Consider the following 113,113-nt stretch of genomic DNA (forward strand, 5'->3'; position numbering starts at 1 on the left):
CATACGGACCGCTCGTTTGCGCAGCTCAGGGGGATAAGAGGAGGGGCGTGCCATGACTCAATCCTTTCACGGAATCGAGTCTCTACCGAACCCGGAACGGTTCACTTTCCGGTAACGCATCCAAGCGGAACGTGGACAATCTGACGGCGTCCATGAAGGAAGGCGGCTGGCAGGGTGGTCCGATCAAGGTTGCGCAGCATAATGATGAGCTGTACATCCTGGACGGTCACCACCGTGTCGCAGCGGCCAAGCGTGCTGGGATTGATGTCCCCTATCAGGTCGTGCCGGAAGAGGAGCTGATCGCCCGCTACTCGGGCGGCATCGACGATGTGATTACCGCATGGGCTGAAGTGGGGCCCGATAAACTCGTGAACCGTCACAAGAGGCCGGGGTACAGATGATGAGCAACGCTTCCGCCGAGGTGACGGAGTATGTTGAGACCCTCGCTCGTGTTCAAGCGGAAGTCTTGCGAAGTCTCCCTGACCTGGGTTCGAGCCTGGCAGCGATCGTGAGGCGTGTGTGTACAGGCCAGCTGTCAAAGTCTGGATCAATCTCGGGTGGGATCGAGTACGCGGTACACGGCGACGGTTGCCTGTTTGTTTCGAGCGATGGTCGGGAAATCGATATCGATTTCCTTATCGACGGAACCCCTGTATTCGATTCGTGGCGGATTGAGAGATTCTCCGCGAGTCGGGGGATTGCCTCGAAGGTCACGGCAGATGAGTTGGCCCGGGAGTGCCGTCTAATGGCTTCATCCGGGACTCTCGAAGAGGTCAGTGAAGGATGGTTCTCGGTGAAACCCGAGCAATCTACTGATGGTCGACTGATAGGCGATGGTCAAGGCTAACGCGGCGGCCAAGTTGCAATAGAGCAGGTAATGCATGAGGCCCCACCGGTCGATCTTCCGGTGGGGCCTCTGGCGCGTGCTGGAGTGTCTGACGGCAGTAGTTGACGGCAACGTCAGCGGATGGGTACTGCGCAGGGCGGCGGTTCGTCACGGTCGTCGGGTTGGCTGGTGGTCTCGTCGGAGCGCCGGAGGGTGCGGCCGAGGAGGTCGATGGCGTCGCGTTGGAGGCGGAGTCTGACGTGGGCGTAGACGGTGGCGGTGACGCCGATGTGGGCGTGGCCGAGGAGTTCTTTGATCACGACGAGTTCGACGCCTTGCTCCAGGAGGAGGGTGGCGGTGGAGTGGCGTAGGTCGTGGAAGCGGATGCGGCGGAGCCCTGCCCGATCGAGGAGGGCGCGGAAGTGGCGATTGAGGTTCCCCCTTTTTATGGCTCGCACGGGGCTGGAGTCGACCACCGCACGCGACCGGTCGAGACGGGCCGCTGCGTTGAGCTCGGTCAGCAGCACTTCGTGCAGTCGCTGCCAGATGTCGGCCTCGTTCCAGCCCCAGTCTTCGCCACCAGGTCATGCCCGAGCCGAAGCCCAACTCCTTGGGTAGGTAATCCCATTGGATGCCGGTGTGCAGCACGAAGAGGATGCCGCACAGCACCTTTCGGTCCGGCAGCGGCTCGCGGCCCGGGCGCCGAAATCGATGTTCCTTGCGTGGCAGCAGCGGTTCTATCCGCTCCCACAGGTCATCTGGCACGATCCACGGCGAGGTTCCCATGCCCGGACAATGCTGAGCTCCTGACGCGGACACGGTCATCAGGACCGATCCACCTCATTGTGTTAGCCGTTGTTATCGCGGGGTGGGGGCGGTGTTTTCGGTGGGCGGGTCCGGGGGGTCGTAGTCCGGGCATTTGGGGTGGCCGCATTCGCACGGGGGCCACTTGAGGGCTGAGCCCGGGGCGAGGTCGGCTCCTTCGGTTTCCGGGGTGGGGTTGGGGACGATCAGGACGCCGTCCGTGCCCAGCGCGTTTGTCAGGCGGCCCAGGTAGCGGCGCGCTTCGCTGCGTGTCATCGCGCCCACCGCCTCAGCGCCTTGGCCACACGTGCCGTCAACTCTTGTGTCGGCTCGGGGAAGTGGCGGGGGAGCCACTCGGGCATCCGGGGGGAGGGGTGCTCCTCGGCCGCCGGCTGCTTCGTCGGCGGGTTCGGCGGGTTCGGCGGGTTCGGGGAGTTGGGGGAGTTGGGGGGATTGGGGGCTGCCATGGGTGTTCAGCCTTTCGCCTTTTCGCGTGCTCTGTGTGACTAGTCGCTCACAGCCTGCCTCCCGGCGGCGTACGCTCGGTAGCCGTTTCGGTCCCGATCGAAAATCTGGGAGAAATGGGGTGCCCGCATGGCGAGGCCCGCACGTGAACTGACGCCCGATCTGTCCGCCCGGCATTTGTTCGGCGCCAAGATGAGAAGTTTCCGCGAAAAGGCCGGGCTCACCCTGGAAGGGCTGGCGGGGGTGGTGCTCGTCAGCAAGAGCCATCTGTCCCGGATCGAGACGGCGGAGTACATGCCTCCCCGGGAGCTGCCCGCCCAGCTCGACGTCGCGTTCGGCACCGATGGGATCTTCGAGGAGCTGTACGGGCTGGCTCGCAAGGAGATCCATCCGGACAAGTACCGGCGGCGCATGGAGTTGGAGGCCCGTGCCCGGGTGATTGACCACTATGCGGGTCAGATCGTCCCCGGGCTGGTGCAGACGGAGGAGTACGCCCGTGCGCTCTTCCGGGTCAGCAATCCGAAAGCCGCTTCGGACGAGATCGAGCAGAAGGTGATGGCTCGGCTCAGTCGGCAAGCGCTGTTGGTCGGTGCTTGTGCGCCGGATCTGTCCATGATCCTTGACGAGGCGGTGATACGGCGGTCCGTCGGCGGACCGACCGTCATGCGGGCGCAGCTTGCCCGCCTTGCCGAACTCGTGGACACCCCCACCAGCACCGTCCAGATCCTGCCCTTCGAGCACGGCGAACATGCTCTGCTGGGTGGCATGTTGACCCTGATGACACTGGACGACAAGTCTTCCGTGGCCTACGAGGAAAGCATGACTACAGGCACTCTGCTGGAAGAACCGGAGAGGGTCAGAACCCTGCGCCGGGCCTACGATCTGATGAGGGCTTACGCTCTGTCGCCGCGCGAGACCGCGGCATTCATCCGATCGGCCATGGAGGCGCTTCCCTCATGAGCACCACCCCGGACCTCTCCGTCGTGGAATGGGTCAAATCCACCTACAGCAACGGCGATGGTGGCGACTGCGTGGAGTGGGCGCCGACGGTTGCCGTGGCGTCCGGCGTCGTACCCGTACGGGACAGCAAGGATCCGCAGGGACCGGCCCTGGAGTTCCGGGTCGCCGGCTGGTCGGCGTTCGTCGCGGCTGTCCGTGACGGTTTTCCCGCTGCCTGAAGCACAACGCGCGAGGCGCGGAGCCCCGTCATCCTCGGTCGTGGAGTCAGGCGATCGGGGGGCGGGGCTCTTCGCTGCGGCCCACCACCGTGCCCGCCCGGTCGACGCAGATCACGTCGACCTTCACCGGGGCGCCGCGCAGGACCGCCAGGGCTTCGTCGCGGGCTCTCGTCGCGACCGCGTCGCCCAGGTGGACGCCCTGGGCCTGGCACAACTGGAGTGCGGCCAGGCCCGTGTTGGCCTCCGTGACCTGGGCCGCCAGGGTTTCGTCCGCGCCCGCCTCCGTCGCCAGTCGTGCCAGGAAGGCCTTGTCGACCTGGGAGCGGGCCGAGTGGAGGTCCAGGTGGCCCGCCGCCAGTTTGGAGAGTTTGGCGAAGCCGCCGCAGATCGTCAGGCGGTCGACCGGGTGGCGGCGGATGTACTTGAGGACCGCGCCCGCGAAGTCGCCCATGTCCAGCAGGGCGTCCTCCGGGAGGCCGTGTTCGGCGACGACCGTCTTCTCCGAGGTGGAGCCCGTACAGCCCGCCACGTGCGTACGGCCGGCCGCGCGTGCCACGTCCACGCCCCGGCGGATCGAGTCGATCCACGCCGAGCAGGAGTACGGGACGACGATGCCGGTCGTACCGAGGATCGACAGGCCGCCCAGGATGCCCAGTCGCGGGTTCCAGGTGGAGCGGGCGATCTCCTCGCCGTGGTCGACGGAGATGGTGATCTCCACGTCGCCCGTTCCGCCGTGCCGGGCGGCCACCTCGGCCACGTGGGAGCGCATCAGCCGGCGCGGGACGGGGTTGATCGCCGGTTCGCCGACCTCCAGGGGGAGGCCGGGGCGGGTGACCGTGCCCACGCCGGGGCCGGCCCGGAAGACGACTCCGGAGCCGGGCGGCAGCAGCCGTACGGTGGAGCGGACCAGCGCGCCGTGTGTGACGTCCGGGTCGTCGCCCGCGTCCTTGACCACGGCCGCCATGGCGTGGTCCGGGGACGGGCCCGGGGGGAGTTCCTCGCGGGCCAGGGCGAAGGCCGGGGTCTGGCCCCTGGGCAGGGTGATCGTCACCGGGTCCGGGAAGTCGCCCGTCAACAGTGCGGTGTACGCGGCTGTCGTCGCCGCTGTCGCGCAGGCACCGGTCGTCCAGCCGGAGCGCAGACCGGTGTGCTTGAGTTGGGCGGTTCGTCCGCCCGTCGCCTTCTCAGTCATGGACAACCCAGATGGCTCGTTCGCTCCACGTGTTGATCCTCGGTGGCACCACCGAGAGCCGCCGCCTCGCCGAGGCCCTCGCCGGGGTCTCGCACAACGGGGTCCCGCACGTCGGGGTCCCGCACGTCGGGGTCCCGCACGCCGGGGGCCCGAGCGGTGCGGGCCCGCACGGGCGGTTCCGGGTCACCAGCTCCCTCGCCGGGCGGGTGGCCCGGCCCGTGCTGCCTCCCGGGGAGGTGCGTATCGGCGGGTTCGGCGGTGCCGAGGGCATGGCGGACTGGCTGCGCGAGCACCACGTGGACGCGCTCATCGACGCCACCCATCCCTTCGCCCGCACCATCAGTTTCCACGCGGCCCTGGCGGCCGCCGATGCCCATGTTCCCCTGCTGGCTCTTCGCCGGCCCTCCTGGGTCCCGGCCGCCGGGGACGACTGGCGGCCGGTCGGGTCGCTGGAGGAGGCCGCCGGGGAGCTGGCCGCCATGAACAGCCGCCGGGTCTTCCTCACGACGGGCCGCATGGGGCTCGCCGCCTTCGCCCGGCTGGAGCTCGACGCGCTGTGGTTCCTGGTGCGTTCCGTGGACGCCCCGGAGCCCCCGTACCCGGCCCGGATGGAGACCCTGCTGGACCGGGGGCCGTTCACCCTGGACGGCGAGCGGGAGCTGCTGCGCCGCCACCGCGTCGACGTCGTGGTGACCAAGGACAGCGGCGGCGCGGCCACCGCGCCCAAGCTCACCGCCGCCCGGGAGGCCGGGGTGCCGGTGGTCGTGGTGCGGCGGCCACCGGTCCCGGCGGGGGTGGCCGTGGTGGCCTCCCCGGCCGGGGCGGTGGAGTGGCTGGATCAGCTGGCCGGTCCGGCCGGGCTCTCCGGGTAGCGGCGCGGTGTCCAGACGATCCGCCGGCCGTCACCCCGCTCCACGCTGACCGTCTGCGACGAGCCGACCAGCAGGATCGTCCGCATGTCGACCTCCGCCGGATCGAGGTCGGCGAGCCGGACGATCCGTACGCTCTCCTCCGGCCCGCCCACATCGCGGCCGATGACGACGGGGGTGTCCGGGGCGCGGTGTTCCAGCAGGAGTTCGCGGGCCTTGCCGACCTGCCACGTACGGCTGCGGGAACCGGGGTTGTAGAGCGCCAGGACCAGATCGGCGGCCGCCGCCGCGTGCAGGCGTTCGGCGATGACCTCCCACGGCTTGAGCCGGTCGGAGAGGGAGAGGACGGCGTAGTCGTGGCCGAGCGGGGCGCCGGCGAGGGCGGCCGCCGCGTTGGCCGCGGTGACGCCCGGCAGCACGCGGACGGGTATGTCCCGGTACGGGTCGGCCGAGGCCACCTCCAGGACCGCCGTGGCCATCGCGAAGACGCCCGGGTCGCCGCCCGAGACCACGGCCACCCGGCGGCCCCGGCGGGCCAGGTCGAGGGCGAACTCGGCGCGCTCCGACTCCACCTTGTTGTCGGAACCATGCCGGGTCTGACCGGGTCTGACCGGTACTCGGTCCAGATAGGTGGTGTAGCCGACGAGATCCTCGGCGGCGGCCAGCGCGCCGCGCGTCTCGGGCGTGAGCCAGAGGGGGCCCGCCGGGCCGGTGCCCACGACCACGACCTCGCCGTGGCCTTCGGGCTCGGCAACGCGGCCGGCGGGCTCGGCAACGCGGCCGCCGGGCTCGGCAACGGGTGCGGGTACGGCGTCGACCCGGCTCGGCAGTACCGCCACCGAGAAGTACGGCACGGACTCCGGATCGATCCCGGCCAGCGCGCCGGTGCGTTCACCGCTCATCGTGGCGCGTTCGACGTACCGCGCGTCCGCCAGCCGCCCGGCGCGCTCGACGGCCCGCCGTACGGTCGGGAAGGTCCGGCCGAGCTTCATCACGACGGCCGAGTCCGTGGACGCCAGCCGCGCCGTCAGCTCCTCTTCGGGCAGGGTGCCCGGCAGGATCGTCAGCACCTCCTCGCCCTCGACGAGCGGGGTGCCGAGCCGGGCCGCGGCGGCGCTCACCGACGTGACACCGGGGATGACCTCGGTCGGATAGCGGTCGGCCAGCCGCTTGTGCATGTGCATGTACGAGCCGTAGAAGAGCGGGTCGCCCTCCGCGATCACGGCGACCGTGCGGCCCGCGTCGAGGTGGACGGCGAGCCGGGCGGCCGACTCGGTGTAGAACTCGTCCATCGCGCCCTGGTAGCCGCCCGGGTGGTCGGTGCCCTCGGTGGTGACCGGGTAGACCAGCGGTTCCTCGATGTGGTCGGCGCGCAGGTGCCCGGCCGCGATCGAGCGGGCGATGGAACGGCCGTGCCGGGCGCTGTGATACGCGATCACATCGGCCTCGGCGATGACCTGTACGGCCCGTAGGGTCATCAGCGACGGGTCGCCCGGGCCCAGGCCGACGCCGTACAGCCGACCGGTGGTGGGAGGCTTCGCGCTCATTCTTCCTCGCTCGCTATCGCGTTGACGGCCGCCGCCGCGAGGGCGCTGCCGCCGCGCCGGCCGCGGACGACCAGGTGCTCCAGGCCGGCCGGGTGTCCGGCGAGCGCGTCCTTCGACTCGGCCGCACCGATGAAACCGACCGGCACCCCGATGACCGCCGCCGGGCGCGGGGCGCCGGCCTCGATCATCTCCAGCAGCCGGAAGAGGGCGGTCGGGGCGTTGCCGACGGCCACCACCGCGCCCTCCATCCTGTCCCGCCACAGCTCCAGCGCGGCGGCGCTGCGCGTCGTGCCCAGCTCGGCGGCGAGAGCGGGCACCGACGGGTCGGACAGGGTGCAGACGACCTCGTTGTCCGCCGGGAGCCGCTTGCGGGTGACTCCGCTCGCGACCATGGCCACATCGCACAGGATCGGCGCGCCCGCGCGCAGCGCCTCACGGGCGCGCGCCACCACGCCGGGGGTGAAAGCGAGGTCCCGCACCAGGTCGACCATGCCGCAGGCGTGGATCATCCGCACCGCGACCTGGGAGACGTCGGCGGGCAGCCCGGCGAGGTCCGCCTCGGCGCGGATCGTGGCGAAGGACTGGCGGTATATCGCCGCGCCGTCCTTCTCGTAGTCGAACACTGTGGACACTGTGGTCTCGCTCATCTCGTGAGTGGGGTGGTGCGGGTGGTGCTCGTGACGCCAGTGGTACTCGTGAGGCCTGTGGTGCCGGTGGTGCGGGCGGTGTCGGTGGTGCTCGTGACGCCGGTGGTACGGGCGGTGCTGGTGGTGAGCGCGGCGCGTGCCGCCGTCACCGCTTCGGCGAGGTCCGCCGGGGTCGCCGTGGTGACGGGGCCCGGCGGGGCGGAGCCGGGTGCCGCGCCGTGTACGGAGATCTCGTAACCGCCCTCGCCGGTCGCGACGACATCCACCCAGCGGCCCTGGGGATGGCCGCACCGGCGGGCGCAGCCCGACCAGTACACGGGCGGACCGGTGAGGGCCAGGGGCGTGGCGGTGACGGCTCCGGCGGCGTCGGCCCGTACGTCCGAGAGCGCCTTCGCGCACCCCGGCCGTCCCGTGCAGGCGCCGACGCCGTGCCAGGGGGAGTCGGGGCCGGTGATCAGGCCGGCCGTACGGAGGCGGTTCAGCAGGTCGCGGGCCGTGGCGGGGGCCAGGCCGGGCACGATCACGCCGCGCCAGGGGGTGACCCGTACGGTCTCGGCCGCGCCCGTCAGCGTCCGCCACCGCGCCACGCTCAGCCGTCCCAGCGGTGCGTAGACGGAGAGCGCCACCGTGCCGTCGGGGGAGTGGACCGGGCCGGGGGAGGGGGGGTCCGCTTCCGGCGGTGCGGCTTCCCCGGGCGCCGCCTCCGGCCCGTGCCCCTTCACCGCTGCCGCCGCGATCCCGGCCGCCGCCAGGGCCGCCGCCACCGCCTCGTCCAGTCCGTGGCCGGGCGGCAGCTCGCGTACCCGCCAGGCGCCCGTGCCGGTCTCCGCCGCCACCGTGAGGAAGGTCTCCGCCGCCAGCAGGGCGGCGCGCGGGGCGTCGGCGGCGGCCACGCGCAGGACCGCAACCCCCTGCGCCCCGGTGGAAGACCCGGTGCGGGTGCCAGTGCGGGTGCCGGTGCCGGTGTGCGGGCCGGTGCGGGTGCCGGTGTGCAGCAGGGCCGTACCGTCCCGCTGTGCGAGCAACGTCACATCCGCGCCGAGGGCCGCCACATCGCCCCGGCCGTCGTCCAGCGCGAAGAGGAAGCGTCCGGAGAGTGCCGTGGCGGTTTCGCTCGCGCACAGCAGCGTGTCCAGTTCGCGGGTCCACAACTGCACGTCGGCCGTGGGGACTCCACCCGGCCCGTCCAGTCCGGCGAGCGGTGACGCCACGATGTTCCGTACCCGCTCGTGCCGCTCCGAGGGCAGCAGCCCGGCGTCGTACAGCAGCCCGGCCAGCTCGCCGCCGCAGCTCTCGCCCAGTCCCCGCAGCTGGATGTTCCCGCGCGAGGTGATGTCCAGATGGCCGTCGCCCAAGCGCTCGGCCGCCGCCGCCAGCACCTCCGCCTGGCGGTGCGTCAGCACACCTGCGGGCAGCCGCAGTCGGGCGAGCCACCCGTCGTCGGCGCTGTGCAGCCGGAGTGCGCCGGGGCAGGCGTCACCGCGCTCCCGCACGGGAGCTTCGTCCCGGTTCACGGGTGTTGGCGAGGTGGGCGGCATGGCGGCGAGCATACCCACGTGACCGGTCACCCTCCCCTGCCGTACGAACCGGCGTTCCGGGTCTCCCTGGCGGTCCCTCCCGCGAGTGCCGGCCGGGAGCACCCGGGCGCCCTCCCCGCCCGTGACCTGCACCACCTACTATGCAGACGGCGGGTCCTCAGGCCCGTCACCGCCAGCGACGGCGTCAGGGGAGGAAGCCCGGTGAGAGCCCGGCGCGGTCCCGCCACTGTGAGTCCCGGCAGCAGCCGGGTGAGCCAGGAACTCCCGCCGTCCTCCCACCGCCCGGGGCGCGGACCCCGAGGAAGGCGAGACGCCGCATGATCCTGCTCCTGTCGACGTCCGACACCGATCTGCTCAGCGCCCGTGCGGCGGGCGGACCGGTCCCGTACCGGTACGCCAACCCCGCCCGGCTCGCGCTCGACGAGCTGCCCGCGCTGCTGGAGGGGACCGACCTCGTCGTCGTACGCCTCCTCGGCGGGCTGCGGGCCTGGCAGGACGGGATCGACCTGCTGCTCACCGGGGACCGGCCGGTCGTGGTCCTCACCGGTGAACAGGCTCCCGACGCGCAGCTGATGGAGGCGTCCACCGTCCCCATCGGCATCGCCGCCGAGGCGCACGCCTACCTCGCCCACGGCGGGCCGGCCAACCTGCTCCAGCTCGCCCGGTTCCTCTCCGACACGGTGCTGCTGACCGGTCACGGCTTCGAGCCGCCCGCCCCGGCACCGACCTGGGGCCTGGTCCCGCGCCCGGCAGGGACGGCTACCGACCCCGACGCCGAGGCCCCCCGCCCGACCGTCGCCGTGCTCTACTACCGCGCCCACCACCTCAGCGGCAACACCGGCTTCGTGGACACCCTCTGCGAGGCCGTCGAGGACGCCGGCGCCCGACCCCTCCCGATCTTCGTCTCCTCGCTGCGCGCCCCCGAGACCGGCCTGCTGACGGCGCTGCGCGAGGCCGACGCCATCGTCACCACCGTGCTGGCCGCCGGCGGTACCAAGCCCGCCGAGGCCTCGGCCGGCGGTGACGACGAGGCGTGGGACGCGGGCGCGCTCGCCGCGCTCGACGTGCCGATCCTCCAGGCGCTCTGCCTCACCAGCAGCCGTGCCGCCTGGGAGGAGAGCGACGAGGGGCTGACGCCGCTCGACGCCGCGTCGCAGGTCGCCGTACCGGAATTCGACGGCCGTCTGATCACCGTCCCGTTCTCCTTCAAGGAGCTGGACTCCGAGGGCCTTCCGGTCTACGTCGCCGACCCCGAGCGGGCCGCGCGCGTCGCCGGGATCGCCGTACGGCACGCACGGCTGCGCCACATATCCAACGCGGAGAAGCGCCTCGCGCTGGTGCTCTCCGCGTACCCCACCAAGCACTCCCGGATCGGCAACGCGGTCGGTCTCGACACCCCCGCCAGCGCCGTCGCCCTGCTGCGCCGGCTGCGCGAGGAGGGCTACGACTTCGGTACGGAAGAGGTCCCGGGCCTGGCCTCCGGCGACGGCGACGAGCTGATCTACGCCCTGATCGAGGCCGGCGGCCACGACCAGGAGTGGCTCACCGAGGAGCAGCTGGCCCGCAACCCGGTCCGTATCCCGGCCGCCGACTACCGGCGCTGGTACGGGACGCTCCCGGCCGGGCTGCGTGAGTCGGTGGAGCGGCACTGGGGCCCGGCGCCCGGCGAGATGTTCGTCGACCGGAGCCGCAACCCCGAGGGCGACATCGTCCTCGCCGCGCTGCGGCGTGGCAATCTGCTGATCCTCATCCAGCCGCCGCGCGGCTTCGGCGAGAACCCGATCGCGATCTACCACGACCCCGACCTGCCGCCCTCGCACCACTACCTGGCGGCCTACCGCTGGATCCAGGCGGCCCGCGAGGACGGCGGCTTCGGCGCCGACGCCATGATCCACCTGGGCAAGCACGGCAATCTGGAGTGGCTGCCCGGCAAGAACGCCGGCCTGTCCGCCGCCTGCGCGCCCGACGCAGCGCTCGGCGACCTGCCGCTGATCTACCCGTTCCTCGTCAACGACCCGGGCGAGGGCACCCAGGCCAAGCGGCGGGTGCACGCCACGCTCGTGGACCACCTCGTCCCGCCGATGGCCCGCGCCGAGTCGTACGGCGACATCGCGCGCCTGGAGCAGCTGCTCGACGAGTACGCGGCGATCTCCGCGATGGACCCGGCGAAGCTGCCCGCGATCCGCGCCCAGATCTGGACGCTGATCCAGGCCGCGAAGCTCGACCACGACCTCGGCCTCGAAGCCCGCCCGGACGACGACGGGTTCGACGACTTCCTGCTGCACGTCGACGGCTGGCTCTGCGAGGTCAAGGACGCGCAGATCCGCGACGGGCTGCACGTCCTCGGCGGCGCCCCGACCGGCCCGGCCCGGGTCAACCTCGTCCTGGCCATCCTGCGCGCCCGGCAGATCTGGGGCGGCACGAGCAGCCTCCCCGGCCTGCGCGAGGCGCTCGGGCTCGACGAGTCCGCCGCCACCCGCACCGCCGCCGACGAGGCGGAGGAGCTGGCCCGGGCGCTCGTCCAGGCGATGGAGGACGCGGGCTGGGACCCGGCGGCCGTACGACAGGTGGCCGAAGGTCACCCGGCGGCCGTCGCCGACATCCTCGCCTTCGCGGCCACCGAGGTCGTGCCGCGTCTGGCCGGTACCACCGACGAGATCGAGCACGTCGTGCACGCGCTGACCGGCGGATTCGTCCCGGCGGGCCCGTCGGGATCCCCGCTGCGCGGCCTGGTCAACGTCCTGCCGACCGGCCGTAACTTCTACTCCGTCGACCCCAAGGCCGTCCCGAGCCGCCTCGCCTGGGAGACCGGCCAGGCCCTCGCCGAGTCGCTGCTGACCCGCTACCGCACCGACAACGGCGATTGGCCGACCTCCGTCGGGCTCTCCCTGTGGGGCACGAGCGCGATGCGCACCTCGGGCGACGACATCGCGGAAGCCCTCGCGCTGCTCGGCGTCCGGCCCGTCTGGGACGACGCCTCGCGCCGGGTGACCGGTCTGGAGGCCGTACCGCTCGACGAGCTGGGCCGGCCGCGTATCGACGTCACCCTGCGCATCAGCGGGTTCTTCCGCGACGCGTTCCCGCACGCCATCGGGCTGCTGGACGACGCGGTGCGGCTGGCGGCCTCGCTCGACGAGCCCGCCGACGCCAACTTCATCCGCGCGCACGCCCAGGCCGACCTGGCCGAGCACGGCGACGAGCGCCGCGCCACGACCCGTATCTTCGGTTCCCGGCCCGGTACGTACGGCGCGGGCATCCTGCAGCTGATCGACAGCCGCGACTGGCGTACGGACGCCGACCTCGCCGAGGTCTACACGGTGTGGGGCGGCTACGCGTACGGCCGCGAGCTCGACGGGCGTCCGGCGCGCGACGAGATGGAGACCGCGTACAAGCGCATCGCGGTCGCCGCGAAGAACACCGACACCCGCGAGCACGACATCGCGGACTCCGACGACTACTTCCAGTACCACGGCGGCATGGTCGCCACGGTGCGCGCGCTCAAGGGCACGGCCCCGGAGGCGTACATCGGCGACTCGACCCGCCCGGAGACCGTCCGTACGCGCACGCTGGTCGAGGAGACGTCCCGCGTCTTCCGCGCCCGCGTGGTCAACCCGCGCTGGATCGAGGCGATGCGCCGCCACGGCTACAAGGGCGCGTTCGAGCTGGCCGCGACGGTCGACTACCTCTTCGGGTACGACGCCACGACAGGCGTGGTCGCGGACTGGATGTACGACAAGCTGACGGAGACGTACGTCCTGGACCCGGAGAACCGCGCGTTCCTCCAGGAGGCCAACCCCTGGGCGCTGCACGGCATCGCGGAACGGCTGCTGGAGGCGGAGTCGCGCGGGATGTGGGAGAAGCCGGACGCGGCGGTGCTGGAGGCGCTGCGGAAGGTGTTCCTGGAGACGGAAGGCGACCTGGAGGGCGAGGACTGACCTCTGCCGTCGCGGCGTTCGGTGGTGGTGGAATGGGCCCCCACCACCGAACGGGGGCCTGACGTGACCGAGCAGCCCGAACAGCGTGACCGGTCTGATCAGCGCGAGCAGCGCCAGCGGCGTGACCGGCCCGAGCAGCGCGATCAGCCCGAGCAGCCTGACCGGCGCGAGCAGCCTGATCAGCGCGATCAGCCTGGCGGGCCCGGTGGGCCGGAACAGCGGCCCGTGGCACGGTCCCGGCCCTTCCTGTACGTCGTGGTCTGCGCGGCCGGAGTCGCCGGGGACTCCGGCGAACTCGTCGCCCTGGCACGGGAGCGGGGCTGGGACGTCGGCGTCGTCGCCACCCCGCAGGGCCTCGGCTTCATCGACGCCGAGGCCCTCCGGGCCGCCACCGGGTATCCCGTCCGCTCCGCCTGGCGCACCCCCGGCGAACCGCGCCCCTTCCCGCCGCCGGACGCCATCGCGGTCGCCCCGGCGACCTTCAACACCCTCAACAAGTGGGCCGCCGGGATCGCCGACACCCTGGCGCTGGGCATCCTGTGCGAGGCGTACGGCCTCGGCGTGCCCACCGTGGCCCTGCCGTACGTGAACGCGGTCCTCGCCGCCCACCCCGCCTACGCGACGAGCCTCGAACGGCTCAGCGGAATGGGCGTGTTGATCGGCGGGCGCACACCGCACCGGCCCAGCGACCGGCGCCGGCCCGACAGCGACGGGAGCACCGCCCCCTTCCGCTGGGAGGAGGCCCTGGAACTGCTCCCTCCGCTCACCGGTCGGTCGTGAGCGGAGCCCGGACAGCCCCGCCGCTCGGCGCTTCCGTCCGGTACGTATGATTTGCTGCGCCTTGTCCGTCCCGTATGGCTTGTCATGCTTGCCATGGGTCCGTGCCCGGCATCAAGAACGCGTAAAGGTTGCCGACTTCCGGCAATGCGAGAAGCTCCGCCGGAACGGCACGATGGGCATCACGGGGACACGGGAGTGATTCCGGTGCCGGGATGCGGAAGTCCGGTCCGGCACCGGGGCCATGGACACAGGGGGTGGACGACGATGAGTGAATTCCTCACCGCCGCGTCCGGTTTCCCCGCCGCCCTCTTCGGCGCCACCCTCCTCGTGGTCGTCGCCTTCTGGCTGCTGGTGCTGGCCGGCGCGGTCGAGCACGACTCCCTCGACACCCATGTCGACGCCGACAGCGTCGGGTTCGGCGGACTGGGCGGAGTGCCGGTCACCGTCCCGGTGTCCCTGATGATCGCCGTGGCCTGGTGCGTCAGCCTCACCGGCTCGGTGCTGGTGCACCGTTCGGACGCGTCAGGGTCCCTCCGTACGCTCTGCTCCGTCGCCGTGCTGCTCGCCGCGTCGCTGATCGCCTGGGGCGTCACCCGGCTCCTCGTACGCCTGCTGCGCGATCTCGTTCCTGAACAGGCCCCGCCGTCCCGGCTCGACTTCATCGGGCTGACCTGCACGATCCGTACGGGATCCGTCTCGATGGACTTCGGCCAGGCAGAGGTCGCGGCGGCGGACGGCTCGACCGCGATCGTCCAGGTCAGGCAGACCGTCCAGGACGGGCGGAGCGACGCCCTGTCAGCCGATGGCGTGCTCACCGCCGGTTCCACGGCGCTGCTGTACGCGTTCGACGAAGACGGCGAATTCTTCTGGGTCGCGCCTTTCGATACGGCGCTCGACCCGCGCACCGCCCGCTGAAGCCATCACCGAAGCCATCACCGGAGAACCGGGAGAGGCGGCAGACCCCAGGGCTCGGGCCCGGGTCCCGCTCCTCTCGCTTCGTCCTCCGCTCTTCTCTTCTCGCCCCTCGTTCCTCAAGGATTACCCATGGATGCCATCTCCTTGGGCATCGGCGTGCTGATCGCCGTTGTCCTGCTCATCACGATCGTCTCGCTCCTGGTGGTCAGCCGGCTGTTCCGCAAGGTGGAGCAGGGCCGCGCGCTGATCATCTCCAAGACCAAGAAGGTCGACGTCACCTTCACGGGCGCCGTCGTGCTGCCGGTGTTTCACAAGGCCGAGCACATGGACATCTCGGTGAAGACCATCGAGATCCGCCGCACCGGGCGGGAGGGGCTGATCTGCCAGGACAACATCCGCGCCGACATCCACATCTCGTTCTTCGTACGGGTCAACAAGACCGTCGAGGACGTCATCAAGGTCGCCCAGGCGATCGGCACGGAGCGTGCCAGCGACAAGGCCGCCATCCAGGAGCTGTTCGCCGCGAAGTTCTCCGAGGCGCTGAAGACCGTCGGCAAGCAGCTGGACTTCGTCGACCTCTACACCAAGCGTGAGGAGTTCCGGGACCGGATCATCCGGGTCATCGGTACGGACCTGAACGGCTACCACCTCGACGACGCGGCCATCGACTTCCTTGAGCAGACGCCGATGACCCAGCTCGACAGCGCGAACATCCTCGACGCCCAGGGCATCCGCAAGATCACCGAGCTGACGGCGGTCGAGCACGTCCGTACCAACGAGTTCCAGCGCACCGAGGAGAAGGAGATCACCCGGCAGAACGTCGACGCCCGGGAGACCATCCTGGAGCTGGAGCGGCGGCAGGCCGAGGCCGAGATCAAGCAGCGGCGTGAGGTGGAGTCGCTGCGGGCCCGCGAGGAGTCCGCGACGGCCAAGGTGCAGGAGGAGGAGCGGCTCGGCGCGCAGGCCGCGTTCCTCCGTACCGAGGAACACCTCGCGGTGCAGCGCGAGAACCAGGCCCGCGAGATCGCCGTCGCGCAGAAGAACCGCGAGCGGGTCATCGCCGTCGAGAGCGAGCGGATCGAGAAGGACCGCCTCCTGGAGGTCATCGGGCGCGAGCGCGAGACCGAACTCACCCGGATCGCCAAGGACAAGGAGATCGAGGCGGAGCGCCGGGAGATCGCCGACGTCATACGGGAACGCCTCGCCGTGGACCGTACGGTCGCCGAGCAGGAGGAGTCCATCAAGAAGCTCCGGATCGTCGAGGAGGCCGAACGCACCCGGCAGTCGGTGATCATCGCCGCCGAGGCGGAGGCCCAGGAGAAGCTGGTCAAGGACATCAAGGCGGCCGAGGCGGCCGAGGTCTCGGCCAAGCACCGCGCGGCCGAGCAGCTCACCCTCGCCGAAGCCCGCCTGGCGTCCGCCGACTTCGACGCGCGCGCCAAGCTGCGGCTCGCGGAAGGCGTCCAGGCCGAGACGGCGGCCGTCGGACTCGCCCAGGCGCAGGTCCGGGACAGGGAGGCGGACGTCATCGAGAAGGCGGGCCGCGCGGAGGCCGAGGCCACCGGCGCCCGGCTGCGGGCCGAGGCGGAGGGCACCAGGCTGAAGGCGCTCGCCGCCGCCGAGGGCACGCGGGCGCAGGCCACCGCCGACGCCGCGATGATCGGCGAGAAGCTGAAGGCCGAGGCGGCGGGGCTGACCGAGAAGGCGGCGGCGATGGCCGCGCTGGACGACGCTTCCCGGGGGCACGAGGAGTACCGGCTGCGCCTCGAAGCGGAGAAGGAGATCCGGCTGGCCGGGCTCGACGTGCAGCGGCAGGTCGCGGAGGCGCAGGCCACGGTGCTCGCGACCGGTCTGGAGAGCGCCGACATCAACATCGTCGGCGGCGAGTCCGTCTTCTTCGACCGGCTGATCTCGTCGATCGCGCTGGGCAAGGGCGTGGACGGGTTCGTCCAGCACTCGGAGACGGCGCAGGCCCTGGTGAAGCCCTGGCTCGACGGCTCGGCGAGCTTCCCGGAGGACCTGACGCGGATGGTCGGGTCGGTCTCGACCGGTGATGTGGCGAACCTGACGGTGTCCGCCCTGCTGATGAAGCTGATGAAGTCCGGGGGCGCGGAGGCGGGGCAGCTCCAGCTGCTGCTGGATCAGGTGGACCGGCTGGGGCTCGGGGACACGCCGCTCGCGGCGCTGAACGGCGTCGGCAAGGGCTGACGGCGCGGTCCGGGGGCTGACCGCGCGGGCCAGGGGCTGACGGCGAAGGGTACGGGGCTTCGGGAGCCGCCGCCGGGGGGCGGCGGCTCCCGAAGCCCCGTGCGGAGCGGTGCGTACGGGCAGGGCGGTGCGCACCGGCAGGACGACGCGTACGACAGAGCGGTGCGTACGGACAGAGCGACGCGTACGGGAACGAGTACGGGAAGAGGGAAACGCGATGGAGACCGACGTGGACGCCGGTACGTACGAGGTGCTGCGCGACCGGCTCGGCGCGCGGGCCGGTGAGCTGGCCCGCCGGGCCGAGGCGCTGAACTCCCGGCGTATCGAGGCGTTCGGTTCGACGGAGCTCGCCCTCACCGGCACGGAGAGTATCCGCACCGAGCGGCCGGGCGTGCCCCGGGACGTCGTCTCCGTGGGCGGCTGTCTCCTCTTCGGCGGCAATGTCCTCCCCGGTTCCGCGTCCGGGGCCGGGACCGCCGTCGGCGACGTCTTCGCGCTCCACGACCGGGAGCTGAACCGCCTCCCCGACGACGCGGTGCCCGGCCTGCTCGACGACCCGCGCTTCGTCAAGGAGTTCGCGGAGCTGTACCGGTACTACCGCGACGCCCGCCTCCTCCAGCTCCGCCAGGCGGACGGCAAGCTGCTCGCCGTCTTCCGTACCGGCGAGCGGGCCGACGACATCCGGGTGCTGCGCTGGGCGGTCGCCGCCGGCGGAGCGGTCGAATTCCTCGACGCGCGCGGCGACCGGGACCATGTCGTCCCCGCCGCGCACGACGTCACGTGGACGCCGACGAGCCGCGAGGACCACGTCCTGGGCCGTCATCCGCACCTCTCCGTCGACGGCGGCGCGGTCTTCGTGTCGACGGCCGGCGGCCTGCTCACCGTCAAGGTGGAGGACGACACCGAGACGGCCGGGGGGATCTTCGAGGAGCCGGTCGACGAGCCGCTCCAGTCCCTCGCGGACGCCGAGGTCGAGTACGCCAGGGCCGGGGTGCTGATCCTGCTGCGTGTCCGCCCGTACAAGGAGGAGACCCGCCGCCACCTCGTCTTCAACACCGTCACCCGGACCGTCGTCCGGCTGGACGGCATCGGGCAGGCGTGCCGCCGGTTGCCGGAGGACCAGGGCATCGTCTTCCCCGGCGGCTACTGCCTGGCCTCGGGGACGTGGAAGACCTTCGATCTCGACACCACGGACCTGGAGTTCGAGCGGGTCCTGCGCTCCCCGAACGGCGAGGACGTGCTGTACGCGTTCCACGCCCGCGACGAGGGCCGGAGCCTGCTCCTCCCGTACAACCTGATCCGCGAGGAGGTCGCCGCCCCGCTCTCCTGCCACGGGTACGCGCTCTTCGAGGACGGCACGCTCGTCGTGCTGCGCGCGGGCGCGGACCCCGGCGAGCGCGAGCCGGCCCGCGTGCATCCGCTGCAGGTCTGGCGCTCCCCGTACGTCTCCGACACGTACGCCGCCGAGAGCCCGGGCGGCACCGGTCCGCTGGCCCGCATCGGCAACGCCGACCTGGTGCGCGGCATCTCCGACTGCCTGTCGCTGGCCCGCGCCGCCACCGGGACGACGGACGCCGGGACGGGCGGGGATCCCACGGCCGGGGTGTACGAGACGCTGCTCGCCGCGTGCGTCCGCGCGGCCGACACGTACCACTGGCTGGGCGATCCCGACGTGGGCGACCTGCGCGCGCCGCTGGACGAGGTGCGGGCCACCGCCGAGCAGGTGCTCGCCGAATTCGCGACCGTACGGACCCTGACGCGGGCGGCCGCCGACGCGCTCGCGGAGTCCGCCGCCGGGATCACCGCGCTCGTCCGCAGGACCCGTGGCGACGCACCGCGCTCGGCCCCCGGGTGGGTGGAGCGGCTCACCGAACTGCGCCGCGCCTACGGTCATCTGCTGACGCTCAAGGAGCAGCGGTACGCGGACACCGGGCGGATCGACACGCTCGCCGGCGAACTGGCCTCCGACATCGACGCGTTCGCGCAGCGGGCCGTCGCCTTCCTGCGCCGTGACGACGCCTTCACCGGCTACCACGAGGAGACCGCCCGGCTGACGGGCGACGCCGGGACCATCGCCACCGCCGCCGAGGCGGGCCCGGTCACCGCGCGGCTCGACGAGCTGACGGCCGGGCTGCGGACCGTCACCGAGGTCGTCGCCGGACTGGAGATCGGCGACGCGACCGTCCGTACCTCCATCCTGGAGCGGATCGCCGAGGTCCTGGGCGGGGTCAACACCGCCCGCGCCACGCTCGACGTGCGCCGGGGGGAGCTGACCGAGCACGAGGGGCGGGCCGAGTTCGCCGCCGAACTGGCTCTGCTCGGGCAGGCGGTCACCGGGGCGCTGGCCACCGCCCACACCCCTGCCGCGTGCGACGAGCAGCTGGCGGGGCTGCTGCTGCGGCTGGAGGGGCTGGAATCCCGCTTCGCGGAGTCGGACGACTTCCTGGCCGAGCTGGCCACCCGCCGGGGCGAGGTGTACGAGACGTTCTCGTCCCGCAAGCAGACCCTCCAGGACGCCGCCGCCCGGCGCGGCGAGCGGCTGGGCGAGTCGGCCGCGCGGGTGCTGGAGACGATCGCGCGCCGGGCGGCGGCCCTGGACTCCGCCGACGCGGTCAGTACGTACTTCGCCTCCGACCCGATGGTCGACAAGGTCCGCCGTACGGTCGCCGAGCTGCGCGAACTGGGCGACCAGGTGCGGGCGGAGGAGCTGGCGGGCCGGATCACGGTCGCGCGCCAGGAGGCGGCGCGCGCCCTGCACGACCGTACCGACCTGTACGCGGACGGCGGTGCGCTGATCCGGCTCGGGCGCCACCGGTTCGCGGTCAACACGCAGCCCCTGGACCTCACGCTCGTACCGTCCGCCCACGGGCTGAGCTTCGCCCTCACCGGCACCGACTACCGGGCGCCGGTCACGGACCCGGACTTCGCGGCGACCCGGCCCTACTGGAACCAGTCGCTGCCCTCGGAGTCGCCCGAGGTGTACCGCGCGGAGTATCTGGCGGCGCGGCTGCTGGACGAGCACCCCGCCGCTGCCGGGGACGACCTGCTCGCCGTCGTGCGGCGGGCGGCGGAGGACGCGTACGACGAGGGGTACGAGCGCGGGGTGCACGACCACGACGCCGCGCTGATCCTCGGCGCGCTGGTGCGGCTGCGCGCCGGGGCCGGGCTGCTGCGCTACCCGCCGGCGGTCCGCGCGGCGGCCCAGCTCTTCTGGGCGCACGGCACCACGTCCGGGGCGCGCGCGGCATGGACCCGGCGGGCCCGGTCGATGGCGCGGGCCCGCGAGACGTTCGGCCTGGCACCGGCGATCGAGGCGCTGCGGGCGGAGTTGGCCGGGGTGATGGCACCGTACGGCGGCGGCGCGCCGAGTGCCGAGTACCTCTTCGAGGAGCTGACCGGCGGCCCCGAGGGCTTCGTGACCAGCGCGGCGGCACGCACGCTGCTGGCCGGTTTCCGCGCGGCGGCGGGAGACGCGTACGACGCGCCGCAGGACACTCCCGACGACGACCTGGACGCCCGCCGCCAGCTGGTGGAGAACTGGCTGGGCGCCTACGCCGAGGCCTGCGGCCAGGAGATCGACCCGGGCGATCTGGCGGAGGCGGTGGCGGTCGAACTCTGCCCGGACCTGCCCCGCTACGAGTCGGCCGCCCCGCCCGCCGAGACCGTCGAAGGGCTGCTCGGCAGCCACCCCCGGATCGACCGGCGCCGCCTCACCGTCCGGCTCGACGAACTCCTCTCCCGTACCCGGGACTTCCGCGACCGGGTGGCGCCGGGCTTCCGCGCTTACCAGCGGCGGCGTGGCGCCCTGGTCACGGCCGAACGGGCCCGGCTGCGGCTAGACGACCACCGGCCGCGCGTCATGTCCTCCTTCGTCCGCAACCGGCTCATCGACGAGGTCTACCTGCCGCTCATCGGCGACAACCTCGCCAAGCAGCTCGGCACGGCGGGCGAGTCCCGGCGCACCGACAGCAACGGCCTGCTGCTGCTCCTCTCGCCCCCGGGCTACGGCAAGACGACCCTCATGGAGTACGTCGCCGACCGCCTCGGCCTGGTCCTGGTGAAGATCAACGGCCCGGCGCTGGGCCACACGGTCACCTCGCTCGACCCGGAACAGGCACCCAACGCGACGGCCCGCCAGGAGGTCGAGAAGATCAACTTCGCGCTGGAGGCCGGCAACAACACACTCCTCCACCTGGACGACATCCAGCACACCTCGCCCGAACTGCTCCAGCAGTTCATCTCGCTGTGCGACGCCCAGCGCCGTATCGAGGGCGTGTGGAACGGCGGAACCAGGACGTACGACCTGCGCGGCAAGCGGTTCGCGGTCTGCATGGCCGGCAACCCCTACACCGAGTCCGGGCAGCGCTTCCGGATCCCCGACATGCTCGCCAACCGGGCCGACGTATGGAATCTCGGGGACGTCCTGACCGGCAAGGAGGACGTCTTCGCGCTGAGCTTCGTCGAGAACGCCCTCACCGCCCACCCGGTCCTGGCCCCCCTGGCCGCCCGCGACCGCGCCGACCTCGACCTGCTCGTACGCCTGGCCGCCGACGACCCGAGGGCCCGCCAGGACCGCCTGCGCCACCCCTACCCGCCGGCCGAACTGGACCGCGTCCTCGCCGTCCTGCGCCACCTGCTGACCGCCCGCGCGACGGTCCTCGCGGTCAACGAGGCGTACATCGCCTCCGCCGCGCAGTCCGACACGACCCGCACCGAGCCGCCGTTCCTGCTCCAGGGCTCGTACCGCAACCTCAACAAGATCGCGGCCCGCATCGACGCCGTCATGAACGACGCCGAACTCTCCGCCCTCATCGACGACCACTACACGAACGAAGCCCAGACCCTCACCACCGGCGCCGAGTCCAACCTCCTCAAGCTCGCCGAACTGCGCGGCACCCTCACCCCGCCCCGAGCCGCCCGCTGGGAAGCCCTCAAAACGGCCTACGTCCGCAGCCGGTCCCTGGGCTCCACGGAGGACGACCCCCTCACCCGGGCGGTCGCGGCCCTGGGCCTGCTGGCGGACCGGGTGGCGGCGGTGGAAACGGCGATCACGCGCGCGACGGAGGGCCGCCGGCCGACCGCCCTCTCATGACGACGCGCACCCCGCCCGGAACCCGGGCGGGGTGCGCGTCGACGTCGGCCGCCCGAGGAACGGCACGTGTGCACACGGTCACGCGTGCACACGGTCAAGTGCTCACAAGGTCACGCGTTCCCGAAGGAGGAGACCACCGGCTCCGCCACCTCGTCCGCCCGCTCGTACTGCGCGAGCGCCAGCCCCAGCCCGAACCACGTGGCGGGCCACTCCCCGACGAAGATCCCCCACCGGTCGGCGCGGTCCATCCCGGCCGGCTCGACCTTCATCGACCCCGCCCACGACGCGATGGACAGGCCGATCGACACACAGGCCACGGTGTACGCGTGCTCGCTGCGCAGACCCTTGTCGTGCAAGAACTTGACGATCATGACTCTCCCGGGGGATGGAGTACGGCATTCCCTCCACGGTCACCCGGGACGGCCGAGCCCGCATCCGGAGGGGCGGCGGGCGCGCGCCCTCCTGGACGGTCGTCCTTCGCGATATTTCTTGGCGTTGCTCCGTGCGCTCCGTCTTGCGGGACTTTTGAGCTGCTGGGGGCCGGACGCGCCCACCGCCCTCCGAGCCGCCCACCCCCGGGCGCGTCCGGGGGTGGGCGGCCCGGCGGCCCGGCGGCCCCGCCGTCCGTCAGTCCCGTCAGCCCCGTCAGCCCCGGCGGTCCCGGCGGTCCCCGCCGGGGCTCCTCACGGCCACACCAAGCAGTACGGCTGGTGCCCCGCGTCGTGCAGTCGGTGGGAGAAGTCCTGCCACTCGTGCAGCAGCTGGTAGACGTTGAACGCGTCCATCGGGCCGCCCCGGTCCGGGACCGTGGACCAGATGAAGGCCGCCGCGCCCACCGATTCCTCGCCGAGGTCGCGCAAGGGGTCGACCACCGTCATCGGGAGCTTGACGACCGCGTAGTCGGGGTGGAGGACGACCAGTTCCAGCGGGGGCACCTTGTGCAGGGGCATCCCCTGTATGCCGGTGAGGACCATCGCCGCGATCGTCTCGGGCTTGATCTTGGTGAACATGCCACCCATGCCCAGTTCGTCGCCACCCAGTTCCTCCGGGCGCATCGAAATGGGGACCTGGGCCGCCGTCGCGCCGTTGGGCGCGCCGAAGTACTTGTAGGTCACCCCCAACCGGCCACTGCTCCTGCTCCCCGCGGGCTGCTCCCGGGCTTCGTGTCTCCGGTGCTTCCCCCGACGGGCAGGCTCAGGACCCAGGTCGTCGGTCCCCTCGCCCCGTCCGCCACCGCGATGCATATCTCCACCCGACCACTCGCAGCCCTGGCCGCGCAACCCGATCATCGTGACAGTGACCTCCCCCACGAGCGTGCGGTGAAACACCTGTCCGCAAGAACGTCCGAGCCTCTGACACCATGGATTGCGTGAGCTTCCCCTATGACGCCCCAGTTTCGCAGACACTCTTTGACCGTGCGGCCCTCGTGACGCCCGGCGGCGTGAACTCTCCCGTGCGTGCCTTCCGCGCGGTGGGCGGTACGCCCCGGTTCATGGTGTCCGGTAACGGTCCATACCTCATCGATGCGGACGGTCGTGAATATGTCGACCTCGTATGTTCTTGGGGGCCGATGATTCTCGGTCATTCCCACCCAGAGGTCATCGCGGCGGTCCAGACGGCGGTCGCCCGTGGTACGTCCTTCGGTACGCCCGGTGAGGGTGAGGTCGCGCTCGCCGAGGAGATCGTGGCCCGTATCGCCCCCGTCGAGCAGGTGCGGCTCGTGTCGTCCGGCACCGAGGCGACCATGTCCGCGATCCGGCTGGCCCGTGGTTTCACCGGCCGCGCGAAGGTCGTGAAGTTCGCCGGCTGCTACCACGGCCACGTCGACGCGCTGCTCGCCGCCGCCGGTTCCGGGGTCGCGACCCTCGGGCTGCCGGACACCCCGGGGGTGACCGGCGCGCAGGCCGGCGACACCATCGTGCTGCCGTACAACGATCTCGACGCCGTACGGCAGGCGTTCGCCGCGCACCCCGGTGAGATCGCCTGTGTGATCACCGAGGCGTCGCCCGGCAACATGGGCGTCGTGCCGCCGCGTGAGGGTTTCAACGCGGGACTCAAGGAGATCTGCGCCGCCGACGGAGCGCTCTTCATCTCCGACGAGGTGATGACCGGTTTCCGTACGTCGAAGGCCGGCTGGTACGGCGTCGACGGCGTCGTACCCGACCTGATGACCTTCGGGAAGGTCATGGGCGGCGGCTTCCCCGCCGCCGCGTTCGGCGGGCGTGCCGATGTCATGGGCCGGCTCGCCCCGGCCGGCCCGGTCTACCAGGCCGGGACGCTCTCCGGGAATCCGGTCGCCACCGCCGCCGGTCTCGCGCAGCTGCGGCTGCTGGACGACGCGGCGTACGAGAAGATCGACGCGGTCTCGGCGGAGATCCAGGGGCTGGTGACGGCGGCCCTGAACAAGGAGGGCGTCGCCCACCGGGTCCAGACGGCGAGCAACATGTTCTCCGTCTTCTTCACCGCCGACGAGGTCCACGACTACGAGGGGGCGAAGAAGCAGGAGTCGTTCCGCTTCACGTCCTTCTTCCACTCGATGCTCGCCGACGGTGTCTACCTGCCGCCGTCCTCCTTCGAGTCCTGGTTCGTCTCCACCGCCCACGACGAGCGCGCCATCGAGCGCGTCGCCGGGGCCCTGCCGGCCGCCGCCCGCGCCGCCGCCGAAGCCACCGAGCCGGAGAACGCCGCATGAGCGACAGCAGCAGCACCAGCAACAGCAGCGAGACGACCGTCGTCCATGTGATGCGCCACGGAGAGGTGCACAACCCGGACGGTGTCCTCTACGGCCGCCGTGCCGGTTACCACCTCTCCGAGCTGGGCCGGCAGATGGCCGACCGGGTCGCCGAGCACCTGGAGGGGCGTGACATCACCCACGTCGTCGCCTCTCCGCTGGAGCGCGCCCAGGAGACCGCGAGCCCGATCGCCAAGATCCTCGGGCTGTCCCTCGACACCGACGACCGGCTGATCGAGGCCGCGAACGTCTTCGAGGGCAAGACCTTCGGTGTCGGGGACGGCGCGCTGCGCCGGCCCGAGAACTGGAAGTACCTCACCAACCCCTTCCGGCCGTCCTGGGGTGAGCCGTACATTGACCAGGTCGTACGGATGATGGGCGCCCTGAACACGGCGCGCGACGCGGCCCGTGGGCATGAGGCGGTCTGCGTCAGCCACCAGCTGCCGATCTGGATCGTGCGGAGCTTCGTCGAGCGGCGCCGGCTCTGGCACGATCCGCGCCGGCGGCAGTGCACGCTCGCGTCCCTGACGAGCTTCACCTATCAGGGCGACAAGATCGTGTCCGTCAGTTACACGGAGCCCGCCCGGGACCTCGTGCCCGCTCACCTGCTGGCCGGTGCCAAGCCGGTGAAGGGCGGGGCCAAAGCCTTCGGGGCCTGATCACGCCGGAAGATCACCCGACGGTCACCGGAAGGGCGCCTGGACGGTCACCGGAAGGGCGCCCGGAAGGGCACGCCGGAAGGCACGCGAGAAGGTCACGTCAGTGTGATGGCCTTCACATCTGGCGCACATCGGTAAAGATATGACAAGCATAGGAACCTCCGCGTTCGTTCCGTCATCTCACGTGTTGCCGCTTGTAAGACTTGTATGAGCGGCGCACGAGAGGCACGAACGAACGAGCGCGGATGGGAACTGTATGCGCGACATCAGCCGAAGGGGTCTGCTCGGAGCCGGGATCGGAGCCGCGGCCGCGTTGGGGATCGCGGCCTGCGGCCCCTCCGGGGGCAGTGCGCCGCCGCGATCGGACGTGGGCGGTACGGGCGGCGGCGGCAAGGGGGCCAGTGCCAGTCCCACCACCAAGCCCGTCCGGCTCATCGGCGACGGTTCCACCTCCGACACCGGGAAGCAGCCGAACCAGCCGCCCCCGCCCGTCCCCCTCGAACCGGGTGAGACCCCGCCGCAGTTCGTCGTCTTCTCCTGGGACGGCGCGGGCGAGGTCGGGAACGGGCTCTTCCCGCGTTTCCTCGAACTCGCCAAGGATCACGGCGCGGCGATGACCTTCTTCCTTTCCGGCATCTATCTGCTGCCCGAATCGAAGAAGACGCTCTACCGTCCGCCGAACAACGGCATCGGCGCCTCCGACATCGGCTACCTGACCGACGACCACATCAAGGAAACGCTCAAGAACGTCCGTCAGGCGTGGCTGGACGGCCATGAGATAGGCACCCACTTCAACGGTCATTTCTGCGGCGGCTCCGGCTCGGTGGGCAACTGGACCCCGGAGCAGTGGCGCAGCGAGATCGATCAGGCGGTGTCCTTCGTCACCGAATGGCGGACGAACAGCGGCTGGACCGACCTCGATCCGCTGCCCTTCGACTACCGCAAGGAACTGATCGGCGGCCGTACGCCCTGCCTGCTCGGCCAGGACAAACTGCTGCCGACCGCGAAGAAGCTGGGCTGGCGCTACGACGCCAGTTCGCCCGGCGGCCTCCAGGTGTGGCCGGAGAAGAAGCAGGATGTCTGGGACCTGCCGCTGCAGGGCGTGCCGTTCCCCGGCCACAGCTTCGAAGTCCTTTCGATGGACTACAACATCCTGGCCAATCAGTCGGTCAATTCGACCAAGGGCATGCCCTCGCGCTATCCCGGCTGGCGCGAGCAGGCCACCCAGGCTTACGTCGCCGGTTTCCAGCGGGCGTACGCATCGAATCGCGCGCCGTTCTTCATCGGAAACCACTTCGAGCAGTGGAACGGCGGTATCTATATGGACGCCGTCGAGGAAGCGTTGAAGGGAATGGCGGGGAAGCAGGACGTACGCCTGGTGTCCTTCCGCCAGTTCACCGACTGGCTCGATGTCCAGGACCCCGCCGTACTCGACAAGCTCCGCACACTCGGGGTGGGCGAGTCCCCGGCCGGCGGCTGGAACGCTTTCTTCAAGGCGGCCTGACAACGGGCCGTCCGGGCAGTGAGGGGGGTGCGCAAGATCCTCGAATCACCCATGCGAAACTTTTCACATGAACTCAGGCCGCGCCCCCCGACAGGCCCCTCGCCGTCGCACGGACAGCCGTCGCACCGACCGCATCCGTACGGAGCGCGGTCGGCTGCGTGGCGTTCTGGTGGCGGTCGGCGCCGTCGTGGCGGCGCTGACGCTCGCGGCGTGCTCCGGCGGTGGCAAGTCCGGCGGCGGTGGTGACACCAACTTCGTGACGAACACCGGCGGCATCTCCAGCCTCGCCAAAGCCGACCGGCAGGACATCAACGACATCGCGGGCGAAACCCTCGAAGGCGGGAAGCTCGACGTGGCCGCCCTCAAGGGCAAGATCGTCGTGCTGAACGTCTGGGGTTCGTGGTGCGGGCCCTGCCGCGCCGAGGCGCCGCACTTCGCGGCGGTCGCCAAGGAGACCGAGGCCAAGGGCGTCGTGTTCGTCGGGATCAACACCCGGGACGCCAGCAAGGGCGCCGCGCTCGCGTTCGAGAAGGACTTCGGCATCGGCTATCCGAGCCTGTACGACCCGGCCGGCAAGCTCATCCTGCGCGGCTTCCCCAAGGGCACGCTCAATCCGCAGGCCATCCCCTCCACGATCGTGCTCGACCGGGACGGGAAGATCGCGGCCCGCTCGCTGATGGCGCTCGACGACGAGAAGCTGCGCACGATGATCGACCCGCTGATCGCGGAGAAGTGACCCAGGTGCTGCTTCTCGCCGAGGCGTCCGGCACGACCGAGACGATCTACAGCGGTGCGCTGCTGCTTGCCCTGCCGATCGCGGTGCTGGGCGGGCTCATCTCCTTCTTCTCCCCGTGCGTGCTGCCGCTCGTGCCCGGTTACCTCTCGTACGTCACCGGCGTCAGCGGCACCGACCTCGCGGACGCGCGGCGGGGCCGGATGGCCGCCGGTGCCGCGCTGTTCGTGATCGGTTTCTCCGCGGTCTTCGTCTCCGGTGGTGCGCTCTTCGGCTTCTTCGGTTCGACGCTCCAGGAATACCGGGACATCTTCTCCACGGTGCTCGGCGCCCTGATGGTCCTCCTCGGGATCTTCTTCGCGGGTCTGATGCCCTGGCTCACCCAGCGCGAATTCCGCTTCCACAAGCGACCGGTGACCGGCCTCGCGGGAGCGCCGCTGCTCGGCGCGCTCTTCGGGATCGGCTGGACGCCGTGCCTCGGTCCGACGATCTCGGCGGTGAACACCCTCGCGTTCCAGGAGGCGAGCGCCGGCCGGGGGGCCATACTGACCGTCGCGTACTGCCTCGGCCTGGGTGTCCCGTTCGTCCTCGCCGCGGTGGCGTTCCGCAAGGCGCTGGGCGCCTTCGGCTGGGTCAAGCGCCACTACGCCTGGGTCACGCGGATCGGCGGCGCGATGATGATCGTGACCGGCCTGCTGCTGCTGACCGGCGCGTGGGACGTGATCGTGCAGCAGATGCAGGGCTGGTCCGACGGTTTCACGGTGGGGATTTAGTTCCATGAGCAAGGCAGAGAACGACCGCACGGCGGAGGCCGCGCCCACCGCGTCCGAGGCGGCGGCAGCGGAAGCGCGTGAACTCGGCGACGCCGGGTCCCGGCTCTCCACCGCCCCCCGCGAGGAACGCGACGACGCCGAAGGAGGCGCCGCCGGCGCCGAAGGAAGCGCCGCCGCCTTCGGGATCGTCGGCTGGAGCCGGTGGTTCTGGCGGCAGCTCACCTCCATGCGCGTCGCGCTGATCCTGCTCTTCCTGCTCTCCCTGGGCTCCATCCCCGGCTCGCTGATCCCGCAGACCAGCGTCGACGAGCTCAAGGTGCGGGACTTCCAGGCCCAGCACGAGACGCTCGCACCGATCTACGACAAGCTCCAGCTCTTCCAGGTCTACAGCTCGGTGTGGTTCTCCGCGATCTACATCCTGCTGTTCATCTCCCTCATCGGCTGTATCGTCCCGCGCACCTGGCAGTTCACCGGCCAGCTGCGCGCCCGGCCGCCGGGCGCCCCCAAGCGGCTCACCCGGCTGCCCGCTTACACCACCTGGCGCACCACGGCCGCGCCCGAGGCCGCTCTCGGGGACGCGCTCGCGATCCTGAAGCGGTGCCGCTTCCGGGCCCACACCGTGGGTGACGCGGTCGCCGCCGAGAAGGGCTACCTCCGCGAGACGGGGAATCTGCTCTTCCACATCGCGCTGATCGTGCTGCTGCTGGCCTTCGCCACCGGGCAGCTCTTCAAGTCCGAGGGCGGCAAGCTGATCGTCGAGGGCGGCGGCTTCTCCAACACGCTCACGCAGTACGACGACTTCAAGTCCGGCTCGCTGTTCAGCACGGACGACCTCGCGCCGTTCAGCTTCACCCTGGACGAGTTCACCGGGACGTACGAGCGGAGCGGGCCCCAGCTCGGCACCCCCCGTACTTTCCAGGCCAAGGTCCGGTACAGCACGGGCTCCGACACCAGGGAACGCACCTCGGTCATCCAGGTCAACAAGCCGCTGGAGATCGACGGCGCGAAGGTCTACCTGCTCTCCCACGGTTACGCCCCCGTCGTCACGGTCAGGGACGGACGCGGCAAGGTGGTCCTCCGGGATGCCGTGCCGCTGCTGCCCATCGACAACAACATCTCCTCCTCGGGCGCCATCAAGGTGATGGACGGATACCGGGACAAGAACGGCAAGAGGGACCAACTGGGCTTCGCCGCCTTCTTCGTGCCGACATACGGCGGCAAGGGCTCGGGCCAGATGTTCTCCCGCTTCCCCGCACTCGACTTCCCGGTGCTCAATATCGGGGCATACCACGGCAGTCTGGGCGTCGACGCGGGGCTGCCGCAGAACGTGTACCAGCTGAACACCAAGAAGATGAAGGCCTTCAAGGACGCCAAGGGCGCGATCCTGAAGAAGACCCTGCTGCCGGGCGACACGCTCACCCTCCCGAACGGCGCCGGCTCGATCACCTTCGAGAAGGACATCAAGGAGTGGGCCAGCTTCCAGGTCTCCCAGCAGCCCGGCGGCCCCTGGGCCCTCGCCGGTGCCGTCTGCGCCATCGTGGGCCTGGCCGGCTCGCTCTTCATCCAGCGGCGCCGGGTCTGGGTCCGGGCCGTGCGGGGCGCCGACGGCGTCACCGTCGTCGAGATGGCGGGACTCGGCCGCAGCGAGTCCGCCAAGCTCCCCGAGGAACTGGCCGAGCTGGCCGGCGTCCTCCACGCGCGGGCGCCCACGGCACCCGAGCGGGCCGAGCCGGCCGATGCCGCTGAGCCTGCCGACCCGGTCGCAGCGCCTGAATCCCCAGAATCCGCAGATCCCGCAGATCCCGCAGCAGAGACTCTCGAAGTCGAAGGGGCTGAGAAGTGAATCTCGCCGCCGCAGCAACCAATGAGAGCCTGGCGCAGACCAGCAATGTGCTGATCTATTCGTCCATGGCCGTCTACACGCTGGCCTTCTTCGCCCATATCGCGGAGTGGCTGCTCGGCAGCCGCAGCAAGGTCGCCCGCACCGCCGCCGCGCTGACCGGCGACGCCCGGGCGGCGTCCACGGCCGGCCCGGTGACGATCCAGGTCGCCCAGCAGGGCGGTGGCACGGCCACCCTGGAACGGCCGCAGATCATCACCCGCTCCGCGGCAGGCACCCGCGATCTTCCCGACGGCCCCGGTGCGCACGGCGGTGACGCCCAGGGCGATCTGTACGGCCGGATGGCCATCTCCCTCACGATCCTCGCCTTCGCCGTCGAGGCGGCCGGAGTGATCGCCCGCGCGATGTCCGTCCAGCGGGCGCCGTGGGGCAACATGTACGAGTTCAACATCACCTTCTCCACCGTGGCCGTCGGCGTGTATCTCACGCTGCTCGCGCTGAAGAAGAACATCCGCTGGATCGGACTGCCGCTCGTCACCACGGTCCTCCTCGATCTCGGCCTCGCTGTCACTGTCTTGTACACCGACAGCGACCAGCTGGTTCCCGCCCTGCACTCGTACTGGCTGTGGATCCACGTCTCCACCGCGATCTTCTGCGGCGCGGTCTTCTACGTCGGCGCGGTCGGCACGCTGCTCTACCTCTTCCGTGAGCGGTACGAGTCCAAGCTCGCGGCGGGCGGCCGGCCCGGCTCCTTCGCCACCTCCGTCATGGAGCGGCTCCCCGCGTCCGCGACGCTCGACAAGTTCTCCTACCGCGTCAACGCCGCCGTCTTCCCGCTCTGGACCTTCACGATCATCGCGGGCGCGATCTGGGCGGGCGAGGCATGGGGCCGCTACTGGGGCTGGGACCCCAAGGAGGTCTGGTCGTTCATCACCTGGGTCGCGTACGCCTGCTACCTGCACGCCCGTGCCACCGCCGGCTGGAAGGGCCGTAAGGCCGCCTACCTGGCGCTGATCGCCTTCGGCTGCTGGCTGTTCAACTACTACGGCGTGAACATCTTCGTCACCGGCAAGCACTCGTACGCGGGCGTGTGACGGCCGGCTGTCCCGATACGCGCGAACGCCCCGCCCGGAGGACCCCCTCCGGGCGGGGCGTTCACGTTCGGCGGCCTGTCACTCCCGGCCGATGTCCTCGTTCCACAGCTCCGGCCGCTCCGCGATGAAGTCCCGCATCAGCGCCGCGCACTCCGGATCGTCGAGCAGCACGACCTCCACGCCGTGCTCCGCCAGCCAGTCGTGCCCGCCGTGGAAGGTCTCCGCCTCGCCGATCACCACCCGGGAGATCCCGAACTGCCGGACCAGCCCGCTGCAGTACCAGCACGGCGAGAGCGTCGTCACCATCGTCGTACCGCGATACGAGCGCTGCCGGCCGGCCGCGCGGAAGGCGGCCGTCTCGGCGTGCAGGGACGGATCGCCGTCCTGGACGCGGCGGTTGCGGCCCCGGCCGAGCAGCGCCCCGTCCGCGCCGTAGAGCGCCGCGCCGATCGGGATCCCGCCCTCCGCCAGCCCGGCCCGCGCCTCGTCGACCGCGGCCGCCAGCCACCGGCGTGCCCGCGCCCGTACCTCTGACCCTCCTGGCGCGTCATCCATGGACGTCACGCCTTCGGCGGCACGTCGTCGGCGCTGCCGTTCTCCGCGCTGCCGTTCTCCGGGCTGCCGTTGTCCGCACCGCCGTTGTCCTTCTCACGCCGCTCGATCTCTTCCTCGCGGCGGCGCAGATCCGCTTCCCACCGCTCCAGGTGCGAGGCCGCCGGGCCATCGGTCCCGCTCCCCTTGAGGGAGCTGAGGAAGTCCGGATTGTCATCGGGCGCGACCCACCCGCCGCGCGCCCGCGCCGCCGTACGGTCCCGGCCCACGATCAGCCAGGAGACGGAACCGACCAGCGGGAAGAGCAGCACGAGAATCGCCCAGATGGGCTTGGGCAGAAAACGGATCTCTGTCTCATCGGTGGTGATGCAGTCGATGAAGGCGTAGATGCTGAGAGCCAACGGCACCAGAATCATCAGCACCCGAAGCATGGCGGTCCCCCTGCGCGTGGAGCTCGGGACCGGCTGAGCGGCCCCCGTGACAGGCTCAGGGTATCGAGTGCCGGATACTGGACCCCATGGCTTACGACGATCTCCGCTCGCTCCTCCGGGCGCTGGAGCGCGAGGGTGACCTCAAGCGCATCAAGGCCGAAGTCGATCCGTACCTGGAGGTCGGGGAGATCGTCGACCGGGTGAACAAGGCCGGCGGGCCCGCGCTGCTCTTCGAGAACGTGCGCGGCTCCTCGATGCCCCTGGCGATGAACGTGTACGGGACCGACCGGCGGCTGCTCAAGGCGCTCGGGCTGAAGGCGTACAGCGACATCAGCGAGAAGATCGGCGGGCTGCTCAAGCCGGAGCTGCCGCAGGGCTTCATCGGGGTGCGCGAGGCGTTCGGGAAGCTCGGCTCGATGGCGCACGTGCCGCCGAAGAAGGTCAAGGACGCGCCGGTCCAGGAGGTCGTTCTCACCGGGGACGACGTGGATCTCGACCAGCTGCCCGCGCTGTTCACCTGGCCGCAGGACGGCGGGTCGTTCTTCAACCTCGGGCTGACGCACACCCGGCACCCGGAGACCGGCGTCCGCAATCTCGGGCTCTACCGGCTCCAGCGGCACGACCGGCGCACCATCGGGATGCACTGGCAGATCCACAAGGACAGCCGCAACCACTACCAGGTGGCCGCGAAGCGCGGCGAGCGGCTGCCGGTCGCGATCGCCTTCGGCTGCCCGCCCGCCGTGACGTACGCCTCCACCGCGCCGCTGCCCGGGGACATCGACGAGTACCTCTTCGCGGGCTTCGTGCAGGGCCGGCGGATCGAGATGGTCGACTGCAAGACGGTCCCGCTCCAGGTACCGGCGAACGCCGAGGTCGTCATCGAGGGGTGGCTGGAGCCCGGCAGGACGCTGCCGGAGGGCCCGTTCGGCGACCACACCGGTTTCTACACACCGCAGGAGCCGTTCCCGGCGCTCACCATCGATTGTGTGACGATGCGTAAGCGACCGCTTCTCCAGTCGATCGTGGTCGGCAGGCCGCCGACGGAGGACGGTCCGCTGGGACGGGCGACGGAACGCTTCTTCCTGCCGCTGCTGAAGATCATCGTGCCGGACATCGTCGACTACCACCTGCCCGAATCGGGTGGCTTCCACAACTGTGCGATCGTCTCGATCGACAAGAAGTACCCCAAGCACGCCCAGAAGGTGATGCACGCCATCTGGGGCGCGCACATGATGTCGCTGACCAAGCTGATCGTCGTCGTCGACGCGGACTGTGATGTCCACGATCTGCACGAGGTGGCCTGGCGGGCGCTGGGCAACACCGACTACGCGCGCGATCTCACCGTCGTCGAGGGCCCGGTCGACCATCTCGACCACGCGTCCTACCAGCAGTTCTGGGGCGGCAAGGCGGGGATCGACGCGACGAGGAAGCTCCCCGAGGAGGGGTACACGCGGGACGGAGGCTGGCCGGAGATGGTCGAGTCCGACCCGGAGACGGCGGCGAAAGTCGACCGCCGGTGGAGGGAGTACGGCCTGTGACCAGCGCCGCCGCAGCAGTACCGCATTCGGGCCGGACCAGGTCCTTCCTGCGGCTGGTGATGATCGAGCATTCGGTCTTCGCGCTGCCGTTCGCGTACATCGCCGCGCTCACCGCGATGTTCCAGCTGGACGGGAACGTCCACTGGCGCCGGCTGTTCCTGGTCACGGTCGCCATGGTCGGGCTGCGTACCTTCGCGATGGCCTGCAACCGGATCATCGACCGGGAGATCGACGCCCGTAACCCGCGTACGGCCGGCCGGGAGCTGGTCACCGGCGCGGTGTCCGTGCGCTCCGCGTGGACCGGCGCGCTCGTGGCGCTCGTCGTCTTCCTGGGCGCGGCGGCGCTGCTGGGACCGCTGTGTCTCGCGCTGGCGCCCGTCGCGGTGATCCCGATGGTCGTCTATCCGTACGGGAAGAGGTTCACGAACTTCCCGCACGCCATCCTCGGACTCGCCCAGGCGATGGGCCCGGTGGGCGCGTGGATCGCGATCACGGGGGAGTGGTCCTGGGACGCGGTGATCCTCGGCCTCGCGGTCGGGATCTGGATCGGCGGCTTCGATCTGATCTTCGGATGCCAGGACGTCCAGGCGGACCGCGCCCATGGCGTGAAGTCCGTGCCGGCCCGCTTCGGGATCCCGGCGGCGCTGTACGGGGCACGCGCCTCGCACGCCGTGACGACGGCACTGCTGGTCTGGTACGCGCTGGCGACCGACGCCGGGGTGTTCTTCTGGGCCGGTCTGGTGATAGTCGCCGCGGCGTTCCTCTACGAGCACACGATCGTGAAGCCGCACGACCTGTCCCGCCTCAACAGGGCGTTCTTCTCGGTGAACGGCTTCATCGGGATCGCCCTGTTCGTGTGCGCGCTGCTGGACCTCCTGGCGCGCGGCCTCACGGTCTGACCGGCCGTCACCCCGCGACGGCCGCCGCGTCGGGATGCAGGCCGCGACGGCCGCGACGGGGGTGCCGGCCGTTGCCCGGGTGCCGGCCGCTACCCGCGCGGCGGCCGGTGCGCGCGGAACAGGAACGCCGCGAGCACCCCGCCGATCAGCCCGAAGAGGTGGCCCTGCCAGCTGATGGACGGGTCACCGGGCAGCACGCCCCACAGCACGGAGCCGTACACCGCCAGCACCAGCAGGCCGACCACGATGTCCAGCGCCCTGCGGTTCACGAAGCCGCGGACCAGCAGGTAGCCGAGCAGGCCGAAGACGACGCCGGAGGCGCCCGCCGTGACCGAGTGGGCGGCGGCGGTGAGCCAGACGCCCAGGCCGCCGACGACCATGATGGTGAGGACGACGGCGGCGAAGCGGCGTATACCGCTGAGCGCGGCGAGGAACCCGAGGACCAGCAGCGGCACGGTGTTCGACGCGAGATGTCCGAAGCCGTGGTGCAGGAAGGCCATGGGGATGATGTCGCGCAGCTCGCCGAACCGGCGCGGGCTCAGTCCATAGGTGTCCAGCGCGCCGGTCGCCGCGTCCACCGCCTCCAGGATCCAGAGCAGGGCGACCCAGCCCGTCATCACGGCCACGGCCGCCTTCACCCGGTCGGTGCGGCTTCCCGGGCCCGCTGTCCGCGCGTTCGCCGTCCGCGCGGCGCCGTCGCCGGTCGGGTACGTCATCCCAGCTCCCTACTCTCCCGCGCGCGGTGCACGCGCCCCCGCCCCGGCAACGTCCGGGGCACGGCCGTCGGTTCCGGTCCCGGGGCGCCGGATAGGCTCGCCACCGTGAAGCCCGGAGCGTACGCAGACCAGCACAGCCCGCGACAGCCGGGACAGCCGCGACGGCCCTGGGTCGTCGGTGTCTCCGGCGCGTCCGGCACCCCGTACGCGGCGGCCGTGCTGCGCGGCCTGCTGGCGGCGGGCGAGAGTGTCGACATGGTGGTGAGCCGGGCGTCCCGGCTGACGCTGCTCGACGAGACGGGGATCGCCTTCCGGGACGCGCACTGGCAGGACGATCTGCGGGCCTGGCTGGCGCGGGGGGCGGACGGCAGTCCGGACGCCTTCGCGCGGGAGCTGTCGCGGGACGCGTGGGACGTACGGCACTGGGGCGCGGGGGATCTGGCCGCCGGGCCGTCCTCGGGGTCGTACCCGGTGAAGGGGATGCTGATCGTGCCCGCCTCCACGGCGTGCGTGGCGGGGGTCGCGCTCGGACTGTCGAAGGATCTGCTCCAGCGCGCGGCGAGCGTGACCCTCAAGGAGCGCCGGAAGCTGGTGGTCGCGGTGCGGGAGACGCCGCTGAACGGGCAGACGCTCCGGCACCTGGTGACGCTGGACGAGGCGGGCGCCGTGGTGCTGCCCGCCTCACCCGCGTTCTACGCGGGGGCGAGGCACATCCAGGATCTGGTGGACTTCGTCGCCGGGCGGGTGCTGGACGCGGCAGGGGTGCCGCACCGGCTGTACCGCCGTTGGGAGGGAGAGCTGGGTGGCTCTCGCGGTGATGGTTAGGGACACGGCCCGCGCCCGGCCTCGCGGCCGGCGCGCCGGTCAGCGCTTCTTGGGGGCGCGGCGCGGGAAGAGGCCGGCCCGGGGGGCACGGTGCGCGTGCGCGGCGGGCTTCTGATGGGCGCGCGAGCCGTCGGCCAGTTCCTGCAGCGATCGCATGTGGGCGTAGGCCATCTCGATCGTGTACACGGTGAAACTCACTCCTGAAAGTTCGAAGGATCTTGGTTGATCGCTTGAATGATTCGCAGGGTGTCAGCCCCGCATGCCTTTGATTCTACACTTATACTTGCAAGATCGCTGATTAATGGAAGGCAACAGGTATATGGACGCCGTGGATAGGCAGCTCATCCAGGCCCTCAGAGAGAACGGCAGGGCCTCATACGCCGAACTCGGCCGGCTCGTCGGGCTCTCCGGGCCCAGCGTCACGGACCGCATCAACCGCCTCGAAGCGGCGGGCGTCATCACCGGCTACCGCGCCACGGTCGACTCCGCGTCGCTCGGCCTCGGCGTCACCGCGCTGATCGGGATCTCGCTCTCCGACGCCGCCGACCACGAGGACGTGGCCCGGCGGATGCGCGACCTCGACGAGATCGAGGACTGCTGGTTCATCGCGGGCGACGACTCGTACATGCTCAAGGTGCGGGCGGGCGACGTGGACGGGCTGGAGAAGACCATCGGCCGGCTCAGCGGCACGAAGGGCGTCTCCCGGACCCGTACGACCATCGTCCTCTCCACCAAGTGGGAGAACAGGGTGGGCGAACTCCCCGAGGAGCAGGAAGTCCCCTGAGCGGCCGGGCGGCTGGGCGGCCGGGCGGCCGGGCGGCGGGACGGAGCGCGGGGCCGGCGGAGCGGAGGGCCGCGTCGGCTCTGTCAGTCGGGGGGCGTAGGCTCGACAGGCCCGATTGGTAGACGTATGGGAGGCGGCCTGATGACTGCATCTATTCAAGATGTAGGTCTCAAGCGCGAGCTGGAGCAGAAGGTCCGCGCGGGAGAGCGGCTGTCCCGCGAGGACGGCATCGCCCTGTACGAGTCGGACGACCTGGCGTGGCTCGGCGGGCTCGCCCACGAGGTCCGGACCCGTAAGAACGGCGACGTCGTCCACTTCAACGTCAACCGTCACCTCAACATGACGAACGTGTGCACCGCGTCCTGCGCGTACTGCTCGTTCCAGCGCAAGCCGGGCGAGAAGGACGCGTACACGATGCGCATCGAGGAGGCCGTCCGCCTCGCCAAGGCGATGGAGGGCGAGAGCCTCACCGAGCTGCACATCGTCAACGGCCTGCACCCGACGCTGCCGTGGCGCTACTACCCGCGCTCGCTCAGCGCCCTGAAGGAAGCCCTTCCGCAGGTCTCCCTCAAGGCGTTCACCGCCACCGAGATCCACCACTTCGAGACGATCTCGGGGCTGTCGGCCTCCGAGATCCTCGACGAGCTGATCGAGGCGGGCCTGGAGTCGCTGACCGGCGGCGGCGCGGAGATCTTCGACTGGGAGGTCCGGCAGCACATCGTCGACCACAACACCCACTGGGAAGACTGGTCGCGTATCCACCGGCTCGCGCACGAGAAGGGTCTCAAGACCCCGGCGACGATGCTGTACGGGCACATCGAGGAGCCCCGTCACCGCGTCGACCACGTGCTGCGGCTGCGTGAGCTGCAGGACGAGACCGGCGGCTTCCAGGTCTTCATCCCGCTGCGCTACCAGCACGACTTCGTGGACATGAAGGACGGCAAGGTCCGCAACCGCCTCCAGGCGCGCACGACCATGGCCACAGGCGCCGAGGCGCTCAAGACCTTCGCCGTCTCCCGGCTGCTCTTCGACAACGTCCCGCACGTGAAGGTGTTCTGGGTGATGCACGGCGTCCAGACCGCCCAGCTCGCGCTCCAGCACGGCGCGGACGACATGGACGGCTCGGTCGTCGAGTACAAGATCACGCACGACGCGGACAACTACGGCACGCCGAACAAGCTCGGCCGTGAGGATCTGCTCGACCTGATCCGTGACGCGGGCTTCCGTCCCGTCGAGCGGAACACCCGGTACGAGATCATCCGCGAGTACCCGGGACCGGACGCCGAGCGCCGCGAGTCCCCGCAGCCCATGCGCCTCTGAAGGCGGGGCCCCGGAGCCCGCGCGCCGGGGTCCGGGACCCGATTCCGCATGCCTGACTCCCCATGCCCGAGTCCGCGCCCGAGACAAGGAATCCCATCGGTATGGCTCTCCTGTTCGAGCTGGACCCGACGATGGACGCGTCCCTGCGCGACGGCATCGTCGCGCTCTGGACGGACGTGTCCAACGCGGGCGGCGCCGTCGGTTTCGTACCGCCGGTGACGCCCGACGACATACGGCCCGAGGTGCTCAGGCACCTCGCGGCCATGGCCGAGGGCCGCTCCCGGCTGGTGGTCGGGTACGACGAGGAGGGCGCCGTCGCCGCGACGGCGTTCCTCACGTTCAACACCCACCGGCTGATGCGCCACTGGCTCTGGCTGTACACCGTGATGGTCCACCCCCGGCACCAGGGCAAGGGGTACGGCCGCGACCTCATGGCCACCGTCGCCGAAGCCGCCCGCGGCTTCGAGGGGATCGAGGCGATCCGGCTCAGCTGCCGCGGTGGCGCGGGCCTGGACACGTTCTACGCCTCGTGCGGCTACAAGGAAGTCGGGCGCGTGCCCGACGCGATCAGGGTCGCCCCAGGTGACGACCGTGATGACATCACCATGCTGCTCCCCCTGAACCAGTACTGAACGGGGCGTGCTTCACTGTTCGGGCATCGCCGTGCCCCGAGCAGGACACCAAGGAGAGAGAAGGCCCGCCGTGACCGCCCCGAAGACGAACGCCACGCTCCGCTACACCGCGATGCGCCTGAGCATCTTCGTCGGCTGCTTCGTCGTCGTCGCCCTGCTGGTGCGGGTCGGCGCGCTGCCCAGGGGGCTCGGCGACTCGAACTTCGTCTGGGTCCTGCTGCTCGCCATCGTGATCTCGGCGCCGCTCAGCTTCATCCTGCTGCGCAAGCAGCGGGACCAGATGTCCGAGCAGATCGTCACCAGGGTCGACGACGCCAAGGCCAAGCTGGAGGCCAACCGTTCGCGTGAGGACGGCGCGGTGCGGTAGGCGTTCCCGTACGCACTTTCACCCCGGCTCCGGAGCACTCGCTCCGGAGCCGGGGTTCTGTGTTTGCCGGGGTGGGTGGCGCCCCAAAGAGAACCTTTGAGGCGCTCAAAGTCGAAGTGTTAATGTGTCGACATGAAGATCGCAGAGCGTCCCCGCCACGGCGCGGTATGAGCGTCCCGCCCCCGGGCCGCCCGCACGCCGATCTCCACCGCGCCGCGTCCGCGCCCTGCCGCCCCGCCGGCTGACCCGGCGTCACGCGGCGGCGCCTTCCCCGAAGAACGCCTTTCGCCGGGCGCCGCACCCCACCCCCCGTACGTCCCCCATCCCTGTTACGCCATGTCTGGAGTGTGTTCGTGTCCGCGAACTCCGCGTCCCCCACCACGGAGGAGCCGACCGGCTCCGGTTCCGGTTTCCGCATACCCACGATCCCGTTCTGGGCGCAGATCGTCGCGGGTCTGGTTCTCGGTGCCCTGCTCGGCTGGCTCGCGCGCAGCCAGGACATCGACTGGCTCTACACGACGCTCGACAAGGTCGGCAGCATCTTCGTCCAGCTGCTCAAGCTGGCCGTCGCACCGCTCGTCTTCTTCGCGATCCTGGTGTCGATCACCAACCTGCGCAAGGTCAACAACGCGGCCCGGCTGGCCTCCCGCACCGTGCTCTGGTTCATGATCACATCGCTGATCGCGGTCGCCATCGGCCTGCTGATCGGCCTGATCACCAACCCGGGCGCGGGCACCGGCCTCACCCCGAAGGACGGCCGGGCCCCCAAGCACTCCGGTTCCTGGATCGACTTCCTGACCGGCATCGTGCCGACCGACGTCATCACGCCCTTCACCGAACTGAACGTCCTTCAGATCGTCTTCATGGCCGCCGTCGCCGGTATCGCCGCGCTCCAGCTCGGTGACAGGGCCAAGCCGATCCTGACGCTGAGCCAGTCCGTGCTGGAGCTTCTCCAGAAGGCGCTGTGGTGGGTCATCCGGCTCGCCCCGATCGGCACGATCGGCCTCATCGGCTTCGCCATCGCCGACTACGGCTGGGACCTCATCGGCAAGTACGCGACCTTCACCGCCGACGTGTACATCGGCTGCGCACTGGTCATGTTCGGTGTCTACCCGCTGCTGCTGGCGACGGCCGCCAAGGTCAACCCGCTCCCGTTCTACAAGGGCGCCTGGCCCGCGCTCCAGCTCGCCTTCGTCTCGCGCTCCTCCGTCGGCACCATGCCGGTCACCCAGCGGGTCACCCAGCGCCTCGGCGTGCCGAAGGAGTACACCTCCTTCGCCGTGCCGTTCGGTGCGACGACGAAGATGGACGGCTGCGCCGCGATCTACCCGGCGCTCGCCGCGATCTTCATCGCCCAGATCTTCGACGTACATCTCGGCGTCCAGGACTACCTGCTGATCGCCTTCGTCTCGGTCGTCGGCTCGGCGGCCACCGCCGGCCTCACCGGCGCGACGGTCATGCTGACCCTGACCCTCTCCACGCTGGGCCTCCCGCTGGAGGGCGTGGGCCTGCTGATGGCGATCGACCCGATCCTCGACATGATGCGCACCGCCACGAACGTGGCGGGCCAGGCCCTGGTCCCGGTCATCGTCGCGGCCCGCGAGAAGATCCTCGACCACGACGCGTACAACGCTGCCTCGGCCTCGCCGGTGGACGAGCGCGACCCGGCCGCCGCCGAGTCCGACCGTGAGGCCGGCGTCCCGGTCGCCGTCTGACCGCCGTCCGACCCGCCGACCGACCCGCCGACCGACCCGCCGTCTGACCGCCGTCCGACCGCCGGCCGTTCGCTCCACCGGCGGTAGCCGCAGCACTCGACGGGCCTCTTCCTCCGGACACCGGGGGAGGGGGCCCGTCGAGTGCCGCGGCTGTGAGGCCGGTGTTCCTGGCGGGAAACGGCCGGGTGCTGTGCCGGTGACGTGCAGATAGCTGACCGCCATTGTCCTCGCCACCCGCGCGCACCTACATTCGCTCCTCGGTACGTCGCACGACGAGGAGAGCCGTACTTGTCCGTTCCTGTCCCCGCGGTCGCCGGCGGCGCCCCCGATCCGCGGCCCATATCCCTGGTCGAGCCCGTGAAGGTGCGGGTGGACGGGCGGGTCCGGGAAGCCTCCGTACCGCCGCTCGTCCCGCCCGTCCGGCGCGGCTCACTCGCCGACATCCCCTTCGACAACGCGCGGGAGGCCCCGGACGAGGCGGTCATCAGCCGGAACCGCGGGGACGGCACGTGGTGGGACGTCTCCGCCGCCGCGTTCGCCGAGGACGTCCTGGCCGTCGCCAAGGGGCTGATCGCGCGGGGACTGCGGCCCGGCGACCGGCTCGCGATCATGGCCCGTACGACCTACGAGTGGACCCTGCTGGACTTCGCGGCCTGGGCCGCGGGCCTGGTCACCGTCCCCATCTACCCGACCTCCTCCGCCTTCCAGGCGCGCTGGATCCTCCAGGACTCGGGCGCCGTCGCCTGCGCCGTGGAGGACAGGGAACAGGCCTGGCTGATCAGCCAGGAGCGGGAGCAACTGCCCGGCCTCACGCACCTGTGGACGTTCGACACCGGCGCCGTCGACATCCTGCGCCGCGCCGGCGAACTCCTCCCGGACCGGGCCGTCACCGAGCGCCGCGCCCGCCTCACCCCGGAGTCCATCGCCACGCTCATCTACACCTCGGGGACGACGGGCCGCCCCAAGGGCTGCGTCCTCACCCACGGCAACTTCTTCGCGGAGGTGGACAACGCCATCGAGCTGCTCCACCCCGTCTTCACATCGGTCAGCAAGGAGCCCCCTTCCTCGCTGCTCTTCCTCCCGCTCTCCCATGTCTTCGGGCGCATGGTCGCGATCGGCTGTCTGCGCGCGCGGGTACGGCTCGGGCACGCGCCGTCCATCAGGACCGAGGACCTGCTCGCGGATCTGGCGGGCTTCCGGCCGACGTTCCTGCTGGCCATCCCGTACGTCCTGGAGAAGGTCTTCAACACCGGCCGCGCCACCGCCGAGAGGATGCGCCGCGCCGCGTCCTTCGACCGGGCGGCGAGGATCGCCGAGCGGTACGGTCAGGCCGTCGAGGCGACGGAACACGGCACGGGTCCCGGCCCCTCGCTCGGCCTGCGGACGGCCCGCGCGCTGTACGACCCGCTGGTCTACCGCCGCATCCGCGCCGCCCTCGGCGGCAAGGTGCAGCAGGCGATCTGCGGCGGTTCCCCGCTGGGCCGCCGGCTCGCCGCGTTCTACGCGGGCGCCGGCATCGAGATCTTCGAGGGGTACGGCATGACGGAGACGACGGCCGCGTCGACCGTCACCCCGCCGCTCAAGCCCCGCCTGGGCACGGTGGGCTGGCCGATGCCCGGCACGACGGTGGGGATCGCCGAGGACGGCGAGGTGCTGCTGCGCGGCGGACACGTGTTCGCCGGGTACTGGGACGCGGAGTCGGGCGAGCCGGTGACGGCGCTGGACGCGGACGGCTGGTTCGCCACGGGGGACCTGGGGGAGCTGGACGAGGACGGCTACCTCACGATCACCGGCCGCAAGAAGGACATCATCATCACCTCGGGCGGCAAGAACGTCATGCCGACGCCCCTGGAGGACTGGCTGCGTGCCCACCCCCTGGTCAGCCAGTGCATGGTCGTCGGCGACAACCGCTCGTACGTCACGGCTCTGATCACCCTGGAGCCGGACGGCCTCGCCCACTGGCGGGAGATGAAGAGGAAGCAGGCGGTGCCTCTGGCCGACCTGGTCGAGGACGAGGACCTGCTGAGCACCCTCCAGCGCGCCGTCAACGAGGCCAACCGCCTGGTCTCCCGCGCCGAGTCCATCCGCCGGTTCCGGGTGCTGACGGCCGACTTCACCGAGGAGGGCGGCCATCTGACCCCCTCGCTGAAGCTGAGGCGGGCGGCGATCGCGGAGGACTTCGCGGCGGACATCGAGAGCCTGTACGCGAAGTGACACGCGGAGCACGGGCCGGCGCGGCGCGGGTGCGGCGGGCACGGCGCGCGTCACGGCGGGCGCGGGCGCGGGTGCGTTACGGCGGGCGCGGGTAGCGGCGGAAAAGGCAGGAGCCCTGCTTCCCCACCCGAGTGGGGGAGCAGGGCTCCTTGGGTACTGCTACTCACGTTGTTCGCGATCGACCAACCGGGCAACTAGGCCGGGATGACGTTCTCCGCCTGCGGGCCCTTCGGACCCTGGGTGACGTCGAAGTTCACGACCTGGTTCTCCTCGAGGGAGCGGAAGCCAGACGCGTTGATCGCGGAGTAGTGGACGAAGACATCCGGGCCGCCGCCGTCCTGGGCGATGAAGCCGAAGCCCTTTTCAGCGTTGAACCACTTGACGGTTCCGGTAGCCATAAGCCCTCCTTGGGCCAAAGGGTTGCCCTGCTCCAGAACCTGCTAAGAAGTCTGAAAACTACAAAAGCCTGCGGGTCACATGCTCCGCAGGCTCTGTACTGCAAGGGAAACCAAACTGCAACTTGCGGCGAGCCTAGCACGCAGCGTGTGCGGCGCGGTAGAGGTGAAGATCACTTCACCCGGACGTTTGACGAGGGGCCCAGGGGCTGACGAACGGCGCCCCGGGGCTGCCTGTCAGGGGGGCCGGGTCTAGCCTCGCGATGTGGACAGTCGAGCGGAAAACCAAGCGGCAGAGGCAGAGGCGGCGGCAGAGACGGCGGCAGCCGGAGTGGCAGCCGGAGTGGCAGCCGGAGTGGGCGCGGAGGGTGCCTTCGGCGGCGGTGGACGTCGCAGCCGGCCCCGCGTCGGCCACATCCAGTTCCTGAACTGCCTCCCCCTCTACTGGGGGCTCGCCAGGACCGGCACCCTTCTCGATCTCGAACTGACGAAGGACACACCCGAGAAGCTCAGCGAGCGGCTGGTGCGCGGCGACCTGGACATCGCCCCCGTCACCCTCGTCGAATTCCTCCGAAACGCCGACGAGCTGGTCGCCTTCCCCGATCTCGCGGTCGGCTGCGACGGCCCCGTCATGTCCTGCGTGATCGTGTCGCAGGTGCCGCTGGAGCAACTGGACGGCGCCCGGGTGGCCCTCGGCTCCACCTCCCGTACGTCTGTACGGCTGGCCCAGCTGCTGCTGAGCGAGCAGTACAAAGTGGAGCCGGACTACTACACCTGCCCGCCGGACCTCGGCCTGATGATGCGGGAGGCCGAGGCGGCCGTGCTCATCGGCGACGCGGCGCTGCGCGCCTCGCTGCACGACGCGCCGCGGCTCGGTCTCCAGGTCCACGACCTGGGACTGATGTGGAAGGACTGGACCGGGCTGCCGTTCGTCTTCGCGGTCTGGGCCGCGCGCAAGGACTATCTGGCGCGCGAGCCGGAGGGCGTACGGAAGGTGCACGAGGCGTTCCTGGCCTCCCGGGACCTCTCGCTGGAGGAGGTCGCGAAGGTCGCCAAGCAGGCGGCGCGCTGGGAGTCCTTCGACGCGGAGCTGCTGGAGCGCTACTTCACGACGCTCGACTTCCGCTTCGGCCCCGACCAGCTCGCGGGCGTACGGGAGTTCGCGCGCCGGACCGGCCCGTCGACCGGCTATCCGGCCGACGTCCGGGTGGAGCTGCTCACGGCACCGACCGCCACCGACAGGGCTTGACAGGGCGCGACGGGGCTTGTCAGTGGGCTGGCGTAGGCTGGTTCGGTCGTTACATCCCCCTTGGGAAGGACCCGCCCGGTGACCGAGAAGGCCGACCTCACGTCCGTAGATGTCACTGGGGTCCTTGACCGTGCGGCGGCGGGCGGGCGCATCACGCCCGGGGAAGCGCTCGTCCTCTACCGCTCGGCGCCGCTGCACGCACTGGGCGCCGCCGCAGACGGGGCCAGGCGCCGCCGGTACGCGGGGACCGAGCACATCGCGACGTACATCATCGAGCGGAACATCAACTACACCAACGTCTGTGTGACGGCGTGCAAGTTCTGCGCCTTCTACGCCGCGCCCAAGGACACCGCCAAGGGCTGGAGCCGCGACCTCGACGACATCCTGCGCCGCTGCGCGGAGACGGTCGAGCTCGGCGGCACGCAGATCATGTTCCAGGGCGGCCACCACCCGGACTACGGCGTCGAGTACTACGAGCGGCACTTCGCGGCGATCAAGAAGGAATTCCCGCAGCTGGTCATCCACTCCCTCGGCGCGTCCGAGGTCGAGCACATGGCCAGGATCTCCAAGGTCTCGGTCGAGGAGGCGATCCGGCGGATCCACGCCGCCGGTCTCGACTCCTTCGCCGGCGCCGGCGCCGAGCTGCTGCCCGAGCGGCCGCGCAAGGCGATCGCGCCGCTCAAGGAGTCCGGCGAGCGCTGGCTGGAGATCATGGAGATCGCGCACGGGCTGGGCGTCGAGTCCACCTCCACGATGCTGATGGGCACGGGCGAGACCAACGCCGAGCGCATCGAGCACCTGCGGATGATCCGTGACACGCAGGACCGGACGGGCGGCTTCCGCGCGTTCATCCCGTACACCTACCAGCCCGAGAACAACCGCTTGAAGGGCCAGACGCAGGCCACGCTCTTCGAGTACCTGCGCTTGATCGCGATCGCGCGGCTCTTCCTCGACAACGTCGCGCACATCCAGGGCTCCTGGCTGACCACGGGCAAGGAGGTCGGCCAGCTGTCGCTGCACTACGGCGCCGACGACCTCGGCTCGATCATGCTGGAGGAGAACGTGGTGTCGTCGGCCGGGGCCAGGCACCGCTCCAACCGGCTGGAGATCATCGACCTGATCCGCAAGGCGGGCCGCGTCCCGGCGCAGCGCGCCACGACGTACGAGCACCTCGTCGTGCACGACGACCCGGCGGACGACCCGGTCGACGACCGCGTGGTCTCGCACATCTCGTCGACGGCGATCGAGGGCGGCACGGCCCACCCGGAACTGAAGCTGCTCAGCGCCAACTGACACCGCCGTGCTGACGATCCACCGCGCGGACGTGCTGCTGCCGGGACGCGGGGACGAGCCCGTGCCCGGCGGTGCGGTCCTGGTCGACGGCCGGGCCCTCGCCGCTCTCGGCCCGTACGAGGAGCTGGCCGCCGCGCACCCGGCGGCCCGGGTCCGGCGCTGGCCCGGGGTCCTCACGCCCGGGCTGTGCAATCCGTACGGCCCCGAGCTGCTGGAGGCCGCGTACCACCCCGATCCGCGCGAGGCCGCCGAGCTGGGCACCGAGCCTCTGACGGGTGAGGCGCTCGCCGCGCTGGAGATGACCGACGCCCGCTGGGGCGCGAGTGCCCGGCGCGGGACGAAGCGGATGCTGGCGCACGGCACCGTCGCGGTCGCGGGCGACCTGTGGCGGGACGCGGTACGGGACGCCGTGGCGCGCGCGGGGCTGAGCAGCGAGGAGCGGTTCACGGACCCGCCGGGTCCGCCCTCGTTCGACCCCTTCGCGGGACGGCCGGCCGAGGAGGCGTTCCTGCTTCCCCTGCGGAGTGGCGCGGGGGCCGACGCCGACTTCGCGGTGTTCGCGATCCCGGCCGACGGTGATCCGTACGCGGCGCTGGCCGAGCACGGCGCGGGCAGCTGTGTCGCCACCGTCCTCGGCGGGCGACTCGTCCACCGGCGCGCATGACGCCGGGACCCGCCTGCGAGAATGACGCGCGTACCGCACCGGACCTGACCCAAGACAAGCGAGGCCGAACGCGAGTGACCCGGGCATCTCTGGACAAGCAGCCGCACGAAGTCGCCTCGATGTTCGACGGCGTGGCGAAGAACTACGACCTCACCAATGACGTGCTCTCGCTCGGCCAGGACCGGGTGTGGCGCAAGGCCGTCGCCAGGGCCGTGAACGCGCGCCCGGCGGAGAAGATCCTCGACCTCGCCGCCGGTACCGCCACCTCCTCGCAGCCGTTCGCCGCCACCGGCGCGTACGTCGTGCCCTGCGACTTCTCGCTGGGCATGCTGCGGGAGGGCAAGAAGCGGCATCCGTGGATGCCGTTCACGGCGGGGGACGCGACGAAGCTGCCGTTCGCCGACGCGTCCTTCGACGCGGTGACGATCTCCTTCGGGCTGCGCAACGTGCAGGACACCGACCTCGCGCTGCGCGAGCTGTACCGGGTGACGAAGCCGGGCGGACGCGTGGTGATCTGCGAGTTCTCGCACCCCACCTGGGCGCCGCTGCGGACCGTCTACACGGAGTACCTGATGCGCGCGCTGCCGCCGACCGCGCGCGCCGTCTCCTCCAACCCCGACGCGTACGTCTATCTCGCCGAGTCCATCCGCGCCTGGCCGGACCAGCCCGCGCTCGCGGCGCGGCTGCAGGGCGCGGGCTGGTCCCAGGTGGCCTGGCGGAATCTGACGGGCGGGATCGTGGCGCTGCACCGGGGCGTACGGGCCTGACGGCACGGGCGGCCCTCCTTCGAGGCGCTGAGGGAGGCCGCCCGCCCGCACCGCTGTCGGTGCCTCGATGCCTCAGGGCCTCGGAGCGCCAGCGCCTCAGGGCCTCGGAGCGCCAGCGCCTCAGGGCCTCGGAGCGCCAGCGCCTCAGGCCCTCAGAGCGCCAGCCGGAAGCAGTGCGCCTCCTGCTTCGACGAGGTGGTGTACGTCTCGGCCCGCTCCATCCCCAGCCGTCGCGCCACCGCCAGCGAGCGTTCGTTGCGCGGGCTCACCATCGCCACGACCTGGCCGACGCCCGCCTCCCGTACCCGCTCCAGCGTGGCGCGTGCGGCGGCCGTGGCGTAACCGCGCCCCCAGTGGTCGCGGCCCAGCCGCCAGCCGATCTCGATCTCACCGACGGGACCGAACGACTCGTGCGGCCAGGGCTGCGCCCCGGTGAAGCCGACGACCTTGTCCTCCTCGCCCACGATCGTCCAGAAACAGAAGCCGCGCTCCGCGTCGTGTCTGCGCTGGCGGGCGGTCAGCTCCTCGTACACCGAGAGCTCCGCCGGGGCGCCGCCATGGAACTCCATCACATCCGGGTGGGCGAAGACCCGGTGCCAGGAGAGCGCGTCCTCGTCCGTGGGGACGCGCAGGCCCATCAAGGGGAGCGGCTTGGTCATGTCGTTCACGAGGCAGCCCTTCACAGGAGGTATGGGTACGCACCCATAGACTGCACGTGCCCAGTGCCGCCCGGTACGTAATCTCAAGTCTTCGGGAGAACCCGCTGTGACCGAGCCCCTCTCCGAGAACACCGCAGATGTGATCGTCGTCGGAGCGGGCCCGGCCGGCTCCACCACCGCGTACTACCTCGCCAAGGCGGGCCTGGACGTCCTGCTGCTGGAGAAGACGGCGTTCCCCCGCGAGAAGGTCTGCGGCGACGGTCTCACCCCGCGCGCGACCAAACAGCTGGTGTCGATGGGCATCGACATCTCCGAAGAGGCGGGCTGGCTGCGCAACAAGGGCCTGCGGATCATCGGTGGCGGCGTCCGGCTCCAGCTCGACTGGCCGGAGCTGGCCTCGTACCCGGACTACGGACTCGTCCGCAAGCGCGACGACTTCGACGAGCAGCTGGCCCGGCAGGCCCAGAAGGCCGGCGCGCGGCTGCACGAGCGGTGCAACGTCGGAGCGCCGATCATCGACGAGCGCACCGGCCACATCACCGGCGTGCACGCCAAGATGGGCGAGGAGAAGACCCCGGTCACCTTCCACGCCCCGCTCGTCGTCGCCGCCGACGGCAACTCCACCCGGCTGTCGCTCGCCATGGGGCTGCACCGGCGCGAGGACCGGCCGATGGGCGTCGCGGTCCGTACGTACTTCACCTCGCCCCGCCACGAGGACGACTACCTGGAGTCCTGGCTGGAGCTGTGGGACCGGCGCGGCCCGGGCGAGGACCGGCTGCTGCCCGGCTACGGCTGGATCTTCGGCATGGGCGACGGGACGTCCAACGTCGGGCTGGGTGTCCTCAACACCTCCGACTCCTTCAAGGAGCTGGACTGGCGCGAGGTGCTCAAGGCGTGGTGCGCGTCGATGCCGGAGGACTGGGGATACACCCCGGACAACATGACGATGCCGATCCGGGGCGCCGCGCTCCCGATGGCGTTCAACCGCCAGCCGCACTACACCAAGGGCCTGCTGCTCGTCGGTGACGCGGGCGGGCTGGTCAACCCGTTCAACGGCGAGGGCATCGCCTACGCCATGGAGTCCGGCCAGATCGCCGCCGACGTCATCGTCCAGGCCCACGCGCGCGCCACCCCGGCCCAGCGCGAACTGGCCCTCCAGCACTACCCGAAGGTCCTGAAGGACACCTACGGCGGCTATTACACGCTGGGCCGCGCGTTCGTGAAGATGATCGGCAATCCGAAGGTCATGAAGATCGCCACGCAGCGTGGTCTGACACATCCGCTGCTGATGAAGTTCACGCTGAAGATGCTGGCGAACCTGACGGACCCGACGGGCGGCGACGCGATGGACCGCATCATCAACGGCCTGAGCAAGGTGGCCCCGAAGGCCTGAGCGGCACGTTGTGCCCCGGGCGGTCCGCCGGGGCGTGGAGCAGGGCGGCGACACACTCCGGGTGGAGTGGGTGCGCCGCCCTGTCGCGTTGGTGCATGCGGTGTGCGGCGGCCTGTGGTCTTCCGGTTGACCAAGGCCGGCGGGCCGCGTGATAGTGGCGCTGCCGAGGGGATCGGCGCACATCAGGGGTGGGGACCACACATGCAGGCCGATGCCGAAGAGACCGCGCCCGCGCGCGCGGATTCCGATGCCTACGCGTCCGCGCGCGCCCATGTGGAAACACTCCTGCGGGACGGGGAGGCCGCCGAGGCCCGCCGGGCCGCCAGGAGCGCGCTGGACGACCTCGGACCGGACGGCGGGCTGTACGCGCTGCTCGGCCGGGGGCACGCCGCCGAGGACGACGACGACCATGACGACCGCGCCGAGCTCGTCTATCGCGAAGGCCTCGCGGCCTTCCCGGACCATCTCGACATCCTCGCCGCCTACGCGGAGCTGTGCCTGAACAGCGATGTCGTCGAGCGGCCCGGACGCTACCGGCGCGGACCCGAACTGGCCGAGCGGCTGCGTGAACTGGCTCCCGGATCACCGCAGGCGCTGAGCGCCGAGCAGGCCGAGAACGACAGGGGCCGGCTCCTGCCCCGTGAGCCCTCCGCGGACCGGGTGCAGCGGTACGACGCGCGCCAGGCGCTGGCCGCCGACGACGTACGGACCGCCGCGCACCGGGCCAGGGCGCTCGCGGCCGCGCATCCTCACGACGGGCGGCTCGTGGTCCGCGCCGAGACACTGACGGCACTGGCCCGGCCCGGAGGGGCAGTCCTGCGCCCCCTGGTGCGGGCCCCGTTGGGCGCCAACCTGGTCCTCGCGGTGCTCCTGGGCGCGGCGCATCTCACCGTGCCCGCTCTCCATCTCCCCGGCTGGACACGGCTCTTCTCCCTGCTCTTCCTCCTGCCGGTCTGCCTGCTCGGGTGGACGCTGCGCGGAGCCCGGCACCGGGCCTGGGCTCTCGTACGATCCGCCCTGGCGCCCGGCTCGCCCGGGGAGCCGGTAGGGCCGATTCCGCCCGCGCCGTCCCTGGCGCCGGTCCCGCCGTTCTCGCTCCGTGAGAAGTGGGCGGCCGTGCTGGTCGCCGTGGTGGTCGTCGGGCCGGCGCTCGTCGCGGCGGTGTGGGCGAATGCCCAGTACCGGTCGTATCCGCGCTACGAGGTGTCCGCGCCGGAGGGTTACCTGGGGATGGACCGGCTCCACGACTCCGATACCAACGACATCCTCGCGTCGATGATGGAATCCTGGGAACTCGGCAGGACCGACGGGGAGGGCTTCGGCTACCTCTACGGCGACGCGGAGCGCGGCGAGGCCGCCATCGTCGTCGCCGGCGGGATCGGGGACTTCCGCGACATGCCGGCCAACATGGCCTCGGCGGTCCGGCAGGGACTCCTGGCTTCCGCCTCCGACGTCGGTGACAGCTGGAGCCCCGACCCCGGCCGTTACGGCGGCCGGATGGAGTGCACGCCCTTCACCAATCTGACGGGTCTGGCGTGGGTGGCGTGCGGCTGGACCGACAAGGGCAGCTTCGGCACCGTCGTCTTCCTCGCCGAGGAGGCCGGGGAGACCGGGAACGGCACCGACCACGACGCGGCGGCCGAACTCGCCCGCGACCTGCGGCAGCTGGTGGTGCACCCTGTCCAGGAGACGCCGGAGACCGTGGGCGAGGTCTAGTTCCGCTACGGGGCAGAGCTTGCCGCGACCGGCGTCAGTTCCGGGAGGGCCGGGGCGCGGACAGGGCCGGGGTGCCGGAACCGGCCCTCTTCCGGTCAGGCACCCGCCCACTTCCGCAGCGCCGCGCGGTCGGCGAACGCACCGACGTTCGTGTCCATGGGGCTGTCGGTGTACTGGTGGAACTTCCACGCGGCCTTGATGCGGGGCTTTCCGGCGGTCACGTAGTCCGCGATCCACAGGGCGTCGCCCGCGTTGCTGGTGGTGTCGTGGTGCAGCCAGAAGTACTGCCCGCAGTACAGCCCGACCCGGTGGCTGCCTCCCCGGAGCCGCTTCACCTCGGCGATGAACGCGTCCTTCTGCGCGCAGGAGACCCCGTCGTCCTCCCAGTCGGCGAAGAGCGGATCGCCTTCGATGCTGGCGCACTTCGTGACGAAGTACGCGGCCTGCGCCTTCATGTCACCGGGCCGCAGGAAGTGGTAGAAACCGACCACCACACCGGCGGCGCGGGCGTGCGCGGCCTGCGCGGTCATGCGCGGATTGAGGTACGAGGTTCCTTCCGTGGCCTTGACGAAGACGAAGTCGAGGCCGCTCGTGCTGAACGTGGTGCTCTGGTACGACGAAACATCAATGCCTTTGACGGTCATGGTGGTGCCTCCTGGGCCGAGCGAACGCCCGTGGTACGACGCGGAACGAAGAGTTCACGTCACTTCTACCCAGAAGTGATGGTTCCGTTCCCCGCACCCCTTCCCCGCGATCGGCGTCCGCATCCGCCCGAACGCGCCGAAGGGCCGTGGTTCCCCCCGGAGTGGGGAACCACGGCCCGTCAGGTTTCGCGTGGCTGTCTACAGGTCGGCGGGGCTCAGAGGACGCGGACCGCGCCGCTCGGCCGGTCGTAGTCCAGGGACCGCAGGACCACGCCGGAGCTGGGGTTCTGCGCGCCGACGAACTGGCCGCCGCCCACGTAGATCGCGGTGTGGTACGCGCTGCCCGCGCCGCCCCAGTAAAGGATGTCGCCCGGCTGGAGGTTGCTCAGGGAGACCTGGGTGCCGGCTGTCGACTGCGCGCCGGAGACGCGCGGGAGGTCGATGCCGATCTGGCGGTACGCGGCCTGCACGAGGCCGGAGCAGTCCCAGGCGTTGGGGCCGGTGGAGCCCATGACGTACGCGTCGCCGACGTGCGCCCGGACAAAGGCGACGACGGAGGCCGCGGAGCCGGTGGCCTTCGACGGGGCGCTGTACGTGGGGGCGCCTGAGCCCGAGCCTGAGCCCGAGCCCGAGCCCGAGGGGGAGCCGGAGCTCGCGGAGAGCGGGGTGAGCGTCGTGCGCGCGCTGGAGCGGGAGGCGCGCTCGGCGGTGGCCTCGGCCTCGGCGCGGTCGGCCTTCGCGGCTTCCTCGGCCTTCTTCTTCGCCTTGGCCTCGCGCTCCGCCTCGGAGTGGGCCTTCACGGCGGTCCGCGCGGCCTTGACGGCGGCGGCGTCTTCCTCGGCGCGCAGTTCCAGGCCGAGTGCGACCCGCTGGGTGGCCTCGGCCGACTGCGCGAAGCTCGCGGCGAGCCCGGCGGTGATCGTGGGGGTGAGCGTCGGCATTTCGATGGTCTCGGTCACGGGCTCGGCGGTCGCCGGCCCGGCGGCACCGGCCACCGCGATGGTGCTGAGGACGCCACCGGCAACTCCGGCACGGAGGGCGACCTTCGACGCTCTGCGGCGGGGCTTCCGGTGGCTGGGTATGTGAGCGGTGAGGGACATGGATCTACGGCTATCAGGCGAGCCCCGGTTCCCGTCAAGAAACGTGCGTTGCGCCACAGTTCAGTGCGGAATGCCTGAAACTGCCTGCCAGGGACCTTTATTGACGCCGTAACGGTCATAACGGTCACTCGTGATCATGGCTGTGATCACGGTCTTTTCAAGAAAGGTCCGAATTGCCCGCCGCTTACCATCCCTTCACGCGCGTGGCCAAGCCCGCTTTTCGCGAAGGTTGAGTGGAGTGGCAAGGGTCACAGGATGGTCACCGTCGGGGGTGCGGGCCGGTCACGGACTCGGCCGGGCGCCCGTGGGGCCTTGTCGGAAGACGTTCGCCGCCCCGTCCTGGTTGCTCGTGAATGCGTGCACGTGTCCACATCGGTCCCCGGCGCCCCCCGTCCGAGTGGGTCCCCGACGCCATATCACTTCGATCGCCCACGTCGCCAATTTGCTTGTACGGTGCATCGCTTGATAGGGCGACACGCCTCCGACCAGCACTGACGTGCTCGGATGTCACATCTGGTGATCACTCGGCCGCTTCGCGTGTGAAGGTCACCGCTCATCCGACTTCATGATCGTTCGTCAGGTGGCGTAGATCACAAAGAGGTTGGCGTACCCCGTGTCGCAGATCACAGACCGCCAGGCATAGGATGCGGGGCAGTCGGGCTTGTGAACTGCCTCACATGTTCGCGATCTTCAGGGATCTTCCGTGGGGCGGCGAGATGAATGCCCGGTGCGGTCCAACGGTCAAGGACGACTGGAAGGAGCTGAGGAGCGTGAATGCCTATGCGCCCATCCTCGTGCTCGGCGCCCTCGGAGCTGGGTTTGCGATCTTCTCCGTGGTCATGGCCACGCTTATCGGCCCAAAGCGGTACAACCGGGCGAAACTTGAAGCGTACGAGTGCGGTATCGAACCCACGCCGACGCCGGCCGGAGGCGGCCGTTTTCCCATCAAGTACTACCTGACGGCGATGCTCTTCATCGTCTTCGACATCGAGATTGTCTTCCTTTACCCCTGGGCCGTCACCTTCGACTCCCTGGGGCTTTTCGGGCTCGTGGAGATGCTGCTCTTCGTGCTCACCGTCTTCGTCGCCTACGCGTATGTGTGGCGGCGCGGCGGTCTGGAATGGGACTAAAGGGGCTGAGGGGCCACCAATGGGACTCGAAGAGAAGCTGCCGAGCGGTTTCCTGCTGACCACCGTCGAACAGGCCTCGGGGTGGGTGCGGAAATCCTCCGTATTCCCCGCCACGTTCGGCCTCGCCTGCTGTGCCATCGAGATGATGACGACCGGCGCCGGGCGGTACGACCTGGCGCGGTTCGGCATGGAGGTCTTCCGCGGCTCGCCGCGCCAGGCCGATCTGATGATCGTGGCAGGGCGGGTGAGCCAGAAGATGGCGCCCGTGCTGCGGCAGGTCTATGACCAGATGCCCAATCCCAAGTGGGTTATTTCCATGGGGGTTTGCGCATCATCGGGCGGTATGTTCAACAATTACGCCATTGTTCAGGGTGTTGACCATGTTGTGCCTGTTGACATCTATTTGCCTGGCTGCCCGCCGCGCCCCGAGATGCTGATGGACGCCATCCTCAAGCTCCACGAGAAGATCCAGGGCTCCAAGCTCGGGGTCAACGCGGAGGAAGCCGCCCGCGAGGCGGAGGAGGCGGCCCTCAAGGCGCTCCCGACGATCGAGATGAAGGGGCTGCTGCGGTGAGTGACGAGCAGCGATCCGGTAAGAACGTCCCGTCCGGGCGCGACGCGACCGGCGAGGTCATCGGCGTACGGAAGGGCATGTTCGGCACCGACAGCGGCGGCGGGGACACCTCCGGCTACGGCGGTCTCGTCCGGACCGTGTCGCTGCCGGGCGCCACCGCCCGGCCGTACGGCGGCCCCGGCGGGGTCTTCGACGAGATCGCCGACGAACTCGAAGGCGCTCTGGAGGAGCAGGGAGTGCCCCCCGGCGAGGCCATCGAGAGGACGGTCGTCGACCGGGGCGAACTCACCTTCCACATCGCCCGCGAGCATCTCCTCCAGGTCGCGCGCACCCTGCGCGACGACCCGGCGCTGCGCTTCGAGCTCTGTACGGGGGTGTCGGGCGTCCACTTCCTGGGCGATACGGGCCGCGAGCTGCACGCCGTCTACCACCTGCGCTCGCTCACCCACGGCCGGCTGATCCGGCTGGAGGTGTCCGCCCCGGATGCCGACCCGCACGTGCCGTCCCTGGTGTCGGTCTATCCGACCAACGACTGGCACGAGCGCGAGACGTACGACTTCTTCGGCCTGATCTTCGACGGCCACCCCGCGCTGACCCGGATCATGATGCCGGACGACTGGCAGGGCTTCCCGCAGCGCAAGGACTATCCGCTCGGCGGTATCGCCGTCGAGTACAAGGGCGCCCAGATCCCGGCTCCGGACCAGCGGAGGTCGTACTCCTGATGTCAGCACAGACACCCCACGCGACGCCTCGCGCGACCACCGAGGGCACCGTGTACACGGTCACCGGCGGTGACTGGGACGAGGTCGTCCAGTCGGCCGCGAAGGCCGACGACGAGCGGATCGTCGTCAACATGGGTCCCCAGCACCCGTCCACCCACGGTGTGCTGCGGCTGATCCTGGAGATCGAGGGCGAGACCGTCACCGAGGCCCGCTGCGGCATCGGCTATCTGCACACCGGAATCGAGAAGAACCTCGAATTCCGCAACTGGACGCAGGGCACGACCTTCGTCACGCGCATGGACTACCTGACGTCGTTCTTCAACGAGACGGCGTACTGCCTCGGCGTGGAGAAGCTGCTCGGCATCGAGGACGCCGTCCCGGACCGGGCCACCGTCCTGCGCGTCCTGCTGATGGAGCTGAACCGGCTCTCCTCGCACCTGGTCTGCATCGCCACCGGCGGTATGGAGCTGGGCGCGACCACGATCATGATCTACGGCTTCCGGGATCGTGAACTGATCCTCGACGCCTACGAGATGATCACCGGCCTGCGCATGAACCACGCGTTCATCCGCCCCGGCGGCCTCGCCCAGGACCTTCCCGCCGGCGCCGTCGACTCCCTGCGCGAGCTGCTCAAGACGCTGCGCAAGAACCTGCCGGAGTACGACAAGCTCGCCACCGGCAACCCCATCTTCAAGGCCCGCATGCAGGACGTCGGCTATCTCGACCTGGCCGGCTGCATGGCGCTGGGCGCCACCGGACCGATCCTGCGCGCCGCCGGGCTCCCGCACGACCTGCGCAGGTCCGACCCGTACTGCGGTTACGAGACATACGAGTTCGAGGTCCCGACCGCCGAGACCTGCGACGCGTACGGGCGCTTCCTCATCCGCCTGGAGGAGATGCGCCAGTCGCTGCGGATCGTCGAACAGTGCCTGGACCGGCTGGAGCCGGGCCCGGTCATGGTCGCCGACAAGAAGATCGCCTGGCCCGCTCAGCTCGCCCTCGGCCCGGACGGCCTCGGCAACTCGCTCGACCACATCAAGAACATCATGGGCACGTCCATGGAGGCTCTGATCCATCACTTCAAGCTGGTGACGGAGGGCTTCCGGGTCCCGGCGGGACAGGCGTACGCCGCCGTGGAGTCGCCCAAGGGCGAACTCGGCGCGCATGTCGTCTCCGACGGCGGCACGCGCCCCTACCGGGTCCACTTCCGCGACCCGTCCTTCACCAATCTCCAGTCGATGGCGGCGATGTGCGAGGGCGGCCAGGTCGCCGACGTCATCGTCGCCGTCGCGTCCATCGACCCCGTGATGGGAGGCGTCGACCGGTGACGACCACACCGCCCAACTCCGAGGTCAGCCTGGGGATGCCACAGCTCCCCGCGCCGGCCTACCCGGCCGGCGTACGGGCCAGGCTCGACGCCGACGCCAAGGAGATCATCGCCCGCTACCCCGGCTCGCGCTCCGCGCTGCTCCCGCTGCTGCACCTCGTGCAGGCCGAGGAGGGCTTCGTCTCCCGTACGGGCATGGCCTTCTGTGCCGAACTCCTCGACCTCACCACCGCCGAGGTCACCGCCGTCGCGACCTTCTACTCCATGTACCGGCGGGCGCCCGGCGGCGACTACCAGATCGGCGTCTGCACCAACACGCTCTGCGCGGTGATGGGCGGCGACGCCATCTTCGACGAGCTGAAGGAGCACCTCGGCGTTGCCAACGGCGGGACGACCGAGGACGGCAAGGTCTCGCTCGAACACATCGAGTGCAACGCGGCCTGCGACTTCGCGCCCGTGGTGATGGTCAACTGGGAGTTCTTCGACAACCAGACGCCGGACTCCGCCAAGCGGCTCGCCGACGATCTGCGGGCGGGACGGCCGGTCGAGCCCACCCGGGGCGCCCCCCTGTGCACGTACCGGGAGACCGCGCGCATCCTGGCCGGTTTCCCCGACGAGCGCCCCGGCGCCGTCGGTGCCACCGGCGGCGCCGGACCCGCGTCCCTGACCGGCCTGCGGCTGGCCAGGGGCGAGGCCCCGCAGCGGGTGGTCCGGCCCCGGGACGGCGCGAACCCGCAGGACGCGCCGCAGCCCGGCGCACAGCACCTCAGCTCGCACGACGCACCGCAGCAGACCTCGGCCTCCGACCCGGCGGCCCACCCGGACGCCCCGGCCGGTCCCGCCGCCGAGGAGGGGGAGTGATGACGATGGCACCCGAGATCGACGGTCACGGAACCAGCCCGGAAAAGCTCCTCGCGCCCGTCCTGTCCGCCTTCTGGGACCAGCCGGAATCCTGGACCCTGGAGACGTACGAGCGGCACGAGGGGTACGAAGGGCTGAAGAAGGCCCTCGCCATGTCGCCCGACGACCTCATCGCGTACGTCAAGGACGCGGGTCTGCGCGGTCGCGGCGGCGCCGGCTTCCCCACCGGCATGAAGTGGCAGTTCATCCCGCAGGGCGACGGCAAACCGCACTACCTCGTCGTCAACGCGGACGAGTCGGAGCCCGGCACCTGCAAGGACATCCCGCTCCTCTTCGCCAATCCGCACTCCCTCATCGAGGGAATCGTGATCGCCTGTTACGCGATCCGCTCCTCGCACGCCTTCATCTACCTGCGCGGCGAGGTCGTCCCCGTCCTGCGCAGGCTGCACGAGGCGGTGCGTGAGGCGTACGCGGCGGGCTATCTCGGCAAGGACATCCTGGGCAGCGGGCTCGATCTCGACGTCATCGTGCACGCCGGCGCCGGCGCGTACATCTGCGGCGAGGAGACCGCGCTGCTCGACTCGCTGGAGGGCCGGCGCGGACAGCCCCGGCTCCGGCCGCCCTTCCCGGCGGTCGCGGGTCTGTACGCGTGCCCCACCGTGGTGAACAACGTCGAGTCCATCGCGTCCGTTCCCGCGATCCTGCAGCGCGGCAAGGACTGGTTCAAGTCGATGGGCAGCGAGAAGTCCCCGGGCTTCACGCTGTACTCGCTCAGCGGCCATGTCACCAGCCCCGGCCAGTACGAGGCCCCGCTCGGTGTCACGCTGCGCCAGCTGCTCGACATGGGCGGCGGCATCCGGGCCGGCCACCGGCTCAAGTTCTGGACACCGGGCGGCTCCTCGACACCCATGTTCACCGAAGAGCACCTCGACGTCCCGCTGGACTACGAGGGCGTCGGCGCCGCCGGCTCCATGCTCGGCACGAAGGCGCTGCAGTGCTTCGACGAGACGACCTGTGTCGTACGCGCCGTCACCCGCTGGACCGAGTTCTACGCCCATGAGTCCTGCGGCAAGTGCACGCCATGCCGGGAAGGCACGTACTGGCTGGTGCAGTTGCTCCGTGACATCGAAGCCGGCAAGGGACAGCTGTCCGACCTCGACAAGCTCAACGACATCGCCGACACGATAAACGGCAAGTCGTTCTGCGCGCTCGGTGACGGCGCCGCCGCCCCGATCTTCTCCTCGCTGAAGTACTTCCGTGAGGAGTACGAGCAGCACATCACCGGCAAGGGCTGCCCCTTCGACCCCGCGAAGTCCACCGCGTGGGCAGACCAGAACCCGCACCTGGAGGTGAACGCATGACAGTCACCACGTCTGCCCCCTCCGGCGGCGGCGAGGCGGCGGTCCCGCCCGAAGAGCTCGTCTCCCTGACGATCGACGGCATCGAGATCTCCGTCCCCAAGGGGACCCTGGTGATCCGCGCCGCCGAGCTGCTCGGCATCGAGATCCCGCGTTTCTGCGACCATCCGCTCCTCGACCCGGTCGGCGCCTGCCGGCAGTGCATCGTCGAGGTCGAGGGCCAGCGCAAGCCGATGGCGTCCTGCACGATCACCTGCACCGACGGCATGGTCGTCAGGTCGCAGCTGACGTCGCCGGTCGCCGAGAAGGCCCAGCGCGGGGTGATGGAGCTGCTGCTCATCAACCACCCGCTGGACTGCCCGGTCTGCGACAAGGGCGGCGAGTGCCCGCTGCAGAACCAGGCCATGCAGGTCGGTGACACGGACACCCGCTTCGAGGGCAGGAAGCGCACGTTCCAGAAGCCGGTCCCGATCTCCACGCAGGTACTGCTCGACCGCGAGCGGTGCGTGCTGTGCGCCCGCTGCACCCGGTTCTCCAACCAGGTCGCGGGCGACCCGATGATCGAGCTCATCGAGCGCGGCGCGCTCCAGCAGGTCGGTATCGGTGAGGGCGACCCCTTCGAGTCGTACTTCTCCGGGAACACCATCCAGATCTGCCCGGTCGGCGCGCTGACCTCGGCGGCGTACCGCTTCCGCTCCCGCCCGTTCGACCTGGTGTCCTCGCCGAGCGTGTGCGAGCACTGCGCGGGCGGCTGCGCGACCCGCACCGACCACCGGCGCGGCAAGGTCATGCGGCGCATGGCGGCCAACGACCCCGAGGTCAACGAGGAGTGGGTCTGCGACAAGGGGCGGTTCGGCTTCCGTTACGCGCAGAAGCCCGACCGGCTCACCACCCCGCTGGTACGGAACGCGGACGGAGTCCTCGAACCGGCGAGCTGGCCCGAGGCGCTGGAGGCCGCGGCGCGCGGTCTGCGGTCCGCGCGCGGCCGTACGGGCGTGCTGGCAGGCGGCCGGCTCACCCTGGAGGACGCGTACGCGTACGCCAAGTTCGCCCGGGTCGCCCTCGACACGAACGACATCGACTTCCGCGCGCGCGTGCACAGCGCCGAGGAGGCCGACTTCCTGGCCGCCCATGTCGCCGGCCGTGGCCGGGACCTGGACGGTACGGGCCTCACGTACACCACGCTGGAGAAGGCCCCGGCCGTCCTCCTCGCGGGCTTCGAGTCCGAGGAGGAGGCCCCCGGCGTCTTCCTGCGGCTGCGCAAGGCGTACCGCAAGCGCGGCCAGCGCACCTTCTCGCTCGCCACCCACGCCACCCGGGGCCTGGCCAAGGCCGGGGGCACGCTGCTGCCGGCCGCGCCGGGCACCGAGACCGAATGGCTGGACGCCCTGGCGTCGCATGACGGTCTGGACGGGGACGGCGCGAAGGCGGCCGAGGCGCTGCGCGCGCCGGGCGCCGTGATCGTCGTCGGTGAGCGGCTGGCCGCCGTGCCCGGCGGGCTCACCGCCGCCGCCAGGACCGCCGCCGCCACCGGCGCCCAGCTGGTGTGGATCCCGCGCCGGGCGGGCGAGCGCGGCGCGGTCGAGGCGGGCGCGCTCCCGTCGCTGCTGCCGGGCGGACGCCCCGCCACCGACCCGCGGGCCCGTGAGGAGACCGCGGCGGTCTGGGGCGTACGCGAACTGCCCGCCGCCTACGGCCGCGACACCGGACAGATCATCGAGGCCGCCGCCACCGGCGAGCTGGGCGCGCTGGTCGTCGCGGGCGTGGAGCTCGCCGACCTGCCTGACCCGGCGGGCGCGCGGGCCGCGCTGGACGCGGTCGGCTTCCTGGTCTCCCTGGAGCTGCGGCCCAGCGAGGTCACCGACCGCGCTGACGTGGTCTTCCCGGTCGCGGCCGTCGCCGAGAAGCCCGGCACCTTCCTCAACTGGGAAGGCAGGGCGCGGCTGTTCGAGGCCTCGCTGAAGCCGGAGCAGATGACGCGGCGCCTCGCCCCGGCCGACGCGCGGGTGCTGCACATGCTCGCCGACGTCCTGGCCGGGGACGACGAGGGACGCGGCCGCTTCGCGCTGCCGGACCTGCGGGCCGTACGCGCCGAACTCGACCGGCTCGGCGGCTGGGACGGGGAGCGCGCCACCGGGCCGCAGGAGTCGGCGAGGCCGCTGCCGCGCCCCGGCGACGGCGAGGCGGTCCTCGCGGGCCACCGGCTGCTGCTCGACCAGGGACTGCTCCAGGACGGCGACGAGGCGCTGGCCGGTACCCGCCACGAGGCGGTCGCCCGGCTCTCCGCCACGACGGCCGCCGAGTCCGGGGTCAAGGACGGCGACGAACTGACCGTCACCGGGCCCGGGGGCACGGTGACGCTTCCGCTGCGGGTGACGGTCATGCCCGACCGGGTGGTCTGGCTCCCGCTGAACTCCACGGGCGGCGGTGTCCTCGCGGACACCGGTTCCCGCCCCGGCACGCTGGTCCGCATCGGCCCCGCCAACCCGGCACCGGAGGTGCGCGCATGATCGCCCTCGCCCAACTCGCGGCGGCCCCGGGGACCGTACTGGCGGCCGAGGACCTGTCGCTGTTCGGCCGCGACCCGTGGTGGCTCGTCGTCGTCAAGGCCGTCTTCTGCTTCGCCTTCCTGATGGTGACCGTGCTGTTCTCCATCGTGTGGGAGCGCAAGGTCGTCGCCTGGATGCAGCTGCGCATCGGCCCCAACCGGCACGGTCCCTGGGGCATGCTCCAGTCGCTCGCCGACGGCATCAAGCTGATGCTGAAGGAAGACCTGATCGTCAAGCGCGCGGACAAGGTCGTCTATGTCCTCGCGCCGATCGTCGCCGCGGTGCCGGCCTTCATGGCGATCGCCGTGATCCCCTTCGGGCCGTCCGGCAACGAGGTCTCGATCTTCGGCCAGCGCACCACGATGCAGCTGACCGACCTGCCGATCGCGATGCTCTACATCCTCGCGGTCGCCTCGATCGGCATCTACGGCATCGTCCTCGCGGGCTGGTCCTCGGGGTCGACGTATCCGCTGCTCGGCGGCTTGCGCTCGTGCGCGCAGATGATCTCGTACGAGATCGCCATGGGCGCCGCGTTCGCCTCCGTGTTCCTCTACTCCGGGTCGATGTCGACCTCGGCGATCGTCGAGGCGCAGGCGGACCGCTGGTACATCTTCCTGCTGCCGGTCTCCTTCATCATCTACATCATCACGATGGTGGGCGAGACCAACCGCGCCCCGTTCGACATGCCGGAGTCCGAGGGCGACCTCGTCGGCGGCTTCAACACCGAGTACTCGTCGATCAAGTTCGCGATGTTCATGCTCGCCGAGTACGTCAACATGGTCACCGTCTCGGCCGTCGCCACCACGCTCTTCCTGGGCGGCTGGCGCGCGCCGTGGCCGATCTCCTCCTTCTGGGAGGGCGCGAACCACGGCTGGTGGCCGATGCTCTGGTTCGTCGTCAAGGTGCAGCTGCTGCTCTTCTTCTTCATCTGGCTGCGCGGCACGCTGCCGCGCGTGCGCTACGACCAGCTGATGAAGCTGGGCTGGAAGGTCCTGATCCCGGTCTCGGTGGTCTGGCTGATGCTCGTGGCGACCGTACGGGCGCTGCGCAACGAGAACTACGACTTCCAGTCGATCCTGCTGTACGTCGCCGGCGGGGTCCTCGCGGTCCTGCTGCTCTCCTTCGTCGTGGACATCTTCCGCGACAAGAAGGACCAGGCGGACGCGGAGAGCGAGCCGGACCCCGGTGCCTTCGACCCGATGGCGGGCGGCTTCCCCGTGCCGCCACTGCCGGGGCAGGCGCTGCCACCGGTACCGCGCAGGCGGTCCGGCCGCGAACGCGAGCTGATTGTCAGTGGCGGGGTCAATACTGAGAGTGACGGAAAGGAGGATGGCGGTGTCTGACAGTTCTTCGCAGGGGGACACCCAGGGGGAAGGCCCCCGCACCCCCCGGAATCCGGTGGCCGGCTTCGGCGTGACCTTCAAGGCCATGTTCAAGAAGCGGCTGACCGAGCAGTACCCGGAGCAGCAGAAGGTGACAGCGCCGCGCTTCCACGGCCGCCACCAGCTGAACAGGCATCCGGACGGCCTGGAGAAGTGCATCGGCTGCGAGTTGTGCGCCTGGGCCTGCCCGGCGGACGCGATCTACGTGGAGGGCGCCGACAACACCGAGGAGGAGCGCTACTCCCCGGGTGAGCGGTACGGCCGCGTCTACCAGATCAATTACGCGCGCTGCATTCTCTGCGGGCTCTGCATCGAGGCGTGCCCGACGCGGGCGCTCACGATGACCAATGACTTCGAGCTGGCCGACAGTTCACGCGAGAGCCTCATCTACACGAAGGACCAGCTCCTCGCGGGCCTGCACGAGGGCATGGTCGAGTCGCCGCACTCGATCTTCCCGGGCACGGACGAGCAGGACTACTACCGGGGGCTGGTCACCGAGGCGGCTCCCGGCACGGTCCGGCAGGTCGCGGTGAGCAAGGGCGAGAGCCCGTCCGCCGCCGGTCCGTCCGCTGCCGGTCCGTCCGGCGGGAAGCCGTCCGACAAGGGGGCCGGCGCATGAACCCGCTCGCCTCCTCGCTCGCCGCTTCCGCCGCGTCCACCACCTCGACCGGCGAGGCCGTCCAGTTCTGGATCCTCGGCACGGTCGCGGTGATCGGCGCGCTCTCCACGATCCTGATGAAGAAGTCCGTGCACAGCGCGCTCAGCCTGGCCGCGACGATGATCATCCTGGCGGTCTTCTACCTGGCCAACGGGGCCTATTTCCTGGGCGTCGTCCAGATCATCGTCTACACCGGCGCGATCATGATGCTGTTCCTCTTCGTCGTCATGCTCGTGGGCGTCACGGCCGCCGACTCCCTCAAGGAGACGCTGAAGGGCCAGCGCTGGCTCGCCGCCCTCTGCGGGCTCGGCTTCGGAGCCCTGCTCATCGCCGGGATCGGCAACGCCTCGCTGACCTCCTTCACGGGACTCGCCCAGGCCAACGCCGGAGGCAATGTCGAGGGACTGGCCGCCCTGATCTTCACCAAGTACGTCTTCGCCTTCGAGATCACCGGCGCGCTGCTGATCACGGCGGCCGTCGGCGCCATGGTGCTCACGCACCGGGAGCGCACCGAACGGGCCAGGACGCAGCGGGAGATGGCCGAGGACCGCGTCCGCAAGGGCACGCAGCTGCCGCCGCTGCCCGCCCCCGGCGTCTACGCCCGGCACAACGCGGTGGACATCGCGGGCCTGTTGCCGGACGGCACCCCGTCCGAGCTGACGGTCAACAAGACACTCAAGGACCGCGGTCAGATCCGCGATGTGTCCGACGAGGCCATCGCGGACCTCAAGGCGCTGGAGCAGCGGTCGGCGGAGCGGCTGGGCCGTGAGGAGGAGATCAAGCGATGAACCCGGTCAACTACCTCTATCTCGCCTCCCTGCTGTTCACCATCGGCGCGGCCGGTGTGCTGATCCGGCGGAACGCGATCGTGGTCTTCATGTGCGTGGAGCTGATGCTCAACGCCTGCAACCTCGCGTTCGTCACCTTCTCCCGGCTGCACGGCAACCTCGACGGCCAGATCATCGCCTTCTTCACGATGGTCGTCGCCGCCGCGGAGGTCGTGGTCGGGCTCGCGATCATCGTGTCGCTGTTCCGTTCCCGCCACTCGGCCTCGGTCGACGACGCCAGCCTGATGAAGCTCTGAGGGGTCGCTGAATCGTGGAGAACTTGATTGCGCTGCTCATCGCGGCGCCTCTGCTCGGAGCGGCGGTCCTGCTGTGCGGCGGGCGCCGGCTCGACCGCGCGGGCCACTGGCTCGGCACGCTGCTGGCCGCCGCCTCCTTCGGGATCGGCCTGACGCTGTTCAGCGACATGCTCGGCAGGAGCGGCGACGACCGCGCGCTGCACCAGCACCTGTTCAGCTGGATCCCGGTCGGCGGCTTCCAGGCGGACGTCGCCTTCCAGCTCGACCAGCTGTCGATGACGTTCGTCCTGCTGATCACCGGTGTGGGCACACTGATCCACATCTACTCGATCGGCTACATGGAGCACGACGAGCGGCGCCGCCGCTTCTTCGGCTACCTGAACCTGTTCCTGGCGGCCATGCTGCTGCTGGTCCTGGCCGACAACTACCTTCTGCTGTACGTGGGCTGGGAGGGCGTCGGTCTCGCCTCGTACCTGCTCATCGGGTTCTGGCAGCACAAGCCCAGCGCGGCCACGGCGGCCAAGAAGGCATTCCTGGTCAACCGCGTCGGAGACATGGGTCTCTCGATCGCGATCATGCTGATGTTCACCACCTTCGGGACCTTCGCCTTCGGGCCGGTGCTGGGGTCGGTGGGCGACGCCTCGGAGGGCAAGCTCACGGCGATCGGCCTGATGCTGCTGCTGGCCGCCTGCGGCAAGTCGGCCCAGGTGCCGCTGCAGTCCTGGCTCGGTGACGCGATGGAGGGCCCGACCCCGGTCTCGGCCCTGATCCACGCGGCGACGATGGTGACCGCCGGCGTCTATCTGATCACCCGGTCCGGCGCGATCTTCAACGCCGCCCCGGACGCGCAGCTGGTGGTCGTGGTGGTCGGCGGGGTGACGCTCCTCTTCGGGGCGATCGTCGGTTGCGCCAAGGACGACATCAAGAAGGCCCTCGCGGGTTCGACGATGTCCCAGATCGGCTACATGATCCTGGCGGCGGGCCTCGGCCCGATCGGCTACGTCTACGCGATCATGCACCTGGTGACGCACGGCTTCTTCAAGGCCGGGCTCTTCCTCGGCGCGGGGTCGGTCATGCACGGCATGAACGACGAGGTCGACATGAGGAAGTACGGCGGTCTGCGGACGTACATGCCGGTCACCTTCGTCACCTTCGGTCTCGGCTACCTGGCGATCATCGGCTTCCCGGGCCTGTCCGGCTTCTGGTCCAAGGACAAGATCATCGAGGCGGCCTTCGCCAAGGGCGGTACGGAAGGCTGGATCCTCGGCGCCGTCACGCTGCTGGGCGCGGCGATCACCGCGTTCTACATGACGCGCGTGATGCTGATGACCTTCTTCGGCGAGAAGCGCTGGGAGCGCGACGCGCAGGGCGGCGAACCGCATCCGCACGAGTCGCCCAGGTCGATGACCATCCCCATGATCATCCTGGCCTTCGGTTCGGTCTTCGCGGGCGGGCTGTTCTCGCTGAACAGCTCCTTCCTGCACTGGCTGGAGCCCGTCACCGGACACTCCGAGGGCCACTCGCCGGTCAGTGCGGGCGCCGTCACCGGGGCCACCCTGGTCGTCCTGGTGATCGGCGTCGCCCTCGCCTGGGTGATGTACGGACGCAAGCCCGTCCCGGCGGCCGCTCCGCGCGGCTCGCTCCTCACCCGCGCCGCCCGCCGCGACCTCTTCCAGGACGACTTCAACCACGTGGTCCTGGTCCGTGGCGGCGAGCACCTCACCCGCTCGCTGGTCTATGTCGACCACACCCTGGTCGACGGAGTGGTCAACGGCACCGCGGCGTCGTTCGGCGGTCTCTCCGGCCGGCTGCGCAAGCTGCAGAACGGCTACGCCCGCACCTATGCGGTCTCGATGTTCGGAGGTACGGCAGTGCTCATCGCCGCGACCCTGCTGATGAGGGCGGTGTAACCGGATATGTCGTTCCCCTTCCTGACCGTGACGGCGGCGCTGCCCGCGGTCGGCGCGATCGCCACGGCGGCCGTCCCCGCCGCCCGGCGCACCGCCGCCAAGTGGCTGGCGCTGATCTTCTCGCTCGCCACGCTCGTGCTGGCCGCCATCGTGCTGGCCCGCTTCGAGCCCGGCGGCGACCGCTACCAGCTCACCGAATCGCACGCCTGGATCAAGGATTTCGGCGTGCGGTACGAACTGGGCGTGGACGGCATCGGGGTGGTGCTCCTCGCACTGACCGCGCTGCTGATCCCCTTCGTGATCCTGGCCGGCTGGCATGACGCCGACCCCCTCGAAGAGGTCAACACGAACCGCCGCTGGCGGCCGACCCAGGGCTTCTTCGCGCTGATCCTGATGGTCGAGGCGATGGTGATCCTCTCGTTCGAGGCCACCGATGTCTTCCTCTTCTACATCCTCTTCGAAGCCATGCTCATCCCGATGTACTTCCTCATCGGCGGCTTCGGGGACCGTGCTCACGCCGGCGGCGACGAGGCGGCGGCCACCCAGCGTTCGTACGCGGCGGTGAAGTTCCTCCTCTACAACCTGGTCGGCGGCCTGATCATGCTGGCCGCCGTCGTCGGGCTGCAGGTGGTCACGGGCACGTTCTCGCTCTCCGAGATCGCGGCGGCCCGCGCCGACGGCACGCTGAACATGGCGACCAGCACCGAGCGGTGGCTCTTCCTCGGCTTCTTCTTCGCGTTCGCCGTGAAGGCACCGCTGTGGCCGCTGCACACCTGGCTGCCCAACGCCATGGGCGAGGCCACCGCGCCCGTCGCCGTCCTGATCACCGCGGTGGTCGACAAGGTCGGCACGTTCGCGATGCTGCGCTTCTGCCTCCAGCTCTTCCCGGAGGCGTCCAAGTGGGCCACGCCGGTGATCCTGGTGCTGGCACTGATCAGCATCCTGTACGGCGCGCTCCTCGCGGTCGGTCAGCGCGACATCAAGCGGCTGATCGCCTACGCGTCGATCTCGCACTTCGGCTTCATCATCCTGGGCATCTTCGCGATGACCAGCCAGGGCCAGTCGGGCGCCACGCTCTACATGGTCAACCACGGGATCTCGACGGCCGCGCTGATGCTGGTGGCCGGTTTCCTGATCACCCGGCGCGGTTCGCGGCTCATCGCGGACTACGGCGGCGTGCAGAAGGTCGCCCCGGTCCTCGCCGGCACGTTCCTGATCGGCGGTCTCGCCACGCTCTCGCTGCCGGGGCTCTCCCCGTTCGTGAGTGAATTCCTGGTCCTGGTCGGCACGTTCAGCAGGTATCCGGCGATCGGCATCATCGCCACCACCGGCATCGTGCTCGCCGCGGTGTACGTGCTGGTCCTCTACCAGCGCACGATGACCGGCCCGGTGAAGGCCGAGGTGCGGTCCATGCCGGATCTGCGGGTCCGGGAGCTGGTGGTCGTCACCCCGCTGATCGGACTGCTCCTCTTCCTGGGCGTCTACCCGAAGCCGCTGACCGAGATCGTCAACCCGGCGGTGACGCACACGTTGTCCGACGTCCACAAGACCGATCCCAAGCCCGAGGTGGAGGCCGCTCCGTGAGCGCGACATCTGTCCACAGCCTGTGGACAACGGCGGCGGCCGGCGGAATCGACAAGATCCCGGCCCCGAACATCGAGTACACGCAGCTCTCGCCCACACTGATCGTGCTGGGCGCGGCGCTCCTGGGGGTGCTGGTCGAGGCGTTCGTCCCGCGCGGGCGGCGCTACCACGCACAGCTCCTGCTCTCCTTCGTCGCCCTGGCCGGCGCCTTCGCGGCGGTGGTCGCGCTCGCGGCCCACCAATACGGCACGGACAAGGCGCATATCGCGGCCATGGGCGCCATCGCCGTCGACGGTCCCGCGCTCTTCCTTGAGGGCACCATCCTGCTCGCGTCGGTCGTCGCCGTGTTCACCTTCGCCGAGCGCCGGCTCGACCCGGAGACCCACGGCAACCGCGTCGACTCCTTCGCCGCGCAGGCCGCGTCCGTCCCGGGCAGCGACAGCGAGAAGGACGCGGTCAGGGCCGGGTTCACCACCACCGAGGTGTTCCCGCTGGCCCTGTTCGCCATCGGCGGCATGCTGGTCTTCCCGGCGGCCGACGACCTGCTGACGCTCTTCGTCGCGCTGGAGGTCTTCTCCCTCCCGCTCTACCTCCTCTGCGCCCTCGCCCGCCGCAAGCGGCTGATGTCGCAGGAGGCCGCGGTGAAGTACTTCCTGCTGGGCGCGTTCTCGTCGGCCTTCCTGCTCTTCGGGATCGCCCTGCTGTACGGGTACGCGGGCTCCGTCTCGTACGCCCGGATCGCGGAGGTCGTCGACGGCACCGTGCAGAACGTCGACCCGGCGCTCGCGGACACCATGGGCAACGACGTCCTGCTGCTCATCGGCGGCGCGTTGGTCCTGATGGGGCTGCTCTTCAAGGTGGGCGCGGTGCCGTTCCACATGTGGACCCCGGACGTCTACCAGGGCGCGCCCACCCCGGTCACCGGCTTCATGGCCGCCGCGACCAAGGTGGCCGCCTTCGGCGCGCTGCTGCGGCTGCTGTACGTCGTCCTGCCGGGCCTGCGCTGGGACTGGCGGCCGGTGATGTGGGCCGTCGCCATCATCACGATGCTGGGCGGTGCGGTCGTCGCCATCACCCAGACCGACATCAAGCGGCTGCTGGCCTACTCGTCGATCGCGCACGCGGGCTTCATCCTGGCCGGTGTGATCGCGGCGACGCCCGCCGGCATCTCGTCCGTCCTCTTCTACCTGGCGGCGTACTCCTTCGTCACGATCGGCGCGTTCGCCGTCGTCACGCTGGTCCGCGACGCGGGCGGCGAGGCGACGCACCTGTCCAAGTGGGCCGGTCTCGGACGGCGTTCGCCACTGGTGGCCGCGGTCTTCGCGGTCTTCCTGCTGGCCTTCGCGGGTATCCCGCTGACCTCCGGCTTCTCCGGAAAGTTCGCGGTCTTCAAGGCGGCGGCCGACGGGGGCGCGGGAGCGCTGGTCGTGGTCGGTGTGATCGCCTCGGCGATCGCCGCGTTCTTCTACATCCGGGTCATCGTGCTGATGTTCTTCAGCGAGCCGAAGGCCGACGGCCCGACGGTCGCCGTCCCGTCCCCGCTGACGATGACGGCGATCGGCGTGGGCGTCGCGGTCACCCTGGTCCTCGGCGTGGCCCCGCAGTACTTCCTGGACCTGGCGGGCCAGGCGGGCGTCTTCGCGCGGTAGCGATGTCCTGCCCGGTCGGGCCCGGCGCCTCGGTGAGGTGGCGGGCCCGACCGCGTTCGGCCTACGCCTGGCCGGCGGCGCGTCGGCGGGGCGTGATCGCGGTCAGGTCGAGATCGGCGGTGAACGGCTCGGAGACTTTCATCCGGTCGTGGAAGATTCCGGTGCTGGTGTAGGCGCCGGTGGCCGGCTCCAGTTCGAAGACGTAGACCACCGCGCGGCCCTCGTTGTTCTCCACCCGCCAGTAGTGCGGGATCCTCGCGCGGGCGTATGTCACCGGCTTGGTCTCGCGGTCCCGTGAGGTCGATTCCGGCGAGACGACCTCGATGGCGAGGCGTACGGACTCGGCGGGGAATCGCGTCTGGTTCGGGTCCCCGATGACGTCGCCGTCGACGACGATGACATCGGGCTCCGGCCGGTTGTACCGGTCGATATCGATGGTGAATTCGCGCACGACCTCCAGATCGGCGGGGGCGAGGGACTGCAGCTGCCATTCGAAGAAGCTGACCGCCCGGGTATGGAAAAGAGTCTGCGGACTAACGAAGACAAGGCTCCCGTCGATCAGCTCCGTGTGCGGAGGCAGGTTCGGAGGCCGGTCCAGGTCGTCAGCTGTCCAGCCGCCCACGGGCCGGACGGGCCAGCTGGGCTCCGGGGCCTCGGGCTCGGGCTCGACGCTCATCAGTGCTCCCATGCGACGGAGTCTCGCGGGTCCGTCCAGCGTATCCGCGAGAACGTGATCAAGCTCCCGCGTACGTGTGAACGAGTCCCGTGGCGTTGACGCGGGCCGTCGGCCGGGGACGATCCGGCCTGTCAGCCGGGGACGATCCGGCCCGTCACCTCGCCGAGGCCCACCCGGGTGCCGTCGGGGCCGGGGGCCCAGGCGGTCAGGGTGACCTCGTCGCCGTCCTCCAGGAAGGCGCGCTTGCCGCCCTGCAGTTCCAGGGGCTCGGTGCCGTTCCAGGTGAGTTCGAGGAGGGAACCGCGCTGCTCGCGGGCGGGGCCGCTGACCGTACCGGAGGCGAAGAGGTCGCCCGTACGGAGGGAGGCGCCGTTGACCGTCATATGGGCCAGCTGCTGGGCCGCCGTCCAGTACATGGTGGAGAAGGGCGGCTCGGAGACGACCTCGCCGTTGAGGGAGACGGAGAGGTGCAGATCGAAGCCGCCGGGCTCCTCGTCGTGCGTGTCGTCCAGATAGGGGAGAAGGTCCTCGGTACGGGCCGGGGGGCGCACGCGGGCCGCGTCCAGGGCCTCCAGCGGGGTGACCCAGGCCGAGACGGACGTGGCGAAGGACTTGCCCAGGAACGGGCCGAGCGGCACGTACTCCCAGGCCTGGATGTCGCGCGCCGACCAGTCGTTGAGCAGGCAGAGCCCGAAGACGTGGTCGCGGAAGGACGCGAGATCCACCGGGCCGCCCTGCCGGGAGGGCGCGCCGACGACGAAGCCGACCTCCGCCTCGATGTCGAGCTTGACGGAGGGGCCGAAGACAGGCGCCGGGTCGGCGGGCGCCTTGCGCTGGCCGGACGGGCGCACCACGTCCGTGCCGGAGACGACGATCGTGCCGGCCCGGCCGTGGTAGCCGATCGGCAGGTGTTTCCAGTTGACGGGCAGCGCGAGGCCGTCCGGACGGAAGATCCGGCCCACGTTGGTGGCGTGGTGCTCGCTCGCGTAGAAGTCGACGTAGTCGGCGACCTCGTACGGCAGATGCAGGGTGACCGCGTGGAGCGGGTACAGGAGCGGCTCGATGTCCGCCCGGTGCGCGGGGACGGTGACCCACGCGGTGAGTGCCCGGCGGACATCGCGCCAGGCCGTGCGGCCCGCCGCCATCAGCGGGTTCAGGTTCGGCCGGTCGAGCAGCGCCGCGTACGGGGAGCCCAGGGCGTGCGCCGCCGCCCCCGCGTCGAGCACCGAACCGCCGATGCGGACGCCGAGCCGGCGGCGGCCGGGCTCGTCGGCGGTGGAGAAGACTCCGTACGGCAGGTGGTGCGGACCGAAGGGATCGCCCTCGGCCGGATCGAGCGGGCTCTGCTCGGGCATGGGGTGCTGCCTCGCTTTCCGGATCGGTGCAGGACACGTTACGTCGCCGCTGCCCCGTGGCGGCAGTGGCGAAAAGCCCGCAATGACCGGAAAGCAGCGAGTGCGGCCGGTGGTTCGAGGTCCGTACCGCCGGTAGCCCCGAACGCGGCCTCCCGGGGTCAGCCCGCCGTGCGCGGAATGCGCTTCTCCCAGGTCCGGTGGAAGACCACCTCGGACCCGTCGTGGCAGATCACCTCGTTGGTGGTGACGAAGACGTCCGCGTCGCAGCTGATCCCGGAGCGGGTCTCGACACGCGCGTCCCAGGCCGGTTCCGGCCGGCGCAGCCGGATCCTCCACTCCGCGTGGGTGTGCGCGGACAGCGGGGCGCTCTCCTGGATCGTGTACGACTCCAGCGCCTCCTCGGTGTATTCGAGGCCGTCCGGATACAGCCGCGTACCGCCGTAGCGCGGGTCCACCTCCAGTCGCCAGAGGCCCTCGGCCACGTCCCGGATCACCAGCCGTTCGGGCCGTTCGCCGTCCAGCGTGGCGGGATGCACCACACCCAGCGGCGCCGACTGCTCGGCCGGCTCGAAGGAGATCGGGGGCGCGCCCCGTTCGGGCGTACGGACGGGGAGTTCGAGGAAACTGCCGGTCGGGTCCAGTACGAAGCCCGCCGAGTCCGCCTGCGGCCAGATCCACGGCCAGTAGGCGGACGAGACCGCGAGCCGGATGCGGTGGCCGGGCGGGAAGGTGTGCCCGATGGCGTTCAGCTCGAAGATGACGTCCTCGGTGGCGCCCTCCGGCCAGGGCTCGACCCGGTCGCGGCCGTTGCGCGAGGAGAGGTTGAGGACACCGCGCGTCACCAGGGTGGAGGAACCGTCCGGGGCGACGTCGCACAGCCGGGCGATCGCCTGTCCGGCCGGCACCTCCATGCGCAGGCGGAGCCGTACGCGCGGGCGGCCCAGGATCTCGATCGGCCGGGCCGCGGGCCCGCTCGCGACCGGGAATTCGAAGCACGCCGATCTCGCGTCCTCGTCACGCTGGTCGGGCGGCAGGTCCGCGTCGTTGCCGAACGGGAAGAAGCGGCCCGCGTCCAGCCCCGTGTGGTGCGGCGAGTCGACGACGACGGGCGGGCCCTGGAAGGCGTACGGCACGGGTGTGACGTTCGGGGAGGGCCAGGCCGGTTCGCCGACCCAGCGGCCCGGCAGCTCGGGGTAGACCGTGGCGGGCGGATGCGAGGCGGTCATCCAGGAGCGCAGGAGCGGTTCGTCCATCACCCCGGTGTCGACGCCCTTGAGGTGGTGGTCCCACCAGCGCAGGGTCTCCTGGAGGAAGCCGATCGCGGGCCCCGGCGGCAGGCCGCGGTCCGGGTACTGGTGCGACCACGGCCCGATCAGCCCCCGTACCCGCCCGGGGTCCAGGTGTTCGACCAGCCGCAGCACGGTGTCGCGGTACGGGTCGTGCCAGCCGCCCACGGCCAGGACCGCCGCCTTGACAGCGCCGTAGTCCTCGCAGACGCTGCCGCGCTTCCAGTAGGCGTCCCGGGTCTGGTGGCTCAGCCAGGTGTGGAGCAGCGGCTCGACGGCGTCGAGCCGGCGCAGCCACATCTCCCGCCAGCCCTCGCCCACATACCGGGGGTCCGGCGGCCGGGCGGCGAAGGCGAGCATCGTCGCCGCCCAGGCGTGCATGTCGACGGCGAGCACCGAGCCGCCCATGTAGTGGACGTCGTTGTCGTAGCGGTCGTCGCTCGAACAGACGGTGACGACCGCCCCCAGCGGCTCGGGCGCCAGGGCCGCGAGCTGGAGTGAGTTGAAGCCGCCCCAGGAGATGCCGAACATGCCGACCCGGCCGGTGCACCAAGGACGCGCGGCGAGCCAGTTGATCACCTCGACCCCGTCGGCCAGCTCGGTCGCGTCGTACTCGTCGCCGGGCAGCCCCTCGCTGTTGCCGTGGCCGCGCACATCGACCCGTACGGAGGCGTAGCCGTGGCCCGCGTACCAGGGGTGGCGCTGCCAGTCGCGCGGCGCCGTCCAGTCGCTGAGCCGGTACGGCAGATATTCGAGCAGCGCGGGAACGGGCTCGTCGGTGACCGGCCGCCAGATCCGCGCGTACAGCCGCGTGCCGTCGGGCAGAGGGATGTGTACGTCCTCGTGGGCCGTCTCGTACGGGAAGTCGGTGCGGATGGTGGGGGGCATTCCGGTCACCTCGATGGACGGACTCGCGGACGGGACGCACGCACGGAATACACGGAGGGACACATGAGCGACTTCTGGTCGTATGACTGATCCCGAACATACCGGCGGTGCCGGGAAGGCGCCCACGGTGATCGAAAGGCGACCGGATACGCTGACTTGAGTGAAGACAACGACACATCGACAATTCGTGTGAGCGTCAGCAGACAGGAGTACCTCTCGTGACCGTCGTCGGGCCGTTCGGGCTGAGCGTGCGGGACCAGGCTCTTGAGGCCGATGTCCAGACCGGATTGGCGGGTGTCGAGGCGGGGCTGCTCGACGCCACCAAGAGCGAGGTCCCGTTCATCACGGAGGCCGCTCAGCACCTGGTACGGGCCGGCGGCAAACGGTTCCGCCCCCTGCTGGTGATGCTCGCGGCGCAGTTCGGGGATCCGTACGCGCCCGGTGTCGTCCCGTCCGCCGTGGTCGTCGAGCTGACGCATCTGGCGACGCTCTACCACGACGACGTGATGGACGAGGCGGACGTCCGCCGCGGGGTGGACAGCGCCAACGCCCGCTGGGGCAATTCCGTCGCCGTCCTCACGGGTGACTTCCTCTTCGCGCGCGCCTCGCACATCCTGGCCGACCTGGGCCCCGAGGCCGTCCGCATCCAGGCGGAGGCCTTCGAGCGGCTGGTCACCGGCCAGATCCTGGAGACGGCGGGACCGCGCGACGGCCGGGACCCGGTCGACCACTACCTCGACGTCATCGCCGGCAAGACGGGCTCGCTGATCGCCGTCTCCATGCGCTTCGGCACGATGATGTCCGGTGCGGACGAGTCGGTCGTCGACATCCTCACCCAGTACGGGGAGCGGCTCGGCGTCGCCTTCCAGCTCGCCGACGACGTCCTCGACATCGCCAGCGACACCCACGAGTCCGGCAAGACCCCCGGCACCGATCTGCGCGAGGGCATCCCGACGCTGCCGGTGCTGCTGCTGCGCGCCCAGGCCGCGGCGCACGGCCGCCAGGAGGACCTGGACCTGGTCGAGCTGCTGGACGGCGATCTGGCGGACGACGACCGGCTCGCGGAGGCACTGCGCCTGCTGCGGGCGCACCCGGCCATGGAGCAGGCCCGCCGCGACACCGTGCGGTACGCGGAGGAGGCGCGGGCGACGCTCGTGCCGCTGCCCGAGGGCTACGCGAAGTCCGCGCTGCTGGAACTGTGCGACGCGGTGGTCCACCGCGCGGGCTGACAGGCCGTGCTGTCGTCCCGTCACCCGTAGGGCCGTCCCGTCCCCTTCGGGTTTCGTTTGCCCGTGGGTCCCCTCACCCGTCCGGTCGCGGCCGTCACCCGTCCGGGCACCGAGCCCTGCGTTGATTCCGTCGCGGATCCGCCCCTCGGTTCGCGTATGTCATACCGGAGCAGTACGGGAAGTTGCGTCTGCGGACTGACGCGTACGCAGGGCCGATTTGGTCAGATGGACAACACCACTCCTGACCAATTCGGGTGAGAATGGCGGCGAGGGGTGGACAAGTGCAATGGACGGAAGGCCGCCGACCACGGAGGTAGGGCACACATGGCACCGAACCACAGCGCACACATCGCCGAGGAGGACAACGAGCCCGGCTCGCGACGTCGGAAGGCCGCGCGTTACGCGCTTCCGGTCGCCGTGGCGGGGGTGACCGCGGCGACCATCGGGCTCGTCCCGGCGCTCGCCTCGTCGGGTGGTCCCGGACTGCTGAAGGTCAGTGCGCGGCAGCTCATCGAGAAGATCGCCGCGTCGGACACCCAGCAGCTCTCGGGCGCGGTGAAGATCACCACGGATCTGGGTCTCCCGCTGGACAGCCTCGGCGGCCTGAGCGGAGCGTCCGCGCTCCTGGGCAAGGGCTCCGGAGGCTCCTCCTCCGCCGACCCGGGCGACAAGCTGATGGAGCTCAGCTCCGGCACGCACACTCTGCGGATCGCGGTGGACGGCCCCGACAAGCAGCGGGTGTCGATCCGCGAGGACGCCGCCGAGTACAGCCTGATCCGCAACGGTGACGAGGTCTGGGCGTACAACAGCGGCTCCCGGCAGGCGTACCACGCCGCCTCTCCGAAGGGCACGGACCGCAAGGGCACGGACCGCAAGGGCACGGACCACAAGGCGGACCACAAGGGCGCGGACCAGAAGGGCGACGGCGCCCAGGGGCGTGAGCGACTGCCCGCCACGCCGCAGGAGTTCGCCGAGCAGGCGCTGAAGGCGGCGGGCGACACCACGTCGGTGAGCGTCGGCGGGACGACGCGGGTCGCGGGCCGAGACGCGTACCAGCTGGTCATCAAGCCGAAGCAGGCCGCCGGGTCCACGATCGGCTCGATCACGGTCGCGGTCGACGCGAAGACCGGCACCCCGCTCAAGTTCACGCTCGCTCCGAGCAGCGGCGGCAAAGCCGTCGTCGACATCGGCTTCACCAAGGTCGACTTCGGCAAGCCGGCCGCCTCCACCTTCGACTTCAAGCCGCCGAAGGATGCCGAGGTGACGGACGCGGATGACGTCGGGGCGGAGCGCAACCCGCTCAAGGAGTCGCTGACGAGCCCGCTGGAGGGCCTCACCGGGGCCTCCGGGCTCAGCGGTGGCGAGGGCGGCGCGAAGGTCATCGGCACGGGCTGGAACGCGGTCTACCAGCTGACGTCCCCGGCCGGCGCGAGTCTGCCCACGGCGCCGGAGCCGGGTGAGGGACCGCCGGCGGCGGCGGAGAAGTTCATGGACTCGCTGGGCGACAAGGTCAGCGGGAAGTTCGGCTCGGGCACGGTGTTCACGACCCGTATCGTCAACGCCCTGATGACGCGGGACGGCAAGGTCTACGTCGGCGCGGTGACGAAGGACGCGCTGGTGAAGGCCGCCAACCAGGCGAAGTGACGCGCCGGGGGCAGCGGCCGCCCCGCCCCCGCTCCGCCGTACGGACCGTACGGCGGAGCGGGGGCGGTCCTGCCCACAGCGGGACTAGAAGGTGAGCCGCCAGCTGTCGATGTACCCCGTGTCCTGGGCGGCGGTGTCCTGGACCCGCAGCTTCCAGACGCCGTTCGCGACCTCGCTCGACGCGTCCACCGTGTAGGTGGTGATGACGTTGTCCGCCGAGTCGCCGCTGCTGGAGTTCTTCAGCCGGTACGCCGTACCGTCCGGCGCGATCAGGTCGATGACCAGGTCACCGCGCCAGGTGTGCTTGATGTCCACACCGACCTTGAGGGCGGCGGGAGCGTTGCCCGTACGGCCGGCGACGGTCACCGAGGAGGTGACGGCGGCGCCGTTGTCCGGCACGGAGACATCGGTGAGGTTCTCGTAGACATCGCCCGCCGGGGCGGTGGAGGCCGCCGAGAGCGTCCAGACCGCGTAGGCGATGGCGTCGCTGTTGTGGTCGAGCGCCGTGTCGTCGATGTTCGCCAGGGTGTCGCAGGAGGCGTGGTAGCAGCGGTCGAACGCGAGCCCCGAGGTGCCGCCCCACTTCTGTGCCTGGGCGGCGGTCTTGATGTAGTCGGCGCCGCTGAAGAGCCCGCCGACCGGGATGCCGGCGGTCTTGAACGGGGCGTGGTCGGAGCGGCCGTCGCCCTCGGTCTCTATCTCCGTCGGGATGCCGATCCCCGCGTAGTAGTCCTTGAAGGTCTGCTCGATCGCCGGGTCGTCGTCGTAGACGTAGTAACCCGGGTTCGGGCTGCCGATCATGTCGAAGTTGAGATAGCCGTTGATCCTGGACCGGTCGGCGGCCGGCAGGTTGGTGACGTAGTACTTCGAGCCGATCATCCCCAGCTCCTCGGCGCCCCACCAGGCGAACCGCAGATGCTTTGCGGGCTGGAGCTGTGCCCGGGAGACGGCGAGCGCGGTCTCCAGGACGGCCGCGGACCCCGAACCGTTGTCGTTGATACCGGCGCCCGCGGTGACCGAGTCGAGGTGGGCGCCGGACAGGATGACCTGGTTCGGATCGCCGCCGGGCCAGTCGGCCACCAGGTTGTAGCCGGTGGCGCCGCTGGAGGTGAACTGCTGCACGGACGTGGTGAATCCGGCCGCGTCCAGCTTGCCCTTCACGTAATTGACGGACGCCAGGTAGCCGGCCCGGCCGTGGGCGCGGTTGCCGCCGTTGGCGGCGGCGATCGACGAGAGCTGGGTCAGATGCGCCTTGACGTTGGCGAGCGGGATGTCGGGCGCCGTCGGCGCCAGGGAGACGGCGGGCAGGGAGACGGCGGCCAGGGAGACGGCGGGCAGGGCGGCCGGCGCGGACCGCGCGGGTCTCGGCGGGGCCGGGGCCGCTGTCGCGGCCGGTGCGGCGGCGGCGAACAGAGCGGCGAGCGTGAGCCCTGCCGCCGTGGTCACCGCGGCCGTACGCGCGGGTATTCGGTGCGCTCCGGGAACGGAGATGGTCATGTGGGGGCTCCGGATTCCGAACGAGGACGGGACGGAACGTGCGAAGGGGAAGCCTTGGTGCGGTTGGCGTTGGTGCGCCGTGCGTGCTGAATGGTCAGCGAGCGGTTGACTGGCCGTCAAGGGTGGTAACCGGACAGGGCGATGCCGAGGAGGCGCGGTGGTGCTGGAGTGGAGCGACCACGACGTGGACGGCATGCTGGTCCGGGAAGCGCGCGACCCGGCGGTGGCGCGCGAGCGCGGCCGGGTGCTGATGGTGCCCGGCTCCCTGCACGGCTGGTGGGCGTACGAGCGGTGGATGCCGGTGTTCGCCCGCGCGGGCTGGACGCCCCTGGCGATGTCGCTTCCTGACCACACCGGATCGCGGACCGTGCCCGCCCGGGAATTCCTCGCCCTCACCCCGGCGGACTACGCGGCCGAGGTGCGTACGGTGCTGGACCGCACTCGCGGCCCGGGCGGCGTGCCCGCCGTGCTGCTCGGGCACAGCATGGGGGGCCTGCTCGCCCAGCTCGTGGCCGCCGGACCGGACCCGCTCGACGCCCTGGTGCTGGTCTCGCCGGTGGGCCCGGGCCGGCTCGGTCCTATGCGGGCGACGCCCTACCCGCCGGACCGGCCGGTCACCGTCAGCCGCGACCAGGCCCGCGAGCAGTGGTTCCGGCACCTGCCCGATCCGGAGCTCGACGCCGTGACGGCGCGTCTGACCCCGGAGTCGCCCGGTGTCGTGAACGCGTACAGCGACGGCAGCGTCCCCGTGGACACCGGCGCCATCCGCTGCCCGGTACTCGTCGTCGGCCCCGAGGACGACCGCTCGCCGGTCCATGACGTCCGGCGCGTCGCGGACCTGTACGGGGTGGCGCCCCTCCTCGTACCGGACGTCGGTCACGACATGATGCTGGAGGATAAGGGCCTGTCCGCCGCCGGCGCCGTCACCGCCTGGCTGGACAGGCACGCCGGGGGGAACGAGACGGCCGGGGGCAACGAGACGGCCGGGGGCAACGAGACGGCCGGGGGCAACGCGACGGCCGGGGGCAACGCGACGGCCGGGGGCAACGCGACGGCCGGCGGGAACGAGGCGGCCGGGCGGAGTGCAGCGGCCCGGCCGGGCGAAGGGGCAGGCTGATGCCCACAGATCGCACCGCCGGGGAGCGCGAGCGCCGCCTGCGAGGTGACCGGCGAACCGGACTGCTAGGTCGCCGACTCCTGGGCCGCCCGCTCCTGTGAGGCGGGAGCCGCTTTTACGGCTGTGGTCGCCGAGGTCGCCGTGGTCGCCGAGGTCGCCGTGGCCGCAGCCGACAGCCGCAGCGCCTGCGCCCTCGTGCGGCGGGCCGTGCGCAGCGCGTCCCAGGTCAGGAGGGACAGCGCCAGCCAGACCAGCGAGAAGCCCGCCCAGCGCTCCACCGGCATCGACTCGTGGAAGTACACGATGCCCAGCACGAACTGGAAGACCGGCGCCAGATACTGGAGCAGCCCCAGCATCGACAGCGGCACCCGGATCGCCGCCGCGCCGAAGCAGACCAGCGGTACGGCGGTGACCACGCCCGTCGCGGCGAGCAGGGTCGTGTGCCCGGCGCCCTCCGTGCCGAACGTGGATGTTCCCGACGACGCGCTCAGCCAGATCAGATAGCCGAGCGCGGGGAGGAACTGGACGGCGGCCTCGGCCGCCAGCGACTCCAGACCGCCGATGTTGACCTTCTTCTTGACCAGGCCGTAGACCGCGAACGAGAAGGCCAGCGTCAGCGAGATCCAGGGCGGCCGCCCGTAACCGATCGCGAGCACCAGCACCGCCGCGAAGCCGATGAAGACCGCCGCCCACTGGGCGGGCCGCAGCCGTTCCTTGAGGAGCAGCACGCCCATGGCGATGGTGACCAGCGGATTGATGAAGTAGCCGAGGGACGCCTCGACGACCCGGCCGGTGTTGACCGCCCAGATGTAGAAGCCCCAGTTGACGCTGATCACGGTGGCGGCGATGGCGAGGAGCCCCAGCTTGCGGGGCTGGCGTATCAGCTCCCGTACCCAGCCCCAGTGGCGCAGCGCGAGCAGCCAGACGGCGACGAAGACCAGTGACCAGACCATCCGGTGGGCGAGGATCTCCATCGCGCCGGCCGGCTTGAGCAGTGGCCAGAAGAGCGGGACCAGTCCCCACATCCCGTAGGCGCCGATCCCGTACAGCAGTCCGCTCCGCTGTTCGCTGTCCGCCTTCTTCACTGGCCCTCCCGGTGCCGCACGCGCGCGCCGTCGCGGCACCCGCGACGTCCCGACGAAGGTAGCCGGGAAACGGGCAAAATGTCATGTCCGTATCGTCATACGGTCATGACACGGGAGGGGGCGCACGGCGTCACGCGTCGCGGCCCGCCGGGACAGCCGGGACATACGACGGGGCCCGGACCTCCTGAGATTCTGGGAGATCCGGGCCCCGGGCGTCGGTGGGCGTATCGGTGGGCGCGTCAGCCGACGACGGTCCAGGTGTCCGCGCCGGCGAGCATCGAGGAGAGATCGCCCTTGCCGTGCTGCTCGACCGCCGCGTCGAGCTGGTCGGACATGAGGGTGTCGTAGACGGGACGCTCCACGCTGCGCAGTACCCCGATGGGCGTGTGGTGCAGCGTGTCCGGGTCGGCGAGGCGGGACAGCGCGAACGCGGTCGTGGGGCTCGCCGTGTGCGCGTCGTGCACGAGGATCCGCGACTCGTTCTCGGCGGTGACGGCCACCACCTCCAGGTCGCCGGTGGCCGGGTTCCGTACCACGCCCTTCGAGCCGAGGCCGTTCTCCAGCGGGATGCCGAAGCGGATGGGCTGCCCGTGCTCCAGCCGGATCACGGCTTCCGCCGCCCGCTCCTTGTCCTTGAGGACCTCGAAGGCGCCGTCGTTGAAGATGTTGCAGTTCTGGTAGATCTCCACCAGTGCGGTGCCGGGGTGGTCGGCGGCCTGCCGCAGGACCTCGGTGAGGTGCTTGCGGTCGGAGTCGACCGTACGGGCCACGAAGCCGGCCTCGGCGCCGATCGCCAGCGACACCGGGTTGAAGGGCGCGTCGAGCGAGCCCATCGGCGTCGACTTGGTGATCTTCCCGACCTCGGAGGTGGGGGAGTACTGGCCCTTGGTCAGACCGTAGATCCGGTTGTTGAACAGCAGGATCTTCAGATTGACGTTCCGGCGCAGCGCGTGGATGAGGTGGTTGCCGCCGATGGAGAGCGCGTCGCCGTCACCCGTGACGACCCAGACCGACAGATCGCGGCGAGAAGTCGCCAGACCGGTCGCGATGGCCGGGGCACGGCCGTGGATGGAATGCATCCCGTACGTATTCATGTAGTACGGGAAGCGGGAGGAGCAGCCGATGCCGGAGACGAAGACGATGTTCTCCTTGGCCAGGCCCAGTTCGGGCATGAAGCCCTGGACCGCGGCCAGCACCGCGTAGTCACCGCAGCCCGGGCACCAGCGGACTTCCTGGTCGGACTTGAAGTCCTTCATCGACTGCTTGGCGGCGGCCTTGGGGACCAGCGTCAGCAGCTCGTTCGTATCAGACATCGATGGCCTCCTGGAGGGCCGTGGCGAGCTGCTCGGCCTTGAACGGCATGCCGTTGACCTGGTTGTACGAGTGGGCGTCGACCAGGTATTTCGCCCGGAGCAGCATGGCGAGCTGACCGAGGTTCATCTCGGGGACGACGACCTTGTCGTACCGGGCGAGGATCTCCCCGAGGTTGCGCGGGAAGGGGTTCAGATGGCGCAGGTGGGCCTGCGCGATGGGGGATCCGGCCTTGCGCAGCCGGCGCACGGCGGCGGTGATCGGGCCGTACGTGGAACCCCAGCCGAGCACGAGCGTGCGCGCGCCGTCCGGGTCGTCGACGGTCAGGTCGGGGACCTGGATGCCGTCGATCTTGGCCTGGCGGGTGCGGACCATGAAGTCGTGGTTGGCCGGGTCGTACGAGATGTTGCCCGTGCCGTCCTGCTTCTCGATGCCGCCGATCCGGTGTTCGAGGCCGGGGGTGCCGGGGACCGCCCACGGGCGGGCCAGCGTCTTCGGGTCGCGCTTGTACGGCCAGAACACCTCGGTGCCGTCGGCCAGCTCGTGGTTGGGTCCGGTCGCGAAGGCCACCCGCAGGTCGGGCAGTTCCTCGGCTTCCGGGACCCGCCACGGCTCGGAGCCGTTGGCGAGATAGCCGTCCGAGAGGAGGAAGACGGGTGTCCGGTACGTCAGGGCGATCCGGGCGGCGTCCAGCGCGGCGTCGAAGCAGTCCGCCGGGGTCCTCGGGGCGACGATCGGGACGGGTGCCTCGCCGTTGCGCCCGTACATCGCCTGGAGCAGGTCCGCCTGCTCGGTCTTGGTGGGCAGCCCGGTGGAGGGCCCGCCGCGCTGGATGGCGACCACCAGCAGCGGCAGCTCCAGGGAGACCGCCAGACCGATGGTCTCCGACTTGAGCGCGACGCCCGGGCCGGAGGTGGTGGTGACGGCGAGCGAGCCGCCGAAGGACGCGCCGAGCGCCGCGCCGATGGCGGCGATCTCGTCCTCGGCCTGGAAGGTCCGCACACCGAAGTTCTTGTGCTTGGACAGCTCGTGCAGGATGTCCGAGGCCGGGGTGATCGGGTACGAGCCGAGGTAGAGCGGCAGGTCGGCCTGGTGGCCGGCGGCGATCAGGCCGTAGGACAGCGCCAGGTTCCCGGAGATGTTGCGGTAGGTACCGGCCGGGAAGGCGGCGGTGGCCGGGGCGACCTCGTACGAGACCGCGAAGTCCTCGGTCGTCTCGCCGAAGTTCCAGCCGGCGCGGAACGCGGCCACGTTCGCCTCGGCGATCTGCGGCTTCTTCGCGAACTTCGCCCGCAGGAACTTCTCGGTGCTCTCGGTCGGCCGGTGGTACATCCACGACAGCAGCCCGAGCGCGAACATGTTCTTCGAGCGTTCGGCCTCCTTGCGGGAGAGCCCGAAGTCCTTGAGCGCCTCGATCGTCAGCGTCGTCAGCGGCACGGGGTGGACCTGGTAGCCGTCCAGCGAGCCGTCTTCGAGCGGCGAGGTCAGATAGCCGACCTTGGCCATCGGGCGCTTGGTGAACTCGTCGGTGTTGACGATGATCTCCGCGCCACGCGGCACATCGGCGATGTTCGCCTTGAGCGCGGCCGGGTTCATCGCGACCAGCACGTTGGGGGCGTCACCCGGGGTGAGGATGTCGTGGTCCGCGAAGTGCAGCTGGAACGAGGACACGCCGGGCAGGGTCCCGGCAGGCGCCCGGATCTCGGCCGGGAAGTTCGGCAGGGTCGACAGGTCGTTGCCGAACGACGCCGTCTCCGACGTGAACCGGTCACCCGTCAACTGCATGCCGTCACCCGAGTCACCCGCGAAACGGATGATCACCCGGTCGAGGCGGCGGGTTTCCTTCTCGGGCTTCTCGGCCCGCTCAGCCTTCTCGGCCTGCTCAGCCTTCTGGGGCTTCTCGGCCGTGGCGACAGCGGTCGCTGTGCTCGTCGCTCCCGCTGTGTGTTCCGCGGCGACCGCGTGTTCCGCGGCGACCGCGTCCGCCGTGGCCGTGGCGCCTGCGGTGGTGGCTGTGCCCGCTGCGGGGACCGCACCCTGTTCTCTCGCGTCGTCGGCCTCATCGGCACGCTCGGCTGGGCTACTGACCTGGCTGGTCACTGAACTGGACCTCCTTCGAGGCGGCGGCTCGGAACTGACCGGCCGCCCGGCAGTTCCGGAGGCCACCCTACGTCGGTAAGGGTCACCTTCCCTTGGCCGATCGTAGAGCGCACGCCGTATCGGGGCGCAGCAACGCCCTGATTTGGCAGATTTTGTCCGCCCCCGGATCCCTCCGTGACCGTCGCGCCGCTCTCATCCTTTAGTTCTAGGGCTCATGTCCCACCAGCGCCTGACGGGATGACAGCCATAGTGGCCCGGCGGTCAGGTTTTCAGATAGGTCAACACGGCCAGGACTCGCCGGTGATCTCCATCACTAGGGGAAAGACCAAGTTTCAGGAAGATATTGCTGACGTGCTTCTCGACCGCGCCGTCGCTGACGACCAGCTGCCGTGCGACCGCCGAATTCGTCCGCCCCTCGGCCATCAGTCCGAGCACCTCCCGCTCGCGAGGCGTCAGCCTGGCCAGCACGTCCTGCTGACGGCTCCGGCCCAGCAGCTGGGCCACCACCTCGGGATCCAGCGCCGTCCCTCCCTTGGACACCCGCACGACCGCGTCCACGAAATCCCTGACGTCGGCCACCCGGTCCTTGAGGAGGTAGCCGACGCCCCGGCTGCTGGAGGCCAGCAGCTCGGTGGCGTACCGCTCCTCGACGTACTGCGACAGCACCAGCACCCCGATACCCGGATGCTCCCGGCGCAGCCGCACGGCGGCCCGTACCCCTTCGTCGGTATGGGTCGGCGGCATCCGTACGTCCGCGACCACCACGTCGGGCAGCGCGCCCTGGGCGGCCAGCTCACCCACGGTCCTGATCAGCGCTTCTCCGTCGCCCACACCGGCGACCACGTCGTGGCCGCGGTCGGTCAGCAGCCGGGTCAGGCCCTCCCGAAGCAGCACCGAGTCCTCGGCGATGACCACGCGCACTCTGTCCTCCACGACCCCTTGCCCCCACTGTCCCTGTTGGTCGTCGTCGGTCGTTGGTCTTGTCGGCCGGTGTCGGCCGGTGTCGGCCGGGTTGGTCGTCCCATCCGTACCCGGCGTCCAGCATCGCAGTATCCGCGCCCGTACGGTCAGTCCGTACGGTCAGTCCGTACGGTCAGCCCCGCCAGGGCAGCTCGGCCGTCACCGTCGTCGGGCCGCCCGCCGGGGAATCGACGGCCAGGATGCCGTCCACCGCGTCCAGCCGCTCCGTGAGCCCGGCGAGGCCACTGCCGGCCGCACTGTCCGCCCCGCCCCTGCCGTCATCCGTGACCTGGAGCATCAGCCGTCCGTCCGTCTGCCACACATCCACCGAGGCGCGGCGGGCCCCGCTGTGCTTGCTGACGTTCTGGAGCAGCTCGGAGACCGTGAAGTACGCGATGCCCTCGATGGCGGCCGCCGGCCTGGCGGGCAGATCGACCTCCACCGTCACCGGGACCGTGCAGCGGGAGGCGATGGCGGAGAGTGCCGCGTCCAGGCCCCGGTCGGTGAGGACGGCCGGGTGGATGCCGCGCGCCAGCTCGCGCAGCTCCCGCAGGGCCGTCTTCACTTCCCCGTGCGCCTCGTCGACCATGCGCGCCGCGGCCTCGGGGTCCTCGGTCAGCTTCTCCTTCGCCAGCCCCAGATCCATGGCCAGCGCCACGAGGCGGGCCTGCGCGCCGTCGTGCAGGTCGCGCTCGATCCGGCGCAGATCGGCCGCCGCCGTGTCCACGACCACCCCCCGGTCCGATTCCAGCTCCGAGACGCGGGAAGCGAGCCGGGACGGCCCGAGCAGCCCGGTGACCATCAGCCGGTCCACACATGTCAGACCACGGATCACCCAGGGGGAGGCCAGCACCAGCACCAGCCCGACCGCACTGGTGGCCCCGATCTCGAACGGGCTGTCGAGGTAGATGCCGTTGCCGCCGGTGTCGTCGTAGAGCGCGATCCCCGGCTGGTCGAGATGGCCGGGGAACACCCACTGCCACAGCGGATAGCTGAACATTGCCCAGCCGCTGACCCAGAACGTCACCGACACCGTGAACGCGGACACCGCCCACGGGAAGTGCGTGATCGCGTACACGAGATGCCGCCAGGACACCCCGCTCTTCAGGACCGCGCCGACCCAGGACATCAGCCCGCTCTTCCGACCGCGTACCGGCGCCGGATCGGCCACGTCCACCCTCAGCAGCCCGCGCGCGCGGGCCCGCTCCAGCGCGCCGAAACCACGGCAGCCGGCCAGTCCCGCCGCCAGCAGCGGGACCCCGAGGAAGGTGATCAGCAGCCCGGCGCCCAGCGAGATCGTCGCGATCGCGTACGCGAACAGCACCGCGCTGATCGGCGCGCTCAGCAGCAAGTAGCCGAACTCACGCCAGGTGCGGCCCGCGACCGGGGCGCGCAGCACCGGCGGAAGGAAGAGGCGACGCGGCCGCGATCCGTCATCCATGGCCATCGGAACGGTCCGTTCTGTGAGGAGGGCCGGGGAGGGGCCGGCGAGGAGGTCGGCGAGCGTGTCGGTGAATCGAGCGGGTCGGTGAATCGGTGCGCGTGCGGTCCCGCCGCGTGCGGGCCGGGTACGTGCGGGCCCGGTACGTGCGGGCCCGGTACGTCCATGGATTCATGGTCCCGGGGCCGGTGAGTCCGCACCATGAGGCCGGTCTCCGTCTTCACCCTGGGGTTTTCCCCACCCCGCAGGGTGTGGCCCGGCCCACAGACCGTGGCCCGGGGCGTGCTCCTTGTACGCGTGCTCCTTGTACGCGTGCCCCTCGTACGCGTGCCCCTCGTACGGTCGGGCAGCTGTCCTACGCCGTGCCACGCCGTCGCCAGGGCAGCTCCGCCGTGATGAGCGTGGGGCCGCCGACCGGGGAATCGAGGACGAACAGCCCGTCGACCGCGCCGAGCCGTTCGGCCAGCCCGGACATGCCCGTACCGCCGTCGAGACGCGCGCCACCGCGCCCGTCGTCCCGGACCTGGATCAGCAGGCGCTCCTCCGTCCGCCGCACCTCGACGGCTGCCGTGCGGGCCCCGCTGTGCTTGCTGACGTTCTGGAGCAGTTCGGAGACCGTGAAGTACGCGATGCCCTCGATCGCCTCCGCCGGCCGCTCGGTCAGCTCGACGGTCACCGTCACCGGGACCGTGCAGCGGGAGGCGATGGCGGAGAGTGCCGCGTCCAGGCCCCGGTCGGTGAGGACCGCCGGATGGATGCCGCGTGCCAGCTCGCGCAGTTCCTGGAGGGCCAGTTTCACCTCGCCGTGCGCCTCGGCGACCATGTCGGCGGCCGCCTCCGGGTCCTCGGTCAGCTTCTCCTTGGCGAGCCCGAGCCCCATGGCCAGCGCCACGAGGCGGGCCTGCGCGCCGTCGTGCAGGTCGCGCTCGATCCGGCGCAGATCGGCCGCCGCCGTGTCCACGACCACCCCCCGGTCCGACTCCAGCTCGGAGATCCGCCGCTCCAGCTCGTCGGAGGGCGAGAGCAGCCCCCGCACCATCGACCGGTCGGCGTTGGTGAGTCCGCGCGTCACGAAGGGGAGCACCGGCCAGAGGACGAAGAGACCCACCAGGGTGATGGTGAAGGTCAGCACGCCCCACGGCAGGCGGATGAACGCGTACAGCATGGTCCGCCATGCCACCGGGTCCTTCAGCCCGGCCCATACCCACCCGAGGACACCGTCGGGGCGGCTGCGCGTGTGGGCGCCGAGCGGGCTCGGCTCGTCCACCCGTACGCCCAGCAGCGCCCGGGCCCGCGCACGCTCCGCCCGGCCGAGCAGCCGCGCGCCGGCGAGCCCGGCGACGAGCCACGGCAGCCCGATCACCGTCACGGACAGCCCCACACCCGTGGTGACCGTGGCCACCACGTACACGAACCCGATCAGAGCGAACGGCAGGTTCGACAGGAGATACGCGATCTCGCTCCAGGTATGGCGTTCGAACGGGAAGCGAACGGGTGGCGGCCGGTCAATGCCGGTGTCGGGATCGGGGAGGGCGTTACTGGCGGTCATAAGGACCAAGCGTGCCTGGCACGGGTACCCCGCGCCATGGGGTTGCTGGGTGGCGTGAAGTAGGGATAACCCCACTATGCGAGACGCGGCTGCTTACCCGTTCTTTAGCAGGGCCTAGACTCCCGTCCGTACAGATCGTCGAAGTGCTGTTACCGGGTCAGGGAGCGAGGAGCGGACGTGTCGGACGTGTCGGAACCGGCCGTTCTCGCGGTGGACTACTTCCAGAGCTATTCGGTGGTCGGGCTGCTGGCGGTCGTCGGCGTGCTGTTCGTCGCCGTGGCCTTCGGAGCGAGCCGGCTGCTGCGGCCGGTCGTACCCACGCCCGAGAAGCTGCTCACCTACGAATGCGGTGTGGACCCCGTCGGCGAGGGCTGGGCCCATACCCAGGTCCGCTACTACGTCTACGCGTTCCTCTACGTGATCTTCGCCGTCGACTCGATCTTCCTGTTTCCGTGGGCGACCGTGTTCGCCGCCCCCGGGTACGGCGCCACGACGCTGGTCGAGATGTTCATCTTCCTCGGCTTCCTGGCCGTAGGACTGCTCTACGCATGGAAGAAGGGCGTCCTCGAATGGACGTGACCCCGACCCCCGAGCCGCTCCCCGGGCAGCTCCCGGAGCCGCATCAGGAACTGCTTCCGGAGCCGAAGCGTCTCGGTGTGCTCTCCCGGCTGGCCCCCGAGCCGATGAAGGTGGTCCTCAACTGGGGCCGCCGTTACAGCCTCTGGGTCTTCAACTTCGGGCTCGCCTGCTGCGCGATCGAATTCATCGCCGCCTCCATGGCCCGGCACGACTTCATCCGCCTCGGCGTGATCCCCTTCGCACCGGGGCCGCGTCAGGCCGACCTGATGGTCGTGTCCGGCACGGTCACGGACAAGATGGCGCCCGCGGTGAAGCGGCTGTACGAGCAGATGCCCGAGCCCAAATACGTGATCTCCTTCGGCGCCTGCTCCAACTGCGGCGGCCCGTACTGGGACTCGTACTCCGTGACGAAGGGCGTCGACCAGATCATCCCGGTCGACGTCTACGTACCCGGCTGCCCGCCGCGTCCCGAGGCGCTGCTCCAGGGCATCCTCAAGCTCCAGGAGAAGATCGCCCGCGAATCGCTCGGCGAGCGCTACGGCCCGGGGCCCCGCCCCTCGACCGCCGCGCTGCGCAGCGGCCTGATCGCCGCGCCGCCGACACCGGGGGAGAGCACTTCGTGAACGCGCCCGACGAGAACGTGCCGGACGAGAACGTGCCGGACGAGAACGCGGCCGACCAGAGCGTGTCTGAGCTGAACGTGCCGGACCAGGACGCGGCCGACCGGAACGCCTATGACCGGCTCCCGGAGGCCGTCGCCGGGATCTTCGGCGAGGACGCCACGGCCGAGCGGGCCTACGACCTCCTGACGGTCGACGTCCCGCCCACGGCCTGGATCACCGCCCTCGAAACCGCCCGCGACGTGCTGGGCTGCAGCTACTTCGACTGGCTGAGCGCGGTCGACGAACCGGGCACGGGCTTCCGCGTCTGTGCCCATGTGGCCGCACTGGACGGCGGTACGGTCCGCCGCCTGCTGGTCCGTACGACCGTCCCGCACGAGGCCGCTGTCCTCCCCACCGCCCTCGGGGTCTACGCGGGCGCGGGCTGGCACGAGCGCGAGACGTACGAGATGTTCGGCGTGACCTTCACGGACCACCCGAACCTCGTCCACCTCCTGCTCCCCGAGACCTTCGAAGGCCACCCGCTGCGGAAGGACTTCGTCCTCGCGGCCCGGGTCGCCAAGGCGTGGCCGGGCGCGAAGGAGCCGGGTGAGCCCGCGGCGGGCGCGGGGCACGCCGGTCCGAAGCGGCGCCAGATGCTCCCGCCCGGCGTTCCCGATCCGAACGAGTGGGGCCCTCTCAAGGGCCAGCTCCCCCCGGCCCCCGCGCGTCCCGCCCGCGCGGCGCGCCCCGCCGGTGACCGCCCGGTGCGGCGTGCCCGCAGTGTCGCGGAGGGGTCGGCGAGCCAGCAGCCGGAGAGCGCGCCGGCGACACCGGCTGCGACGCCACCGGCCTCGACGCCGCCGTCGCCACCGAGTCCGGCAACGCCCGCGAGCCCGCCCGCGAGCCCGCCCGCGAGCCCGCCCGTGAGCCCGCCCGTGAGCCCACCCGCGAGCCCGCCGGCAGCATCGCCGGTCGCTCCCGACGCGCCGTGGCACCAACCCCGTCCGGCCTTCGAGGACGGCGAAGAACAGCCCGCTCCTGACAAGGCACCCGAAGACCGGGACAGTGACCGCCCGGACAGTGACCGCCCGGACAGTGACCGCCCGGACGGCGACCGCCCGGACAGTGACCGCCCGAGCGGCAAGCACCCCGACAGTGACAGGCCCGAGAGCGACCGCCCCGGAGGAGACGCGTGAACGACGTGCTCGACGTCGCCCTCCGGCTGATCGTCGTCTTCGCCGTGTTCCTGGTCCTGCCCCTCGCCGTGGGGCAGACCGAACACAAGGTGATGGCCCATATGCAGGGCCGTCTCGGACCCATGTACGCGGGTGGCTTCCACGGCTGGGCCCAGCTCGTCGCGGACGGCGTGAAGTTCGCCCAGAAGGAAGACATCGTCCCGGCCGACGCCGACCGCCGGGTCTTCCAACTCGCCCCGGCCGTCGCCCTCCTCCCGTACCTCCTCGTCCTGGTCGTGATCCCGGTCGGCCCGAGCGAGGGCGCGGTCGGTCAGGTCGTCGACGCGGGCATCTTCTTCGTACTCGCCGTGATGGGCATCGGGGTACTCGGCTCGCTCATGGCGGGCTGGGCCTCGGCCAACAAGTTCTCCCTCCTTGGCGGCCTCCGGACCGCCGCCCAACTGCTCGCGTACGAGCTGCCGATGCTGCTCGCCGCCGCCTCCGTCGCCATGGCGGCCGGTACGGTCTCGCTGCCCGGCATCCTCAACGCCTTCCAGTGGTGGTGGCTGCCGTGGCAGCTCATCGGCGCCCTGGTCTTCTTCGTGGCGGGCCTCGCCGAACTCCAGCGCCCGCCCTTCGACATGCCGGTCGCCGACTCCGAGATCATCTTCGGCGCCTACACGGAGTACACGGGCCTGCGCTTCGCCCTGTTCCTCCTCGCCGAGTACGCGGGCATCGTCGTGCTCTGCGGGCTGACCACCGTCCTCTTCCTCGGCGGCTGGCACGGCCCGCTCGGCGGTGACGGCTACGGCTGGGTCTGGACCCTCCTCAAGGCCGCCGTGCTCGCCTTCATCGTCATCTGGCTGCGGGTGAGTTATCCGCGGCTGCGCGAGGACCAGCTGCAGAAACTCGCCTGGACGGTGCTCATTCCCCTCGCTCTCGCGCAGATCGCGCTCACCGGCATCGTGAAGGTGGCGATCAACTGATGCCCCCGATCCCCGGCTCCGGCCTGGCCAAGGGCCTGGCCGTCACCCTGCGCACGATGACGAAGAAGACCGTCACCGCGCAGTACCCGGACAAGCAGCCCGAACTCCCGCCCCGCAGCCGCGGGGTGATCGGGCTGTTCGAGGAGAACTGCACGGTCTGCATGCTCTGCGCCCGTGAGTGCCCGGACTGGTGCATCTACATCGACTCCCACAAGGAGACCGTGCCGGCCGCCGCCCCCGGCGGCCGCGAGCGCAGCCGTAACGTCCTCGACCGGTTCGCCATCGACTTCTCGCTCTGCATGTACTGCGGTATCTGCATCGAGGTCTGTCCTTTCGACGCGCTGTTCTGGTCGCCCGAGTTCGAGTACGCGGAGACGGACATCCGCGAACTCACCCACGAGCGCGACAAGCTCCGCGAGTGGATGTGGACGGTGCCCGAGCCGCCCGCGCTCGACCCGGGCGCCGAGGAACCGAAGGAGCTCGGCGCCGCCCGCAAGACGGCGGACAAGCTCGCCGCGGCCCAGCAGGCCCAGCAGCGGGAACCGGAACAGGAGGCGGGCGAGTGATCCTCGCAGCGACCCCGGCCGCGACCGCATCGGTATTCGCACTCGTATCCGCACCCGCGCCCGCGCCCGTATCGGCACCCACGACCGTATCCGTATCCGTCTCGGCATCCGCGACGCAGCTGGCCGAAGCGGCCGGGCACGGCTTCCTGTCACCGTCCGGCGTCGAGATCGCCTTCGTCCTCGTCGGCCTCCTCACCTTCGGCGCGGCCCTGGTCACCGTCACGACCCGGCAGCTGGTGCACGCCGCGCTCTGGCTGGTCGTGGCGCTGGGCGGACTGGCGGTCGAGTACCTGCTGCTGACGGCGGAGTTCATCGCCTGGGTGCAGGTCCTGATCTATCTCGGTTCCGTGGTGGTCCTCCTCCTCTTCGGACTGATGCTGACCAAGGCGCCCATCGGCCATTCCCCGGACGCCGATTCGGGCAACCGGGCGGTCGCCCTGGGGGTCGCCGTCGTCGCGGCCGCCAGTCTGATCTGGGTGGTCGTCGACGCGTTCCGTACGACCTGGATCGACCTCGAAGGCCCGGCCCAGGGATCCACCGAGGTCACCGGCACGTTCCTGTTCCGGAGCTGGGTGCTGCCCTTCGAAGCGCTGTCCGTGCTTCTGCTGGCCGCGCTCGTCGGTGCCATCGTCCTGTCCCGCAAGACCGGCGACACCAACGCCCGCGCCAACAGCGGTGCCCCCAGCCGCAGCGGTAAGGAAAAGCGCTGATGCATCTCGCCTATCCCGCTGTCCTCTCGGCCCTCCTGTTCTGCGTGGGTCTGTACGGCGTGCTCGCGCGCCGTAACGCGATCCTCGTCCTGATGTCCGTCGAGCTGATGCTCAACGCCGTCAACCTCAACCTGGTCGCCTTCGACGTCTGGCTCCGCGACGCCCTGCACGCCGGCCAGGCGCTCACCCTCTTCGTCATCGCCGTCGCCGCCGCGGAGATCGGCATCGGCCTGGCGATCGTCCTGATGGTCTACCGCAACCGCGGCACCTCGGACATCGACAGGCTCCGCGACACCGCCGAGGGTGCCGGACCGGAAGAGCCCGCCGCCCCGGCACAGAAGGCTGAGGCCACCGCGTGACCACCACGACCCTCGCCGTCCTCGTCCCGCTCCTTCCCTTCCTGGGCGGCGTCGCCGGCCTGATGCTCGGCCGCACCGCGCCCGGTTTCGTCCGCCCGCTGGCCGTCCTTCCGGCCCTGGCGGCGGCCGCGCTCGCCGTCGTCGTGGCCGTACGGCAGGGCGGTGGCGCCGGTGACGGAACCGCGCCGCTGGAAGCCGCCACCCGGCTCACTCCGACCGGCTCGGTCCCCATCGACCTCGCCCTCTACATCGACGGTTTCGCCGCCCTGGTCGCGGTCCTGGTCGGTGTCGTCGCGTCGTGCGTGCAGATCTACTCGACGGGCTATCTGCGCGGCGACGCGCGCTACCCCTCGTACGCCGCCCTGGTCTCGTTCTTCACCTCCGCGATGCTGCTGGTCGTCTACTCCGGCGATCTGATGGTGCTGCTGGTCGGCTGGGAGATCATGGGCATCTGCTCGTACTTCCTCGTCGGCCACTACTGGGAGACGCCCGAGGCACGCGCCGCCTCCCTGAAGGCGTTCCTGGTCACCAAGCTCGGCGATGTCCCCTTCCTCATCGGGCTGTTCGCACTCGCCGCCGACGCCGGCACGTTCCGCATCACCGGCGTGCTGGACACCGTCGCGCACGGCGGACTCGACCACCCGACCCTCATCGCGCTGCTGCTGCTCGCCGGCGTCGCGGGCAAGTCCGCGCAGTTCCCGCTGCACACCTGGCTGCCCGACGCCATGGCGGGCCCCACGCCCGTGTCCGCGCTGATCCACGCCGCGACGATGGTCGCCGCCGGTATCTACTTCGTGGCCCGGCTCCTTCCCGTCTTCGCCGCCTCGGCGGCGGCCCTGGTGGTGCTGGCCGTGATGGCCGCGATCACGATGGTCGGCTCCGGTCTCGCCGCCCTCGCCCAGGACGACATCAAACGGGTCCTCGCCTACTCGACCATCGGCCAGCTCGGCTACATGTCGGGCGCCCTGGCCGTGGGCGACCGTGGCGCGGCCGTCTTCCATCTCGTCTCGCACGGTGCGTTCAAGGCCCTCCTCTTCCTCGGCGCCGGCGTGATCATCCACGCCGCCGGCACCAACTCGCTGGCTGCCATGTCCCGTACGCGCGGACTGGCCAAGCGCATCCCGGACGCCTTCTGGACGATGACGATCGCGCTGCTCGCGCTCGCCGCGATCCCTCCCTTCGCCGGTTTCTTCTCCAAGGAGTCCGTCCTCGTCGCCGCCGAGCACGCCGCGCTCGGCGACTCGGGCAGCGCTCCCGGGGCGGCGGGCTGGACCGTGCTCGTCTCCGGCCTGGTGGCCGCCCTTCTCACCGCCGCCTACGCCACCCGCCTGTGGCTGCTCGCCTTCCGCGGCCGAGGCGCCGAGGCTCCCGACCACGGCAAGCAGCCGGTCGTCATGAACGCCGTCCTCTGGGTGCTGGCCATTCCCACCATCGGGCTCGGCCTGACGGTCGGCTATCTCGCCGACTGGTTCGACGGCCACAGCCTCGCGCCGAACTTCACCACCTCCGTCCTGTCCACGGGCATCGCGCTGGCCGGCGGCCTGATCACATACGGCAGTTGGCGGCACACCTCGGCGCTGGCCGCCCGGACCCCGATCGGCGCGGTCGCCGCCCACCCCGACGGCGAACCCGCCCTCTCCGAGGCGGAAGCCATCGAAAGCCACGTCCCCGCCTACGGCGACATCGCGGCGGCCCCCGACCCTGCCGACCCCGGCCGGCTCCTGCTGGGACCGCTCCACCGCCACGCGGCGGCCGGCTTCCACCTCGACGCCGTCTACCACAGCCTTTTCGTACGCCCCGTCCTGGCGGCCGCCGAGCTGGTCCGCTTCCTCGACCGCGAGGTCGTCGACACCTACGTACGCGGTGCGGGCACCGGCACCCGCTGGCTGGGCGCCGCCGTACGCCGCGCGCAGACCGGCAATGTGCAGACCTACCTGAGCGCCCTGCTCGCCGGCTCCGTCGTCCTGGCGATCGCCGCCGTACTCGTCGCCGCCGGAGCGTGAGCCGTGATCGATATCAGTGAATCCGTGATGCAGGCCCTTCTCGCGTTGATCGTCGTCGGGCCGCTCATCGGCGCCGCGGCCGTCCTGCTCCCGGCCCCGCCCGGGCTGACGGGCAAGAACCCCGACCAGGCGGTGCTCCGCCACGGCGTGACCGTGACCGGCGCGATCCTCGTCGCCGCGATCGTCCTGGCGCTCGGCTTCGACCGCGACCACGCGTCGAGGATGCAGGCCACGACGGACATCAGCTGGATCGCGGCACTGGACGTGCGGATCCATCTCGGCGTCGACGGCATTTCGCTCCCTCTCCTGGTCCTGACCGCGCTGCTGACCTTCCTCTGCGCGCTCTACAGCTACTTCAAGATGCCTGCGGGCCCCTCGCCCAAGGCATTCGTCGCCCTGCTCCTCCTCCTGGAGTCCGGCACACTCGCGACCTTCGCCGTCCTCGACCTGCTGCTCTTCTTCCTGGCCTTCGAGATGGTGCTGATCCCGATGTACTTCCTGATCGCCCGCTGGGGCGGATCGGAAGGAGTGCCCGGCGGCCGGCAGGCCGCCGCCTGGAAATTCATCCTCTACACACTGCTCGGCTCCGTGGTCATGCTGCTCGGCCTGCTGCTGATCGGGCTCAACGCGGGCACCTTCGACATGGTGGCACTCGCCACTGACAACGGCTCAGGTCTCAGCACGTTCGTGCAGGTCACCGCCGTTCTCGCGATCGGTCTCGGGCTCGCCGTGAAGACGCCGATGTGGCCGCTGCACAGCTGGCTGCCGGACGCCCACACCGCCGCCCCGACCGTCGGCTCCGTGCTCCTCGCGGGCGTCCTGCTCAAAATGGGTACGTACGGTTTCGTCCGTATCGTCCTGCCCATCGCCCCTGACGGGATGCGCACCTTCGCGCCCTATCTCGCGGCCCTCGCCGTCGTCGGCATCATTTACGGATCCCTCGCCTGCCTCGCCCTCGCCAAGCAGGGCGCGGGCGGCGACCTCAAACGGCTGATCGCCTACTCCTCCGTCGGTCACATGGGCTTCGTGCTGCTCGGCATCGCGACGATGACCCCCACCGGCGTCAACGGCGCGCTCTTCGCCAACATCGCCCACGGCCTCATCACCGGCCTGCTGTTCTTCCTGGTCGGATCCCTCAAGGACCGGTACGGCACCGCCGACCTCGACACGCTGTCCGGCGCCACCGGCGCCGCGCTCTACGGCCGCGCCCCCCGCCTCGGAGGGCTGCTCGCCTTCGCGGCCGTCGCCTCACTCGGCCTGCCCGGCCTCGCCGGATTCTGGGGCGAGATGCTCGCGATGTTCGGCGCCTTCGACCCCGCCGCAGGACTCAGCCGCCCCGCCTTCCTCACCTACATGGTGATCGCGGGCTTCGGCACCCTGCTCACCGCCGCGTACCTCCTGATCGTCGTACGCCGCGTCTGCATGGGCGTGAAACCGCCGGAGGCCCCGCCCCTCGCCGACGTCCAGCGCTACGAAGCCGTCGCCTGGACCCCCCTCGTCGCCCTGACCGTCCTCGCCGGACTCTGGCCCGCCGTCCTCCTCGGCCTCACCGACCCGGTTGTCCAGAAGCTCCTCGCAGGAGGCACGTCGTGACCGTGGCCGCCGAGAGCGCCGTCGGCGCCGTCAGCCTCGTCCAGTCCATCGACTGGCTCGCGATCGCACCCCCCACCATCACCGCTGTGGCCGGTCTGATCATCCTGGTCGCCGACCTCTTCGTACCGGAGCACCGCAAGCCGCTCCTCGGTGGTGTCGCGATCGCCGGGCTCGTCGCCGCGCTCGCGACCCTCCTCCCGCTGCGCGACGGCGGCCGCTCGACGTTCTGCCTCCCCACCGACCCGGCTGTCTGCAGCTACACCGCCGACCACTTCGCCCTGGTCATCCAGCTGCTGGTGCTCGGCGGGGCGCTGCTCACCGCCCTGCTCTCGCTCACCGACGACATGCGCGAACTCCCGGCGGGGGAGTACTGGTTCCTGCTGCTCGCCTCGGCGGCCGGCGCGGCCCTGCTGCCCGCCGCGCGCGACCTCGCCACCCTGGTCGTCGCCCTTGAGGTCGCCTCGCTGCCCGCCTTCGCCCTGGTCGGTCTCCGGCGCGGCGACCGGCTCTCGTCCGAGGCCGCGCTGAAGTTCTTCCTCTCCTCGGTGACCGCGACCGCCGTGATGCTGCTGGGCGTCAGCTTCGTGTACGCCACGACCGGCACGCTGCACCTGACCCGCATCGCCGGCCAGCTGGACCATGTCCCCGGCCAGCTGGACACGCTCGCCAAGGCGGGTGTCGCCCTCACACTCGTCGGCTTCGCCTTCAAGACGGCCGCCGCCCCGTTCCACTTCTGGGTTCCCGACACCTATGTGGGCGCGCCCCTGCCCATCGCCGCATATCTCTCGGTCGTCGGCAAGGCGGTCGGTTTCACCGGCCTCATCCTGGTGGCCGTCGTCGCCTTCCCCGCGTACGCGGACGTGTGGGGCCCGGTGCTCGCGGTCCTCGCCGCTCTCACCATGACCGTCGGCAATGTGGCGGCGCTGCGCCAGTCGGCCACGCGCGCGTGGAGCGCCGTCCGGCTCCTGGCCTGGTCGTCCGTGGCCCAGGCAGGCTATTTCCTGGTGCCGATCGCGGCCGCCGCGTACGCCGGCGACGAACGGATCGGGTCCACCGTCGCGTACGCCCTGATGTACGCCGTGGTGAACCTCGGCGCCTTCGCCGTCGCCGCCCTGGTGGCCAGGACGACGCCGCTCAACCGGGTCGCCGACTATCGGGGTCTCTACGCACAGCGCCCGCTCGTCGCCCTCGCGATGGCCTTCTTCCTGCTCTGTCTGGCCGGACTGCCGCCCGGCATCATCGGCCTGTTCGCCAAGGTGACGGTCTTCTCGGCGGCCGTCGACGCGGGCCTCGGCTGGCTGGCGGTCCTCATGGCCGTCAACGTCGTGATCGCGCTGTACTACTACCTGCGGTGGACGGCGATCCTCTTCCGGTCGCCGGAGGGTCAGGAAGAAGGTCAGGAAGGTCACGGGAGCAGCTCCGCGAGCCGTGAGGAAGGGGCTCTCGGCGGCGTACCGGCGGTCCACGGCCCGGCGGTCGTGAAACAGGCCCCGGCGGCCGTCACCGTGGCCATCGTCCTGACGGCCGTCGTGGGCGTCATCCTGTCCGGAGTGCCGCAGCTGGTGCTGCGCTTCGCCGACATGAACCTCTTCTGAGTCCTCGGTCTCCTCCGGGAGCCCGGGGCGCGGCAGCCGCTTCCCGTACGGAGCCTTCCCCGTACGGAGCCTTCCCCGTACGGCTTCCTCCCCTTACGGCTTCCTCCCCGTGCGGCGTCTTCGGCCTGCGCCGCCACCCGAACGGCGTACCCCCTGGTCGGCCCACGCCAGGGAACCCGCGTCCCCCGCCTGGCGTTGACCTGTACGGAAGGGTCCACTGAAGAGTGGAGCAGCACCAGCAAAGGGTCCCCTGCCGCACCACTTGGAGGGCGTACCGTGCACCGCCGGCACAACGGGCTGAAGACCGCCGTACTCCTCGGCGTGCTGTCCGCACTCATCATCGGCATCGGCAGCGTCTTCGGCCGCACCGGTCTGATCGTCGCGGTCGTCGTGGCGGTCGGTACGAGCGCGTACGCCTACTGGAACAGCGACAAGCTGGCGCTGCGCGCGATGCGTGCCCGCCCGGTCAGCGAAATCCAGGCGCCGCAGCTCTACCGCATCGTCCGCGAGCTCTCGACCGCGGCCCGGCGGCCCATGCCGCGCCTGTACATCTCCCCGACCCAGGCTCCCAACGCCTTCGCCACCGGCCGCAACCCGCGCAACGCCGCCGTCTGCTGCACGGAAGGGATCCTGGGCATCCTCGACGAGCGGGAGCTGCGCGGTGTCCTCGGCCACGAGCTCAGCCACGTCCACAACCGCGACATCCTGATCTCCTCGGTGGCCGGCGCCCTCGCCTCCATCCTGATGTTCCTGGTGAACTTCGCCTGGCTCATCCCCTTCGGCCGCTCCGACGACGATGACGGGCCGGGCGTTTTCGGCCTGCTGCTGATCATGATCCTGGGCCCCCTTGCCGCCACGGTCATCCAGCTCGCGGTGAGCCGCTCACGCGAGTACGCGGCGGATGCCTCGGGCGCGCGGATCACGGGCGACCCGCTGGCCCTCGCCAGCGCTCTGCGCAAGCTGGACGCCGGTACGAAGCAGCTTCCGCTGCCGCCCGAGCCCCGGTTGGAGACGGCGAGCCACATGATGATCGCCAACCCCTTCCGCGCCGGACAGGGGTATTCGAGGCTCTTCTCCACGCATCCCCCGATGGCGGAACGTATCGCCCGACTGGAGCGGATGGCGGGCGGCAGGCCGTGAGGCCGCTGCCGTGAGCCGCCGCCGTCAGCGCACCGCGAAGCGCTCGTCCGACGGCACGACGTCCCGGCCCAGCGGCATCAGCGAGATCGGGATCAGCTTCAGATTCGCCCAGCCGAACGGGATGCCGATGATCGACAGGAAGAGCGGGATGCTGGTCAGCAGGTGAGCCAGGGCCAGCCACCAGCCGGCGAGGACGACCCAGATGACGTTGCCGACGAAGGAAGGCGCCCCGGCGTCCGGGCGCTCCACCGTGGTGCGGCCGAAGGGCCACAGCACGTAGCCGGCGATCCGCAGGGAAGCGATGCCGAACGGGATGGTGATGATCAGCACGAAGCAGATGATCGCCGCGACCACGTACCCGAGTGCCAGCCAGATCCCGCAGAAGACCAGCCACAAGACGTTGAGGATCAGCTCCAGGAGCTTCATGATCACATGCCTTCCGTGTGGGCCATCCGTTATCGCGGCTCACACCCAGTATCAGGCCGGGAGCACATGAGGCGAAAGCGGAGAGCGCGGGGAGCACGGGGAGAGCCGGGAGGGCGGAGAGGTCCGGCGAAGGCGCGCGGTACTGGCGAGGACTCGCCGCTTCCGTCCGTCGATGTATGTCCCCCTGAGTGCGGGGTAGTCAATTGCCGACCGGGCAGTCGAGCCGGGTCGCCATCGCAACCGCATCCCGCGCTGCGGCGTCTTACGGGGCAACACCGGACGAAAGGCAGGTTCACGGCATGGGCATCATCAGCTGGATCATTCTCGGACTGCTGGCCGGCGCTGTCGCGAAAATTCTGCTCCCCGGCCGGGACCCCGGCGGGCTGATCGGTACGACCCTCATCGGTGTCGCGGGAGCGTTCATCGGCGGCTGGATATCGGCCCGCTGGCTCGACCACCCCATCGACAAGGGGTTCTACGACGGCCCCACCTGGGTCGCGGCCATCGGCGGAGCACTCGTCCTGCTCATCGCCTACCGCATACTCTTCGGCCATTCGCGGTCCCGGGAGCGGTGACCACGGTGCGCGCTGACCACGGTGCGCGGTGACCACGGTGCGCGGTGACCACGGTGCGCGGTGACCACGCTGAGTGCTGACCGCGAGGTCAGCCGAGGCCCGTCTCGCGCAAGGTGATGTTGAGCCGCCCGCTGGTCAGGCCGGTCACCGGGCCGGCCGTACCCGGGTGCACCTTCGGCACCCCGTGATACGCGAAGCGGGACGGTCCGCCGAAGACGAACAGGTCCCCGGAGGCCAGCTCGACATCGGTGTACGGCCGCCCCCGGCCCTCCGTATTGCCGAACCGGAAGACGCAGGTGTCACCGATGCTCAAGGACACCACCGGCGCACCGGACCTCTCGTCCTTGTCCTGGTGCATCCCCATCTTCGCCCGGCCGTCATAGAAGTTGATGAGCGCCGTGTCCGGGGTGTACGCGGCCGCGGCCGCCGGATCCTCGTACGCCTCGGCCACCGCGGCCCGCCCCAGCCGCAGCAGCCAGTCGGGGAAGCCGGCGACCTGAGCGCCGTTCACGTCCCCGGCCGTGCGGGTGTACGTGTACGGCCGCCAGTGCCAGCCGACGCAGACCGTCCGCACGGACATGACCCCGCCGGAGGGCAGCACGGTGTGCCGGATCGGTACGGGACCTCGCGCCCAGCCCCGGCACGCCTCCACCAGCTCCCGCTGCCGGGCCTCCGGCAGCCAGGAGGGCACATGCACCGCCCCGGGCGCGACGACGGCCCGCGGTCGGGGGAAGAGTTCGCCGTTCATGCCGCCGGCGCGCCCTCCAGGCCGAGCAGCCTCTCCTTGCTCTCCAGCCCGCCGGCGTAGCCCCGCAGCGCCCCGTCCGCGCCGATCACCCGGTGACACGGCCGGACGATCAGCAGCGGGTTCCGCCCGATCGCCGTCCCCACAGCACGCACCCCGGCCCCCACCGCGCCCACCTGCGCGGCGATCTGGCCGTACGTCACGGTCGCGCCGTACGGCAGGGCGTCCAGCGCCTGCCAGACCCGCCGCTGGAAGTCCGTGCCGCCGGCCACGTACTCGATGTCGAAGCGCGTCAGAGTGCCCCGGAAGTACGCCACGAGCTGCCCGGCGATCTCCTCGAACGCCGCGGGCGCCCGGACCCAGCCGTCCTGGACGACGGCCGCGCCCTTCTGTCCCGGGAGGGAGAGCGACGCGAGCGCGGTGCCGCCCTTCGCGGTGGCGGACGCGGTGCCGACCAGCAGCAGCTCGCCCAACGGGCTCTCCAGCGTCGTGTACACCGTTGTACGCACCGGCGCCGTCGTGGCGGGCTCCGTCGCGACGGTGGTGGTCGTGGTCGTGGTCGCGGTGGTGGTCATGGTTGTCACTCCTTCAGCACTGCCCCGGGTGACGAGTCTGCGCCTGCCCGCCGACCGGATCCGGCGGAATTCCGACATCACGTCCACGGCGGGGCGGGAGGGCGGAAACGGTTCGCCCGTCCCGCCCCCGCACCGCCTTCATCACCGGTAGTTCACGAACTGCAGCGCGAAGTCGAAGTCGTGTCCCTTGAGTAGCGAGATCACGGTCTGCAGGTCGTCACGGCTCTTGGAGCTGACCCGCAACTCCTCGCCCTGCACCTGCGCCTTGATGCCCTTGGGGCCCTCATCGCGAATGATCTTCGCGACCTTCTTGGCGTTGTCCTGGGAGATGCCCTCCTCGATGGACGCGAAGAGCTTGTACTCCTTGCCGGAGAGCTGCGGCTCCCCGGCGTCCAGCGACTTCAGCGAGATGCCCCGCTTGATCAGCTTGGACTGGAAGACGTCGAGGATCGCGTTGACGCGCTCCTCGGAGTTCGCCTCCATCAGGATCTTCTCGCCGGACCAGCCGATCGAGGCTCCGACGTTCTTGAAGTCGTAACGCTGGGAGATTTCCTTCGCGGCCTGGTTGAGGGCGTTGTCGACCTCCTGCCGCTCGACCTTCGAGACGATGTCGAAACTGGAGTCGGCCATGTCCTGTGGCTCCTTGTATCGGGGGCTGATCGGGTACTCAGCGACCGCTGAGCGAGCGTTCGCGGCCCGGCGGAACACCGCCGGGCGACCGCCGGACGCTGGCGTCAAGCCTAGTCACCCGAGCCCGTCCCAGGCGCTGATCAATCGGGTGGCGGAGCACCCCCGGGCATCGGGTATCGTTTACGTCGTCGCCACGGAGAACCGCGCACAGCGGCCTTCCGGGGCGATGGCAACATCCCATGGCGGTGTGCCCGAGTGGCCAATGGGAGCGGACTGTAAATCCGCCGGCTTAGCCTTCCTAGGTTCGAATCCTAGCGCCGCCACACGATGGAGATGGCCCCTGATCTGCGGAAACGCGGATCAGGGGCCATCTTGCGTTGCGGGTGCCGCGGTCGCGGCCGTGGGCTCGGGCCGCCCGTCCCGGGGCGGGACGGGCGAGCGGACGGAGACCGGGTCAGCGACCGCCCGTCGCCACCGACTTCGCCGCCTCCGCGACCGGCGCGGAGCCGCCGATCAGCTCCAGCGTCAGCCCGGCGGTGCCCGGGGTGGCGATGAGTTCGGCCAGGACCGCCGCCACGTCGTCGCGCGGCACGGCCCCACTCCCCGTCGACTCCGCCAGCAGGACGAGACCGGTACCCGGGTCGTTCGTCAGCCTCCCCGGCCGCAGGATCGTCCAGTCGAGTGCGGACCTGGAGCGTACGTACGCGTCCGCCGCGCCCTTGGCCCGCAGGTACGCGTCGTAGACGTCGTCGCCCTCGTGATCCGGGTCCGCCCCCATGGCGGAGACGACGATGTGGCGCCGTACGCCCGCCCGTTCCGCCGCGTCCGCGAAGAGGACGGCGGCGCCCCGGTCCACGGTGTCCTTGCGTTCCGCGCCGCTGCCACCGCCCGCGCCGGCCGCGAACACCGCCGCGTCCGCGCCCTCCAGCACCGCGGCGGCCTCCTCGACCGAGGCCGACTCCAGGTCCAGGACGACCGGTTCGGCGCCGGCGGCCCGCAGGTCCCCGGCCTGTTCCGGCTTGCGGATGATGCCCGCGACCTCGTGTGCGCGCGTGGCGAGCAGTCGCTCCAGCCGCAGCGCGATCTGACCATGTCCTCCGGCGATCACCATTCGCATGCTCACGACGGTACGTCCCCGGCGCCGTTTCCGCTCAGGGGCTCCCGTGGCCGAGGTCCGGCCGTCCCTGGCGCGGGAGTTCCAGCGCGACGGCGGCCGCCGAGTCGCAGTACTCCCGTACCGCGCTCGTACGCGCCACCACCCGCCCCCGGTGGATGACGATCCTGCTGTACGCGAGCGACAGCACGCCCTCGATCCGCTCCCCGCGCACCGCCAACAACTCTCCGGGAAAGCCCGCCTCCACCCGGACCTCCGGCAGCCCCATCACCGCCCGCGCCGCCGCGCTCACCGCGTCGTACGCGTCCGCCGCCCCCAGTCCGGCCTGCGAGGCCAGCAGATAAGCGGCCTCCAGCGGATCCCCGCGTCCCACCGGGTTCGCCACGTCCCGCAGCGCCCCGCTGCCCGCCGCGACCCGTACGCCGGCCTCGCGCAGCAGTCGTACGGGGGCGACACCCCGCCGGCCGTGGCCTCCGTGCCCGACGCCTCCGCAGGCGCCCTGCGGCAGGCAGACCACCGCCACCCCTGCCGCCGCCAGCCGGCCGGCCGCGCGCGCCGCCACCTCGGCCGGCAGCCGGGCCAGCCCCCCGCAGGGCCCGAGCGTCACCCCCGGACGCAGGCCGCCCGCCATCGCCGCGATCCTGGCGAGCCGTGCCGGATCGTCACCGTCCGTGTGCAGATCGACGGGGCGGCCGTACTCGGCGGCGATTCCCAGCACCGTCTCCAGGTATCCGGCCGGATCCGGATCGAGGTCGGGGCAGCCGCCCACCGCGCTCGCGCCCATCTCCACCGCGTCGCGCAGCATCGCGCGTCCGCCGGTCCCCGCGAGGCCCGTGAGCAGGCGCGGTACGGCGACGGCGGTCAGGTCGGCGAGCCCGCGCAGCGAGCGGCGTGCCTGGAGGACCGCCTGCAGCCGTCGCAGCCCCTGCGCGTCCCCGATCGGTACGTGCGAGCGCAGGGCGGTCGCACCGTGCCCGAGCTGGAGCAGGGCGGCCTCGGTGGCCCGGCGCCGGACTTCCTCGGGGGCGTAGGAGACCGGTCCTTCGCAGCTGAGCGCCGTGAGCGCCGTGAGCGCCGTGAGCGCGCTGTCGCTGTGGGCGTGCGGTTCGGCCGGGGCGGGGAGCAGCAGATAGCCGGAGAGGTCCACGCGGGCGCCGTACGAGGTGACGGTGCCCGCCCTGCCCACGGCCTGGATCCGGCCCCCGCCGAGCCGTACGTCGACGGTGCGGCCGTCGGTGAGGCGAGCGCCGCGGAGCAGGAGCGCGGTGGTGACGGCGGTGACGCCGTCGGGCGGCTGTGGCTGGCTGTCGGGCAATCGCGCTCCTGGTGGGGGTGTGGGCTGCGGGGCTGTGGAGATTCCGCCGGGGCTCCCGGGGCCCGGGTTCCGGGAGCCTCCGGGCGTACGGACCCGGAGGCTCCGGTGCGCAAGATCACCTGGCGTGGGTCGAGCCTAGGGGCGCCCCGGTCGGGCTTCGAGGAGGAGCGGAATAGTCGTACCGGCGCGGCCACCGGGATACCCGGGACGGATGGGATGAGCGCTGCGAAACGGATTTGGGCGAACGGCAACCGACCGTGTAATGTCTTCCTCGCTCGCCCCAATAGCTCAGTCGGTAGAGCGTCTCCATGGTAAGGAGAAGGTCTACGGTTCGATTCCGTATTGGGGCTCAGATGTTCGGTGATCCTCGCCTTCGGGCGAGGTGATCCAACATCGAAGCGGTGTAGCTCAGTCGGTAGAGCAAGCGGCTCATAATCGCTGTGTCACCGGTTCAAGTCCGGTCACCGCTACACAAAGTAGCCGATTGCGGGGTCGGTCCTTCGATCGGCTACTCTTTCATGCGTTAATCCGTTCATCCGTTGTCCGTCCAAGGAGCACTCACGTGGCTGCCACCGACGTCCGCCCGAAGATCACGCTGGCCTGCGTGGAGTGCAAGGAGCGGAACTACATCACCAAGAAGAACCGGCGTAACAACCCGGACCGACTGGAGATGAAGAAGCACTGTCCGCGCTGCAAGTCGCACACCGCGCACCGCGAAACCCGCTGAATCAGGCTCGTATGCGAGGCCGCCCCCTCTGGGGGCGGCCTCGTGTCGTTTGTAGTGGCCATCATCCATAGGAGGGAGCGCAGCCATGGCGCTCGATCAGTCCTTCGTGGGGCGGAGCTATCCGCCCACCGAGCCGTACGAGGTCGGCCGGGAAAAGATCCGCGAGTTCGCCGAGGCGGTCGGCGACCCGAATCCGGCGTACACCGACATCGAAGTCGCGAAGGCGCTCGGGCACTCCGATGTGATCGCTCCGCCGACCTTTGTGTTCGCTATCACATTCAAGGCCGCGGGTGATGTCATCGCCGATCCGCAGCTCGGTCTGGACTACAGCCGGGTCGTGCACGGCGATCAGAAGTTCGCGTACTCCCGCCCGGTGCGGGCCGGTGACCGGCTGGCCGTCACGTCGACCATCGAGGCGATCAAGTCGCTCGCCGGGAACGACATCATCGACGTCCGCGGCGAAGTCCACGACGAGGCCGGCGAGCATGTCGTGACCGCGTGGACCAAGCTGGTGGCGCGTGCCGCCGAGGGGGCGTGAGGGCGATGACCGCGAAGATCGGTTACGACGAGGTCGAGGTCGGTACGGAACTCCCGGCACAGAGCTTCCCCATCACCCGGGCGACGCTGGTGCGGTACGCGGGGGCTTCCGGGGACTTCAACCCGATCCACTGGAACGAGAAGTTCGCCAAGGAGGTCGGGCTCCCCGACGTCATCGCCCACGGCATGTTCACCATGGCCGAGGCGATCCGCGTGGTGACCGACTGGGCGGGCGACCCGGGATCCGTCGTCGAGTACGGCGTCCGCTTCACCAAGCCCGTCGTGGTCGCCAACGATGATCAGGGCGCCCTCGTCGAGGTCAGCGCCAAGGTCGCGGCGAAGCTGGACGACAACCGGGTCCGGGTGGACCTGACGGCCATGAGCGCGGGACAGAAGGTGCTGGGGATGTCCCGCGCCGTCGTCCGCCTCGCCTGAGCCGACGACGCCAGGCCGGACAGCAGCGGGGCCGGACAGCAGCGGGGCCGCCGACCGGCAGGCTGACCACGCCGGCGGCAGAAGGCCATCGGCAGCAGGTGATCACCGATCGGTGATCGGCAAGGGGCGCCCGCCCATCGCGGGCGCCCCTTGCCGTGTCTGCCGACACGGGCGCTGTCTGCCGACACGGGCCGTCTCTGCCAACGCGGGCCGTCTCTGCCGACACGCCCGCCCCTTGCCGCGTCCGTACGGCCTCCCATCACCGCTTGAACTGCCTTTCCGGCGAGCCTTGACAAAGTTAGTGAGTGGCCAATAACTTATCCCCATGACCAGGATGAGTGCGGAAGAGCGACGCGAGAGCGTCATCCGGGCGGCGATCACCGAATTCGCCCGCAGCGGCTACCACGGGACCTCCACGGAGGCGATCGCCCGCCGTGTCGGCGTCTCCCAGCCGTATCTCTTCCGGCTCTTCCCGAACAAGCAGGCCATGTTCCTCGCCGCCGCGGAGCGCAGCCTCGCGGACACCACGCGGGTCGTGGAAGAGGCGGCGGCGGGACTGGAGGGCGAAGCGGCCATGTACGCCATGGCGACCGCGTACCAGCGGCTCATCGCCGAGGACGCCGACAAGCTCCTCATGCAGCTCCAGATGAACGTCGCGGTGGCGGCCGCCGAGGCCGTCGGCGATCACGCCTTCGGGGATTCGGTGCGGGCCGCCTGGGTGGGGCTCTGGGACGTGGCCCATCTGGCGCTCGGCGCGGACGTGGCGGAGACCACGTCCTTCATGGCGCACGGGATGCTGATCAACACCCTGGTCTCGCTGGGTTTCCCGGCCGCCCACCGCGTCTGGTCCGGCTTCGAGGTCCCGGTCTCGTCGGCGCCTTCGTAAGCCGACCGTTCGCCGCGCGGGGGCCGACAGCTCCGCGACGCGGGCAGCAGTGCGCCACCACCGTCAGTTCGCCATCGCCGCTTTCTGTCACAGGAAGTTAGTGATTACTAAATAGGCGACCGGAATCATCCGGCCGGTCAGCAGGGAGAAGAGATGAACCAGCACGAAGCCCGCGGCTCCCGCGCCACCTGGGCCCTCATCGTCACGGGCGTCGCCGGATTCATGGCGGCCCTGGACAACCTCGTCGTCACCACCGCCCTGCCGTCCATCCGCGAGGACCTCGGCGGCAAGCTCTCGGACCTCGAATGGACCGTCAGCGCCTACACCCTGACCTTCGCGGTCCTGCTCATGTTCGGCGCGGCCCTCGGTGACCGCTTCGGCCGCCGCCGACTGTTCGTCACCGGCCTCGCCATCTTCACCGGCGCCTCGGCCGCCGGAGCGCTGTCGAGCGGGGTCACCGCCCTCATCGCCGCACGCGCCGTCCAGGGCGTCGGCGCGGCGATCATGATGCCGCTCGCCCTCACCCTGCTCACCGCGGCCGTCCCCGCCGCCAAGCGCGGCGCGGCCCTCGGTATCTTCGGAGCCGTCACCGGCCTCGCCGTCGCCAGCGGTCCGCTCATCGGCGGCAGCCTGACCGAACACCTCTCCTGGCACTGGATCTTCTGGCTGAACGTGCCCATCGGCCTCCTCCTGCTGCCGCTCGCCCGGCTCCGGCTGACCGAGTCGCGCGCGCCGAAGGCCCGCCTCGACATCCCCGGCACCCTGTTCGTCAGCGGCGGCCTGTTCGGCATCGTCTACGCCCTGGTCACCGCCAACACCGACGGCTGGACCAGCACCCCCGTCCTCGCGGGCCTGATCGGCGGCGCCGTACTGCTCGCGGCCTTCGTCCGGCACGGTCTGCGCCGGCCCGACGCGATGCTCCCCATGCGTCTGTTCAAGGACCGCGCCTTCACCGGCATCAACGCCGCGAGCCTGCTGATGTTCCTGGGCATGTTCGGCTCGATCTTCCTGCTCAGCCAGTTCTTCCAGAGCGTTCTCGGCTACTCGCCCACCGAGGCGGGCCTGCGGATGCTCCCCTGGACCGCGATGCCGCTGCTCGTCGCGCCGCTGGCCGGCATGCTGTCCGACCGCATCGGCGGACGGCCCGTCGTGGTCGCCGGGCTGACCCTCCAGGCGCTCGGGCTGGGACTGTTCGCGCTGACCATCACACCGGACGTCTCGTACGCCGCGCAGCTGCCCGCGCTCATCATCAGCGGGATCGGTATGGCGCTCTACTTCGCCCCGGCCGCCAGTCTGGTCATGTCCAGCGTCCGCCCCGAGGAACAGGGCATCGCCTCCGGCGCCAACAACGCTCTGCGCGAGCTGGGTGGCAGCCTGGGCGTCGCGATCCTGGGTGCGGTCTTCTCCGCACAGGGCGGATACGGGACCCCCGACAGCTTCGTCGACGGCACCGTCCCCGCTCTCTGGATCGGCGCGGGAGCCGTGGCCCTCGCCGCGGTGGCCGCCACCCTCGTCCCCCGCCGCCGCGCCCGGATCCTGGCCGCGGCCCAGCCGCAGCCCCAGGAGCGCGCGTCCGTCTCCGCCTGACCTCCGCGACACTCCGTACGGTCCGTGGCCCCGCCCGAGCGGGAGCGCCACGGACCGTACTCTTGTGCCCGTGCAGGAACTCCACGACGCCCCCCTCGCCCCCCTGACCACCTTCCGCCTCGGCGGCCCCGCGAGCCGGCTGGTCACCGCGACCACCGATGACGAGGTGATCGCCGCCGTGCGCGAGGCGGACACCACCGGCACCCCGCTCCTGATCATCGGAGGCGGCAGCAATCTGATCATCGGGGACAAGGGCTTCGACGGCACCGCCCTGCGCATCGCGACCACCGGCTTCACGCTCGACGGCAACACGCTCGAACTGGCCGCCGGTGAGATCTGGACCGACGCCGTCGCCCGGAGCGTCGAAGCCGGCCTCGCGGGCATCGAATGCCTGGCCGGCATCCCCGGCTCGGCCGGCGCCACGCCGATCCAGAATGTCGGCGCGTACGGCCAGGAGGTGTCGAGCACCATCACGGAGGTCGTCGCGTACGACCGCACCACCGCCGAGAGCGTCACGCTCACCAACGCCGACTGCGCGTTCTCGTACCGCCACAGCCGCTTCAAGCAGCACCCCGAGCGCTACGTCGTCCTGCGTGTCCGCTTCGGACTGGAGGACGCCGGCGGGCTCTCCGCCCCGGTCAAGTACGCGGAGACCGCCCGCGCCCTCGGCGTCGAGCCCGGCGACCGCGTGCCCGCCGCCACCGCCCGGGACACCGTCCTGCGGCTCCGGGCGGGCAAGGGCATGGTGCTGGACCCCGAGGACCACGACACCTGGTCCGCCGGATCGTTCTTCACCAACGCGATCCTGACCGACCAGGAGTACAGGGACTTCCTCACCCGCGCGCGGGCCCGTCTCGGCGACGACGTGACTCCGCCGTCGTTCCCGGCGGGGGAGGGGCGTACGAAGATCCCCGCGGCCTGGCTGATCGACCAGGCCGGGTTCGCCAAGGGATACGGCCCGGGCCCGGCCCGTATCTCCACCAAGCACACGCTCGCCCTCACCAACCGGGGCACGGCGACCACCGAGGACCTGCTCGCACTGGCGCGCGAAGTGGTAGCCGGCGTACGCGACGCCTTCGGAATCACCCTCGTCAACGAGCCGGTGACGGTCGGCGTCAGCCTCTGACGCTGTTCAGCTGCCTGGATTCATCCGCGTCTCAGCAGGCCAGCCAGGTGTCGACCCCCGCCAGCAGCTTCTCCCGCACCTCGTCCGGCGCCGCCGAGCCACGGATCGACTGGCGGGCCAGTTCGGCCAGCTCGGCGTCGCTGAAGCCCTGGTGGGTCCGGACCAGTTCGTACTGAGCCGCCAGTCGCGCGCCGAAGAGCAGCGGGTCGTCCGCGCCCAGCGCCATCGGGACGCCGGCGTCGAACAGTGTCCGCAGCGGCACGTCCTCCGGCTTCTCGTAGACACCCAGCGCGACGTTGGAGGCCGGGCAGACTTCGCAGGTCACACCCCGCTCGGCCAGCTTGCGCAGCAGCCGCGGGTCCTCCGCGGCCCGGACGCCGTGCCCGATCCGGGCGGCGCGCAGATCGTCCAGACAGTCCCGTACGGACGCCGGCCCGGTCAGCTCGCCGCCATGGGGCACGGCCAGCAGCCCGCCCTCCCTCGCGATCGCGAACGCCCGGTCGAAGTCCCTGGCCATGCCGCGCCGCTCGTCGTTGGAGAGCCCGAAACCGACGACGCCCCGGTCCGCGTAGCGCACGGCGAGCCGCGCCAGCGTCCTGGCCTCCAGTGGATGCTTCATCCGGTTCGCCGCGACCAGCACGCGCATGCCGAGGCCGGTGTCGCGGGACGCCGAGTCCACGGCGTCGAGAATGATCTCCATGGCCGGGATCAGTCCGCCGAGCAGCGGGGCGTACGACGTGGGGTCGACCTGGATCTCCAGCCACCCGGAGCCGTCCCGGACGTCCTCCTCGGCGGCCTCGCGCACCAGTCGCTGGATGTCCTCCGGAGTACGGAGGCAGGACCGGGCGATGTCGTACAGCCGCTGGAAACGGAACCAGCCGCGCTCATCGGTGGCACGCAGCTTGGGTGGTTCGCCGCTGGTCAGCGCCTCGGGCAGATGGACGCCGTACTTGTCGGCGAGTTCGAGCAGGGTCGTGGGCCGCATCGAACCGGTGAAGTGCAGATGCAGATGCGCCTTGGGCAGCAGACTCAGGTCGCGCGGGCGGGTGGTGCTCTCCATCTGAAGATCCTGCCGTATGGACGGGCCGACCGGCAGCCCCTTCCTCCCATCGAGTTCTTGCCCGAACGAAAAAACGGGCCCCCGACGGTGGTCGGGGGCCCGTTCTCGTTCGCTCATGTGATCAGTGACTCACGTGAGTCACTGATCGAGCTCAGTCCTTCGCCTCGGCGAGCAGCTTCTGGATCCGGGCGATGCCCTCGGCCAGGTCCTCGTCGCCGAGCGCGTACGACAGCCGCAGATAGCCGGGCGTACCGAAGGCCTCGCCGGGGACGACCGCGACCTCGACCTCGTCCAGGATCAGCGCGGCCAGCTCGACGGACGTCCGCGGGCGCGTGCCGCGGATCTCCTTGCCCAGCAGGGCCTTCACCGAGGGGTACGCGTAGAACGCGCCCTCGGGCACCGGGCACAGGACGCCGTCGATCTCGTTCAGCATCCGCACGATGGTCTGCCGGCGGCGGTCGAAGGCGGTCCGCATCTCGGCGACGGCCGTGAGGTCGCCCGAGACGGCGGCGATCGCGGCGACCTGGGCGACGTTGGAGACATTGGACGTGGCATGCGACTGGAGGTTCGTCGCGGCCTTGACGACATCCTTGGGGCCGATGATCCACCCCACCCGCCAGCCGGTCATCGCATAGGTCTTCGCCACGCCGTTGACCACGACGCACTTGTCGCGCAGCTCCGGCACCACGGCCGGCAGCGAGGTGAACGCGGCGTCGCCGTAGACGAGATGCTCGTAGATCTCGTCCGTCATCACCCACAGCCCGTGCTCGACGGCCCAGCGGCCGATGGCCTCGGTGTCCTCCCTGCTGTAAACGGCGCCCGTCGGGTTGGACGGCGAGACGAAGAGCACGACCTTCGTACGCTCGGTGCGGGCCGCCTCCAACTGCTCGACGGAGACCCGGTACCCGGTGGTCTCGTCGGCCACCACCTCCACCGGGACACCGCCGGCCAGCCGGATCGACTCGGGGTACGTCGTCCAGTACGGCGCCGGGACGATGACCTCGTCGCCCGGATCCAGGATGGCCGCGAACGCCTCGTAGATCGCCTGCTTGCCGCCGTTGGTCACCAGGATCTGGCCGGCCTCGACCTCGTAACCGGAGTCCCGCAGCGTCTTGGCCGCGATCGCGGCCTTCAGCTCGGGAAGCCCGCCGGCCGGCGTGTAGCGGTGGTACTTGGGATTCCGGCACGCCTCGACAGCGGCCTCGACGATGTAGTCGGGGGTCGGGAAGTCGGGCTCACCGGCGCCGAAGCCGATCACCGGACGCCCGGCGGCCTTCAGGGCCTTGGCCTTGGCGTCCACAGCGAGGGTCGCGGACTCGGAGATCGCGCCGACTCGGGCGGAGACCCGGCGCTCGGTGGGAAGGGATGCAGCGCTCATAGGGCCCATGGTCCCAGACCTGTTAACTCCCCGGTACACAAGTTTCGAGGGGCGGACACATCAGAGGACAAGCACACGGCGAGGGACTCGCGGAGGCGTCCAAGGCCCGTTCCGGAGGAAGCTGTTCGACGCCGGGGCCCGGACCACGTACACTCACTCGTCGTTGGCCCTCAGCAGCCACGTCCGCACCGCGCACTCCGTGCACCCGGTCGGATGCGGTAGGTTGGGGAACACAAAGGGTCGTAGCTCAATTGGTAGAGCACTGGTCTCCAAAACCAGCGGTTGGGGGTTCAAGTCCCTCCGGCCCTGCTACACACATCTTCGCCAAGCTGTGTGCGCATGTACGTACATTCAATGCATGGCCGTGCGGCTCCTCCGGGCGCGGCACGGCCACGACCCGGAATCAGGTGAGAGAGCGTGACGGACGCCGTGGGCTCCATCGACAAGCCTGATGCCGACGATGAGTCCGCTGAGTCGAAGAAGCCCCGTAAGGGTGGCAAGCGCGGCAAGAAGGGTCCTCTGGGCCGTCTCGCGCTCTTCTACCGTCAGATCGTCGCCGA

At 70.7% G+C, this 113,113-nt stretch carries 101 protein-coding genes, 4 tRNA genes, 2 pseudogenes and 1 riboswitch (1 of these 108 cut by a window edge); of the genes and pseudogenes, 72 read left to right on the plus strand and 35 right to left on the minus strand.

What is annotated here, in order from left to right:
- The first annotated feature begins 131 nt into the window (after positions 1–131).
- On the plus strand, positions 132–401 hold the full coding sequence (locus ACIBAE_RS24080) for a ParB/RepB/Spo0J family partition protein (protein ID WP_399289144.1): 270 nt from the start codon (positions 132–134) through the stop codon (positions 399–401).
- A complete protein-coding gene (locus ACIBAE_RS24085; protein WP_399289146.1) occupies positions 401–847 on the plus strand; it encodes a DUF6896 domain-containing protein in 447 nt (148 codons plus the stop codon). The genes ACIBAE_RS24080 and ACIBAE_RS24085 overlap by 1 nt, the downstream gene beginning before the upstream one ends.
- 113 nt (positions 848–960) lie before the next feature.
- On the opposite strand, the pseudogene ACIBAE_RS24090 reads toward ACIBAE_RS24085, so the two are convergent.
- From ACIBAE_RS24090 to ACIBAE_RS24100, 3 genes and pseudogenes are all read right to left on the minus strand, one after another.
- Positions 961–1,275, minus strand: a pseudogene (locus tag ACIBAE_RS24090) (tyrosine-type recombinase/integrase); the annotation flags it as partial.
- A pseudogene (locus ACIBAE_RS24095) lies at positions 1,244–1,623 on the minus strand (transposase); the annotation flags it as partial. The pseudogenes ACIBAE_RS24095 and ACIBAE_RS24090, both read right to left, overlap by 32 nt.
- A 61-nt stretch (positions 1,624–1,684) precedes the next feature.
- Positions 1,685–1,906 (minus strand): hypothetical protein, encoded by a 222-nt coding sequence (locus ACIBAE_RS24100; protein ID WP_399289148.1) that lies wholly within the window; start codon positions 1,904–1,906, stop codon positions 1,685–1,687.
- A gap of 318 nt (positions 1,907–2,224) precedes the next feature.
- Here ACIBAE_RS24100 and ACIBAE_RS24105 point away from each other — a divergent pair, with 318 nt between their 5' ends.
- The gene (locus tag ACIBAE_RS24105; protein ID WP_399289150.1) at positions 2,225–3,055 is read left to right on the plus strand and encodes a Scr1 family TA system antitoxin-like transcriptional regulator; all 831 of its coding nucleotides are present in this window, start codon (positions 2,225–2,227) and stop codon (positions 3,053–3,055) included.
- On the plus strand, positions 3,052–3,273 hold the full coding sequence (locus tag ACIBAE_RS24110) for a DUF397 domain-containing protein (RefSeq protein ID WP_399289152.1): 222 nt from the start codon (positions 3,052–3,054) through the stop codon (positions 3,271–3,273). Before ACIBAE_RS24105 ends, ACIBAE_RS24110 begins: the two co-directional genes overlap by 4 nt.
- 46 nt (positions 3,274–3,319) lie before the next feature.
- Here the strand turns inward: ACIBAE_RS24110 and ACIBAE_RS24115 are convergent, their stop codons facing one another.
- Positions 3,320–4,465: a cobalt-precorrin-5B (C(1))-methyltransferase gene (locus ACIBAE_RS24115; RefSeq protein WP_399289154.1), complete on the minus strand. Its 1,146-nt coding sequence runs from the start codon at positions 4,463–4,465 to the stop codon at positions 3,320–3,322.
- Positions 4,466–4,476: 11 nt separating this feature from the next.
- Between ACIBAE_RS24115 and ACIBAE_RS24120 the strand changes: the two genes are divergently transcribed.
- Positions 4,477–5,337 carry a cobalt-precorrin-6A reductase gene (locus tag ACIBAE_RS24120; RefSeq protein ID WP_399289156.1) on the plus strand — a complete coding sequence of 287 codons (861 nt, stop codon included), beginning with the start codon at positions 4,477–4,479 and terminating at the stop codon, positions 5,335–5,337.
- On the opposite strand, the gene ACIBAE_RS24125 is transcribed toward ACIBAE_RS24120, so the two are convergent.
- Genes ACIBAE_RS24125 through ACIBAE_RS24135 form a run of 3 tightly spaced genes read right to left on the minus strand, consistent with a single transcriptional unit; the run spans position 5,304 to position 9,066 of the window.
- Positions 5,304–6,881 carry a precorrin-2 C(20)-methyltransferase gene (locus tag ACIBAE_RS24125; protein WP_399289158.1) on the minus strand — a complete coding sequence of 526 codons (1,578 nt, stop codon included), beginning with the start codon at positions 6,879–6,881 and terminating at the stop codon, positions 5,304–5,306. The genes ACIBAE_RS24120 and ACIBAE_RS24125 overlap by 34 nt on opposite strands.
- Positions 6,878–7,504 carry a precorrin-8X methylmutase gene (locus ACIBAE_RS24130; RefSeq protein ID WP_399289341.1) on the minus strand — a complete coding sequence of 209 codons (627 nt, stop codon included), beginning with the start codon at positions 7,502–7,504 and terminating at the stop codon, positions 6,878–6,880. Before ACIBAE_RS24130 ends, ACIBAE_RS24125 begins: the two co-directional genes overlap by 4 nt.
- Positions 7,505–7,524: 20 nt before the next feature.
- Positions 7,525–9,066, minus strand: a complete 1,542-nt coding sequence (locus ACIBAE_RS24135; RefSeq protein WP_399289160.1) for a cobalamin biosynthesis protein CobG — start codon at positions 9,064–9,066, stop codon at positions 7,525–7,527.
- A gap of 190 nt (positions 9,067–9,256) precedes the next feature.
- Positions 9,257–9,330: riboswitch (cobalamin riboswitch) on the plus strand.
- Positions 9,331–9,383: 53 nt separating this feature from the next.
- Between ACIBAE_RS24135 and cobN the strand changes: the two genes are divergently transcribed.
- From cobN to ACIBAE_RS24160, 5 genes are all read left to right on the plus strand, one after another.
- Positions 9,384–13,001 (plus strand): cobaltochelatase subunit CobN, encoded by a 3,618-nt coding sequence (gene cobN / locus ACIBAE_RS24140; protein ID WP_399289162.1) that lies wholly within the window; start codon positions 9,384–9,386, stop codon positions 12,999–13,001.
- A gap of 225 nt (positions 13,002–13,226) precedes the next feature.
- Positions 13,227–13,781 carry a flavoprotein gene (locus ACIBAE_RS24145; protein WP_399289343.1) on the plus strand — a complete coding sequence of 185 codons (555 nt, stop codon included), beginning with the start codon at positions 13,227–13,229 and terminating at the stop codon, positions 13,779–13,781.
- A gap of 264 nt (positions 13,782–14,045) precedes the next feature.
- A complete protein-coding gene (locus ACIBAE_RS24150; protein ID WP_399289164.1) occupies positions 14,046–14,696 on the plus strand; it encodes a hypothetical protein in 651 nt (216 codons plus the stop codon).
- A gap of 129 nt (positions 14,697–14,825) precedes the next feature.
- Entirely contained in the window at positions 14,826–16,904 is a 2,079-nt protein-coding gene (locus tag ACIBAE_RS24155) for a flotillin family protein (RefSeq protein WP_399289166.1), read from the plus strand.
- A gap of 217 nt (positions 16,905–17,121) precedes the next feature.
- Positions 17,122–21,996 carry a DNA repair ATPase gene (locus ACIBAE_RS24160; protein ID WP_399289168.1) on the plus strand — a complete coding sequence of 1,625 codons (4,875 nt, stop codon included), beginning with the start codon at positions 17,122–17,124 and terminating at the stop codon, positions 21,994–21,996.
- 110 nt (positions 21,997–22,106) lie between these two features.
- On the opposite strand, the gene ACIBAE_RS24165 is transcribed toward ACIBAE_RS24160, so the two are convergent.
- A complete protein-coding gene (locus ACIBAE_RS24165; RefSeq protein ID WP_399289170.1) occupies positions 22,107–22,367 on the minus strand; it encodes a hypothetical protein in 261 nt (86 codons plus the stop codon).
- Between the two features lie 312 nt (positions 22,368–22,679).
- On the minus strand, positions 22,680–23,240 hold the full coding sequence (locus ACIBAE_RS24170; protein ID WP_399289345.1) for a hypothetical protein: 561 nt from the start codon (positions 23,238–23,240) through the stop codon (positions 22,680–22,682).
- A 116-nt stretch (positions 23,241–23,356) separates the two neighbouring features.
- Between ACIBAE_RS24170 and hemL the strand changes: the two genes are divergently transcribed.
- The 7 genes from hemL (at position 23,357) to ccsB (ending at position 31,330) form a co-directional block, all read left to right on the plus strand.
- Positions 23,357–24,688: a glutamate-1-semialdehyde 2,1-aminomutase gene (hemL, locus tag ACIBAE_RS24175; protein WP_399289172.1), complete on the plus strand. Its 1,332-nt coding sequence runs from the start codon at positions 23,357–23,359 to the stop codon at positions 24,686–24,688.
- Entirely contained in the window at positions 24,685–25,386 is a 702-nt protein-coding gene (locus ACIBAE_RS24180; RefSeq protein WP_399289174.1) for a histidine phosphatase family protein, read from the plus strand. Before hemL ends, ACIBAE_RS24180 begins: the two co-directional genes overlap by 4 nt.
- A 256-nt stretch (positions 25,387–25,642) precedes the next feature.
- Complete coding sequence (locus ACIBAE_RS24185) at positions 25,643–26,890, plus strand: hypothetical protein (RefSeq protein WP_399289176.1); 1,248 nt, start codon at positions 25,643–25,645, stop codon at positions 26,888–26,890.
- Positions 26,891–26,957: 67 nt separating this feature from the next.
- Positions 26,958–27,626 (plus strand): TlpA family protein disulfide reductase, encoded by a 669-nt coding sequence (locus ACIBAE_RS24190; RefSeq protein WP_399289178.1) that lies wholly within the window; start codon positions 26,958–26,960, stop codon positions 27,624–27,626.
- A gap of 8 nt (positions 27,627–27,634) precedes the next feature.
- The gene (locus ACIBAE_RS24195) at positions 27,635–28,396 is read left to right on the plus strand and encodes a cytochrome c biogenesis CcdA family protein (RefSeq protein ID WP_399289347.1); all 762 of its coding nucleotides are present in this window, start codon (positions 27,635–27,637) and stop codon (positions 28,394–28,396) included.
- 4 nt (positions 28,397–28,400) lie between these two features.
- On the plus strand, positions 28,401–30,239 hold the full coding sequence (locus ACIBAE_RS24200) for a cytochrome c biogenesis protein ResB (protein ID WP_399289181.1): 1,839 nt from the start codon (positions 28,401–28,403) through the stop codon (positions 30,237–30,239).
- The gene (gene ccsB, locus ACIBAE_RS24205; protein WP_399289183.1) at positions 30,236–31,330 is read left to right on the plus strand and encodes a c-type cytochrome biogenesis protein CcsB; all 1,095 of its coding nucleotides are present in this window, start codon (positions 30,236–30,238) and stop codon (positions 31,328–31,330) included. The genes ACIBAE_RS24200 and ccsB overlap by 4 nt, the downstream gene beginning before the upstream one ends.
- Before the next feature lie 78 nt (positions 31,331–31,408).
- Here ccsB and ACIBAE_RS24210 read toward each other — a convergent pair whose 3' ends face one another.
- A complete protein-coding gene (locus ACIBAE_RS24210; RefSeq protein WP_399289185.1) occupies positions 31,409–31,885 on the minus strand; it encodes a nucleoside deaminase in 477 nt (158 codons plus the stop codon).
- 5 nt (positions 31,886–31,890) lie between these two features.
- Complete coding sequence (locus ACIBAE_RS24215; protein WP_399289187.1) at positions 31,891–32,313, minus strand: PLD nuclease N-terminal domain-containing protein; 423 nt, start codon at positions 32,311–32,313, stop codon at positions 31,891–31,893.
- 86 nt (positions 32,314–32,399) lie between these two features.
- Here ACIBAE_RS24215 and ACIBAE_RS24220 point away from each other — a divergent pair, with 86 nt between their 5' ends.
- Together ACIBAE_RS24220 and mqnP are read left to right on the plus strand one after the other, a co-directional pair.
- Complete coding sequence (locus tag ACIBAE_RS24220) at positions 32,400–33,851, plus strand: menaquinone biosynthesis decarboxylase (RefSeq protein ID WP_399289189.1); 1,452 nt, start codon at positions 32,400–32,402, stop codon at positions 33,849–33,851.
- Complete coding sequence (gene mqnP, locus ACIBAE_RS24225; RefSeq protein WP_399289191.1) at positions 33,848–34,750, plus strand: menaquinone biosynthesis prenyltransferase MqnP; 903 nt, start codon at positions 33,848–33,850, stop codon at positions 34,748–34,750. The genes ACIBAE_RS24220 and mqnP overlap by 4 nt, the downstream gene beginning before the upstream one ends.
- 89 nt (positions 34,751–34,839) lie before the next feature.
- Here the strand turns inward: mqnP and ACIBAE_RS24230 are convergent, their stop codons facing one another.
- Positions 34,840–35,466 carry a rhomboid family intramembrane serine protease gene (locus tag ACIBAE_RS24230; RefSeq protein ID WP_399289193.1) on the minus strand — a complete coding sequence of 209 codons (627 nt, stop codon included), beginning with the start codon at positions 35,464–35,466 and terminating at the stop codon, positions 34,840–34,842.
- Positions 35,467–35,571: 105 nt separating this feature from the next.
- Here ACIBAE_RS24230 and ACIBAE_RS24235 point away from each other — a divergent pair, with 105 nt between their 5' ends.
- Positions 35,572–36,291 (plus strand): UbiX family flavin prenyltransferase, encoded by a 720-nt coding sequence (locus ACIBAE_RS24235; protein WP_399289195.1) that lies wholly within the window; start codon positions 35,572–35,574, stop codon positions 36,289–36,291.
- A 39-nt stretch (positions 36,292–36,330) separates the two neighbouring features.
- Here ACIBAE_RS24235 and ACIBAE_RS24240 read toward each other — a convergent pair whose 3' ends face one another.
- Positions 36,331–36,489 (minus strand): hypothetical protein, encoded by a 159-nt coding sequence (locus ACIBAE_RS24240; protein WP_399289196.1) that lies wholly within the window; start codon positions 36,487–36,489, stop codon positions 36,331–36,333.
- A 121-nt stretch (positions 36,490–36,610) separates the two neighbouring features.
- Between ACIBAE_RS24240 and ACIBAE_RS24245 the strand changes: the two genes are divergently transcribed.
- From ACIBAE_RS24245 to ACIBAE_RS24270, 6 genes are all read left to right on the plus strand, one after another.
- A complete protein-coding gene (locus ACIBAE_RS24245; protein ID WP_399289198.1) occupies positions 36,611–37,075 on the plus strand; it encodes an Lrp/AsnC family transcriptional regulator in 465 nt (154 codons plus the stop codon).
- Positions 37,076–37,216: 141 nt separating this feature from the next.
- Positions 37,217–38,395: an aminofutalosine synthase MqnE gene (gene mqnE / locus ACIBAE_RS24250; protein WP_399289200.1), complete on the plus strand. Its 1,179-nt coding sequence runs from the start codon at positions 37,217–37,219 to the stop codon at positions 38,393–38,395.
- A 101-nt stretch (positions 38,396–38,496) separates the two neighbouring features.
- Positions 38,497–39,027: a GNAT family N-acetyltransferase gene (locus ACIBAE_RS24255; RefSeq protein ID WP_399289202.1), complete on the plus strand. Its 531-nt coding sequence runs from the start codon at positions 38,497–38,499 to the stop codon at positions 39,025–39,027.
- Between the two features lie 112 nt (positions 39,028–39,139).
- On the plus strand, positions 39,140–39,394 hold the full coding sequence (locus ACIBAE_RS24260) for a DUF4229 domain-containing protein (RefSeq protein ID WP_399289349.1): 255 nt from the start codon (positions 39,140–39,142) through the stop codon (positions 39,392–39,394).
- 353 nt (positions 39,395–39,747) lie between these two features.
- Positions 39,748–41,109 (plus strand): dicarboxylate/amino acid:cation symporter, encoded by a 1,362-nt coding sequence (locus ACIBAE_RS24265; protein WP_399289204.1) that lies wholly within the window; start codon positions 39,748–39,750, stop codon positions 41,107–41,109.
- Positions 41,110–41,397: 288 nt separating this feature from the next.
- A complete protein-coding gene (locus ACIBAE_RS24270; RefSeq protein WP_399289206.1) occupies positions 41,398–43,323 on the plus strand; it encodes an AMP-dependent synthetase/ligase in 1,926 nt (641 codons plus the stop codon).
- A 194-nt stretch (positions 43,324–43,517) separates the two neighbouring features.
- On the opposite strand, the gene ACIBAE_RS24275 is transcribed toward ACIBAE_RS24270, so the two are convergent.
- Positions 43,518–43,721, minus strand: coding sequence for a cold-shock protein (locus ACIBAE_RS24275; protein ID WP_267055735.1), 204 nt, complete (start codon positions 43,719–43,721; stop codon positions 43,518–43,520).
- A gap of 340 nt (positions 43,722–44,061) precedes the next feature.
- Here ACIBAE_RS24275 and ACIBAE_RS24280 point away from each other — a divergent pair, with 340 nt between their 5' ends.
- The 4 genes from ACIBAE_RS24280 to ACIBAE_RS24295 all read left to right on the plus strand — a co-directional run bounded on the left by ACIBAE_RS24280 (position 44,062) and on the right by ACIBAE_RS24295 (position 47,691).
- Positions 44,062–44,967 carry a menaquinone biosynthetic enzyme MqnA/MqnD family protein gene (locus ACIBAE_RS24280; RefSeq protein WP_399289208.1) on the plus strand — a complete coding sequence of 302 codons (906 nt, stop codon included), beginning with the start codon at positions 44,062–44,064 and terminating at the stop codon, positions 44,965–44,967.
- Positions 44,968–45,045: 78 nt separating this feature from the next.
- The gene (gene mqnC, locus ACIBAE_RS24285; protein ID WP_399289210.1) at positions 45,046–46,260 is read left to right on the plus strand and encodes a cyclic dehypoxanthinyl futalosine synthase; all 1,215 of its coding nucleotides are present in this window, start codon (positions 45,046–45,048) and stop codon (positions 46,258–46,260) included.
- A gap of 7 nt (positions 46,261–46,267) precedes the next feature.
- Positions 46,268–46,924, plus strand: a complete 657-nt coding sequence (locus ACIBAE_RS24290; protein WP_399289212.1) for an imidazolonepropionase-like domain-containing protein — start codon at positions 46,268–46,270, stop codon at positions 46,922–46,924.
- A gap of 74 nt (positions 46,925–46,998) precedes the next feature.
- Positions 46,999–47,691 carry a demethylmenaquinone methyltransferase gene (locus tag ACIBAE_RS24295; protein WP_399289214.1) on the plus strand — a complete coding sequence of 231 codons (693 nt, stop codon included), beginning with the start codon at positions 46,999–47,001 and terminating at the stop codon, positions 47,689–47,691.
- Positions 47,692–47,843: 152 nt separating this feature from the next.
- Here the strand turns inward: ACIBAE_RS24295 and ACIBAE_RS24300 are convergent, their stop codons facing one another.
- A complete protein-coding gene (locus ACIBAE_RS24300) occupies positions 47,844–48,350 on the minus strand; it encodes a GNAT family N-acetyltransferase (protein WP_399289216.1) in 507 nt (168 codons plus the stop codon).
- Positions 48,351–48,456: 106 nt separating this feature from the next.
- Between ACIBAE_RS24300 and ACIBAE_RS24305 the strand changes: the two genes are divergently transcribed.
- Both ACIBAE_RS24305 and ACIBAE_RS24310 read left to right on the plus strand, forming a co-directional pair.
- Positions 48,457–49,743, plus strand: a complete 1,287-nt coding sequence (locus ACIBAE_RS24305; protein ID WP_399289218.1) for a geranylgeranyl reductase family protein — start codon at positions 48,457–48,459, stop codon at positions 49,741–49,743.
- Positions 49,744–49,944: 201 nt separating this feature from the next.
- A complete protein-coding gene (locus tag ACIBAE_RS24310; RefSeq protein ID WP_399289220.1) occupies positions 49,945–51,459 on the plus strand; it encodes a hypothetical protein in 1,515 nt (504 codons plus the stop codon).
- Between the two features lie 95 nt (positions 51,460–51,554).
- On the opposite strand, the gene ACIBAE_RS24315 is transcribed toward ACIBAE_RS24310, so the two are convergent.
- Positions 51,555–52,103 (minus strand): glycoside hydrolase family 25 protein, encoded by a 549-nt coding sequence (locus ACIBAE_RS24315; protein ID WP_399289222.1) that lies wholly within the window; start codon positions 52,101–52,103, stop codon positions 51,555–51,557.
- A 215-nt stretch (positions 52,104–52,318) separates the two neighbouring features.
- Positions 52,319–53,203, minus strand: a complete 885-nt coding sequence (locus ACIBAE_RS24320) for a C40 family peptidase (protein ID WP_399289224.1) — start codon at positions 53,201–53,203, stop codon at positions 52,319–52,321.
- Positions 53,204–53,973: 770 nt separating this feature from the next.
- Between ACIBAE_RS24320 and ACIBAE_RS24325 the strand changes: the two genes are divergently transcribed.
- From ACIBAE_RS24325 to nuoN, 14 genes are read left to right on the plus strand one after another with little or no spacing between them, the layout of a single operon-like run.
- Positions 53,974–54,333 (plus strand): NADH-quinone oxidoreductase subunit A, encoded by a 360-nt coding sequence (locus tag ACIBAE_RS24325; RefSeq protein ID WP_250299117.1) that lies wholly within the window; start codon positions 53,974–53,976, stop codon positions 54,331–54,333.
- Between the two features lie 19 nt (positions 54,334–54,352).
- Positions 54,353–54,907 (plus strand): NuoB/complex I 20 kDa subunit family protein, encoded by a 555-nt coding sequence (locus tag ACIBAE_RS24330; RefSeq protein WP_399289226.1) that lies wholly within the window; start codon positions 54,353–54,355, stop codon positions 54,905–54,907.
- Complete coding sequence (locus ACIBAE_RS24335; protein ID WP_399289228.1) at positions 54,904–55,629, plus strand: NADH-quinone oxidoreductase subunit C; 726 nt, start codon at positions 54,904–54,906, stop codon at positions 55,627–55,629. The genes ACIBAE_RS24330 and ACIBAE_RS24335 overlap by 4 nt, the downstream gene beginning before the upstream one ends.
- A complete protein-coding gene (locus tag ACIBAE_RS24340; protein ID WP_399289230.1) occupies positions 55,629–56,957 on the plus strand; it encodes an NADH-quinone oxidoreductase subunit D in 1,329 nt (442 codons plus the stop codon). The genes ACIBAE_RS24335 and ACIBAE_RS24340 overlap by 1 nt, the downstream gene beginning before the upstream one ends.
- 35 nt (positions 56,958–56,992) lie before the next feature.
- Entirely contained in the window at positions 56,993–57,817 is an 825-nt protein-coding gene (gene nuoE / locus ACIBAE_RS24345) for an NADH-quinone oxidoreductase subunit NuoE (RefSeq protein ID WP_399289351.1), read from the plus strand.
- Positions 57,817–59,178: an NADH-quinone oxidoreductase subunit NuoF gene (nuoF, locus tag ACIBAE_RS24350; protein WP_399289232.1), complete on the plus strand. Its 1,362-nt coding sequence runs from the start codon at positions 57,817–57,819 to the stop codon at positions 59,176–59,178. The genes nuoE and nuoF overlap by 1 nt, the downstream gene beginning before the upstream one ends.
- A complete protein-coding gene (locus ACIBAE_RS24355; RefSeq protein WP_399289234.1) occupies positions 59,175–61,685 on the plus strand; it encodes an NADH-quinone oxidoreductase subunit G in 2,511 nt (836 codons plus the stop codon). The genes nuoF and ACIBAE_RS24355 overlap by 4 nt, the downstream gene beginning before the upstream one ends.
- The gene (gene nuoH / locus ACIBAE_RS24360) at positions 61,682–63,067 is read left to right on the plus strand and encodes an NADH-quinone oxidoreductase subunit NuoH (protein ID WP_399289236.1); all 1,386 of its coding nucleotides are present in this window, start codon (positions 61,682–61,684) and stop codon (positions 63,065–63,067) included. The genes ACIBAE_RS24355 and nuoH overlap by 4 nt, the downstream gene beginning before the upstream one ends.
- Entirely contained in the window at positions 63,054–63,725 is a 672-nt protein-coding gene (nuoI, locus tag ACIBAE_RS24365; RefSeq protein WP_399289238.1) for an NADH-quinone oxidoreductase subunit NuoI, read from the plus strand. Before nuoH ends, nuoI begins: the two co-directional genes overlap by 14 nt.
- A complete protein-coding gene (locus tag ACIBAE_RS24370; RefSeq protein WP_399289240.1) occupies positions 63,722–64,552 on the plus strand; it encodes an NADH-quinone oxidoreductase subunit J in 831 nt (276 codons plus the stop codon). The genes nuoI and ACIBAE_RS24370 overlap by 4 nt, the downstream gene beginning before the upstream one ends.
- Positions 64,549–64,848, plus strand: a complete 300-nt coding sequence (gene nuoK / locus ACIBAE_RS24375; RefSeq protein ID WP_399289242.1) for an NADH-quinone oxidoreductase subunit NuoK — start codon at positions 64,549–64,551, stop codon at positions 64,846–64,848. The genes ACIBAE_RS24370 and nuoK (ACIBAE_RS24375) overlap by 4 nt, the downstream gene beginning before the upstream one ends.
- 14 nt (positions 64,849–64,862) lie before the next feature.
- The gene (nuoL, locus tag ACIBAE_RS24380; protein WP_399289244.1) at positions 64,863–66,758 is read left to right on the plus strand and encodes an NADH-quinone oxidoreductase subunit L; all 1,896 of its coding nucleotides are present in this window, start codon (positions 64,863–64,865) and stop codon (positions 66,756–66,758) included.
- A gap of 6 nt (positions 66,759–66,764) precedes the next feature.
- The gene (locus tag ACIBAE_RS24385) at positions 66,765–68,342 is read left to right on the plus strand and encodes an NADH-quinone oxidoreductase subunit M (RefSeq protein WP_399289246.1); all 1,578 of its coding nucleotides are present in this window, start codon (positions 66,765–66,767) and stop codon (positions 68,340–68,342) included.
- Positions 68,339–69,991 carry an NADH-quinone oxidoreductase subunit NuoN gene (gene nuoN / locus ACIBAE_RS24390; protein ID WP_399289248.1) on the plus strand — a complete coding sequence of 551 codons (1,653 nt, stop codon included), beginning with the start codon at positions 68,339–68,341 and terminating at the stop codon, positions 69,989–69,991. Before ACIBAE_RS24385 ends, nuoN begins: the two co-directional genes overlap by 4 nt.
- Before the next feature lie 61 nt (positions 69,992–70,052).
- Here the strand turns inward: nuoN and ACIBAE_RS24395 are convergent, their stop codons facing one another.
- The 3 genes from ACIBAE_RS24395 to ACIBAE_RS24405 form a co-directional block, all read right to left on the minus strand.
- On the minus strand, positions 70,053–70,679 hold the full coding sequence (locus ACIBAE_RS24395; protein WP_399289250.1) for a Uma2 family endonuclease: 627 nt from the start codon (positions 70,677–70,679) through the stop codon (positions 70,053–70,055).
- 119 nt (positions 70,680–70,798) lie between these two features.
- Positions 70,799–72,022, minus strand: coding sequence for a fumarylacetoacetase (gene fahA / locus ACIBAE_RS24400; RefSeq protein WP_399289252.1), 1,224 nt, complete (start codon positions 72,020–72,022; stop codon positions 70,799–70,801).
- A 158-nt stretch (positions 72,023–72,180) separates the two neighbouring features.
- A complete protein-coding gene (locus ACIBAE_RS24405; RefSeq protein WP_399289254.1) occupies positions 72,181–74,196 on the minus strand; it encodes a CocE/NonD family hydrolase in 2,016 nt (671 codons plus the stop codon).
- 218 nt (positions 74,197–74,414) lie between these two features.
- On the opposite strand from ACIBAE_RS24405, the gene ACIBAE_RS24410 reads away from it, so the two are divergent.
- Both ACIBAE_RS24410 and ACIBAE_RS24415 read left to right on the plus strand, forming a co-directional pair.
- Complete coding sequence (locus ACIBAE_RS24410) at positions 74,415–75,425, plus strand: polyprenyl synthetase family protein (protein WP_399289256.1); 1,011 nt, start codon at positions 74,415–74,417, stop codon at positions 75,423–75,425.
- A gap of 324 nt (positions 75,426–75,749) precedes the next feature.
- Positions 75,750–77,069: an outer membrane lipoprotein carrier protein LolA gene (locus ACIBAE_RS24415; protein WP_399289258.1), complete on the plus strand. Its 1,320-nt coding sequence runs from the start codon at positions 75,750–75,752 to the stop codon at positions 77,067–77,069.
- Between the two features lie 84 nt (positions 77,070–77,153).
- On the opposite strand, the gene ACIBAE_RS24420 is transcribed toward ACIBAE_RS24415, so the two are convergent.
- Positions 77,154–78,566: a M28 family metallopeptidase gene (locus ACIBAE_RS24420; RefSeq protein WP_399289260.1), complete on the minus strand. Its 1,413-nt coding sequence runs from the start codon at positions 78,564–78,566 to the stop codon at positions 77,154–77,156.
- Positions 78,567–78,723: 157 nt separating this feature from the next.
- Here ACIBAE_RS24420 and ACIBAE_RS24425 point away from each other — a divergent pair, with 157 nt between their 5' ends.
- Positions 78,724–79,683, plus strand: coding sequence for an alpha/beta fold hydrolase (locus tag ACIBAE_RS24425; protein ID WP_399289262.1), 960 nt, complete (start codon positions 78,724–78,726; stop codon positions 79,681–79,683).
- Positions 79,684–79,748: 65 nt separating this feature from the next.
- Here ACIBAE_RS24425 and rarD read toward each other — a convergent pair whose 3' ends face one another.
- The 6 genes from rarD to ACIBAE_RS24455 all read right to left on the minus strand — a co-directional run bounded on the left by rarD (position 79,749) and on the right by ACIBAE_RS24455 (position 88,129).
- Positions 79,749–80,708 carry an EamA family transporter RarD gene (gene rarD, locus ACIBAE_RS24430; protein ID WP_399289353.1) on the minus strand — a complete coding sequence of 320 codons (960 nt, stop codon included), beginning with the start codon at positions 80,706–80,708 and terminating at the stop codon, positions 79,749–79,751.
- A 299-nt stretch (positions 80,709–81,007) separates the two neighbouring features.
- A complete protein-coding gene (locus ACIBAE_RS24435; protein ID WP_399289264.1) occupies positions 81,008–82,081 on the minus strand; it encodes a 2-oxoacid:ferredoxin oxidoreductase subunit beta in 1,074 nt (357 codons plus the stop codon).
- Positions 82,074–84,179 (minus strand): 2-oxoacid:acceptor oxidoreductase subunit alpha, encoded by a 2,106-nt coding sequence (locus tag ACIBAE_RS24440; RefSeq protein WP_399289266.1) that lies wholly within the window; start codon positions 84,177–84,179, stop codon positions 82,074–82,076. The genes ACIBAE_RS24435 and ACIBAE_RS24440 overlap by 8 nt, the downstream gene beginning before the upstream one ends.
- Positions 84,180–84,440: 261 nt before the next feature.
- A complete protein-coding gene (locus ACIBAE_RS24445) occupies positions 84,441–85,100 on the minus strand; it encodes a response regulator (RefSeq protein WP_399289355.1) in 660 nt (219 codons plus the stop codon).
- Between the two features lie 172 nt (positions 85,101–85,272).
- Positions 85,273–86,580 (minus strand): sensor histidine kinase, encoded by a 1,308-nt coding sequence (locus ACIBAE_RS24450; protein WP_399289268.1) that lies wholly within the window; start codon positions 86,578–86,580, stop codon positions 85,273–85,275.
- Between the two features lie 355 nt (positions 86,581–86,935).
- Positions 86,936–88,129: a sensor histidine kinase gene (locus ACIBAE_RS24455; protein ID WP_399289270.1), complete on the minus strand. Its 1,194-nt coding sequence runs from the start codon at positions 88,127–88,129 to the stop codon at positions 86,936–86,938.
- A 177-nt stretch (positions 88,130–88,306) separates the two neighbouring features.
- On the opposite strand from ACIBAE_RS24455, the gene ACIBAE_RS24460 reads away from it, so the two are divergent.
- The 11 genes from ACIBAE_RS24460 (at position 88,307) to htpX (ending at position 99,437) form a co-directional block, all read left to right on the plus strand.
- A complete protein-coding gene (locus ACIBAE_RS24460; protein WP_399289272.1) occupies positions 88,307–88,708 on the plus strand; it encodes an NADH-quinone oxidoreductase subunit A in 402 nt (133 codons plus the stop codon).
- A complete protein-coding gene (locus ACIBAE_RS24465; RefSeq protein WP_399289274.1) occupies positions 88,699–89,331 on the plus strand; it encodes an NADH-quinone oxidoreductase subunit B in 633 nt (210 codons plus the stop codon). Before ACIBAE_RS24460 ends, ACIBAE_RS24465 begins: the two co-directional genes overlap by 10 nt.
- Positions 89,328–90,506 (plus strand): NADH-quinone oxidoreductase subunit C, encoded by a 1,179-nt coding sequence (locus ACIBAE_RS24470; RefSeq protein ID WP_399289276.1) that lies wholly within the window; start codon positions 89,328–89,330, stop codon positions 90,504–90,506. Before ACIBAE_RS24465 ends, ACIBAE_RS24470 begins: the two co-directional genes overlap by 4 nt.
- Positions 90,503–91,471, plus strand: coding sequence for an NADH-quinone oxidoreductase subunit H (locus ACIBAE_RS24475; protein WP_399289278.1), 969 nt, complete (start codon positions 90,503–90,505; stop codon positions 91,469–91,471). Before ACIBAE_RS24470 ends, ACIBAE_RS24475 begins: the two co-directional genes overlap by 4 nt.
- Positions 91,471–92,037 (plus strand): NuoI/complex I 23 kDa subunit family protein, encoded by a 567-nt coding sequence (locus tag ACIBAE_RS24480; RefSeq protein WP_399289280.1) that lies wholly within the window; start codon positions 91,471–91,473, stop codon positions 92,035–92,037. The genes ACIBAE_RS24475 and ACIBAE_RS24480 overlap by 1 nt, the downstream gene beginning before the upstream one ends.
- Positions 92,038–92,156: 119 nt before the next feature.
- Positions 92,157–92,747 carry an NADH-quinone oxidoreductase subunit J gene (locus ACIBAE_RS24485; protein WP_399289357.1) on the plus strand — a complete coding sequence of 197 codons (591 nt, stop codon included), beginning with the start codon at positions 92,157–92,159 and terminating at the stop codon, positions 92,745–92,747.
- A complete protein-coding gene (gene nuoK / locus ACIBAE_RS24490; protein ID WP_399289282.1) occupies positions 92,747–93,106 on the plus strand; it encodes an NADH-quinone oxidoreductase subunit NuoK in 360 nt (119 codons plus the stop codon). Before ACIBAE_RS24485 ends, nuoK (ACIBAE_RS24490) begins: the two co-directional genes overlap by 1 nt.
- Positions 93,103–95,109: an NADH-quinone oxidoreductase subunit L gene (locus ACIBAE_RS24495; protein ID WP_399289284.1), complete on the plus strand. Its 2,007-nt coding sequence runs from the start codon at positions 93,103–93,105 to the stop codon at positions 95,107–95,109. Before nuoK (ACIBAE_RS24490) ends, ACIBAE_RS24495 begins: the two co-directional genes overlap by 4 nt.
- A gap of 27 nt (positions 95,110–95,136) precedes the next feature.
- Positions 95,137–96,702 carry a NuoM family protein gene (locus ACIBAE_RS24500; protein WP_399289359.1) on the plus strand — a complete coding sequence of 522 codons (1,566 nt, stop codon included), beginning with the start codon at positions 95,137–95,139 and terminating at the stop codon, positions 96,700–96,702.
- Complete coding sequence (locus ACIBAE_RS24505) at positions 96,699–98,297, plus strand: NADH-quinone oxidoreductase subunit N (RefSeq protein ID WP_399289286.1); 1,599 nt, start codon at positions 96,699–96,701, stop codon at positions 98,295–98,297. Before ACIBAE_RS24500 ends, ACIBAE_RS24505 begins: the two co-directional genes overlap by 4 nt.
- 276 nt (positions 98,298–98,573) lie before the next feature.
- The gene (gene htpX, locus ACIBAE_RS24510) at positions 98,574–99,437 is read left to right on the plus strand and encodes a zinc metalloprotease HtpX (RefSeq protein WP_399289288.1); all 864 of its coding nucleotides are present in this window, start codon (positions 98,574–98,576) and stop codon (positions 99,435–99,437) included.
- 24 nt (positions 99,438–99,461) lie between these two features.
- Here htpX and ACIBAE_RS24515 read toward each other — a convergent pair whose 3' ends face one another.
- Entirely contained in the window at positions 99,462–99,863 is a 402-nt protein-coding gene (locus tag ACIBAE_RS24515; RefSeq protein WP_399289290.1) for a YccF domain-containing protein, read from the minus strand.
- 299 nt (positions 99,864–100,162) lie between these two features.
- On the opposite strand from ACIBAE_RS24515, the gene ACIBAE_RS24520 reads away from it, so the two are divergent.
- Positions 100,163–100,438 carry a GlsB/YeaQ/YmgE family stress response membrane protein gene (locus tag ACIBAE_RS24520; RefSeq protein WP_399289292.1) on the plus strand — a complete coding sequence of 92 codons (276 nt, stop codon included), beginning with the start codon at positions 100,163–100,165 and terminating at the stop codon, positions 100,436–100,438.
- An 88-nt stretch (positions 100,439–100,526) separates the two neighbouring features.
- Here ACIBAE_RS24520 and ACIBAE_RS24525 read toward each other — a convergent pair whose 3' ends face one another.
- From ACIBAE_RS24525 to ACIBAE_RS24535, 3 genes are all read right to left on the minus strand, one after another.
- On the minus strand, positions 100,527–101,186 hold the full coding sequence (locus ACIBAE_RS24525; RefSeq protein ID WP_399289294.1) for an alpha-ketoglutarate-dependent dioxygenase AlkB family protein: 660 nt from the start codon (positions 101,184–101,186) through the stop codon (positions 100,527–100,529).
- On the minus strand, positions 101,183–101,758 hold the full coding sequence (locus ACIBAE_RS24530) for a methylated-DNA--[protein]-cysteine S-methyltransferase (protein ID WP_399289296.1): 576 nt from the start codon (positions 101,756–101,758) through the stop codon (positions 101,183–101,185). The genes ACIBAE_RS24525 and ACIBAE_RS24530 overlap by 4 nt, the downstream gene beginning before the upstream one ends.
- Before the next feature lie 141 nt (positions 101,759–101,899).
- Entirely contained in the window at positions 101,900–102,388 is a 489-nt protein-coding gene (locus ACIBAE_RS24535) for a YajQ family cyclic di-GMP-binding protein (RefSeq protein WP_399289298.1), read from the minus strand.
- 241 nt (positions 102,389–102,629) lie between these two features.
- On the opposite strand from ACIBAE_RS24535, the gene ACIBAE_RS24540 reads away from it, so the two are divergent.
- Positions 102,630–102,711 (plus strand) — tRNA-Tyr (locus ACIBAE_RS24540).
- 131 nt (positions 102,712–102,842) lie between these two features.
- Here ACIBAE_RS24540 and ACIBAE_RS24545 read toward each other — a convergent pair.
- Positions 102,843–103,505, minus strand: coding sequence for an SDR family oxidoreductase (locus ACIBAE_RS24545; RefSeq protein WP_399289300.1), 663 nt, complete (start codon positions 103,503–103,505; stop codon positions 102,843–102,845).
- 34 nt (positions 103,506–103,539) lie between these two features.
- A complete protein-coding gene (locus ACIBAE_RS24550; protein WP_399289302.1) occupies positions 103,540–104,817 on the minus strand; it encodes an amidohydrolase family protein in 1,278 nt (425 codons plus the stop codon).
- A gap of 277 nt (positions 104,818–105,094) precedes the next feature.
- On the opposite strand from ACIBAE_RS24550, the gene ACIBAE_RS24555 reads away from it, so the two are divergent.
- From ACIBAE_RS24555 to ACIBAE_RS24590, 8 genes are all read left to right on the plus strand, one after another.
- Positions 105,095–105,167 (plus strand) — tRNA-Thr (locus ACIBAE_RS24555).
- A 47-nt stretch (positions 105,168–105,214) separates the two neighbouring features.
- Positions 105,215–105,287, plus strand: a tRNA-Met gene (locus ACIBAE_RS24560).
- A gap of 92 nt (positions 105,288–105,379) precedes the next feature.
- Entirely contained in the window at positions 105,380–105,544 is a 165-nt protein-coding gene (rpmG, locus tag ACIBAE_RS24565) for a 50S ribosomal protein L33 (protein WP_158989327.1), read from the plus strand.
- An 85-nt stretch (positions 105,545–105,629) separates the two neighbouring features.
- The gene (locus ACIBAE_RS24570) at positions 105,630–106,082 is read left to right on the plus strand and encodes a MaoC family dehydratase N-terminal domain-containing protein (RefSeq protein WP_399289304.1); all 453 of its coding nucleotides are present in this window, start codon (positions 105,630–105,632) and stop codon (positions 106,080–106,082) included.
- Between the two features lie 5 nt (positions 106,083–106,087).
- Positions 106,088–106,516 carry a MaoC family dehydratase gene (locus ACIBAE_RS24575; protein WP_399289306.1) on the plus strand — a complete coding sequence of 143 codons (429 nt, stop codon included), beginning with the start codon at positions 106,088–106,090 and terminating at the stop codon, positions 106,514–106,516.
- A gap of 325 nt (positions 106,517–106,841) precedes the next feature.
- The gene (locus tag ACIBAE_RS24580) at positions 106,842–107,402 is read left to right on the plus strand and encodes a TetR/AcrR family transcriptional regulator (protein WP_399289308.1); all 561 of its coding nucleotides are present in this window, start codon (positions 106,842–106,844) and stop codon (positions 107,400–107,402) included.
- Between the two features lie 153 nt (positions 107,403–107,555).
- Positions 107,556–108,989, plus strand: coding sequence for an MFS transporter (locus ACIBAE_RS24585; protein WP_399289310.1), 1,434 nt, complete (start codon positions 107,556–107,558; stop codon positions 108,987–108,989).
- A 64-nt stretch (positions 108,990–109,053) separates the two neighbouring features.
- A complete protein-coding gene (locus ACIBAE_RS24590; RefSeq protein WP_399289312.1) occupies positions 109,054–110,115 on the plus strand; it encodes a UDP-N-acetylmuramate dehydrogenase in 1,062 nt (353 codons plus the stop codon).
- A gap of 31 nt (positions 110,116–110,146) precedes the next feature.
- Here ACIBAE_RS24590 and ACIBAE_RS24595 read toward each other — a convergent pair whose 3' ends face one another.
- Together ACIBAE_RS24595 and ACIBAE_RS24600 are read right to left on the minus strand one after the other, a co-directional pair.
- Positions 110,147–111,175, minus strand: coding sequence for an adenosine deaminase (locus tag ACIBAE_RS24595; protein WP_399289314.1), 1,029 nt, complete (start codon positions 111,173–111,175; stop codon positions 110,147–110,149).
- Positions 111,176–111,326: 151 nt separating this feature from the next.
- Positions 111,327–112,553 carry a pyridoxal phosphate-dependent aminotransferase gene (locus ACIBAE_RS24600; protein ID WP_399289316.1) on the minus strand — a complete coding sequence of 409 codons (1,227 nt, stop codon included), beginning with the start codon at positions 112,551–112,553 and terminating at the stop codon, positions 111,327–111,329.
- A gap of 236 nt (positions 112,554–112,789) precedes the next feature.
- On the opposite strand from ACIBAE_RS24600, the gene ACIBAE_RS24605 reads away from it, so the two are divergent.
- A tRNA-Trp gene (locus tag ACIBAE_RS24605) sits at positions 112,790–112,862 on the plus strand.
- Positions 112,863–112,970: 108 nt separating this feature from the next.
- Positions 112,971–113,113: the 5' portion of a preprotein translocase subunit SecE gene (gene secE / locus ACIBAE_RS24610; RefSeq protein WP_399289318.1), read on the plus strand. The gene runs 142 nt beyond the window's last position; 143 of the gene's 285 nt are visible here — the first part of the coding sequence; its start codon is at positions 112,971–112,973; its stop codon lies beyond the right edge, outside the window.

The organism is Streptomyces sp. NPDC051569 (assembly GCF_044454085.1).
Lineage (GTDB): Bacteria > Actinomycetota > Actinomycetes > Streptomycetales > Streptomycetaceae > Streptomyces.

What these genes read in the sequence shown, in the direction of transcription:
- nuoI (WP_399289238.1), top strand. Translation starts at nt 63,054, where the DNA reads ATGGCGGTGTCTGACAGTTCTTCGCAGGGGGACACCCAGGGGGAAGGC.
- ACIBAE_RS24465 (WP_399289274.1), top strand. Translation starts at nt 88,699, where the DNA reads ATGGACGTGACCCCGACCCCCGAGCCGCTCCCCGGGCAGCTCCCGGAG.
- nuoF (WP_399289232.1), top strand. Translation starts at nt 57,817, where the DNA reads ATGACGATGGCACCCGAGATCGACGGTCACGGAACCAGCCCGGAAAAG.
- ACIBAE_RS24520 (WP_399289292.1), top strand. Translation starts at nt 100,163, where the DNA reads ATGGGCATCATCAGCTGGATCATTCTCGGACTGCTGGCCGGCGCTGTC.
- ACIBAE_RS24420 (WP_399289260.1), bottom strand. Translation starts at nt 78,566, where the DNA reads ATGACCATCTCCGTTCCCGGAGCGCACCGAATACCCGCGCGTACGGCC.
- mqnE (WP_399289200.1), top strand. Translation starts at nt 37,217, where the DNA reads ATGACTGCATCTATTCAAGATGTAGGTCTCAAGCGCGAGCTGGAGCAG.
- ACIBAE_RS24370 (WP_399289240.1), top strand. Translation starts at nt 63,722, where the DNA reads ATGAACCCGCTCGCCTCCTCGCTCGCCGCTTCCGCCGCGTCCACCACC.
- ACIBAE_RS24455 (WP_399289270.1), bottom strand. Translation starts at nt 88,129, where the DNA reads ATGACCGCCAGTAACGCCCTCCCCGATCCCGACACCGGCATTGACCGG.
- ACIBAE_RS24260 (WP_399289349.1), top strand. Translation starts at nt 39,140, where the DNA reads ATGCGCCTGAGCATCTTCGTCGGCTGCTTCGTCGTCGTCGCCCTGCTG.
- ACIBAE_RS24405 (WP_399289254.1), bottom strand. Translation starts at nt 74,196, where the DNA reads ATGCCCCCCACCATCCGCACCGACTTCCCGTACGAGACGGCCCACGAG.
- nuoK (WP_399289282.1), top strand. Translation starts at nt 92,747, where the DNA reads ATGCATCTCGCCTATCCCGCTGTCCTCTCGGCCCTCCTGTTCTGCGTG.
- ACIBAE_RS24515 (WP_399289290.1), bottom strand. Translation starts at nt 99,863, where the DNA reads ATGAAGCTCCTGGAGCTGATCCTCAACGTCTTGTGGCTGGTCTTCTGC.
- ACIBAE_RS24545 (WP_399289300.1), bottom strand. Translation starts at nt 103,505, where the DNA reads ATGCGAATGGTGATCGCCGGAGGACATGGTCAGATCGCGCTGCGGCTG.
- nuoH (WP_399289236.1), top strand. Translation starts at nt 61,682, where the DNA reads ATGATCGCCCTCGCCCAACTCGCGGCGGCCCCGGGGACCGTACTGGCG.
- ACIBAE_RS24480 (WP_399289280.1), top strand. Translation starts at nt 91,471, where the DNA reads ATGCCCCCGATCCCCGGCTCCGGCCTGGCCAAGGGCCTGGCCGTCACC.
- ACIBAE_RS24450 (WP_399289268.1), bottom strand. Translation starts at nt 86,580, where the DNA reads ATGGATGACGGATCGCGGCCGCGTCGCCTCTTCCTTCCGCCGGTGCTG.
- ACIBAE_RS24415 (WP_399289258.1), top strand. Translation starts at nt 75,750, where the DNA reads ATGGCACCGAACCACAGCGCACACATCGCCGAGGAGGACAACGAGCCC.
- ACIBAE_RS24385 (WP_399289246.1), top strand. Translation starts at nt 66,765, where the DNA reads ATGTCGTTCCCCTTCCTGACCGTGACGGCGGCGCTGCCCGCGGTCGGC.
- ACIBAE_RS24395 (WP_399289250.1), bottom strand. Translation starts at nt 70,679, where the DNA reads ATGGGAGCACTGATGAGCGTCGAGCCCGAGCCCGAGGCCCCGGAGCCC.
- ACIBAE_RS24530 (WP_399289296.1), bottom strand. Translation starts at nt 101,758, where the DNA reads ATGACCACCACCGCGACCACGACCACGACCACCACCGTCGCGACGGAG.
- ACIBAE_RS24570 (WP_399289304.1), top strand. Translation starts at nt 105,630, where the DNA reads ATGGCGCTCGATCAGTCCTTCGTGGGGCGGAGCTATCCGCCCACCGAG.
- ACIBAE_RS24435 (WP_399289264.1), bottom strand. Translation starts at nt 82,081, where the DNA reads ATGTCTGATACGAACGAGCTGCTGACGCTGGTCCCCAAGGCCGCCGCC.
- fahA (WP_399289252.1), bottom strand. Translation starts at nt 72,022, where the DNA reads ATGCCCGAGCAGAGCCCGCTCGATCCGGCCGAGGGCGATCCCTTCGGT.
- ACIBAE_RS24315 (WP_399289222.1), bottom strand. Translation starts at nt 52,103, where the DNA reads ATGACCGTCAAAGGCATTGATGTTTCGTCGTACCAGAGCACCACGTTC.
- ACIBAE_RS24275 (WP_267055735.1), bottom strand. Translation starts at nt 43,721, where the DNA reads ATGGCTACCGGAACCGTCAAGTGGTTCAACGCTGAAAAGGGCTTCGGC.
- ACIBAE_RS24165 (WP_399289170.1), bottom strand. Translation starts at nt 22,367, where the DNA reads ATGATCGTCAAGTTCTTGCACGACAAGGGTCTGCGCAGCGAGCACGCG.
- ACIBAE_RS24575 (WP_399289306.1), top strand. Translation starts at nt 106,088, where the DNA reads ATGACCGCGAAGATCGGTTACGACGAGGTCGAGGTCGGTACGGAACTC.
- hemL (WP_399289172.1), top strand. Translation starts at nt 23,357, where the DNA reads ATGGATTGCGTGAGCTTCCCCTATGACGCCCCAGTTTCGCAGACACTC.
- ACIBAE_RS24085 (WP_399289146.1), top strand. Translation starts at nt 401, where the DNA reads ATGAGCAACGCTTCCGCCGAGGTGACGGAGTATGTTGAGACCCTCGCT.
- ACIBAE_RS24330 (WP_399289226.1), top strand. Translation starts at nt 54,353, where the DNA reads ATGGGACTCGAAGAGAAGCTGCCGAGCGGTTTCCTGCTGACCACCGTC.
- ACIBAE_RS24105 (WP_399289150.1), top strand. Translation starts at nt 2,225, where the DNA reads ATGGCGAGGCCCGCACGTGAACTGACGCCCGATCTGTCCGCCCGGCAT.
- ACIBAE_RS24170 (WP_399289345.1), bottom strand. Translation starts at nt 23,240, where the DNA reads ATGCATCGCGGTGGCGGACGGGGCGAGGGGACCGACGACCTGGGTCCT.
- ACIBAE_RS24310 (WP_399289220.1), top strand. Translation starts at nt 49,945, where the DNA reads ATGCAGGCCGATGCCGAAGAGACCGCGCCCGCGCGCGCGGATTCCGAT.
- ACIBAE_RS24220 (WP_399289189.1), top strand. Translation starts at nt 32,400, where the DNA reads ATGGCTTACGACGATCTCCGCTCGCTCCTCCGGGCGCTGGAGCGCGAG.
- ACIBAE_RS24500 (WP_399289359.1), top strand. Translation starts at nt 95,137, where the DNA reads ATGCAGGCCCTTCTCGCGTTGATCGTCGTCGGGCCGCTCATCGGCGCC.
- ACIBAE_RS24185 (WP_399289176.1), top strand. Translation starts at nt 25,643, where the DNA reads ATGCGCGACATCAGCCGAAGGGGTCTGCTCGGAGCCGGGATCGGAGCC.
- ACIBAE_RS24200 (WP_399289181.1), top strand. Translation starts at nt 28,401, where the DNA reads ATGAGCAAGGCAGAGAACGACCGCACGGCGGAGGCCGCGCCCACCGCG.
- ACIBAE_RS24125 (WP_399289158.1), bottom strand. Translation starts at nt 6,881, where the DNA reads ATGAGCGCGAAGCCTCCCACCACCGGTCGGCTGTACGGCGTCGGCCTG.
- ACIBAE_RS24100 (WP_399289148.1), bottom strand. Translation starts at nt 1,906, where the DNA reads ATGACACGCAGCGAAGCGCGCCGCTACCTGGGCCGCCTGACAAACGCG.
- ACIBAE_RS24115 (WP_399289154.1), bottom strand. Translation starts at nt 4,465, where the DNA reads ATGACTGAGAAGGCGACGGGCGGACGAACCGCCCAACTCAAGCACACC.
- ACIBAE_RS24210 (WP_399289185.1), bottom strand. Translation starts at nt 31,885, where the DNA reads ATGGATGACGCGCCAGGAGGGTCAGAGGTACGGGCGCGGGCACGCCGG.
- ACIBAE_RS24160 (WP_399289168.1), top strand. Translation starts at nt 17,122, where the DNA reads ATGGAGACCGACGTGGACGCCGGTACGTACGAGGTGCTGCGCGACCGG.
- ACIBAE_RS24355 (WP_399289234.1), top strand. Translation starts at nt 59,175, where the DNA reads ATGACAGTCACCACGTCTGCCCCCTCCGGCGGCGGCGAGGCGGCGGTC.
- ACIBAE_RS24150 (WP_399289164.1), top strand. Translation starts at nt 14,046, where the DNA reads ATGAGTGAATTCCTCACCGCCGCGTCCGGTTTCCCCGCCGCCCTCTTC.
- ACIBAE_RS24535 (WP_399289298.1), bottom strand. Translation starts at nt 102,388, where the DNA reads ATGGCCGACTCCAGTTTCGACATCGTCTCGAAGGTCGAGCGGCAGGAG.
- ACIBAE_RS24300 (WP_399289216.1), bottom strand. Translation starts at nt 48,350, where the DNA reads ATGACCAAGCCGCTCCCCTTGATGGGCCTGCGCGTCCCCACGGACGAG.
- ACIBAE_RS24155 (WP_399289166.1), top strand. Translation starts at nt 14,826, where the DNA reads ATGGATGCCATCTCCTTGGGCATCGGCGTGCTGATCGCCGTTGTCCTG.
- rarD (WP_399289353.1), bottom strand. Translation starts at nt 80,708, where the DNA reads ATGTGGGGACTGGTCCCGCTCTTCTGGCCACTGCTCAAGCCGGCCGGC.
- ACIBAE_RS24135 (WP_399289160.1), bottom strand. Translation starts at nt 9,066, where the DNA reads ATGCCGCCCACCTCGCCAACACCCGTGAACCGGGACGAAGCTCCCGTG.
- nuoK (WP_399289242.1), top strand. Translation starts at nt 64,549, where the DNA reads ATGAACCCGGTCAACTACCTCTATCTCGCCTCCCTGCTGTTCACCATC.
- ACIBAE_RS24595 (WP_399289314.1), bottom strand. Translation starts at nt 111,175, where the DNA reads ATGGAGAGCACCACCCGCCCGCGCGACCTGAGTCTGCTGCCCAAGGCG.
- ACIBAE_RS24180 (WP_399289174.1), top strand. Translation starts at nt 24,685, where the DNA reads ATGAGCGACAGCAGCAGCACCAGCAACAGCAGCGAGACGACCGTCGTC.
- ACIBAE_RS24525 (WP_399289294.1), bottom strand. Translation starts at nt 101,186, where the DNA reads ATGAACGGCGAACTCTTCCCCCGACCGCGGGCCGTCGTCGCGCCCGGG.
- ACIBAE_RS24320 (WP_399289224.1), bottom strand. Translation starts at nt 53,203, where the DNA reads ATGTCCCTCACCGCTCACATACCCAGCCACCGGAAGCCCCGCCGCAGA.
- ACIBAE_RS24585 (WP_399289310.1), top strand. Translation starts at nt 107,556, where the DNA reads ATGAACCAGCACGAAGCCCGCGGCTCCCGCGCCACCTGGGCCCTCATC.
- ACIBAE_RS24230 (WP_399289193.1), bottom strand. Translation starts at nt 35,466, where the DNA reads ATGACGTACCCGACCGGCGACGGCGCCGCGCGGACGGCGAACGCGCGG.
- nuoE (WP_399289351.1), top strand. Translation starts at nt 56,993, where the DNA reads ATGCCACAGCTCCCCGCGCCGGCCTACCCGGCCGGCGTACGGGCCAGG.
- cobN (WP_399289162.1), top strand. Translation starts at nt 9,384, where the DNA reads ATGATCCTGCTCCTGTCGACGTCCGACACCGATCTGCTCAGCGCCCGT.
- ACIBAE_RS24580 (WP_399289308.1), top strand. Translation starts at nt 106,842, where the DNA reads ATGACCAGGATGAGTGCGGAAGAGCGACGCGAGAGCGTCATCCGGGCG.
- ACIBAE_RS24340 (WP_399289230.1), top strand. Translation starts at nt 55,629, where the DNA reads ATGTCAGCACAGACACCCCACGCGACGCCTCGCGCGACCACCGAGGGC.
- ACIBAE_RS24215 (WP_399289187.1), bottom strand. Translation starts at nt 32,313, where the DNA reads ATGCTTCGGGTGCTGATGATTCTGGTGCCGTTGGCTCTCAGCATCTAC.
- ACIBAE_RS24245 (WP_399289198.1), top strand. Translation starts at nt 36,611, where the DNA reads ATGGACGCCGTGGATAGGCAGCTCATCCAGGCCCTCAGAGAGAACGGC.
- ACIBAE_RS24600 (WP_399289316.1), bottom strand. Translation starts at nt 112,553, where the DNA reads ATGAGCGCTGCATCCCTTCCCACCGAGCGCCGGGTCTCCGCCCGAGTC.
- ACIBAE_RS24255 (WP_399289202.1), top strand. Translation starts at nt 38,497, where the DNA reads ATGGCTCTCCTGTTCGAGCTGGACCCGACGATGGACGCGTCCCTGCGC.
- ACIBAE_RS24110 (WP_399289152.1), top strand. Translation starts at nt 3,052, where the DNA reads ATGAGCACCACCCCGGACCTCTCCGTCGTGGAATGGGTCAAATCCACC.
- ACIBAE_RS24190 (WP_399289178.1), top strand. Translation starts at nt 26,958, where the DNA reads ATGAACTCAGGCCGCGCCCCCCGACAGGCCCCTCGCCGTCGCACGGAC.
- ACIBAE_RS24120 (WP_399289156.1), top strand. Translation starts at nt 4,477, where the DNA reads ATGGCTCGTTCGCTCCACGTGTTGATCCTCGGTGGCACCACCGAGAGC.